This is a genomic window from Lysobacter sp. A378 (genome assembly GCF_054052125.1).
This window is the reverse complement of the sequence record NZ_JBSVRK010000004.1, coordinates 56,099-167,915: the sequence shown is the minus strand read 5'-3', so window position 1 is coordinate 167,915 and position 111,817 is coordinate 56,099. Positions and strand designations below refer to the sequence as shown.

Below are 111,817 nucleotides of genomic sequence, written 5' to 3'. Positions count from 1 at the left end.
TTGACCAGCCAGCCGGTGGCGCCGGCGGCGCGGCCTTCCTGCTTCTTGTCGCCACCCGACTCGGTGGTCAGCATCAACAGCGGGGTGAACTTGTAGCCGGGCAGCTGGCGCAGCTGGCGGATCAATTCGATCCCGTCCATGCGCGGCATGTTGACGTCGGTCACCACGGCGTCGAAGTGGGTGGTCCTGGCGATATCCAGTGCAGCCTGTCCGTCTTCCGCCTCGTGCACGGTGTAGCCGCCCGACGACAGGGCAAAGGCGACCATCTGCCGCATGGAAGTGGAATCATCGACGATCAGCAGCTTGGCGCTCATGCGGGATCTCCAGTGTTTTCAAGGTCGCCAGCCGTTCCAACCGGTGCACCGAGCCCCAGCATGTCGGTCAGCGCGAGCACGCGTGCCGCGTCCATCAGGGCAGGCGAGGCCAGGGTGATGGTGGTGCCGTGGCCGGCGTTCGCGCGGTCGCGGATGAAGGCATGCAACAACTGCAGGCCGGCGGTATGCACCCGCTCTACCCGGTCGCCAGTCAATGCCAGCATGCCGGCACGGTTGAGGAGCGGCGCGAGCGTCGCCCGCAACGCTTCGACGTGCTCGATACCCAGGTCGGGTTGTAACGATATTTCATTCATGGAATGGGCGGCCGTTGCAGTCAATGGCTGCAGTCAATGGCGTTAACGGCGCAGTGCGCGGGAACTTGAAGATTCATTCAAACAACGCGTTGGCATCCAGCAGAACCGTTGGGGCGCGGCCGACCCGGGCGACACCGAGTACCCCGCCAGGGTCGTTGCCCGGTAGCGGCGGCTCGATATGCTCGCGCGCCAGCGTCACCACGTCCTCCACCGCCGAGACCAGCACGCCGATCAGCTCGTCGTCGCGCTCGACCACGATGATGCGGACGTTCTCGTCGGTGGTGACTTCACCGGTACCCAGCCAGCGGGCTAGATCGAATACCGGCACGATGCGTCCACGCAGGTTCATGACGCCCAACATCGCGCGGGAGGTGCCGCGCATGGCAGTGATGGTGGCCATGCGTACCACTTCCTGCACCCGCAGCAGTTCAAACGCGTAGTGGTCGCTGCCCAGGGAGGCGCGCAGCCAGCGATGCCCGGCCTTGGTCGCCCGCAATGGCGGCGCTACCGTGTCCGATTGATGAGCCGGTGCTGGCGCCGGGCGGGCCGGAAGTCGTGCCGACTCCACCTCTGGCGCGGGCGCAAGTTGGAGGACGGGCACTGGTGCAGGCACGAGCCTGGTGGCCGCCTGGAGCGGTGCCAACAGCTCGTCCAGGTAACTGTCCACCATCTGTGAGCTCATGCGGCCTCCTGTTGCTGCGGTATTGCATCCAGCAACCAGTTCAGTGCCGAGCGGTACGCTTGCGCACCGCGGCCGCTGGGTGGCGTGGCCGCCGTCAGCCCCATGGCATCGCGCAGACGGGTATCCATTGGCACCGCCTTGGGCCAGACCAGCGCCTCGTAGCTGTCATGCAGTTGTTCCAGGATGCGTACCCCGGCGCGGGTACGCCGGTCATACAAGGTGGGCAGGATGTGCCGTGGCAACGGGCGTCGACGCGACCGCTCGACCATGTCCGCGGTGCGCAGCATGTCGGTCAGTCCGTGAAGCGCCAGCGGGTCGGTCTGCGTGGGCACCACCAACCGGTCGGCGGCGGCCAGTGCGTTGACCATCAGCAGCCCAAGCGTCGGTGGGCAGTCGAGCAGGACATGGTCATAGCCACCACGCGTGGCATGCAGCGCGCGCGCCAACGACAGGCCCAGGCCGGGCTGGGTGGCTCCACGGCGCTCCAAGGTCGCCAGTGCAGGCTGTGCCGCCACCAGCTGCAAGCCGTCGATCGGGGTACTACGGGCAAGGGTGGACAGCTCCACGCTCCGGCTGGAGAAAATGTCGTGGGTGCCCGGCGGCGTCGGGTCCGATGGCACCCCGAAAGCACGTGTCAGTGACGCATGCGGGTCCAGGTCGATCAGCAGTACCCGGTTGCCCTTCTCGGCCAGTCCACGTGCCAGGCACAGCGACGTGGTGGTCTTGCCCACCCCGCCTTTTTGATTGGCAATGGCCCAGATCTGCATGTCAGCCGGCTCCGGAGTTCGGGTTGGGGCGCGCGACCGTCGCCATCGTGGAATCAGGTGTTGCGCCGGCGGCTACTGCCGGCGCCAAGGGGGCTGTGATGGCATCCGGCCCCTGCGGCGAGGCCAGGATGACCAGCAGCACGCGGCGGTTGGCGTTACGGCCCTCACCCGTGGTGTTGTCGGCTACTGGCTGGTATTGACCGTAGCCGACCATGGCCAGTCGTGTCGCCTCCACGCCGGCATCGATCATCTCGTGCACCACACTACCGGCGCGCGCGGCCGACAATTCCCAGTTGGAAGGGAAGCGCGCGGTGGCGATCGGCACGTCGTCGGTGTATCCCTCCACCCGCACCGCGTTGGGTTCATCGCGCAGGACGTGGGCCAGCTTGCGGATGGTTTCCACCGCCAGCGGACTGGGTGTGGCGATGCCGCTGGCGAACAGGATGTCACTCTGGATCTCCACCTCCAGGAACATCGGCCCGCGACGCACGGTGACCAACTTCTCGCGCACCAGTTCCGACAGCGCGTCCTGGATACGCTGGCCGAGCAAGTGCAGGTCAGCCTGACGCCGGTTTTCGACCTCGGTCGTCGCCGCTGCGGCAGCCGCGGCCTGCCTGCTGCGCGCCTGCTGGCCGAAGTTTGGCATGTCCAGCACTTGCAACATCCGCGGTGAGTTGATCGGGGTGGCGGCGGCCGGACCGGCCTTGGAGGCAGCGGTCTGGATCGACGGACGGTCAAAAGAGGAGCCGCGCAACTGGGTCTCGCCAAGCTGGATCGGGCTGATGGTTCGCGGCGCGCCGCCGAAGGCGGAGGACAAGGAGTCCGCCAGGACCCGGTACTTGCCTTCATTAAGCGAGGAGATCGCGTACATCACCACGAAAAATGCCAACAGCAGCGTCAGCAAGTCGGCGTACGGGATTGCCCACGCCTCGTGGTTCTGATGTTCCTCATGCTGGTGTCGGCGTGCCATCTCAGTGTACGAAGCCGTTCAGCCGGATCTCGATGTTGCGCGGATTCTCGCCCTGGGCAATGGCGATCAGGCCTTCGATGATCATCTCGCGTTCTTCGGTCTGCTGGTTGATCAGGCCCTTGAGCTTGCTGGCGGCCGGCAGCAATGCCAGGTTGGCGGTGCCGATGCCATAGATGGTGGCAGTGAACGCGGCCGCGATGCCGGCCCCCAGCTTGCTGGGATCGGCCAGGTTCTTCATCACCGCGATCAGGCCCATTACCGCACCGATGATTCCCAGGGTGGGTGCGTAGACGCCCATGCCCTCGAACACCTTTGCCGCCGCCAGGTCGCGGCTGGATTGTCCGTACAGCTCGATCTCCAGCATCTGCCGAATCGTCTCGGGCTCCAGTCCGTCAACGACCATTTGCAGGCCCTTGCGGACGAACAGGTCCTCTTGCGCTGCGATCTCGGGTTCAAGCCCGAGCAGCCCCTGGCGGCGCGCGACCGTGCTCCATTCGACGATCCGGATGATCATGGCGCGGCGGTCATGCGCGGGTGGCAGGAACACCCAGCGCACGATCTTCATCGCGCGCATGAAGGTGTCCATCGGTGTCTGCACCAGGATAGCGGCCAGGGTGCCGATGATTACCACCACGAATGCTGCCGGCGACCACAGTCCCGACAGGCCCGCGCCCTTGAGCAGGCTGCCGCCGACGAGGGCGAACAACGCAAGTACGGTGCCGATGACGCTGAGTCTGTCCATACTGTCCGTTAACGGTGCTGGTGGGGATTACTTGAGTCGCGACGTGCCACGCACGCCGGTTCGATACAGCGCGTCCACGTCCAGGATCAATGCCATCCGGCCGTCGCCAATCAGACTGGCGCCGGCATAGCCCGATAACCCGCGCAAGGTGCGTGGCAAGGCCTTGATCACCACTTCCTCGCGACCGCGCACGCGGTCTACCGACAGGCAGAATCGCTGCTCGCCGGCTTGCAACACGACCACGGTGCTGCCCGCAGTCGCCTCGGGTTCGACACCCAGCCAGCCGCGCAGGCTCAACAGCGGCACCGGTTGTTCGCGCAGGTCGAGTACCTCCTGGCCATCGATCGACATGGGCGCTCCGGGCAGTTGCGCAAGCACCTCCATTACCCGGACCAGGGGCAAGGCATAGACGTCGTTGTCGACCTCCACCAGCAAGGTCGGAAGAATCGCCAGGGTCAGCGGTACCTGGATTACGAAGCGCGAGCCGTGCCCAGGTTCCGACTGGATCTGGACCCGGCCGGACAACTCGTGGATGCGTGATTGCACCACGTCCATGCCTACCCCGCGCCCGGACAGGTCACTGACCTCGGCGCGGGTGGAGAAGCCCGGCAGGAAAAGCAGTTGCAGGCACTCGTCCGGCGACAGTCTGGTTGCGGCGTCGGCATCGACCAGGCTTTTGCGCACGGCAATGTCGCGGATCCGGTCCGGGTCGATTCCGGCGCCGTCATCGCGGACCTCGATGACCACGTGGTCGCCTTCCTGCTGTGCGGACAAGCGCACGTGGCCTTGCTCGGGCTTGCCTGAGTTGCGCCGCGCCTCGGGTGACTCGATGCCATGGTCGATCGCATTGCGCACCAGGTGCACCAGCGGGTCGGCCAGCGCCTCGACCAGATTGCGGTCCAGCTCGGTCTCCGCGCCAACGACTTCCAACTCGACATTCTTCTGCAGTTGCCGCGCGACATCGCGGGCGAGCTTGGGAAAGCGGGCGAACACGCGGCCGACCGGCTGCATTCGCGCCATCATCACCGCTGACTGCAGGCGCGAGGTCGCGCCGTCCAGCGCGCCGACCGCGCGATCGAGTTCCTCGTCATGCAGTCGCGGACGCAAGGTCTTCAGGCGGTTGCGCGCCAGTACCAGCTCCCCGACCAGGTTGACCATGGTGTCGAGGCGGCGCACGTCGACACGCACCGTCGGCTCGTCCTGGTGCGCCGGGGCGGCAGGCTTGCGCGGCTTTGGTGGGCTGGGCGCCGCCGGTTGAGCCGGTGGTGGCGCGGGCACGGCTGCAGGGATGGCCGCAGGCGGCTCCGGCGTCGCTGCAGGCGACACCACGCCGGGTGTGCCGCCGCTGCCGTGCAGGCTGTCGAGCAATGCCTCGAAGTCGAGCTCATCCAGGTCGTCGCCGCCGGGGGCGGCTGGCGATTTGATGTCGTGGTTTGCCGGAATTCCGGTTATGGCCGCATCGACCCGCAGGCTGTCGATCAATGCTTGGGGTGCGGGCGTCATCGGCTCGCCGGCGGAGACGCAATCGAGCATGTCGACCAGCAGGTCCAGGGCCTGCTGGGAGCCGTCGAAGGCAGCGGCATCCAGCACCGCATCGCCGGTACGTGCCAGGTTCAGTCGATCCTCCACCGCGTGGCAGATCGTCACCATGGCCGGGAAATCCAGGAACCCGGCGCCACCCTTGATGGTGTGGAAACCGCGGAACACCGAGTTCAGGCATTCACGATCGGCGGGCGCGTGCTCCAGTGCGACCATCTGCTCGCCAAGTTGATCGAGGATCTCGCGCGCCTCGACCAGAAAGTCGGCGCAGATGTCGGACGCGGTGTCCATGCCGCTATAGCCCCAGCGACGACAGCAGTGTGTTGGCGTCGTCCTGGCTGACAGGCTCCGGATCCAGGCCGGCGATCGCGGGGCCGTGGCCACGGTTGGAAGCTTGCGGCGCAATGCCGGACTCCTCCTGGCCGACCACCTCACCCAGCCCGACGTGCACGGCGCGTACCAGCGAGACCACGCGCAGGATGATCTGCCCGGTAAGGTCCTGGTAGCCCTGGGCGGCGGTCAGCTCCGACAGTCGCGAGCGGATGCCGAGCATGGCATCGCGTTGCGTATCGTCCAGCGGCGTGGGCAGCTGGCGCAGCAGCGCGCTGCATTCATCGACCAGGTCCAGCGAGCGCATGCTGGCGCGTTCGGTGAGGGTGACCACGTGCTCCAGCCGCGCGCAGGCGTCGGGCAGCGAGGTTGCATTGGGTTGCGCGTTGCCATCCTCGCCGAACGCCTGCTCCAGTTCGCGTGCGAGTCGGGACAGCCCCTGCACGAATGGTTGGGTACGCCATTGGATCAACGCATCGACGTTCTCTCGCCAGCCGTCATGGTCGTCGTTTTCCAATGCCCACAGCGCGGCGTGCAGGCGTTGGGTGATGACCTGTCGGTCGTCGCTGTTCACGCGCCCGCCCCGAGGCGCTCGAATACCTTGCCCAGCTTGTCGCCCAACGTCGCGGCGGTAAACGGCTTGATGACGTAGCCGTTCACGCCGGCTTGCGCGGCTTCGATGATCTGCTCGCGCTTGGCCTCGGCGGTGACCATCAGCACCGGCACCTTGGCCAATGCGGGATCCTTGCGGATCGCCTTCAGCAGGTCGATGCCGGGCATGCCGGGCATGTTCCAGTCGGTGATCACCAGGTCGAAGCTCGCCTTGTTCAGCTCTACCAGGGCGGTGGTGCCGTCGTCGGCTTCGGCCGTGTTGGTGAAGCCAAGGTCGTTGAGCAGGTTCTTGACGATGCGGCGCATCGTGGAGAAGTCGTCGACGATGAGGATGCGGATATTCTTGTCCATGGGTCTGGAGGCACTCGGGAAGCGGTTGAAAATGATGATTCGATTGCGGCGATGGTTCAGTCACTCGGGTCCATGGCGGTGTCGCGCCACTCGCCCAGTCGCGCGCGCAGCCGCAGCATCGACTGGCCGTGGATCTGGCACACGCGTGACTCGCTGATCGACAGCACGCCGCCGATCTCGCGCATGTTCAGCTCTTGCTCGTAGTACAACGACAGCACCAGCTGTTCGCGCTCGGGCAGCTCGCCGATGGCTTCGCCGAGTGAGTCCCGGAACTCGCCATAATCGAACGCGCGTGCGGGGTTGGCATCGCCAGCGGCGGCCACGCGCGGTTCGCCGTCGTGCTCGTCGGTGTGCGCATCAAGACTGATCAACTGGCCGCGCGAGGATTCCTCCAGCATGCGGTAGTACTCATCCAGGCCGATCTCCAACTCACCAGCAACCTCCTGCGCGGTGGCGGCGCGGCCGGTGGCCTGCTCAATCCGGCGGGTCGCGGCGATCACGTCGCGATAGCGGCGATGTACCGAGCGCGGCACCCAGTCGCCACGCCGGATCTCGTCGATCATCGAGCCGCGGATGCGGATCGACGCATAGGTCTCGAATGCCGCGCCCTGGTCGTCCTGGAAGTTTCGTGCAGCGTCCAGCAAGCCGAGCATCCCGGCCTGGATCAGGTCATCGACCTCGACGCTCGATGGCAATCGTGCCGCGAGGTGGTGGGCAATGCGACGGACCAGCTCGCCGTGGCGCTCGACCACTTCGGATGCATCCTGGCGCGGCAAGCTGGCGCGATAGGCAGCGGCGGCATGACTCATGCGATGGCTCCCCGGGCGGGCGTGATCAACCGTTCCATGTAGAACTCGACATGCCCGCGGGGGCCTGGCGGGGACTGCCATTGGCCGGCGCGGCGGGTGATGTCACGGAACGCCATCGCCGAGGGACTGGACGGGAACGCCTGGGTTACCGCCTCCTGGCGCTGAATGGCGCGGCGCAACCATTCGTCGCGGGGAATCGCGCCCAGGTAGTTCAGGGTCACGTCGAGAAATTTCGATGCGACCCGCTCCAGCTTGCCAAACAGCTGGCGGCCCTCGCCGGGGTTGTTGACCTGGTTGGCTAGCACCTGGATGCGACTGACCCCGCGGTCGCGATTGAGCACCTTGATAAGCGCATAGGCATCGGTGACCGAAGCCGGCTCGTCGCACACCACGACGATCACGTCCTGCGCGGCCTGGCAGAAGGTCAGCACGCTGTCGGCAATGCCGGCGGCGTTGTCGATCACCATGGCGTCGATTGGCAGGTCCAGCTGGCTGAAGGCATGCACCAGGCCAACATGCTGTTGTGGCAGCAGCTCAACCATGTGGCGCTTGCCCGAGGCAGCGGGCACGACCCAAAGTCCACCCGGGCCTTCCAGCAGGGTGTCGCGCAGTTCGCAGCGCTCGGCGAATACATCGGCCAGGGTGAACCGCGGTGACAAGCCGAGCATGACGTCGACATTGGCCAGGCCCAGGTCGGTATCCAGCAACAAGGTGCGCTGGCCGGAGTTCTGCAGCGACATTGCCAGGTTGACCGATACGCTGGTCTTGCCCACGCCGCCCTTGCCGCTGGCCACGGCAATGACCCGGACCGGGGCCGCGCGCGCAGACGTTGTCGGCGTGGCGCCAGCAGGCTGCGCCATCATCGCGGGAACGGGTTGGAGGTCAGGCGATGGCATGGTGATCCTCGGTGACAAAGGGGTTATCGGCCGCACGGCGCAGTTTCTCCAGTTGCAGGACCAGGTTGGACGCATCGGCGGCCTCCAGATCCTCTGGAACGCTTTGGCCATGGGCGGTGTAGGTCAGGCTCAGGCCGTTGCGGATGGCGACCGACAAGGCCGCGCCAAGGCGTCCGGTCTCATCGGTCTTGGTCAGCACCACGCCTTCGGGACTGGCCATCCGGTAGCGGCGGACCAGCTCACTCATGTCATGGGGGTGTGCGCTGGCGGGCAGTACCAGCAAGCTGCGCAACTGGCGGGTGGCACGCAGCCAGGTGATCTGGCTGAGCAGCGCGCGGTCACGGGCCCCATAACCGGCGGTATCGACCAGCACCAATGGATAGTCCTGCAGCTGGGCCAGCGTCTGGGCCAGGGATTCCGGCCCGTTCGACTCGCATACGGTGATGCCGAGGCGGCGTCCATGTGCATGCAGTTGTTCGATTGCGCCCACGCGCTCGCTGTCAGTGGTCACCATGGCGACATCGCGGGCACGGTGGCGGGCGGCAAAGCGGGCCGCCAGCTTTGCCACGGTCGTGGTCTTGCCGGCGCCGGTCGGTCCGATCAGTGCGATCACGCCGCCGTCGTCGATGGGCTCGCTGCGGCTGATGGTCAGCATCCGTGCCAGCTCGGCGAGCATCGGTGCGCGCACCTTGTCCGGGTCCAGCGCCGGGTTGATCTTGGCGGCAATGGTCTGTGCCAGGGACTCGTCGCAGCCATACCCCAGCAGCATGTCGTAGGCGGCGGCACGCGCCGGGGAGCCGCGCAGGCGTTCGCTGGTGAACTGGCCCATCTCGCGCTCGATCATCCGTCGCATCGAACCCAGTTCCTCGCGCATGGCGATGATGCCGGGGTCCGGCTCGGCAACCACGTGTACCGCCGGTGGCGCGACCTTGATGCTGGCCTCGGCCGCAGCGGCCGGTGCCGGCAGGAGCGACGATATCGTCGTGGCCGGTGAGGTGGGTTCCTGGACTGGGGCCGGGTCTGGAAGATCGGCTGGCAGCAGGTCCCGGTCGGCGAGTGCATTCATCATCGCCTCGAAGTGGGTCGGTGATCCGGTTGCTGCGTTCAAGGCTGCAGCGGTCGGGGCAGCGTTGGCCTGTGGCCGCGCACCGGCAGGGCGTGACGCATTCGGGTGGAGGGCGGCCGCTGGCGGTGTGTAGCCGGTGAGCTCGGCCAGGGTCGCTTCGGCGTGTTCCTTGTCATGGCTTTCCGGGGAACCACCAATGCGGAACACGGCGCGTGCGCGGCTGGCGAAACTGTCGCGCGGTGGCGACGTCTTCGAGTCGGGGCCCGATGCCGGCGTCACGGCTGCCTTGTCGCTCGCGTCGTCGTGGTTCCGGCCCGCGTGTCCGGGGGTTGCCGGCGGCAGCTCGTCGGGCCTGGTGGCAGCCGGCGTCGGCGACAGTGCCGGCGTCGCGGCACGCAGCGCCTGATGCACCAGTGCCTCGTCGTAATCGGTCGCCGCAACGACCTCGATCCCGTCGGCGGTCGGACGCGTCGACAGGATGACCGACTCCGCCCCCTGTTCCTCGCGCACCATGCGCAATGCGCTGCGCATGTCGGTGGCAATGAAGCGCTTGATTCTCATGACGTTGTTCCCTTGTTCCCGTTATTCCAGGCCCTGGTTTGTCAACCAATCGAGCCGACCAACCGCAAACGCTTCTCTTCCGGTACTTCGGTGTAAGCCAGTACCGACAGGGCCGGTACGCTGTGCCGCACCAGCCGCGCGATGGTTGCGCGGATCCCGCCGGGCACCAGCAGGACGGCCGGTTCGCCGCGTCCCTCCTGCTGCGTCACCAGATCGTTGAGGTTCTGGTGCAGCCGCTCGGCAAGTCCTGGTTCCAACGCGGCGCCGGTGCCGTTGACCGACTCTTGCAATACCTGTTCCAGAGCCGGCGCCAAGGTATAGACGGGCAGTTCGGTCTTGAGCCCATTAAGCTCCTGGACGATGAAGCGCCCCAGTGCGTTGCGGACCGCAGCGGTCAAAGCGGCCGGGTCCTGGGTGTGCGCGCCGTGCTCCAGCAGTGCCTCCACGATCTGGCGCATCTGCCGCAGCGGCACCTTCTCCAGCAACAGCGATTGCAGTACCCGTACCACGACCGACAGCGGCAGCAACTTGGGCGTCAAGTCCTCGACGAGTTTGGGGGTCGCCTTGCCCACGCTGGCCAGCAGCTGCTGTACTTCGTCGTGACCCAGCAGCTCGGAGGCGCGTTCGCGCACCACGTGCGACAGGTGGGTGGCGACCACGGTGGCGGCGTCCACCACCGTGTAGCCCAGCGATTCGGCATGGGCGCGCTGGTCCGGCGGGATCCATACCGCATCCAGCCCGAATGCCGGGTCCTTGCCGGGGATGCCTTCCAACGGGCCAAATACCTGGCCCGGGTCGAGTGCCAGGTTGCGGTCCGGGTACAACTCGCCGGTCGCCATTGGCACTCCATGCACCAGGATCCGGTACTGGCCGGGCGACAGCTCCAGGTTGTCGCGCACGTGCACCGCCGGGATCAGGAAGCCCAGATCCTGGGTCAGCTTGCGCCGGATGCCTTTCAGCCTCGCCAGCAATTCACCGCCACGGGTCTTGTCGACCAGCGCGATCAGCTTGTATCCCACCTCCAGCCCCAGCGGCTCCACCGGGCGCACTTCGTCCCAGCTCAGCTCGGCCATGGCCTGGTTCTGGCTGCTGCCGGTGGCCGCCTCATCGGTATCCGCGGTCGCGGCGGCGGCCGTCTCGCGCCTGTGCAGTTTCCAGGCCGCATAGCCGACGATGGCCGACAGGGTCAGAAACGGCAGGTTGGGCATTCCCGGGACCACGCCGATCAGGCCCAGCAGCAAGGCGGCGACGAACAGTGCGCGCTTGTGCCCGAATACCTGCGCCGATACCGCCGGTCCCATGTCCTGCTCGCGGGTTGCCCGGGTGACCAGCATCGCGACCGCCGTGGACACCAGCAGCGCCGGCAACTGGGCGACCAAACCGTCACCGATGGTCAGCAGTGCGTACACCTGGGCCGCGCTGGAGAATGCCATGTCATGCTGGATCACGCCGATCAGGATGCCGCCGACCAGGTTGATCACCAGGATCAGAAGGCCGGCGATCGCATCACCGCGGACGAACTTGCTGGCGCCGTCCATCGAGCCGTAGAAGTCGGCTTCCTCCGAGACTTCCTGGCGCCGTGCCTTGGCATCTTCGCGCGTCAACAAACCGGCGTTGAGATCGGCATCGATCGCCATCTGCTTGCCGGGCATCGCGTCCAGGATAAAGCGTGCCGACACTTCGGCGATGCGCCCGGAGCCTTTGGTTACCACGATGAAGTTGACGATGGTCAGGATCGAAAAAACGATCAGGCCGACGGCGTAGCTGCCACCAATGACGAAATTGCCGAACGACTCGATCACGTGCCCGGCCGCGCCGGGACCTTCGTGACCATGCAGCAGCACCACCCGGGTGGAGGCGACGTTCAGTGCCAGCCGCAGCAGGGTGACCATCAACAACACCGACGGGAACACCGAGAATTCCAGCGGCCGCTTGACGTAAACCACCGCCAACAACACCACCAGGGACAGCGCGATGTTGATGGTGAACAACGCATCCAGCACCAACGGTGCCAGCGGTACCACCACCATCGCCAACATCGCCAACACCACCACCGGGGCGGCGGCTCCGTCGCGCACCGAACGGGCGAGGTCGGCTATGGAAAACCGGCTCATGGTTGCACTCACGCTGCCGGCCCCCCGTCAGCCGGGTCGACGGCGCCGTCCGCGCCTACGTCCAACGGCTGCAACGACGGAGCCGGACCGTGCGCCGGCTGCCAGCGCTTGAGCTGGTACACGTAGGACAGTATCTGTGCGACTGCAGCGTAGAGTTTCACGGGGATTTCCTGGTCGACCTTGGCCTGCCTATACAAGGCGCGTGCCAGCGGCGGTGCCTCGACCACGGTGATGCGGTGCTTCCCGGCCACGTCGCGGATCATCAATGCGGTCTCGTCCACACCCTTGGCGACCACCCGGGGCGCACGCATGTTGTCGGGGTCGTACTTCAGCGCGACTGCGTAGTGGGTCGGATTCATCACCACCACGTCGGCGCTGGGCACCGCCTCCATCGTCTGGCGTTGCGACAGTTGGCGTGCGACCTGGCGCACCCGGGCCTTGATCTCAGGGTTGCCCTCGGTCTGCTTCATCTCGTCGCGGACTTCCTGCTTGGTCATCTTCAGCTTGCTGCGGTGCTGGTAGCGTTGCCACGGCACATCGATGGCGGCAATCAACGCCAGCGAACCCGACATCGCCAGCAGCGCGGTCATCGCGGTGTGCAGGCCGGTGTCGATGGCGACATGCAGTCCCATCCGGGGCATCAGCAACAGGTTGTCGACCGCGCCGATGATGACCAGGGCGCCGGTGCCAACCACCAGCAGCACCCGCAGCATCGAACGCAGCAGCTCGGCGAAGCCGTCCTTGCCATAGATGCGCTTGAGGCCCGAGGCCGGGTTGAGACGCTTGAAATCCGGTTGCAATGCCTTGTTGGAGAAGCGGATGCCGCTCATCAGGGCCGGCGCGATCAGGCAGGCCACCAATGCGGCGGCCAGCACCGGCAACACCGGCAGCATCAGTGAAATGGCCAGGGTCACCGCGTGTGTGATCAAGCGGTCGGGGTGGCCGAGGATGGCCGGATTGAAGGCCAGCGCGCCGCCCAGCCAGCTCTGCGCCGCGGTGCCGATTCCCGGCGCCAGCAACATCAATGCCGTCGCGGTGATCCCCAGCACGGCCACGTTGGCGAGTTCCCGGGAGCGCGGGACATCGCCTTTTTCACGAGACTCGCGCAGGCGCTTCTCGGTCGGTTGCTCGGTGCGGTCCTCTTGATCGCCGGACATGACAGGGTTCCTGCTGTGGCCACTGAGTGGCCAGTCGGGTACAGCGCGACCGGCAGGCTGAGAGCGGTCAGCCGGTCAATGCGCGCGCCGCCAGGAAGGCTTCCCCGAACAGTCGCTGTATCGGCTCCTGCAGTTCCCGTGCCAGCAACCCCAGCAAGACCAGTCCAACGACCAGGGCCACCGGCAGGCCGATCGCGATCGGGTTGAACGCCGCGGCGGCGCGCGAGAGCACGCCGAAGGCCAGGTTGGAGGTCAACAGCGCCATCATTACCGGCAGCGCCAGCAACAATCCCGCCCGCAGGCAGGTGGCGAAGAATGCGGGCAATGCCGCCAGGAAACCGTGCAGGTCAACCAGCGGCGCGCCGATTGGCAGCGTCCGGTAACTGTCGGCCAGCAGCTCGACCAGCGCGAGGTGGGCATCGAGGGCGAAGAACAGCAACCCGAAGGTCAGGTAGAACCACTGCGATAGCACCGTCGACGATGCGCCGCTCAACGGATCCGCCAGGGTCGCGAACGACAGCCCCATGCCCTGGCTGACCAGCTCGCCGGCCAGTTGCCCGGCCTCGAAGGCGAGCCGCAGCATCAGTCCAATGGCGATGCCGACTGCCAGTTCCCGCACAACGGTAAGGACCGTTGTCGCGTCGATCGCGGCGATGGGCGGGACGGGCAGCACGGTGGACATCGTCGCCGACAGCGCCAGGGCGACGATCAACCGCGCCTGCACCGGCATTCCGCGGCCGCCGATCATCGGCAATGCCAGCAACGTCCCGCCTATGCGCAGCAGGTACCACAGCACCTGGCCAAGCATGCCGAACAGGTTCAGTCCATCGATGGCGGTGGCGGTCGCCGGGTCCATCGCGCGGGTTCCCGGTCAGCCAATCAAGTGCGGGATGCGCTGGTACAGGCCGATGGTGAACGCCACCATCTTGCCGAGCAGGAAGTGCCCGGTCAGTGCCAGTATCGTCGCCAATGCAATCGCCTTCATCACGAACGCGATGGTCTGCTCGTTCACCTGGGTGGCGGCCTGGATGATGCCGACCACCACGCCCACGACCAATACCGCCAGCAGGGGAGGGGCGCCCATCAACAGCGCCATTTGCAGGCCGCGGCCAATCTCCGTGATGGCGGTTTCCGGTGTCATCGTCCTACACCGCGTTGAAGCTGGCAGCGAGTGAACCGACCACCAGGATCCAACCATCCACCAGCACGAACAGCAGGATCTTGAACGGGGCGGAGATCAGCATTGGCGAGAGCATCATCATGCCCATCGACATCAGCACGCTGGCGACCACCAGATCGATGATCACGAACGGGATGTAGACCAGGAACGCGATCTCGAACGCGGTTTTCAGCTCACTGGTCAGGAACGACGCCGCCAGCACCCCGAACGGCACGTCCGACGGTCCTGCGTACGGGCCGCTGCCGGACAGCCCGGCAAAGGTCATCAAGTCGTTCTCGCGGACCTGGGCCAACATGAAACCGCGAAACGGTTCGATCGAGGCGGTCCAGGCGCTGCGGAAATCCATCTGGTCATTGAGGTAGGGGGATATGCCTGCGGCCCAGGACTGGTCGAACACCGGCATCATGATCATGGTGGTCAAAAACAGCGCCAACGCCAGCAGCACCTGGTTGCTGGGGGTCTGCCCGGTGCCGAGCGCCTGCCGCAACAGGCCCAGCACGATGATGATGCGGGTGAAGGCCGTCAGCCCGAGCAATGCCGCCGGCAGCAGGGTGATGCCGGTCATCAGCAACAACACCTGCAGCGGCAGGCTGACCGGTTCGCCGCCGATATTGCCCACTGTCACGTTTGGCAACGTGGGGGTGGTCGTCGCGGCAGGCGATGGCGCCGTTGCCGGTGCGGCCATGGGCGTGGTTGACGCGGGCGCCGTCTGCGCCGCGACGGTCGGGGCCAGTAACAGCGCGGCGACAAACAGCACTACGCCGAGCAGTCGCGACATCCGGGCAGTGACCCGGCTCACGGCTTTTTGCCGAAGTGTTGTGAAAGCAACTGGGCGAACGGTGAGGGACCGCTGTTGGGGGATAACGGTAGCGGCGCGTCGAGGGTATGCAGGGTGCGGGTGCCACCGGGGCCGACCCCGAGCAGGAGCTGGGTCTGGCCGATCTCGACCACCACCACCCGGTCACGCGGGCCCAGTGCCAGCGACCCGACCACGCGCAGTGCCGGGTTGCCGGCCCCCGCGACACCAACGCCTGGCATCCGCCGGGCCAGCCACGCCAATCCGAGGATCAGCGCGACCACCAGCAGCAGCGCGAGCACGCCGCCACCCACCGCGCCGGCGCCGCCGGAACCACTGGTTTGCGGCGGCGCGAACACCGGCGTCGGCGCTACCGACGCGGTGCTCGTGCGTGCCACTGGCAGGGGCAGCGGCACGAGGTTGGCGGTGGTATCAACGGAAGCGGTGACCCGCGCGAAAGCGCCGGTGGAATCCACCGCTGCAGCCGCCACAGCCCCGTCATTCACCACAGCCCCGTCATTCCCGCGCAGGCGGGAAGCGCTCCACAACAGCCCAAAGGGCTGGTCATCCATGGACGTGGCTGTAGACGTGGCCGCCGCAACCGCCGCCGCCGCAGTGTCGGCCGCGGGGCTCATCGCAGTCGCTTGATGCGCTCGGCGGGGCTGACCACATCGGTCAGTCGCACGCCGAAGCGGTCGTTGACGACCACGACCTCGCCCTGGGCAATCAGGGTGCCGTTGACGAACACATCCAGCGGCTCGCCCGCGCCACGCTCCAGCTCAACCACCGAGCCCTGGTTGAGCTGCAGCAGGTTGCGGATCGGGATGCGGGTGCGCCCGACCTCCAGCGACAGCGATACCGATACATCCAGGATCACGTCCAGGTTCAGGTCGGTGGCCCGGCCGTCGCCGTCGGCGGTCAGGGTGTCGAACGCGGCGCGCGAGGTTTGGCCGTCGTCGGTCTGTGGGGTGTCTGTCGGGTTCATGGCGTTGTCAGGCTTTCGAAAGTGGGGAGGGCGCGGGCGGGGTGGACGGTGCCGATCTTGATGGCGTTATGGCCGTTGTGACTGCCGAACTGGCCGGTGAACAGCGCGGTCTGTTCAACGTTCAAGGTCACCGTGTCGGGCAGATGGATCGGAATCACGTCACCGATCTTGAGTTGGCACAACTGGCGCAGGCTGATCTGGCATTGGGTCAACGAGCTGCTGAGCTCGACCTGCGCGTCCTGCAACTGCGCGCGCATGGCCCGGGTCCAGCTTTCATCGCGCTCCACCCGGTCGCTTTGCACGCCGGCGTCCAGCTGTTCGCGGATCGGTTCGAGCATCGAGTAGGGGATGGACACGTGGAACTCGCCGCCGCCGCCTTCCAGTTCGACATGGAAGCGGCTGACCACGATGTACTCGCGCGGGCTGATGATGTTGGCGAAGTGCGGGTTGACCTCCGAGTTGAGGTATTCGAATTCGACCGGCAGCACCGGTGCCCAGGCGTCCGTCAGGTCGGCGAAGGTCTGCTTCAACAACAGCTGGATGACCCGCATCTCGGTGGGGGTAAACTCGCGGCCTTCGATCTTGGCCGGGTACTTGCCGGCGCCGCCAAAGAAGTTGTCGACCACGGTGAATACCAGCCGCGGCTCGAACATCACGATGGCGGTGCCACGCAGTGGCTTCATCTTCACCAGGTTCAGGTTGGTCGGCACCTGCAACGAGTGCATGTACTCGCCAAAGCGCATCAGGTCGACCCCGCGTACCGACAGATCGGCCGAGCGTCGCAGCAGGTTGAAAAGGCCGACCCGCCAGGTGCGGGCGAAGCGCTCGTTGATCATCTCCAGGGTGGGCAAGCGACCACGGACGATGCGGTCCTGACTGGCGAAATCGTAGTTGCGCGCCTCGTTGGGAGCTGCGGGCGCGTCCTCATCGACATCAACTGCACCGCTGTCGACGCCGTGCAGCAGGGCGTCGATTTCGTCTTGGGAGAGCAGGTCGGAGCTCATCGCAGGTGTCCTACTGGGTCACGAAGCTGGTGAAATAAACCGCTTCGAGCTTGCTGGCGGTGGTCTCGGTCTTCAGTAGCGTGCGCACTTCGTCGGCGGCGGTCTTCTGCAACCGTTCCTTGGCGCTGCGCTGGGCCAGCTGGTCGGCGGAGTACTGCCCAAACAGCAGCAGCAGGCGGTTGCGGATGGCCGGTGCATGCAACTCCATCGCCTTGGCGGTGGCGTCGTCGCGGGTCATCAGCTGCACATCGGCCTGCAGGTAGCGCACCGCGTTGGTGTCAGCCAGGTTGACCACGAAGGCCGGCTCCAGCGCGAAGTAGATCGCCGGCTTGCGTGGCGAAGGTTGATCGGCCGCTGCTGCGGCTGCAGCGGCGGCAACCGGTGCTGCCACGGCACTGGAGTACCAGAACCATCCGCCGCCGGTGGCCAGTATCAGCACCAGGGTAGCGACAAGGATCCACGGCAGCTTGCTGGAGGACGATGGTTTCTTGGATGGCACGCGACAACTCCGGGATGCGGGGGTTGCCAAGGCAATGCAAGGGGTGTGCCGCAACTCCGGCGACGGGCAGTGACGGGGATTTGACGCGTGCAGGAGTTGTCGCTGGTGGCGGCGGTTTTGCCGCCCCGTCAGGTGGAGGCGGTTTGACCGCCCCGTCATTCCCGCGAAAGCGGGAAGTGCTCCACAACAGCCCAAAGGGCTGGTCATCCATGGACTTTGGGCGGTTGAGTAGCAACGTCCTTGGATCCCCGCCTTCGCGGGGATGACGGGATGACGGAGATGACGGAGATGACGGAGATGACGGGGGAAGTGGCGTTGTCCGGACCTTAGCTAGGCGTACTCGTCCAGTAACCCGCGACGCAGGATGGTTGGAATCGGGGTGTCCATGATGTCGGCGTCGCGTCGGTCGGAGCCGGCATCGGTCACGTAACCGGCGCTGCTGTTCGATTGCCCACTGCCAACGTCGGACTGGGCCAGTTGCAAACCCTGTTGCCCGAGCATGTCGCGCAGGCGGCCGACGCTGGCTTCCAGTGCCTGCCGCACGTCGGCATTGGCGGAGTTGAATTCGGCACTGACCCGGTTGCCGTCGATATGCAGCCGCACATCGATCGGGCCGAGGTGGTCCGGGCTGACCCGGATCTCGGCGCGGCCGATGCGCTGATCGGCCAGCCAGCCGATGCGTGCGCCGAGTGCGTCATCAAAGCCCGAATCCGGATCGGCCGGCATCGGGATGGGTGTCGCCGCCGTCGCCGCCGCTGCACGGACCGGACTGTTGCCGGTGAGCGGTTGGGGGGGGAGGGAAAACTCGATGGCATCCGCATCGGCCCCCACCGTTGGCGCCGCCGGGAGTGATTTGCCGGCGTCATCGGCGGCTGCCAGGCCCATCGCGCGGGCGAAATCGGCTACCGGAAACGCACCGTCGGCGGAGGCGGCATTGGCGTTGGCGGCCAACGTTGCATTGGTGGCTAGTGTCGTTGGTCCAAGCGCGAAGGCCGGCAGCTTGAGGTCGGAATCGGTGGCCGCCAGCTGGCCCAGCGCTTTCCCTGCCGAGGCCACCGATGCGGTCAATGTTGTCGAGTCTGCCGCCAGCGCCAGGCTGGCATCCGCGCCGGTTGCGAGTGCGGTCGGGGTAAGTGGTGCCGGGGCGGGCCAGTGGCCTCCCAGCATGGCCAGGATCCGGTCGGGGGATTGGTCTTCGTCCGTGGTTTTGTCCGCATCCGCCGGCTGTCGGTCGTGTGTATCGTTGGCGACGGTGGGGGTCTTTGCTTCCTTCGTCGCCGCGTCGCTGGCCGCACCGTTGCCGGCCGAAGACTTGGCCAATACACCGGCGAAGCCACCGCTATCGCTGTCGCGCGCTGAGTCTTTGGTGGAGCTTCGGGAAGCGCCCGCTGTCGGCGCGCTGCCGGCGGACGTGCTGGCAGCACCTGCGCCAACTCCGCCGGCGGCCATCATGCAGCCGGCTCCGGCTCCGGCTCGCCGCGGCGGCTGCTGGATACCCGTCGTGCGCCCAGATCATCCATCTCGCGCTGGCTGCGCTGCTCGACCGTGCGGGATTCTTCGGCACGGTAGCTGGCCGACAACTTCTCCAGCACGTGGGTCTCGCGACTGGCCAGTAGCAGACGCGTGCGTTCCACGTCGCTTTGTTGACGGGTGTCGCTGACCACGCGGCTTTGCTGGGCAATGGCGGTATCCAGGCGCTCGCGGAATGCCAGTCGGTTGGCCAGCAATGCCGGGCTGGTGAGGCTGGAGCCGCCGGGCACTGCGTACTCCAGTGCGTAGCGGCGCAGCGCGTCCAGGCGTGCCTGCTGCTCAACCACCGCGCGGTCGCGTTCGGCGACCTCGCGGGCGACGTCGTCCTGGCGTCGCTGCTTCACTTTCAACAGTGGATCCAGTCGTTGCGATCGCATGTCGGTCAGGTCTCCTGCGGGTTGGGGGTCGGGGATTGCGGAATGTCGGGCGCATCGTCAAGCAGGCGGGCGAGTGCGGCGCGGCTGGCGTCGACATCGGACGCCTCGCTGACGTCCTGTCCCAGGAATGCCTGGATTGCGGGCCAGCGGGCGACAGCCTCGTCGACCGCCGGATCGCTGCCGCGCTGGTAGGCACCGATGGCGATCAGGTCGCGCTGGGCCGAGTAGGCCGCCAGCAGCCGGCGCAGCTTGCGGATACGTTCGCGCCACGGCGCGTCGGTGATGTCCTGCATGACCCGGCTGACCGAAACCTCCACGTCGATGGCCGGGTATTGGCCGGCGTCCGCGATGCGGCGGGTCAGCACGATGTGGCCGTCGAGGATTGCGCGGGCGGCGTCGGCGATCGGCTCCTGTTGGTCGTCGCCCTCGGTCAACACGGTGTAGAAGGCGGTGATCGAGCCGCGGCCGTCGGCGCCATTACCGGCCCGCTCCACCAGTTGCGGCAGCTTGGCGAAAACCGATGGCGGATAGCCGCGGGTGGTCGGCGGCTCGCCTACCGACAGCCCGATCTCGCGCTGTGCCTGGGCAAAGCGGGTCAGCGAATCCATCAGCAGCAGCACATGCAGCCCCTGGTCGCGGTACCACTCGGCGATGGCCGTCGCCCGTAACGCGCCGTGCAGCCGGGCCAGTGGTGGCCGGTCGGCCGGGGCGGCGACGACCACCGCGCGGCGCATGCCCTCCTCACCGAGAGTGGCCTCGACGAAGTCGCGTACCTCGCGGCCGCGCTCGCCGACCAGGCCGACCACGATCACGTCGGCGGCGGTGTAACGGGTCATCATGCCCAGCAGCGTCGACTTACCGACACCGGAGCCGGCGAACAGGCCGATGCGCTGGCCGCGGCCAATCGGCAGCAGCGCATTGATTGCGCGCACGCCGACGTCCAGCGAGCGGGTGATCGGCTCGCGCGTCAGCGGGTTGATGATCTGTCCGCCCAGCCCGACCCAGTTCTCCGGGCGCAGCGGGCCGCGACCGTCCAGCGGTACGCCGTCGCTGTCGATCACGCGCCCCAGCAGCCCTTCGCCCACGGCCACCTCGCCGCGCTGGCGGGTGGTCACCACCCGCGCGTTGGGCAACAGACCGGCCAGGTCGGCGGTGGGCATCAGGAAGGTGCGGTCGCCGGAAAAACCAACCACTTCGGCGTCGACCCAGCGACCGCCGGAGGTCTCCACCCGGCAACGCGAACCCAGCGGCGCGCTGCAACCGGAGGCTTCCAGGGTCAGTCCGACCGCACGCCGCAACACGCCTTCGCGGGCGAGACCCAGCGAGGGGGGGTGCGGGTTGATGGTGCCCAGCCGCGCTGAAAGGCGCAGGTTGCGCATTTCTTCCCACTGGTCGGCGGCGATGCGGCTCATGGGGTGTCCTCGGCGTTCGTGTTGGCGTCGGTCTCCATGGCCGCGTCGAGGCAGGCCTGCAGGCGCGCGGCGAGGGTGCCGTCGATGCGGACGCTCTCGCTGTGCAACCGCAGTTCGCCGCGGGACAGGGTGCTGTCCTCGCTCAGGCGCACGCCGCTGAGCCCCATCAGGTGCGGCGCCAGCACGCCCAGGTCATCGGGGTGCAGGCGCAGTTCGATCTCGCGCGAGCTGGTGCCGACCGCATCCAGCGCCTCACGCACCAGGTCGGCCAGCAGGGTCGGGTCGGCGCGGTAGGTACGGCCGAGCAGGTTGCCGGCGATGCGCACGGCCAGCTCGCCCAGCGCGTCGGCCACCTCATCGTCCAGGCGTGCCAAGGGGCGGGTAAAGCCGTCCAGGATGCCTTCCATCTGGGCGGCCATCTTGCGTACTTCGCACTGGCCGCTGGCCAATCCTTCAGCATGGCCGGCGGCGTAGCCTTCGTCTCGCGCCGCCTGCTCCAGTGCCTGCAGCTCTTCCACGCTCGGTCGGACCGGTGCCGCTTCGGCTGCCGCCTCAGGTACGGCCGGACTTGCGCCGCACGTGGCCATCGATTCCAGGTCCGGTGCGGTCCAGCGCACCAACTGCGCGGGATTGGCCATGACCGTCATACGAAGGCCTCCGTCTTGGCGGCCAGCTGGATCGCGCCGCTATCGGCCAGTCGCCGGACTTCGGCCAGGATCTCCTTCTGCGCAGCCTCCACCTCGGCCAGGCGCACCGGTCCGCGCGCCTCCATGTCCTCGATCAGGATATCGGCCGCGCGCTGGGACATGTTCTCGGTGATCTTGGTACGCACCTTCTGGTCGGCACCGCGCAATGCCAGCCCGAGTTTCTCGCTGGGGATCTCGCGCAATACGGTCTGTATGGCGCGGTCATCGAGTTCGACCAGATTCTCGAACACGAACATCAAGTCGCGGATCTGGGCGCTCAGTGGCTCGTCGATCTGGCTGATATTGCCCAGGATGGTCTCGTCCTGGCCGGAGTCCATGAAGTTGAGGATGTTGGCCGCAACCCGCACGCCGCCGATGTTGGAGGACTTGATGTTCTGGTTGCCGGCAAACTGGCGCGCCATGACCTCGTTGAGTTCGTTGAGCGCATTGGGCGGTATGCCGTCAAGGGTGGCAATGCGCAGCAGCACGTCGGCGCGCACGCGTTCGGCCAGGCACTTGAGCACCTCGGCGGCCTGGTCCTCGTCCAGGTGGGACATCACGATGGCGATGATCTGCGGGTGCTCGTTGCGCACCAGCTCGGAGATCGCGCGCGGCTCCATCCACTTCAGCGTGTCCAGCCCGGTGGTGTTGCGCCCGGCCAGGATACGGTCGATCAGGCTGCCGGCGCGCTCCTCACCCAAGGCCTGGTTGAGCACGGCGCGGATGTAATCGTCGGCGCCCGAGCCCAGGGCGCTGGGCTGGGCAAGGGTCTCCACGAAGTCGTCAAACACCGTGCCGACGGTCTCCCGCGACACGCCGCCCACCGACGTCATCGCCATGCCGAGCTTTTGCACTTCCCGCGCGCCCATGTGTTTGAGCACCTCGGCGGCCTGCGCCTCGCCCAGTGACAGCAAGACCACGGCGGCACGCTGCACGCCGGTCAGCGGTTCTTGTTTCATCGTCCTGGGCTCAGCCATCGGTTTCCACCCAGTTGCGAATCACGTTGGCGACACGCTTGGGGTCGTTGCTGACTGCCGTGCGCGCCACCTGCAGTTTTTCGTCGAAGTTCATGGAGACCTCCTGCGCGTCCCCGTCCAGGCGGGGGGCGGACGGCGCAGACAACGTGACCGGTACGTCCTCGTCATCCTCGATCAATGTGGCGATCGCGGTGCGTGGCTTGACCGGACCCATCAGCTGGCGCATGGCGGGGCGCAACACGGTGAAGATCAGCATCAACACCGCCAGTCCGCCCAGGGCGATACGAAGCAGCTCCTTGAGCCGGGGGTTCTGCCAGAACGGCGACTCCATCGGCTCGTCCAGGTGGCCCTGGTTGAACGGCGCGTTGACCACGGTGACCATGTCATCGCGTTGGGTATCGAAGCCGATGGCTTGTTGTACCAGCGACTTGATGCGCTCCAACTCGGCATCGGTGAGGGGGCGCGAAGTCTGCTTGCCGTCCTTGTCGACAGCGGTGGGGAGGTTGTCTACCAATACCGCGGCGGTTACCCGTGTGATCCGGCCGGGCGCCTGCCGGGTGTGGGTCAGGGTGCGGTCGATCTCGTAGTTACGTACCGCGGTACGGCTGCCGGTGAGCGTGTCGTCGGCGGCTTGGGCAGTGGCTGGTGCCGCGGCCGCTTGCGCGGCATCAGGGGTGTTGCTGGCGCTGCCCGGCACGCCGCCCGGTGGCGTCTTTGCGCTGAGGTCGCCGGATTCGGAGACCTGCTCGCTGCGTACGATTGCCGCCTCGGGGCCATAGATCTCGCGCGCCTGCTCGCTCTGGGAGAAGTCCATTGCCACGCTTACCTGGGCGCTGACCCGCCCCGGGCCGGTCATCGGCGCCAGCAACTCCTGGATGCGCTGCACGTAAACCGCTTCCTGGCGGTGTTGCTGCTCGAAACGCTTGGCGCCGATGGCCGAGCCGCTGTCGGGATCCGGGTTGGACAACATGCGGCCAAACTGGTCGACCACGGTCACGCTCTCCGGTGGCAGGGTCGGGATGCTGCCCGATACCAGGTGCACGATCGCGTTGACCTGACCGGCCTCAAGCACGCTGCCGCTGCGCAACTGCAGCACCACCGATGCGCTGGCCGCCTCCTTCTGGCGGGTAAACGCGCTGGGTTTGGGTATTGCCAGGTGGACGCGCGCCTCGAGCACCGGACGCAGGTTGCCGATGGTGCGTGCCAGTTCGGTTTCCAGCGCATGCTGGTAGCGCGCGTTCTCCACGAACTGGCTGGTGCCAAAGCCCTGGTCGCCCTGCAATGACTCGAAGCCACCGCCGGTCTTGGCCGGCAATCCCGCCGAGGCCAACGCCAGCTTGGCCTGGCCACTCTGGTCGGTGGGCACCGCCAGCGAGCCGCTGGAAGCGTCGACCCGGAACGGAATGTTCGCGCTGCGTAACAAGTCGGACGCTTCGCTGGTGGACTTCGCGTCCAGCCCGGCGAATACCGGCACGTAGTCCGGGCGCTGGGTCCAGAAGAACAACCACAGGCCGATCGCGATGGCGGCGGCCACCAGCGCAAACGTGCCCATCTGGCGGACCACCGGGATGTCCTGCAGCGGGCCGAGCTCGCGCAGGTTGGTGATCGCAGTCTTGGGAAGGGAAGTGGCGCTCATTGTTGCGGTCTCGAATGTGCGGTACTACGTCGGCAATCGGGTTGGCATCACACAGGCATGTATCAAACAGGCATGCATTACACCGGCACGCATTACACCGGCATGTTCATGACGTCCTGGTAGGCCTGGACCAGGCGGTTGCGCACTTCGGCGGTGGCCTTGAAGGCGACCGATGATTGCTGCATGGCGACCATCACCCGCGCCAGGTCCGCGCGCGGGTCACCCATCTCGAACGCCTGTTGCAATTGCGCGGAATTGTTCTGCGCGTGGCTGACGCTATCCAGCGCGTGGTTGAGGGTTTCCGAGAACCCCGGAGCTTTCGTTTCACCGACCCGGCCGGGCCCGTCGGCATGGAATCCGCCGGGCTGGATCGCGTTGCTGGCCGGCGCATCGCCCAAACGGCCGCTTGCCTGCGCCTGATGGGCACGGATCTGGGAAAGAATCGAGGAAATCGCATCGCTCATGGCCGGGCTTCAAGCGTCTTGGGTAGCTGCCCATGACGATGCAAGCCGTGTGCCAGAGCCGTGCCGGGATCCCGTCGCCGGATTACTGTCTTTGCCGACCCTTGCTTTTGATCGTCACTTCCGCGAAAGCGGGAGCCCATGGACGTTGTTGATCAGCGGGCTGAAGTCCATGGATTCCCGCTTTCGCGGGAATGACGGTGGGTTGATCGGGGACGACGGTGGATGTCGGGAATGAGGGTGGATGGTCGGGGACGACGGTGGATGGCCGGGAATGAGGGTGGATGGCCGGGAATGAGGGTGGATGGTCGGGGACGACGGTGGATGGTCGGGATGACGAGCAGAAGCCGAGGTGTTCAGGCTTTCCTTAAGGCTCAGCGCTCGATGCCGTACTTGCGCAGCTTTTCCACCAGGGTGGTCCGGCGCAGGCCCAGCAGGGGGGCGGCGTGGGCTACCACGCCGTCGGCCTGGTCCAGTGCGGCGCGGATCAGTTCCAGTTCGACGTCGGCGATGTGTGAGCGCAGGTCCATGCCTTCCGGCGGCAGGGTGGCGCGTGGCGACAGGGTGGCGGCAGGGTGGGGGTCGAGCACCGACTCGCGCACGGGCTCTTCGTCCGGCAGCTCCGGCATTGCCGCGCGGTAGCGTGCGGGCAGGTCGGTCGCGCGGACAGTCTCTGCAGGGTGCAGCACCGCCAGTCGTTCCAGCAGGTTGCTCAACTCGCGCACGTTGCCCGGCCAGGCATAGTGACGCAGGGCATCCACGGCACCGTCACTCAGGGCGACCTGGCCACGGCCGGCCTCGCTCAGCTGGCGGGTAATCGCCGCGATCAGCTCGGGCAGGTCGTCGCTGCGCTCACGCAGCGGCGGCATCTCAATGGGGAATACATTGAGCCGGTAGAACAGGTCCTCGCGGAACTTGCCATCGGCGATGTGCGACTCCAGGTTGCGGTGCGTGGCGGCGATGACGCGCACGTCGCACTTGATGGTCTGGTTGCCGCCGACGCGCTCGAAGGTGCGCTCTTGCAGCACCCGCAGCAGCTTGACCTGCATCGGCATGCTCATGTCGCCGATTTCATCCAGCAGCAAGGTGCCGCCGTCGGCCATTTCAAAGCGGCCCTTGCGCTGGGTCAGGGCACCGGTGAAGGCACCTTTCTCATGGCCGAACAACTCACTTTCCAGCAAGTCGGCGGGGATGGCGCCGCAGTTGATCGCCACGAAAGGCCGGTCATGGCGCCGCGAGCGCGCGTGCACGGCGCGTGCGGCGACTTCCTTGCCGGTGCCCGACTCACCCAGGATCAGCACGGTGGTATCAAACGGGGCCACCTGGTCGATCATCCGCGACAGTCGCAATGCCGCGGCGCTTTTCCCGGTGGGGCCGCCGGTAGTGGATCTGGGTTGCTCGTCCTCGTTGATGCGCTTCAGGCTGGCGCGGCGGAGCGCTTCCTGCAGTTCGGTCCGGCGGATCGGGTAATGCAGCGGCCACACCGCCTCCGGATGCACGGCAGTGCGCCAACCGGCGTCGTCGGCATTGCCGGGCAGCACCATCAGCGGCGGATGCAAGGGCTGGCGGGCCAGCCAGTCCACCAGGCCCGGCCACGCCGGATCGCCCTCCACGTCGCCCACGACCACCGCGACCCAATCACTGGGTCGGGCCTTCTTGAGGTCGATGTCGCCGGGCTCGGCCAGCCTTGGGGTGAAGTCCATGAACTCCAACAACGTCGCGACCCGCTCGGCGCGCTCCATGTCGTTGTCCAGCACCAGGATGCGGGATTCACTCACGGTGCTACCTCAGTGGTGCCGGCGTCCGCGCCGCCCACCACCGCCTCCAGCAATGGCATGACGTCATGCAGGTAGGAAAGCTTGCTGACGAATGCATCCGCGCCGGCCCGCAGCGCGTGCTCGCGGTGCTCGGCATCGTCGAAATGGCTGGCGATCACCACGTAGGGTGGCTTGTCCTGGGCCTTGATCAGGCGGGTTGCCTGCAGCCCGCCCATCTCCGGCATCGCCAGGTCCATCAACACCACGTCCGGCAGCAGTGCCTCGCATTGGGCAATGGCTTCGATGCCATTGGCCGCCGAGCCGACCACGTTGACCCAGTCGACCCGGCGCAGGTGGCGGATGGCGGCGTTGATGAAACCTTCGTGGTCGTCGACCAGCAACACGGTGAGGGTGCGCATGAGGGGTTACTCCAGTTCAGCTGGCGGTGGTGGTAGGCGCCGGGCGTTGACGCGAGCGTGCGGGGCCGATGCAAAGTTGGCCGCGGTACTTCGCCACGGTGCGGCGCGCAATGCAAACCCCCTGGCGTTCCAGCAGGCCGGCAATGGTGTCATCGGCCAGCGGTGCGTGTGGGGGCTCGGCATCAATCAGGCGCCGGACCATCGCCTTGACCGCGGTTCCCGATACGCTCGCGCCTTCCAGCCGGACGGCGAACAGGCGCTTGAGCTCCAGGGTGCCGCGCGGGGTCTGGATGTACTTGCCGGTGGTGATGCGCGAGACGGTGGACTCGTGCATCCCGATTTCGTCGGCAACCTCGCGCAGGGTCAGCGGCACGATTGCCTCCTCGCCGCGTTCCAGGAAACCACGTTGGCGCTCGATCAGCACCTGTGTGGTGCGCAGTAGGGTGTCGTTGCGCATCGCCACGCCGCGCACCAGCCAACGCGCCTCGTCGAGCAGGCCACGCAGCACGCTCTGGTCACCCGGTGCGCCGTCCAGGGCGCGCGCGCAATGGGCGGCAACGCGGATGCGCGGGGTGGCTCGGCCGTTCAGGGCGACCCGCCACCGTCCGCCCAGAAAACGCGCCACCACGTCGGGCGTGATGTAGGGCGTTGCGGCGTCGGTGGGTTCCTCGACCGGGCAGGGACTCAGGCTGAGGATCAATCCGGTGGCGCGCTTGATAGCGTCCGGGGTGGCATCCAATGCGGCGGCCAGCGCGGGCTGATCGTGCGCGGCCAGCAGGTCGATGTGGTGGGCAAGGATGCGGTCGGCCAGGGCGTAAGTGGCCAGCTCGCGCGCGACGGGATCGCCCGGATGTGTCCCAGTTCGTTCGGCCTGTTGGCGTTGCCGGGCCAGCTGCGCACGCAGGCACTCGGCTGCATCGACCGCCGCCATCCCTGGCCACGGGCCGTTGAGCAGCCGCAAACGCAGGGTTTTCATTGCCGGCCGGGTAATCGACAGCTCACGGGCCCCGGCGGCTACCAGCCCGGCCAGCGGGTGTTCCAGGTAACCGCGGTCATCGCACTGGTCCAGCCACCACTGGGCACCACGCAGGTCGTCGATATCCCAATCCAGGGCCAGCTCCTGCAGCAGGCGGACCCGTGGGTCGGTGGAGCTGCCGGCCGCGATCCGCGCGGTGGCGTCGTCGTCGCCCGACGCACTGCCAGACGCTGCCGAGGTGTAGATCGGCTCGGGCAGCTCGTCCCAGGCACCGGCGTCCAGCGTCGCATCGTCGCCGTCAGCCTCCTGGACGCTGGCGTCGGTTTCCCCGATCTCGTCGGCGTCATCGTGCTCCAGCATTGGATTGAGCTCCAAGGCCTGCAGCAGCTCCATTTCCAACTGTGGGGCAGATAGTTGCAGCAGCCGGATCGACTGCAACAGTTGCGGCGTGAGGTTGACGGTTTGCGTCAACTGCCCGTGGACGGTTTGTTTCACAGATCCCCCTGTGGTGATGCCGTACGCGCGGTACGGATCCTGCAGGGCTGATCTTGCCTCGTCGGTGACAGATAACGAATCGGGGCAAACCCGAGTCAGGTAGGGGTTATCCCGAATGCATGTAGGGGTTTTCCGGACCTGGTGCCGGTTTTGCGGCTACAAACCGCCCGCGTGCAATCCCAGGGCGATGCGCAGCAACTCGGTGGCGTTGGGACAGCCCAGGGTTTCCATCATCCGCGCACGGTGGGTTTCAACGGTCTTGACGCTGATGTTCAGGTCGCCGGCGATCTGCTTGCTGCTGCGGCCGGCACCCAGCGCGGCCAGGATCTCGCGCTGGCGCGGGGGCAACGCATCCACCCCCGTCACCGCTCTGGAGCGCCCGCCGCGCAGCTGGGGCGCAGAGACCTGCGGGCTCAGGTAAGTGCGCCCGGCGGCCGCGGCGCGCAGGGCGATGTCCAGCTCGGCGGGTGCGGCCTCCTTGACCACGAAGCCGGACGCCCCTCGCGCCAGCGCCTCGCGGACATGGGAGGCATCGTCGTGCATCGACATGATGACCACCGCGGTGTCGGGACAGACCTGGCGCAGCTCATCCAGGGCCTGGAACCCATTGCGGCCGGGCATTGACAGGTCAAGCAGGACCACGTCGGGGAGGGTTCTGCGTGCTTGTATCACCGCCTCGTCAGCGCTGGCGGCTTCGGCGACCACCTCCATCGCATCGAAGGATTCCAGCAACCGGCGCAAGCCGGCCCGGACCAGGGTGTGGTCATCGCAAATCAGTACGCGCAGCAAGTGAACCTCTCGCGGGACGCGCTCCAACGGGACGTGGAGACGAGTTCACTTTAGCCCAACCGTCCCGTTCCCATTGCCGCTTGCGGGGAAGGTCCGTGCGGCAAGGGGTTCAGCGCGGCCGGCGCGATTCGGCGATCGCTCGACGGTGGACCCGGAACAAGTGCCGTTCCAGGGCCGAGGCGAGCGTTGCCGGCAATGCCTGGAAGCGCAGCCATAGCTGACGGCCCGTGCCATCAGCGACGCTGGCCAATACGGTCGCGGGCAACTCCAGGGCCTGTGGCAGCCAGTCGCAGGGCAGCACCCGGAATACGCCCACGGTACCGGGCGCAACGTCGGAGGCGGAGTTCCCCACGGCCAGGCACACACCCAGTGCCGACCAGCGGACAGACTGCGGGTGGTCCTGGGTATCGCGATTGCCCACCAATGTGGCAACCAGCGCCGTCAGCAGGTCGAGCTTGGCTTCAATGCGCTGCATCCCCAGTTCCTGGGCGCCGCGCTCGTCCGGGTCGTCGGTGCGACTGTCCTCCACCAAGGCGATCGCGCGTAGCAGCGCCTCGGCGCGGGCGCATGCGACGCGCTGGGCGCTCTCGTCCAGCGCCCCGGGCACAAACGCGACCGGACGAACCTCCTGGCAGGTAAGCGAGTCACCGAAAACCGCGGCGCGGGCCTCGTCGGCATTCATGGCAGGCGCTGGGCCCGGTAGGCCTGTGCGCTGCGACGGTTGCCTTGCAGACGCTGCAACGCCTCCATCGTGTCGCTGCGTGCGCCTTGCAGCTGTTCCAGCAACGAGCGCTGTGTCGATAGCAGTGCCTGCCATCCGTCCTGGTCGTCTGCGCTGGCCGGGGATCTGCCCAATGCAGTGCGCACGTCCAGCTCGTGTTGGGCGATCATGGCGATTGCGTCGTCGAGCCGTCCGCTGTCCAGCGCGAGACGGATGGCGTCACTGGGCAGCACCGGCGTCATGGCCCCAGCCTTGCTTGATCAGGCGACGGGCCCGCGGCGCCCGGTTGCCCCGGTGCGATGGCCGACCACGCGGTCTCGATCTCGCCCAGCAGGTCTTCAATCTCGATCAGCGGCGCGCTGTCGTTGCCGACGTTCGCATCCAGCAGCCGGCGTTGGGCGTAGTCATACAGTTGTTGCAGGCCGTCGGCGATCTCGCCGCCGGCTTTCATGTCCAGTGCACCATTCAGCCCGCCGATGATCGCGCTTGCATCGCTGATTGCCTTGGCCTTGCGCGGCAGGTCGCCGCGCTCCAGGCAGGCAATGGCGAGGCGGGCGCGGGCGCGGGCGCCGGCCAGCATCAACGCGACCAACTGGTGCGGACTGGCCTCCAGCACGGCGCTGTTGACGTTGGTCTGACGGTACTGGTTGGCGTAACTGCGGGCGCTATGCATGGCGGGCTCGGGGTCCAGGAAAGTTAGTTGCCGGCAGGGCTTGGCAGGTTCTGCAGCTGCTGGGTGAGGAAGGAGCTGGTGCTTTGCAACTTCGAGATCATCACGTCCAGCGCGGTGAACTGGCGCAGGTACCGGGCTTCCACGCCTTCGATCCGGCGGTCGAAGTTTTCCCGGTCGGTCGCCAGCGATTCCAGGCGTGAGTTGAGGGCATCGGTGCGGCCCTGGATCAAGCCCTCGTCGCCGACCCAGGACTTCAACGAACCGGCCATGGTTTTCTGCAACCCGCCGTCGCCACCAAACAGGCGTGACACCGCTTCGGGGTCGGCGGCCATGGCGGCGTCGAACTTGGCGCCGTCCATGCTCAACGAGCCGTCCACTTCGGTCTTGAAGCCGAGCGCGGCCAACTGGGAGTAGTTTGCGCTGATGGTATTGCGCAGGCTGGAGGTGATGGAACGCGGCGCGGAATCTCCGCTTAGCGGTGCGCCGCTGCTGGCTTCCCCGCCGGCCGCGCTTTGTGTGCCCAATGCGGACAGGGCCGTGTTGTAGGCACTGATAAAGCCCAGCAACTTGGCTTTCAACAGGCTGGCATCGGCGCTCAGGTCCAGCGAGAACGTCTCCCCCGGCTGGGCTTTGGTCAGATCCAGGGTGATGCCGTCGATCGCGCCGTCGAGGCGGTTGCTGCTGCTGGTGTGGGTGAGCCCATCGATGACCACGCGTGCATCGTTGCCCGGGTCGGTGACCGTCATGCTGCCACTGGTGGTGTCCAGCGCCGCCAGACCGCCGTCACCACCGGTGGCAGTGACCTGCAACCGGCCTTCGCTGCCGGTCTCGGTGGAGGCCAGCACCAACACGTCGCCGGCATCGCTGTGAACCAGCGTTGCGGTGACACCCTTGCCGCCCGCCTGGGCGTTGATGGCGTCGCGGATATCGGCCAGCGAGCCCTTGCCCTCCTCGATGGTGACCTCGATGGGTTCACCGTCGCCCATGGTGATCGACAGGTTGCCGTGGCCCAGCTGGGTGTCCTTGGCCAGGGCGGCGGACTGCAATTTATGGGTGGTGGCCAGGCTTTCTACGGCGATCTGGTAACTGCCAAGGGCGGCCTTTTCGGTGGCGGTCGCGGTAAAGCCGGCGTCGCTGCCAACGGTGACCTTGCGGCCCAGTGAGGCGCCAATGCCGTCCAGTTTCGCCAGCGTGTCCTGGAGCCCGGACAAGCCGCTGCTGACCTTGCCGAAGGCGGAGATCTGCGCCTTGGTGGTGCTCTCGATCCGGTCGAAGCGGCGGTCGCCCGGCGCGCGCTCGGCCGCTACCAGCTGGGGTACCAGATCGGTGAGGCCGGATGCAAACCCTGGGCTGGAAATGGAAGCCACGCGTGTCTCCTTTGAGTGATGGCTGATGGGCCCGGGTAACCGACCCCGACAACAGACCCGACAGCAGACCCGTCAACCAAGCAAGAACCGTTCCGATGGATTGGCGGCGGCTTAGGCCCGCCGGTCCTGCTCTCAAGGTATCGGCCAGCGCTGGCAAACCTTTAGCCATACCTTGAACCGCATCACTTTCCCCGTCCCGAAAACCAGCGCACAAAAAAACCGGTCAGGGCAAAAAGCCACTGACCGGTCGGGGTTCCCAGGGGAGGGAGATTAACGCAGCAGGCTGAGCACGTTCTGCGGCACCTGGTTGGCCTGGGCCAGCATCGCGGTACCGGCCTGGGCCAGGATCTGGGTGCGGCTCAGGTTGGCGGTTTCCTTGGCGTAGTCGGCGTCCACGATCCGGCTGCGGGCCGCGGACAGGTTCTCCGAGCTGGTCTGCAGGTTGGTCACCACCGAGGTGAAGCGGTTCTGGATCGCACCCAGGTCGGCGCGTGAGGAGTTGACGTCATTCAACGCCGCGTCCATGGCCAGGATCATGTTGTCAGCTGCGTCGGCGCTCAGGACGTTCTGTGCCTGGAAGCCGTCGGTGGTGGCGCCGACTGTCTCGGTGGCGGCAGTGTCGGCGACGGTCAAGCCGGTTGCGGCGGCTGTTGCCGTTGCATTGGCGGTGTTGCCGGCGATCTTGATGCCATCCTCGCTGGTGGAGGTAAGCGTCAACACGCCGGCGGCATTGGTGGCCGACACGCCAGTCTCGGCAGTCTTGGCATTGATGGCTGCTATCAGGTTGTCACCCTGGGTGGTCGCATCCGTACCGGCATTGACCGCACCGATGTCCACGCCATTGATGGTCAGGTCGCCAGCCGCCAAAGCGGTCTGTGCGGTGTTGGCAGTACTGGCGACGGTTGAGGCGTAGGTGCTGGGGGCCGTCCAGGTACCGAGTGAGTCGATGTTGGCATTGGCCATGCCGCTGACGGTAATGGTCTGGCCCTGGTTGGCGCCGATCTGGAATACAGCATCGCCAAAGCTGCCATCGAGCAACTTCTTGCCGTTGAAGTCGGTATGTTCGGCGACGCGCTGGATCTCGGACTTCAGCTGGCTGACTTCGGCGTTCAGTGCAGCGCGATCGGAGTCGGAGTTGGTGGCGTTACGCGACTGCACCGCCAGTTCACGGATGCGCTGCAGGTTGTTGCCGATCTCGCCCAGCGCGCCTTCGGCGGTCTGCGCCAGGGAGATGCCGTCGTTGGCGTTGCGGGCGGCCTGGTCCATGCCGCGGATCTGGGTGGTGAAGCGCTCGGAGATCGCCAGGCCGGCGGCGTCGTCCTTGGCGCTGTTGATGCGCAGGCCCGAGGACAGGCGCTGGATGGTGGTGCCCAGGTCGGCGCTGTTGCTGGCCAGATTGCGCTGGGCATTGAGCGACATTACGTTGGTGTTGATGACAGACATGGTGTGGTTCTCCTGGAAGGGATGCCGGTGTGGGACCGGTAGCTCGCAGGGGCGTCGCTGTAATCAGGACTTGTCCGCTGCTGAGAAAGGTAACGGCATCAGCCTTGGAAGCTTTAGCGAAAACTTGCCAATCAACCCAGTTTGTTGAACAGCGACAGGCCCTGGATCCGCAGGGTCACCGTCTGGGCGGCCTCCAGGGCGGTGAGTTGCATTGCGAACTCGGTTGCGGCCTCGGCGTAGTTGACATCGCGCAAGCCAGACAGGGTGGCCTCCAGCGACAGCTTGGTGGCACTGCGGCTTTCTTCGGCCGCGTCCAGTGCCGACAAGCGGTTGCCGGTACTGGCGCGCGCGGCAATCATGTGCTCCTGGGCGCGGCTCAGGTCGCCCAGCCCGGCAGTGAGTGCGTTGGTCAGGCGGGCGGTGTCGGCGGCGGAGTCGCCCGGCGCGTCGAGTGCATCGGCCAGCGACTGCAACGTACCGAAAATGTCGTTCTGCGGCGCGCGCCCGACACCGAAGCTGTCGCCGGCGGCAGGTGCACCATTGATCTTCAACTGCACGCCACCGGCATTGATGGTCTCGCCTTTCTCCCACGTGCCAGTGGCAATCTCGGCGCCGCCAGCATCGAGCACCCGATACTGATCGGCGGCAGTGAACTCCACGGTGATGGCGCCGCCGCTCCAGGCACCGTGGTCGGTGACACTGGCCGATTGCAGCACGCCGCTACCGGTGTTGGCCGCGTCCGCACGGCCACGCACGATGCCGTCGCCGGTCGGCACCCGCATGAACAGCTCGCTGCCGGGGTCGGCATCGCGCAAGCCAAGGCCGGGGGCAACGTCAAGGTCGTTCTGGCCGTCGTTGCCGGTATAGGTGACGGTGCCGCCGTTGTCGGTAAACGGCACCACGCCGTCGCGGGTGCCGGCAAACAGGGCGCGGCCGGAGCCGTCGGTGGTGTTGCCGATGGAGATCATCTCCGCGCGAAGGTGGCGCAGCTCGATGGCAATGGTCTTGCGGTCGTCGGCCGACAGCGTCGGGGTGTTGGCCTGTATGACCAGGTCGCGGGCGCGGGTCAGGCGGTCGTTGGCGCTGGTGAGTGCGTGCTCTTGCAGGTTCAGGCGGCGGTCGAGGTGGCCGGCGCTGGTTTTGTAGCTGTCCAGCGCGGCCAGCGCGTGGTCCAGGCCTTGCGAGGTGGCGGCCGCGGCGGGCGCCTCGCCGGCACGGGAATAAAGCACTCCGGTGGTCATCTGCTCGTGGGTGCGAACCATTTCGGACTGGCGCTGCAGCATGCTCTGCAGCCCCTGTGCGTACATCCCGGCGGTGGAAATTCTCATGGGAGCGGTCTCATCGGTGCGGTTCGGTCAACGCGGCGGCGATCAGCGGCGGACGGCGCTGAGCAGGGACTGGAACAGGGTGTCGGCGGTGGCGATGATCTGCGCGGCGGCCTGGTAGGCCTGCTGGTAGCGCAGCAGGTTGGTGGCCTCCTCGTCCAGGTTGACGCCCGAAAGCGATTCGCGCTCGGCCGTGACCTGGCCGTGGATCGCCGTTTGCGCCTCCAGGTTGAGCTCGGCGTGGCGCGCATCGCCGCCGACCTTGCCGGTCAACTGCGCCAGCCCGGCGGTCAGGTCCAGGGTTCCGCCATTGAGGATGTCCTGCTCATCCATCCCGGCCAGTTGGCGTGCGTTGCTGTTGTCGGACGAACGTGGCGGGGTGGGCGACAGGCTGAACTGGTCGCCCGCGGCGGGCGTGCCATCCAGCTCCAGCGACCAGCCGTCGCCGCTGATCGGAGTGCCGGGGCTGTACGGGAACGGACCCGCGCCATCGATGGTGTACTGGCCGGCATCGATGAATTCGATGCTGGCACCGGCAAAGCCCGCGAAGGCGGCGGCATCGGTGATCTTGCTGGAACCGGCCTTGGAGGTTCCCAGGTTGCCGCTGTCGGCGCTGACTTCCAGTGGTGCAGCGGCGGCGATGGAATTGGGGTCGGTCAGCGCCATTTTCAGCCCGCCGGCAACCCCTGCGGTCGGGCGCAGGGAGAACCGGTCGCCATTGGCCGGGGTGCCGGCGAGGACCAGCTCGACGCCGTCAACCCGCAACGGGTCGGCGGCGGTGCCGGTGCCGGTGATGGCGACCGGCTCGCCGGTATCGCTGCGGGTCGCGGCCCAGCTGCCGGCATCGAAACGCAGCACCAGGTCGTTGCCCTTCAGCGTGCCCAGGTCGCCAATGCTGGCGCTGAGCACGGCATCGCCGGCATTGCCGGCATGGCGGTCGATGCGCGGTGCCGGCAGGGTAAAAAAGTCGCTGCCCGGTTTGCCGTGGTAGTCCACGCCGGCGCGTTGGGTGGCGTTGAAACTTTCGGCGAACGCGGTCGCCAGCCGGCCCAGTTCGGCGCGCGCGGGGTCGAGCACGCGACTGCGGAACTCCAGCAGGCCGCCGACTTCACCCGACACGGTGGTCGCCGAGAGCGGGATCGAGCCGCCGCCGGCGGTTTCCAGTGACAGTTGCACCCGGTCGGCGCGGTAAGGGTCGGCAACGGTTCCCAAGCTCATGGCGCGGCTGCCCAGCACCATTGGCTGGCCGCCGGTGGTGAACACGTTGATCGAGCCGTCGTCCTGGGCGACGGTCTCCGCGCCCACCAGGTTGGCCAGTTGGTCGATCCGGACCGCGCGCTGGTCGAGCATGTCGGGCGCGGCATTGCTGCCGGCGGCGGCAATGTCGCGATTGAGGATCGCGATTTCGCCGGCCAGCTGGTTGGCGGTGGCGACCTGGGCCTTGATGCGCTGGTCAACCTGGTCTTCCTGCGTCGCCATCTGCGCGTCCAGGTTGCCCCAGCGCGTAGCGAGCTGGTTGCCTGCGGCAATCAGTGCGTTGCGCGCCGTCCCCGAGGTGGGCTCGGCCGTGACCCCTTCGGCGGCGGCAAAGAAGGCCGACCAGGGGGCTGCCAGACTGCTGGCCGAGTCCGAGACCAACTTGTCCAGCCGGATCGACATCGACGACAGTTGGCCGAGTCGGCCAATCTCGGCGCTGCTGTCGATCTGGCGGCCAAATACCAGCCCATCGGCCAGTCGCTGCAGCCCGGCGACGTCCACCCCGGCGCCGATGTAGCCGGCCGTGGTGCTTTGCCCGAAGCGCGCTTCCAGATCTACACGCTGGCGGCTATAGCCCGGCGTGGACGCGTTGGCGACGTTGTGGCCAACGGTGTTGAGTGCGCGCTGGAACGCGAGCAGGGCCGAACTTCCGGTGGATAGCAGTCCGCTCATGGTCAGCCTCGGGTGGTGGTGTCGGGTAGCGCGGCGAAGGTGCGGCCGTGGGCGTCATCAAGGGTTTCCAGCGCGCGGCGGAGGGTCGGTCCGTTGGCAATCGCGGAGATCTTGGCGGCGTAAGCCGGATCGGTGGCGTAGCCAGCCTTTTGCAATGCGTTGGCAAAGCGGGAGGTGTCTTCGCCGGAGGCAAGTGCGCCGGCATAGCGGTCGTTATGCATCAGCCGTCGGTAATCGGCGAAGCTTTCGTGCACCGAGCCATAGGCGCGGAACTGGGCGCGGGTCTCGACGCGGCGGCCATTGACGAACTCATGGGTGCCTGAGTCGACGCGCTTGCCGTCCCAGTGGCCGCTGGCCTTGATGCCAAACAGATTGTGCGAGCCATCGCCGCCAACCAGGCGCCGGCCCCAGCCGGTCTCCAGCGCGGCCTGGGCGACCAGTGCCTTTGGCGATACCCCCAGCTCGCGCGCGGTTTCCACCGCGTGTGGCCAGATCGACTGTACGAAGGCTTCCGGGCTGCTGCAGTCAAGTTGGGCGTTGGGGTCGCAAGGGCCGTCGACATGACCGGCGCCGCCGATCCCGTTCGATATGGCCGCTGGCTCCGGCGCAGGCGGCAACGGCGCCAGCGCCGGCAACGAAACGCCGCCATGGCTGGGCGCCAGCGACAAGCCGGTCATTATCGTTGCTCCCGGCAGTGGCATTGGCAGCGGCAGGTTCTTCATCAACGCCATCGGCATCGCCTCGCTCGCGGTCGGGCTCATGGGCAGGCTGCGCGACAGTTGGCGCTCGATCATTGGTGCCAGGCCCAGGCCGCGGCCCTTGCTCATTTCCTTGGCCAGTTGCTGGTCGTACATGTCGCGGTACATGGTGTTGTCGCCCAGCATCGAGTCACCAAAACTGGTGCTGCGCATCGACTTGAGCATCATCTGGGCAAACTGCGACTCCAGCTCGCGTGCAGCGGTTTGCAACCGTTCGCGCGAGGCGTCGGCAGGTTGCAGTGGCAGGGCGGTGGCGGAAGGCAGGCGCATGGCGTGGTCGCTAGATCACCTCGAGCTCGGCGCGCAATGCACCCACCCGCTTGAGGGCTTCCAGGATGGCGACGATGTCACCGGGGGCGGCGCCTACCGCGTTCACTGCACGCACGATGGCCTGCAGTGAGCTGCCACCTTCAAACAGGAACATGCGGTTACCGCTCTCGCTGATCTCGATCGAGGATTCGGGCATCACGGCGGTGACGCCATCGCTGAACGGGCCAGGTTGGCTGATCTGCGCGCTTTCCACGATCGACACCGTCAGCGAGCCGTGCGAGACCGCTGCCGGCAGCACGGTGACATGGCCACCCATGACCACGGTGCCGGTGCGGGCATTGACGATCACCTTGGCCGCCGCCGCGCCGGGGCTGACGTCCAGTGCTTCGAGCTGGGCCAGGAAGCCGATGCGGTTGTCGGACGGCGGCGTGATCTCGATGGTGACGCCGTCCACCGCGTGGGCGCGGCCGGGACCGAATGCCTGGTTGATCGCAGCGACCAGGCGCGAGGCGGTGGTGAAGTCGAATTCGTGCAGATTGAGGGTGATGTTGCCAGTGGGCGCCGCACCGCCGGGGACGGCACGCTCGACAATGGCCCCGTTGGGAATGCTTCCGCCATTGGGTGCGTTGACCGAAATCCGCGACCCGTCACGGCCGGAGGCGCCAAAGCCGCTGACCACCACGTTGCCCTGGGCAATCGCATAGACCTGCCCGTCGGCGCCCTTCAGTGGCGCCATCAGCAGGCTGCCGCCGCGCAGTGAACCCGCGTTGCCGATCGAGGACACGCTGACGTCGATCGATTGGCCGGGCTTGGCATAGGGCGGCAGCTCGGCATGGATCGCGACAGCCGCGACGTTTTTCAGCTGCGGGTTGACGCCATCGGGCAGGGTGACGCCCAGCTGCTCCAGCATCGTCTTCAGGCTTTGCACGGTGAACTGGGTCTGGCTGGTGCGGTCACCGCTGCCATCCAGGCCCACGACCAGCCCGTAGCCGATCAGCGCGTTGCCGCGTACGCCGGCCACCTGGGCGAGATCCTTGACCCGCTCGGCGCAGGCCGGGCCGGCGGCAAACAAGGCCAGCAGGACAAAGGTGGCGATGGACTTGATGGTTGGACGCATGCTGGTGGTCCTCAATACGGGAAGGCGGCGGAGTTGAAGAACCGGCCAAGCCAGCCCATCGCATTGGAACGCGCCAGCGTGCCGCGACCGCCATAGACGATCTGGGCATTGCCGACGCGGTCGGAAGTGATGCGGTTGTCAGGCCCGATATCGGCCGTGCGTACGATTCCTTGAACCTGGACCAGTTCATCACCCTGGTTCAGGCGCATCTGCTTCTGGCCACTGACCAGCAGGTTGCCGTTACCCAGTTCGCGGACCACAGTCACGGTGACTTCACCGTCCAGGCGGTTGCTCTGGGTGGAGTCACCGGCGCCATTGAAGTCACGCCCGGCCTCGACTTCGGCCTGCAGGATCGACTGCCCGTTGTAGGTCACCGGCACCCCGGCAAGCACCGGTGCGCCCAGGCTGAAGCCCGAGTCCTTGGTCACGGCAGTCTTCGCGCGCGAGGTGGACGAGGTGCGTTCGATCAGCACGATGGTCAACAAGTCGCCCACGTTGCGGGCCTTGTTGTCCTGGAACAGTTGCAAGCCGTTGTTACTGTTGCTGGCATAGATGGAGCCGACGCTGGCCTGGCCCGACCGGACTGGCGGTGCCACCGCGGGCATCGCATGGCCCGGCATGGCCGCGATGTCGGGGTCGGCGAGCGGGACCATTGGCGCGAACGGACGCACATCGCCCACCAGGCTGGCACAGCCGGATAACGCGAGCATCGCGGTGCACGCCAGTGCCCAGCCGCGAACGCGAACGCCGGATGCCGGAGCGAAGTCGGTCATGGCAGTCACAGGTTCTGGTTGAGGAAGCCGAGCATCTGGTCGACGGTCGAGATGGCCTTGGCGTTGGTCTCGTACGCGCGCTGGGTCTCGATCATCGACACCAGCTCCTCGACCGTGTTGACGTTGCTGCCTTCCAGCGCCCCCTGCTGCAGCAAGCCCGCGCCGTTCTCGCCCGGGGCGCCGACCTGGGCCGGGCCGCTGGCACCGGTCTCCACGTACAGGTTGCCGCCCTTGGCCTGCAGCCCGGCGGGGTTGATGAAGTCGGCGACCGACAACGCGCCGATCTGGACCCCTTCGGCCTGGCCGGCGAGCTGGACCGTGACCGTGCCATCGCCGGCAATGGTCACGGCCTGCGCGCCTTCGGGGAGCTGCAAGCCGGGCTGCACCGGGTAGCCGGCGTTGGTCACCAGCTCGCCTTGCGAGTTGATCTGGAAGCTGCCGTCGCGGGTGTAGGCCGGGTTGCCATCGGGCATCAGCACCTCGAAGAATCCGCGACCGTTGATGGCCACGTCCAGGGCATTGCCAGTCTGGGCCAGGTTGCCCTGGGTGAACTGCTTGGCGGTGGCGGCAACCCGCACGCCGGTGCCGGTGGACAGGCCACTGGGCAGCTGGGTCTGCTCGGACGATGCACCGCCGGGCTGACGCACGGTCTGGTAAAGCAGGTCCTCGAAGCTGGCGCGGTCGCGCTTGAAGCCGGTGGTATTGGTATTGGCGAGGTTGTTGGAGATCACCGCCATGCGCGTCTGCTGCGCGTCGAGGCCGGTCTTGGCGATCCAAAGTGCCTGGGTCATGGGGAATACTCCGAAGAATTCTGGTGGGTCGGTGGATCAGCGCGAGGACAACAACGAGTTGCTCGCCTGTGCGTTCTCGTCAACGCTCTGCAAGACCCGTACCTGCATCTCGAACTGGCGTGACAGCTGGATCATCGAGACCAGCATCGCGGTGGGGTCGACGTTGCTCTGCTCCAGCGCACCGGCGGTCAGTACCTCACCGGCGGCCGGAGCCAGCGGCGCGGCGCCGGCGGGCAAGCGCATGAGCCCATCCTCACCACGCTCCAGCTGATCGGTACGTGCGGCGGCCACTTGCAACCGGCCGGCTTCGGCGACGGTGTTCGCTGGCTGGCCGAGCGGGACGATCGAGATGGTGCCGTCACTGCCGATGTGCAGCGACTCGTGGGGCGGAATCGCCACCGGCGCGCCCCGCTGGTCAAGCACCGTCAACCCGGTCGCGGTGGTGAGCAGCCCGTTGCGGCTCAGCTTGAGGTCGCCGGCACGGGTATAGGCGACATCGCCATTGGGTGCCTGCACGGCCAGCCAACGGTCCTGGTCCAGCGCGACATCCAGCACGTTGCCGGTGATGTTGATCGCCCCCGGTGAGGCGCTGACACCCAGGGTGCGGAATGCCGCCGCGACACGCGAGCCATGGCCGTCGCCACCCACCGGGCTGGCCACGGTGCCAGCCAGGGTGGCCTGGAAACCGATGGTGTCGGTGTTGGCGAGGTTGTGCGAGACCGACGCCTGTGCCCGCAAGGTGGCGCTTGCGCCGGTCATCGCCACATAGGCGGCCTTGTCGATCATCGGGTTTGCCTCGTTGGTGGCAGACGGCCGCGCATCAGCGGATGTTGATCACGGTCTGGGTGATCTGGTCCTGGGTGGAAATCATCTGCGCGTTGGCCTGGAAGTTGCGCTGGGCCGTGATCATGTTGACCAGCTGCGCGGTCAGGTCGACGTTGGAGGCCTCCAGTGCGCCGCCCTGGACCAGACCGAGCTCGGAGGAACCGGCGCTGCCAAGACGTGCGTCGCCGGACTCGGCGGTCTCGGCCCATCCGTTGTTGCCCAGCGATTGCAGGCCCTGTGGGTTGGCGAAGTTGGTCAGGGCGACCTGGCCCAGGGGGGTGGACACGCCATTGGTGTAACGGGCGTTGACCACGCCTTCGGCGGAGACCTCGATGCCGGTCAGGCGGCCGGTGGCGTACCCGTCCTGGGCCAGCGAAGAGACGCCAAACTTGTTGCCGTACTGCGTGGAGCCGCCCAGGTCCAGGGTGAGCGCCATCGGCGCGGCGCCATTACCGGGGTCGAAAGCGGGCATCGGGAAGGTGCCGGGGTTGGGCGTTTGCAATACGCCGGTGTCGGAGTATTGCAAGGTGGTCGGCGCGCCGGTGGTGGTGCCATCGATCGAGGTATGGACCTGCCACTGGTTGGCGTTGGCGGTTTTTACGAAGTGCAACGACTGGGTGTGGGCCGCGCCCAGCGAGTCGTAGACCGTCAGCGAGGTGGTGTGGTTGTAGGTGGTCGGGTCGTTGGCATCAAAGGGGTTGATCGCGGGCACTTTGGCGTCGGCCGGCAGGTTGGTGCCGATATCGACCTTGCCGGTGGCCTGGGGCGGTGCGTCGCCCACGGCCAGCTGCAGATCGCCCATGCGGCCGGTATCAAAGCCGGTGCCGCTGGCATTGGGCAGGAATACCTGCAGGCGGTTGCCACTGGGATTGACCACGTAGCCTTCACTGTCGGCTCCGAAGTTGCCGGCACGCGAATAGACGTTCGCGCCGTTGTCGGACAGGGTGAAGAAGCCTTCGCCGCTGATCGCCAGGTCCAGCGCCTTGCCGCTGAACTCGATATTGCCCTGGTCGAACTGTTGCGCGACCTGGGCCAGCTTCACCCCGGAGCCAATCGCATTGCGCGACAAGCCGTAGCCCGAGACCGGGAATACGTCGGCAAACTCGGCGCGCGATTGCTTGAAGCCGCTGGTGTTGGCGTTGGCGATGTTGTTGGAGGTGACGTTGAGGTCGGACGTGGCCGCGTTCATGCCACTGAGCGAGATGCGAAAACTCATGCTGTGTGCTCCTGGAAAATCGGGGTTGGGCGGCGGTCAGCCGATGCGACGGATCGACGACAGTGGGTGACTGCCGAGGCCGGAAAGATTGAGCACGAGCCCGGTCGGCTCGATGGATACGCTGTCCACGTGCGCGGCCAGGCGCAGGTCCAGGGCCTCCGCTTCCTTGCCCACGCCACTGCTGGCGCGGATGGAGTAGGTGCCGGCGGCAATCGGGTCGCCGCTGTCATTGCGGCCGTCCCATTCCCACGCCACGTTGCCGGCCGCGCCGGCCTCGACGGTGGTCTTGCGCACGATCGCGCCGGCGCTGTCGACGATCTCGATCTGGACCGTGCCGGGAGCCATGGCAACCACCTCGCCACGTGCGCCAGCGCCTGCAGCAAGCTCGACGGTGTCGGCTTCCACCAGCGCTTCGCGTCCGACCAGACTGGCTGCGCGCAGCGTCTGGTCGGACTCCATCACGCTGGCCATCGAGCCCATGGCGCTTTGCATGTCCTCGATGCCCTGCACGGTGGAAAACTGCGCCAGCTGGCCGAGGAACTGGTTGTTGTCCAGCGGTTTGAGCGGGTCCTGGTTCTTCAGTTGCTCGGTCATCAGGCGCAGGAAATCGGCCTGTCCCAATGTCGTGTCGCGGGCGGTCTGCTGGTTGCCCAGCCCGAGGGCGCCGTAGGGATTGTCGTTGTTGGTCGCGGGGATGCTGGTCATGGGGTCATCTCGTCGGTCGGGTGGGCTACTTGCCCATGTTCAAGGTCGCCATGGCCAGTTCCTTGGCGGTATTGAAAACCTCCACGTTGGCCTGGTAGCTGCGCGAGGCGGAAATCATGTCGACCATCTGTGCGACCGGGTCGATATCGGGTGCATAGACATAGCCGTCCGCGTCGGCCAGCGGATGGCCGGGTTCGTAGCGACGCAACGGGGCGGCGTCGGACTGGGTCACGTCGTCGACCTGCACCCCGGCAAGCCCCGGTTGTCCGGTCACCGGGGTGGCGGAGAACACCGGGTGCAAGGAGCGATAGACCGCATCCGGGTTGCCGGCTACCGAGTCCGCATTGGCCAGGTTGCTGGCCACGGTGCTCAGCCGCACCGATTGGGCGTTCATCGCCGAGCCGGCGACGTCGAAGATCGGAAGGTTGCTCATCCTGGTTCCCCTTACTGCCCGGTGATCGCGGTCAACATCCCGCGTACCTTCGACTCCACGAACGACATCGAGGCCCGGTACTCCAGCGAGGCCTGGGCGAAGCTCGCCTTGGCGCGCTCGGCGTCCACGGTGTTGCCGTCCATGCTGGGCTGGGAGGAGGTCGGGGCGTAACGCGCGGCCTGGGCGGCGTTGCCAATCGCGTCGCCAAGGCCGGCGCTCGGTTGCAGCGCGGCGCGCAAGGCGCTGCCGAAGTCCATGTCCTGGGCCTGGAAGCCCGGGGTGTCGGCGTTGGCGATGTTGGATGCGAGCAGTTGCAGGCGTTGCTCGCGCAAGGCCAGTGCGGTGCCATGGATACCAAGGAAATCGGACATTGCGCCCTCCGGGGTGCGGATTCCCCCTGGATCAAGCAAGCGGCGTGCCACAGCCGCTGCAGTTGGGCGTCAGCAGGCCTTCTGGAGTGCGTTCATCCGGGCGGCAATGCGTTGCGCCAGCTCATGCTCGGAGTACTTGGGGACGAAGTCGTCCGCCCCCACGCGCTCCACCATGGCGTGGTTGAACACGCCCGACAGTGAGGTGTGCAGCAGTACATACAGCCCCCGCAGCATCGGGTCGCGTCGGATTTCCGTCGTCAGCGTGTAACCGTCCATTGCCGGCATCTCTATATCGGAGATCACCATGGCGTAGCGCTGCTGGGGCGGCAGGCCGCTTTCTGCCAGTTGCTGCAGGTGTTCCAGGGCCTGGCGACCATCCGAAAGCAGGGTCGAAGGCAGCCCAAGCTGATCCAGCACCGCACGGATCTGGTTGCGGGCCACGCGCGAGTCATCCACAACCAGCACTTCCTGCGGTGACCCAGCAGTGGGCTGCAATGCGACGATGCCGCTGGCGTCGCTGGCCCTGGGCGACGACTCGGCCAACACGCTCTCCACGTCGATCAGCTGGATCAGCTCGCCATGATGGCGGGTTACGCCGGTCAGGTAATTGCCTTCTCCGCCCAGGTCGGGTGGCGGCTGGATATCCTCGACGGCGACGTTGACGATCCGGTCCACGCCGGCCACCAGGAAGCCCTGCACGCTTCGGTTGAACTCGGTGACCACCAGGTAGGCCGGCGGCGGCGCGCCGCCGGTGTCATAGCCGATCGCCCGTGCCAGATCGAGCACCGGAACGGTGCGGCCGCGGATATCGGCCGCGCCGTTGAACGCTGCCGGCAGTTGCGGCAGGGTGAACAACGGCGGACGGGGGATGACCTCCTGGACCTTGAATACGTTGACGCCAAAAAGCTGACGTTGGCCCAGCCGGAACAACAGCAATGCCAGTCGGTTGTGACCGGCCAGGCGGGTACGTTGGTCGATTCGGTCCAGCAGTTGGTGGCTCATGGGTAGGTTGTCGGCCTTGCCCGGCAGTTCTTGAGTCATCGCCCGCCACCCCGCGAGATCGCCCGCGGCATGCAAATTGCCTGTGCAATGGCTGACCTCCTGCGTGAGATGCATTTTGCTTCCGTCCCGTTCTCGACCCTGGTGTCGTTGCCTGTCGCTATCAACACTGCTGGTTGCTGCGTTTGCGCTGCCGTCCGGTGCCCAGGCAACCCGACCGGCCGACATCCGCGAGGCCGCGTTGGCGGCCCTGGGCGTTGCCGGGACCGGCTCGGAAGCCATGGTCGATCCGGCATTACAACTGGCAACTTGTACTACGCCACTGAAGGCCGTGCCAACCGGGCCGCATACGGTCCAGGTCCGCTGCGACGATGCGCCCGGCTGGCGCCTTTACGTGCCGGTGCGGGTTCGCCGGGAGGCCGATGTCGTGGTGCTGACCAAGGCCGTCCCTGCTGGGCAGCTGATTACCGCCGCCGACGTGGTGGTGCGTCGGCGGGACATGGCCGGCGCTGGCGGCAAGGGCTTTCGTGAACCCGGGGCGGTCATCGGCCTGACCGCGGTCCAGGGGCTGGTGCCGGGTGCGGCATTGACCGATGCCGACCTGGCCGATGGCCCGCTACTCAAGCGTGGTGATCCGGTCATGCTGGTCTCGCGCATCGGCGGGGTGGAAGTGCGGATGGCCGGTCGTGCGCTGGGCCGCGCAGAGCCGGGGGCCACGGTCGCGGTTGAGAACCTGGCGTCGCGGCGCATCATCCGTGGCCGCCTGGTCGGCGATGGCGTGGTTGAAGTGACGCGCTGAAATTGTTGGCGCCATTGGCTAAAGTTCCTTCCGGGCCGGTCGTTACCGGGGTCGACGAGCAATCAGGAGTTAAGTGATGTCCAACCAGATCAATGGCGCCCCGCCGCCCGCCGCCCGCGCTGCCGAGTTGGCAGCCCCCAGCCAGGCCCGCGTCCGTGCCGGTGGAGACCGTTCCGAACCAGTGGCGGCGACACCGGCGACGGACCGCATGCTTTTAACCGGTGAGGCGGCGGGCCTGCAGGTCCTGGAGCGCTCCCTGGCCGCGCCGGCAGGCATCGACGTGGCCCGTGTGAACGAGGTTCGCGCGGCGCTGGCGGATGGCAGCTATCAGGTCGACCCGCAACAGGTCGCGTCGCGCATGCTGGCGTTCGAGGACGCATTGCTGAAATGACCATCACGGCGATGCAGCCATCGGTAACGGCGTCGCTGGACGCGTTGGAGCAGGCGCTGCAAGCCGAGCGTCAGGCATTGTTGACCCATGACGTCGATGCGTTGCTCGGATCGACCCAGGCCAAGCTGGTTGCGTTGAGGGAAGTGGAGAAGCGTCCATTGAGTGACGACTTCTCCGGGCGCGTGATTGCGCTCAGTGAACTGAATCGGGCCAACAACGTGTTGCTAACGCGTCGTCGTCGCGAAGTGACCTGGGCGCTACGGCACCTTGGCCGCATGGAATCGGCGGGCGTGTACGATACCGATGGACAAGCCAGCGCACGTCCACAGGTGCGCGCTCTCGGAGTGGGATGAACGACGCGACCAGCCCAGACCAACGTCCCCCATGGAGTGAGGACCTGTTGACGCTGGTCTCGTTGACGGACACCGCGATCATCCTGTTCAACCCGGCTGGTCAAGCGGAGCGGTCCAATGCCGCCGCCGACGTGTTGGGGCAGCGATTGCTGGCCAGCACGACAAACGCCGGGAGCAATGCGTTGTCGGTCCTGCCCGGGCACATTCCCGAGGACGCCTGGGACATCGCCTGTCGCGACGGCCGGTGGAGTGGTGAGGTGGTGATCGAGGCGCCAGCGATGGTGCTGGAGATCCGGCTGTTCGCCGAACCCGGCGGTCGGGGCCAGCGGTTTGCGACCTTCTGGGACGTCACCGCCCGCTCGGCACGCGAAGCAGAGTTGCAACAACGCCACGATGAGCTGGAACGCACCTATCGACGGCTGGCCGGGACCCAGGAACAGCTGCTGCAGTCCGAGAAGATGGCCTCGATCGGCCAGCTCGCCGCAGGCGTCGCCCACGAGATCAACAATCCGGTGGGCTACATCCACTCCAACCTGGGCACCTTGCAAGAGTATGTAGGCGCGTTGCTCGCGTTGCTGGAGGCTTACGACACGGCGTTGGATGACAGCGCCCCCGGCACCAGTCGGGAGCAGTTGCAGGCGATGCGAGAGCGGCTGGATATCGACTTCATCACCGGTGATGTCCCGAAACTGCTGGAGGAGTCCCGCGAAGGGATCGAGCGGGTCACCAAGATCGTCCAGGACCTGAAGGATTTCTCCCGGATTGGCCCCGATGAACCGATGCAGGCCGCCAACATCGAGAAGGGCCTGGAATCCACCCTCAACATCGTCTGGAACGACCTCAAGTACAAGGTGCGGATCGAGAAGTACTACAGTCCGCTGCCACCGGTGGAGTGCCATGTCTCGGAGATCAATCAGGTATTGATGAACCTGCTGATCAATGCCGGCCAGGCCATCCATGAGCGGGGCGTCATCGTGATGGCGACCGGCGCGGACGATGGCGAGGTATGGGTCAGCATCAGCGATAGTGGCTGTGGCATACCCGATGAAGTACTGCAGCGGGTCTTTGACCCGTTCTACACCACCAAGCCGATTGGGCGCGGTACCGGCCTGGGCCTGGCGGTCTGCTACTCCATCGTGGCCAAGCACCACGGCCGCATCGAGGTATCCAGCCGGCTGGGTGTGGGCAGCACGTTCCGGGTGGTGTTGCCGATCACGCAGCCCACCGGGTCGGCGGCACTGCCGGGGGCTGCGACTTCCACGCCACAGTAATTGCGTCAGTCATGGCCGGTCGCATGCTGTTCGTAGGCGCGAAACGCGGCCTGGATGTGCTCGCGCAGTTCATCGTCGTTCCAGGGCTTGGTGAGATAGCGGTAAATCGATCCGTGGTTGATCGCCTCGGTGATGGTGGTCAGGTCGGTGTAGCCCGATAACACCATGCGTACCGTATCGGGGTACATGTCGCGCACGCGGGTCAGGAACTCGGTGCCGCTCATGTCAGGCATGCGTTGATCGGACAGGATCACCTGGACCGGGTTGCTGGCCAGCAGGTCGAATGCCTCGCGTACCCCGTTGGCGGTCAGGATCTGGTAGCCGTCGCGGCGGAACAGCCGCACCAACGATCGCAACACGTTCTCCTCATCGTCAAGAAGCAGCAAGGTGCGTGCGGGACGGTTGGCGGTGAATGCCTCCGGCAGCAGGAAGCGGCGCCGGATGAGGTCGTCCAGTTCGTCGGCCGGCAGCGGTGCGCTGAACAGGTAACCCTGGAGGAAATTGCAATGGTTGCGACGCAGGAAGCCAAGCTCGGCCTCGCTTTCGACACCCTTCGCGGTGACCTTCATGCCCAGACTGTGGCCCATGGCGATGATGCCGCGAACGATGGCGGCGCTGCGGGTGTTGCTGGCGACGTTGAGGATGAAGCTGCGGTCGATCTTCAACCGGTCCAGCGGGTATTGGGCCAGCGCGGACATGCTCAGGCCACCCAAGCCGAAGTCGTGCACGGTCAGGGTGGCCCCCAAAGCGCGCAAGCCGGCAAGATTGTCCAGGACCTGGCGGGTGTCGAGCGCGAGTACGGTTTCGGCGACCTCGAACTCCAATGCCTTCGCAGGCAAACCGTACTTGTGCAACAGCGCGCCGATCCGATCCACGCAATCGCGATGAGTGAGCAGCGGCTCGTCAAGGTGGACCGATATGCCGAGGTAATCCAGGCCTTGGTTTTGCCATTGCGCCAGCTGGCGCAGTGCCGATTCGACGACCCACCAGCCCAGCGGCTCTGACAACCCGACGCGATCAACGATCTCGATGAAGCGGTTCGGCAGCATCAGGCCCTGGTCCTCGGTCTGCCAGCGCAGCAAGGCACTGAAACCCGACAACCCGCCATCATCGGCATTGACCAGGGGTTGGTAGAACAGACGGAACTCGTCGTTGTCCAGCGCCTTGGCGAAGCGTTCGGCAAAGCCGTCGTTGGATGCGGTGTGTCCCGGCTTGGCGACATACAGGCCGACGGCATCCAGGCCTTCCTTCTTGACCCGGAGAAGGGCTTGCTCGGCCTTGGCCAGTAACGTGGCGGCGTTGCTGGCATGGTCGGGAAATATCGCCACCCCGATCGAAAACGTGATCGGCACCGTATAGGGCGGGATGGACAGCGGCGTCTCGAAGGCATCGCGCAACAGGTTGGCCAGGTTGCTGCCGTCGGACTCCCCGTCCCGGTAACCGATGGCGGCGATGAACTGGTCGCCCGCAAGTCGCCATAACCAGCCGTCCTGGGGGATTGTCTTGCGCAGCCGCTGAGCCGTGGCGGCCAGGACCTTGTCGCCGACCTCCTCGCCCATGTTCGCGTTGATCGAACGGAACATGTCGATGTTGATGTGCAGCAATGCGACCCGTCGCTTGGTAGCGCTGGCGGCGGCCAGCGCTGTGGTCAAGCTGGGCCCGTTGGCGCCAAGACGATAGATACCCGCAACCGGGTCCAGGGAGATGTAACCGAAATCGTCATAGCGCTGGGGCATGGGATGGAGCTAGTCCTGCGCGGGTGTCTCGCCGCCGCCGAAATCCCCTTCGGCCGATGCGGCCAGGTAGGCAAACACCGCATACGCCGCGACATTCTGCGCCAGGGCTTCGGGGTCGATCTTGTCGAAGGTGTCGTCCGGAGTGTGGTGCAGGTCGAAATAGTCGGTGCCGTCCTGGCTCAGGCTGGCCCAGGCCAGGCCGTTGCGTGCGAACGGGCCGAGGTCGGGGCCGGGGCCACCTTCACCGGCCGCGTGCTCGATTCCCAGCGGTGCGAGCGCCTTCAGGATCTGCGCTTCGGCGGCCTTGGCATAGTCCGGTGCTGAGGTCTCGAACGCATAAATACGGCCGGCGCCGAAATCGCTTTCCGCAGCAATCTGGTGCTGTTTGACCTCGCCGGCATGGGCTTCGGCATACGCTTTGCCACCCCACAGGCCTTGCTCCTCATTGGCGAACGCGATCACCCGGATGGTGCGCGCCGGAGCGGTCGGCAGGTCACCGATCAGCTTTCCGGCCGCCATGGTCAGGCCAACGCCCGAGGCGTCGTCGATCGCGCCGGTGCCGGCATCCCAGGAGTCCAGGTGCCCGCCGATCAACACGACTTCGTCGGGCTTGCTGCTGCCGGTGATCTCGCCAATCACGTTGTAGGAGGTGGCCTCGCCGTTCCAGCCGGTGTCCAGCGCCATCTTCACTTGTACCGGCTTGCCCAGGGCGAGCAGGCGGGTCAGCTGGTCGGCATCCGGCGCGGCCAGTGCGGCGGACGGGATCGGGGTCAGGCCGTCGTCGAAGCGGGTAATGCCGGTGTGCGGGTTGCGGTGCGAGTCGGTGCCGGCCGAGCGCATCAGGTAGGCGCTGGCGCCAGCCCGGATCGCGGCCGAGGGGCCGCCCGAACGGGTACGTGAGCCCAGACCATAGCCGCTGCCATCGCGGGCACGTTCCATCCTGTAATCGATGAACGCGATTTTACCGTCCAGTGAGTCGGCCGGTGCGGCTTCCAGTGCCGCCAGATCCGCAAAGCGCACCACCTCACCGGTGACCGTGCCACCCGGGCTGCCGCCCAATGCCGTCAGCACCAGGTTCTGTGAATGGGCGCCCAGTACCTGCGCGCTCTCGCTGCGACGCTCCCACTTCGGGAAGGTGACCGGCTCGGTCCAGACCTTGTCGTAGCCGAGCTCTTCGAACTTGGCCTTGGCCCAGGCGACCGCACGGGCATCGGCTGGACTGCCGGCCAGCCGCGGGCCGACTTCAGTGGTCAGCGATTCGGTGATCCTGTAGCCCAGGTCGCTGGCCAGCGCAGTGGCGCGCAATTGCGCAGCGGTGTCCATCGCGGCCTCGGGGATATGGGTATCCGCCGGCGCGGCGTGGACAGTGCCGGCGAACAACAGAGAGGTGGCCAGGGTGGTGCCCAGCAGCAATGGAATGCGCATCGGATCTCCTGCCGGGCCATGGCCCGAAAAACAATGAAGCCGCGAGCGTAACAACTCGCGGCTTCATAATGGCGTGCCTCAAGTCACATGGCGGCGTGCCACGCTTGAGATTGCCCCGGTGTGGTTGCTCAGAGGCCCGGTTGCTTCAGCGAATCGCGGATCTCACGCAGCAACAGCACTTCTTCCGCCGGTGCAGCCGGGGCGGCGGCTTCCTTGGTAATCATCCTGTTGTAGGCCTTGATGATCATGAAGATCACGAACGCGATTAGCAGGAAGTCGATGATGGTCTGGATGAATGCGCCGTAGGTAATGACCGGTGCCGCAGCCTCCTGCGCGGCCGCGAGGTTGGCGTAGTCGCCACCGTCGAGGGCGAAGAACAACTGCGAGAAATCGACCCCGCCCATCGCCATGCCGACGATCGGCATGATGATTCCGTCGACCAGCGCGGTGACGATCTTGCCGAACGCGGCGGCGATGATCACCGCGACCGCCAGGTCGAGGACGTTACCGCGCGCGATGAATGCCTTGAACTCGCTGACCATGCTCATCAGGTGATCTCCTTGGGGTATTGGGGAATGCCGTGGAAACTATAGCCTCATGTTGATGGTGTGACGTGACCGCGCAATTGGACGACGTCATCGAGGCAAGCAAGGAAGGTATCGCCGGGCAGCAACGGCCCGACACCTGCCGGTGTGCCCATGAACACCAGGTCGCCGGCGCGCAGCGCATACAACTTCGACAGCTCATGCAGGATGTCCGGCACGTCCCAGACCAGGTCGGCGAACGCGCCCTGCTGGCGGAGCTGGCCATTGACCTTCAGGGTCAGCGTGCGGGTTGCCAGATCGCCGACCTCGGCGGCCGGCACCAGCGCGCTGACCGGGGCGGAATGATCGAATGCCTTGCCGGTGTCCCAGGGCAATCCCTTGGCTTTGGCGGCCGCCTGCAGGTCGCGGCGGGTCAGGTCCAGGCCGATCCCGTAGCCGAACACCAGTGCGTCGGCGGCACCCGGGTCGAGCACGCCGGCCGGAGCGTCGGCGCCGAGCGCGACCACCAGCTCGACCTCGTGGTGCAGCTCGGTGGTGCCACGCGGGTAGGGGACGACGCCATCGAGCACCAGCGCGTCGGCCGGCTTGCAGAAGAACACCGGGCTGCCGCGCTCGGCTTTCGACGCGGGGGCGACGGCGCCCATCTCACGGGCATGGTCGGCGAAGTTGCGCCCCACGCAATAAATCCGGCGAACCGGGAAAAAACCTGCGTCGCCGGTGCCGCGGACGGGGATGCGGGCCTGCTGGGGCGCAGGGATTACATCGTTGCCGGGCATCGCGGGTACGTCAGCGCGGCTGGGTCGACTTGTCGACGACGCGGTACTCGCCCTCGACCACCCGGGGGTCATGCTGACTGGCGGCGCGACGGTGCGGCAACGGCTGGCTGCGGCCGCGGAACAGCCGGTAAACCAGGCCCGCGGCCAGCATTGCCGACCCGATGACGGCGCCCACAAGCACCAACAGGGCCAGCAACCCGAGGCCGAGGGCACCCATCAGGAAGCGCAGCAACGGGTTGCGCGGCTTGCGCGGCTCAAAGGCGGCGCGGACGCGCGACTGGAGGAAATCGTTGTTGAAACGGAAAGTCTGGCTGCTCATTGAATGCATCATGGCACAATGCGGCGGAAGGCCGGAGCCGGCAGTATCCGCCGGTACGAGGAGAAATTCGTGATAAATCCGTTAATAAAACCGCGAGTGGACCCGACAGCGCTTATCGCGATGGATCGTCTTGCCGATGGCGGGTTTGCCGCGGTGGGTGCGGACCTGGATGACGACATGGAGCCGCTGGTTCTGTATCGCGATGGCGAGCAGGTGCGCGCCTGGCTCAATGTCTGTCCGCATGCCGGTCGTCAGCTGGACTGGGCGCCGGGCCAGTTCCTGAAGAGCAAGGACGGGTTGCTGGTCTGCGCCGCGCATGGCGCCAGTTTCGAGTTGCAGCACGGCGAGTGCGTTGCCGGCCCCTGCCGGGGGGATTCGCTGCGCGCGGTGGCGGTGGAAGTGCGTGACGGTGCGGTGTGGCTGAAAAGTGGCGCTGCCGGGCACTCAGAACAGTAGGTTCACCATCAACACCGCGATCGCGGTGTAGGCCAGCGACAACGGCCCGCCGACCTTCCAAAGCTCCTTGCCGGTATACCCCGCCGGTCCGGTGATCATCGAGATCACCGGATTGGATGCGGTCATGAAGTTGTTCGACGCCGACAACGCGACGATCAACGCGAACGCGGTCGGGTCACCGCCCGCCGCGAGCGCCAGGTTGATTGCCAACGGCACCATCACGATGGCCGCGCCGACATGGCTGATCACCAGTGAAAACGCGGTGGTCAGCAAGCCCAGCAGCAATTGCAGCAACCAGGTCGGGGTGCCGTCCGGCAATCGCTCGATACTGTGCCCGGCGACCCAGGCCGCCGCGCCGCTGGAATCCATCGCCCAGCCCAGCGGGATCAGGCAGGCCATCAGGAACACCGTCTTCCAGCTGATGGCCGAGTACGCCTCGTCGATGTGGATCACCCCGGTCAGCAACATCCCGGCAACGCCGGCCATCAGTGCGATCGATACCGGCAGCCGCGACGACAAGGCAACCAACATGGCCAAGGCGAAAATCCCCAGTGCGATCTTCAGCTTGTGCGGGCGTTGCTCGCCCTTGGGGTAATCGGTCACCACCACCAGGTCCTTGCCCTTGGCAGCGTCGGCGAGGTTGGCCCAGATGCTGTGCAGCACCAGCATGTCGCCGGCGCGCAACGCCAGGTTGCGCACATCCTCGCGCATCACCTTCTTGTCGCGATTGACGGCGAGCAGGCTCAGGCTGTGGGTCTTGCGCAAGTGCAGGTCGCGCGCGGTCTTGCCGATGAACTTGGAGTTCGCCGGGATCACCGCTTCGGAAATGCCCGCACGGCTCGGGTTGAACAAGTCGGCGAACACGCGCAACCGGGAACTCATCCGCAGCATCTGGTTCTGGGCGAAATCCGCGACCTGCTGCCTGGGGCCCATCGCGCCCAGCACGCTGCCGACCCAGATCCGCGCATCGGCAGACGGTGACAGCCGTGCATCGTCCTTGGTCTTGATGGCCAGGATCAGCGGTGCATCGTGCAAGGTTTCCGCCTCACCCAGGGACATGCCCACCAGTGGGCTGTCGGCGGTGACGGTCAACTCGTAGACATCGCCCTCGATGCCGTAGGCGTCCTCAAAATAGCTTTGGGTGCGCGCCGGGGTGGCGCCCTTGCCGACGCCCTCGTGCAGACGCTTGCTGCCGAAGAACCTGAAATACAGCAACGAGGTGGCCAGCAACGCCAAGCCGATCGGCAGGGTCGCGAACATCTGCAACGGCTCCAGCGTCGCCGCACCCGATGGCAGGTTGCTGTTGGCCGCCAGCAGCAGGTCATTGAGCAGGATCAGCGGTGAGTTGCCGACCATCGTCAACGAGCTGCCCATCACGATCGCGGTGGCCAGCGGCAATAACAGCCGCGGCAGGGTCAGCCCGGTTCGCGATGACAGGCGCGATGCCACCGGCAGGTACAACGCCATGACCGACGGGTTCTGCATCACCGAGGAGTTCAGGCCGGCCACTGCGCCGGTCAGCAGCAGCAGGCGTTCCTCGATTCCGTGCGAGCGCCTCAACAACCACGCCGCCAGCCGGTTGAGCGCGCCGGTGCGGTCCAGGCCGGCGCCCAGGATCATGGTGGCGATGATGCTCATCACCGCGTTGGACGAGAAGCCGTTGAAGATGATGTCCGGTGAGACCAGTCCCGACAAACCCAGCAGCACCAGCACGACCAGTGCGACCACGTCGGCGCGGACGCGCTCGAACAGGAACATCACCATCGTGAACACCACCAGCCCCAGTACCAGCTTCATGTCGGTGGTAAGCGTCAGTGCGGTGTCCATGCCCGGGTTGAACACTTTGGTGGTCGGCCTGTCTTGTGGTCAGCAACCGTCAGCAGCGGTCGTAAAGAAGATCCCAGACGCCATGGCCGAGTTTCTGGCCGCGGGTCTCGAAATGCGTCTGCGGGCGCCAGTCCGGCCGCGGTACCGAGCCGCGCTGTCCGGCGCGGTTGACGATGCCATCGGTCGCATCCAGCACGTCCCACATCTGCTCAGCATAGTCGTGCCAATCGGTGGCGAGGTGCAAGCGACCGCCCGGGGCGAGTTTGCGAACCAGCAGGGCGGCGAACCCGGGTTGCAGCAGCCGCCGCTTGTTGTGGCGCTTCTTGTGCCATGGATCCGGGAAGTAGATCCGGACCTCGTCAAGGCTGGCGTCGGCCACCTCGTGGGTCAGCACCTCGACCGCATCGTGGTGGTAGACACGCACGTTGGTGGCATCGTCCAGTGCCACCGCGTTGAGCAGGCGGCCGACGCCGGGCGCATGGACCTCGATACCGATCAGGTCGCGTGCCGGGTCGTGCCGGGAGGCGAACAGCAACGCCTCGCCATTGCCGAACCCGATCTCCACCACCCGCGGTGCGACGCGCCCGAACACGGTGTCGAAGTCACGGGGTTGGTCCCGGCTTTCGGCCGGCCTGAAGTCGATCCCGAAGCGCTCCCACTGCTGGTCGAACGCGCGCTGCTGGGCCGGGGTGAACCGGCCCTGGCGCAACACGAAGCTGCGGATCTGGCGATGGCCTTCGGTGACGATGAACGGTTTGCCGGAAACGGGTTTCGGCGTTTTGGGAACGGTCGGCTGCGGCGGGTCGCTGTCGGGCATCAGTCGATGATGCCTTCCACCGGGCTGGAGGCACTGGCATAACGCTTGCGCGCCACCCGGCCGGCCTTGAACGCGGCGCGCCCCGCCTGGATGGCCAACTGCATCGCGTGGGCCATCAGCACGGGGTCCCTGGCACCGGCGATCGCGGTGTTCATCAACACGCCATCGCAGCCAAGTTCCATCGCGATGGCAGCATCGGAGGCGGTGCCCACGCCCGCGTCGACGATGATCGGCACCTTCGCGTTCTCCACGATTTCCACCAGGTTCCACTTGTTCTGGATACCGAGCCCGGAACCGATCGGTGCTGCCAGCGGCATCACCGCCACGCAACCAATTTCTTCCAGTCGCTTGGCCAGCAGCGGGTCGTCGGAGGTGTAGACCATCACGTCGAAGCCATCCTTGACCAGCGTCTCGGCGGCGGCCAGGGTCTGCACCACGTCGGGGTACAACGTCTTGTGGTCGCCCAGCACTTCCAGCTTGACCAGGTTGCGCCCGTCGAGCAGTTCGCGCGCCAGCCGGCAGGTGCGCACTGCCTCGTCGGCGGTGTAGCAGCCGGCGGTATTGGGCAGGATCGTGAAACGATCCAGTGGCAGCACGTCCAGCAGGTTGGGCTCGCCCGGGTTCTGGCCGATGTTGGTGCGGCGGATCGCGACGGTGACGATCTGTGCCCCGGCGGCCTCGGTCGCGCGCCGGGTCTGGTCCAGGTCGACGAACTTGCCGGTGCCGGTAAGCAGGCGCGAGGTGTAGGCCTTGCCGGCAATCAGCAAGGGGTCGGCGGCGCGGAAGTCGGTGGCGTTGAATGCGTTCATGCCGCGATTATCGCACCGCCGGACAGCCGGGCGTCAGCCGCCGCCCAGGGCATGCACGATCTCGATCCGGTCGCCATCGGCCAGCGCGCGTTCGTCGTGCTGGCTGCGCGGCACGATCTGGCCGTTGATCTCCACCGCAACCCGGCGTTCGGCCAGGCCCTCGTCCTGTAACAGACGGGCCAGCGTGGTGGGGGCCGCGAGCTCGCGCGGTTCGCCATTGAGAATGATGTCCATGCCGACATTGTCTCGGGACGGGCCGAAAAGGGCCAGCCCGGCGACCGGCTCGCTGGCGCGCCGCTGGCAACAATCAAGCGGGTTGCCGGTTGGCGCCGGTGGCTGATGTGGCTTGTCTGCGGCCAACACCCGTGTTTCGATACAGGCCGTCCGCTGGCGTATTGTGGCGCTGGTCCGTGTTTTGCCCATCGCAGGAGTTACCCCGTTGAAACCTATTCGCGCCGCCCTTGCCATTGCCGTTGCACTCGCCTTCGCGCCGTCGCTGGCCGTGGCAGGTGACCCGGAGGCCAACGATCAGCCGTATTCGCAGACCATCTTCTTTGGCGACAGCCTGACCGACTCCGGACACTTCCGGCCAGCGTTGATCCAGGCGGTGGGGCCGCAGGCCGCCATCCTGGGCAAGTTCACCACCAACCCGGGGCTGGTCTGGTCGGAGTACCTGGCCGATTTTTACGGCACCCAGGCGGCCGCAGCCAACCAGGGTGGCAGCAATTACGCGGTTGGCGGGGCGCGTGCGGGGGAAGACGAGGTCGGCCCGCTCGGGCCGACGCCGTCGATGATGACCCAGGTCACCAGCTACCTCACCGCGACCGGCGGTGTCGCTGATCCCAATGCCCTGTACACGGTGTGGGGTGGCAATAATGATCTGTTCGCGGTCGCCCAGGGCGCGCCGCCCCAGGCCACCATCGGTGCCGCAGTGACCGCGCAGATCGGCGTCGTTGGCGCGTTGCAGGCGGCTGGCGCGCAGTACGTGCTGGTGCCCAGCATCCCCGACCTGGGGCTGACGCCATCCGCGCGCGCGCAGGGCGCCCTCGCACAAGGCCAGCTGACCCAGTTGGCGACGGTTTACAACGACGCGCTGTACGGCGGACTGGCCGCGTCGGGGTTGCAGGTGATTCCGCTGGACATGTTCCATCTGTTCCAGGAAGTTGCCGCCAGTCCAGCCGGGTTCGGTTTCAGCAACATCACCGGCACCGCCTGCCAACCCCAGATCACCGCCCAGTCCGTTACCTGCCAGCCCGGCAGCTACGTGACCCCGGATGCCGCCACCAGTTACCTGTTTGCCGATGGCGTGCATCCCACCGGCGCAGCACATGAGGTGATCGCCGACTATGCCGCCTCGATCCTGGAGGCGCCGCGCCAGGTCGCCGTGCTGGCCAATTCCGCGTCGATGGTCGGACGTGCCCGCGCCGACCGTGTTGCCGCGCAACTGACCGGCGTGACGATGACCAATGGCAAGCGCTGGTGGGGTGACGTGCGTGGGGATTTCCAGCGTTACGATCATGGCGACCTGTATGACGGCGCCGGCCCGGCCGTGACGGTCGGTGTCGACTGGCACCGCGATGGCCTGACCCTTGGCGGGTTTGGCGGCTATGGCCAGCTGAAGCAGGACTGGGGCCGCAGCGGTGGCAGTTTCGACCAGAGCGCCGCCAGCATCGGTGGTTACCTGGGCTGGACTGCCGGTAGCGGGGCCTGGGTCAACGCCCAGGTGAGCTATAGCCAGTTGGGCTTCGACCTCGAGCGCAATGCCAACCTGGGTCGCGTCACCCGGGTGCACCGCGCGGACGTGGATGGCAGCAACGTCAGTGCCGGCGTGAATGCGGGCTGGGAGTTCGGTGATGGCGCGTTGCGCCATGGGCCGGTGCTGGGCGTACTCGCGCAGAAGATCCGGATTGACGGGTTCGGCGAGAGCGATCCGCAGTTGTCGACCTCGCTGGCGTACCCGGAGCAGGAGTTCGACTCGCTGATCGGCACCGCGGGCTGGCAAATGCGTTACATCGCCAGCGAGCATCTGCAGCCGTATGCGCGGGCGACCATCGACCGCGAGTTCGAGGATGCCCCGTCGCAGGCCTTCGGGCAGTTGCAGTCGATGCCGGGCACGGCGCAATTCGCGGTGCCCGGGGTGGCGTTCGATGACAGCTACGGCAGCCTGACGTTCGGCGCCCGCACGCGGGTGATGGGACTGGACGCGAACATCGGCAGCAGCCTGACGCTGGGTCAGCAGGGTGGTCACCACGCCACCGTGTTCGCCACCATGGGCGGCACCTTCTGAGGCGGGCTTCCCCGGCGCCCGGCAAAGGCTTTAAACTGGCGTGATGCGGGTGTAGCTCAATGGTAGAGCTGTTGCTTCCCAAGCAACTGACGAGGGTTCGATTCCCTTCACCCGCTCCACATGCGCGGCGGCCTGGTCCTGATGGACGGGGCCGCCGTTTTCGTTGGCTCGCGCCGATGACGGCACCCATGTTCCCGGGTCTGTCATGGGCGGGTCACCGTGATGGTTGCACCATCGATACAATTTCGCCTGGAGCGGAAGCAGATGATGCCAAGGGTTGTTTTGGGCTGGCGGGAATGGGTCGACTTGCCGGCCCTCGGGGTGGCCGCGATCCGGGCCAAGGTCGACAGTGGCGCGCGCAGCTCGGCGCTGCATGTCGACGCGCAGTGGCGTTTCGTCGAGGGCGGCGCGCCATGGGTCGGTTTTCAGTTGACGCCGGGTGGCGTCGGCGGCATCTCGATGGAATGTGTCGCGCCATTGGCGGACGAGCGCGAGGTCACCGACTCGGGTGGCCATCGGACCCGTCGCGCGTTCGTGAGGACGTCGCTACGCCTGGGAGGTGTCGAGCGCCAGATCGACATCAACCTGGCCGACCGACGAGGCATGCTGTTTCCGATGTTGCTCGGCCGTACCGCGATGGCCCATGCGTTCATGGTCGATCCGGCACGCTCGTTCCTGCACGGCAAGCCCGTGTCCGATCGTTCGTTCGACCACCCATGGACCCTGTCCGCATGAAACTCGCGATCCTGTCGCGCAACACCAAGTTGTACTCGACCCGGCGCCTGGTCGAGGCCGCCCGGGAGCAGGGCCACAGCGTCCGCACGCTCGATCCGTTGCGTTGTTACATGCGCATCTCCGGCGATGGCTTTGCGATGAATTACAAGGGCCGGCCCATCTCCGGTTACCACGCGGTGATTCCCCGTATCGGCGCTTCGGTCACCCGCTACGGCAGCGCGGTACTGCGCCAGTTCGAGCTGATGGGCACCCTCAGCCCGAACCCGTCGGACGCGATCCTGCGCGCACGCGACAAGTTGCGCAGCCACCAGCTGCTCGCCGCGGAGGGGATCGGGATGCCGGCAACGGTGTTTGGCGACAACCCCGATGACACTGTCGACCTGCTGTCGATGCTGGGGCCACCCCCGCACGTGATCAAGCTCAACGAAGGCACCCAGGGCGCCGGCGTGATGCTGACCGAGAAGATGTCGGCCTCACGCGGAGTGATCGAGGCGTTGCGTGGCCTGTACGCGCAATTTCTGGTGCAGGAGTTCATTCCCGAGGCCCAGGGCGCGGACCTGCGTTGCTTCGTGGTTGGCAGCAAGGTGGTGGCGGCCATGCGACGCCAGGCGCCAGCGGGGGATTTCCGCTCCAATCTGCACCGCGGCGGCAAGGCCAAGGGCGCACGTGCCACGTTGGCTGAACAGGAGGTCGCGATCCGCGCGGCACGGGTGCTGGGACTGGGCGTCGCCGGTGTCGACCTGATCCGTTCGCGCCAGGGCCCGCTGGTGCTCGAGGTGAATGCCTCGCCGGGTCTGGAGGGCATCGAGTCGGCCAGTGGCGTCGATGTGGCCGGCGAGATTGTTGATTACGTGGCCCAGCGATACAAACGGCGCGCGGCCAAGCGTGTCACTGCAAAAAACCGAGGGTCCGATTAACAAACGTTTAATCGGCGACCACGTAGATTGATCTGGACCGGAATACTGTCCGTTGCATATCAGTGTTCGCGCCAATTGACCAAGTCAGTCGATTACACCGCAGCAGTGGCAATGCAGGTTTCGGTATCGGGCAACAACTTTTGGCCCAGGCGCGGTGGTCCCGTGTCTGGGCTTTCTTTTATGCTGGTGCCCAGCGCCAGCACACTGCCATGATGTGAACCCTGTCACGCTGATTGCCGGCCAACCCTCAACCAGGAACCACCACATGCGCATCCTCGTCATCGAAGACAATCAGGACATCGCCGCCAACCTGGGCGACTTCCTGGAAGATCGGGGCCACACCGTCGACTTCGCCGCTGATGGCATTACCGGACTGCACCTGGCGGTCGTCCACGACTTCGATGCGATCGTGCTCGATCTCAACTTGCCGGGCATGGACGGGCTGGAAGTCTGCCGGAAGCTGCGCAACGAGGCGCGCAAGCAGACCCCGGTATTGATGCTGACCGCGCGCGACAGCCTGGACAACAAGTTGGCCGGCTTCGACTCGGGCGCGGATGACTACCTGATCAAGCCGTTTGCGCTGCAGGAAGTCGAGGTCCGGCTGAACGCGCTGTCGCGCCGGGGGCGCGGGGTGCAGACCCGGGTGCTGACTGCCGCCGATCTGGAGTACAACCTGGACACGCTGGAAGTGCGTCGCCAGGGAAAGCTGCTGCAGCTCAATCCCACCGGTCTGAAAATATTGCAGTCACTCATGGAGTCGTCGCCTGCGGTGGTGACCCGGCAAGAGTTGGAGACCCGGGTATGGGGCGAAGAGCTGCCGGACTCCGATAGCCTGCGTGTGCATATCCACGGGCTGCGCGCGGTGGTCGACAAGCCTTTCGAAACGTCGCTGATCCACACCCGTCACGGCATTGGCTACCGGATCGCCGAACTCGATGCCACCAACTGAGTCAACGTCCGGCTCGCCGGCGCCGACGCGCCGTCGGATGCGTTACCGGCGGCGCCTACGCAGCCGCATCATCCTGTCGTTCGTGCTGCTGGGTTTCAGCCTGACCCTGCTGTTTGCCTGGGCGACCAACTGGACCCGCACCCGGGTGGAAAACCAGCTGGTCGAGGAGATGATGAATCGCAACATCTCCGAGGCGGCGCGGCAGTTTGAACTGGACCCGGAGAACCCGTTGTTCCCGGTCGACCAGATCAAGGCTTATGTCTACACGCCCGACAAGTTCGGGTCGGTCCGGCGCAACCGGCCCGAGTGGTACGAGCTGTCCGACGGCATCACCGGCATGCTCGGGGTCGATGAGACCGGTGACGAGTTCGCGTACAAGCTGGCGGTGCGGAAAACGCCGCAGGCCTGGTTCTTCCTGGCCTACGACATGACCCAGTCCAAGCGCAGCGAAGAGCAGTTCAATCGCGCCTTGTATGGCTCGGTGTTGCTGTTCACCCTGCTGTCGCTGGTGCTGGGCTGGTGGTCGGCGTCGCGGGTGATGAGCCCGGTACTGGAGCTGGCGAAGCGTCTCAAGATATCCGGCCGCAGTGCCGAATCGGAGGAGCTGGCCGCGCACTTTCCCGATGACGAAGTTGGCCAGTTGGCGGAGGCGCTGGATGACTATGCCGGCCGATTGACCGAGGTCGTCCAGCGCGACCGCGAGTTCAACGCCGATGTCAGCCACGAACTGCGCACGCCGCTGGCTGTCATTCGCGGCGCGGCGGAATTGTTGCTGTCACGGCCCGATATCGACGACAAGACCCGCGCCCGCCTGCACCGGATCGAGCGTGCCGAGCAGCAATGCACCGACCTGATCAGCGCGTTGTTGCTGCTGTCCAGGAACGAGCGTGGGCGTGGCTCGACCGATGTGGCCAAGCTGGCGGCGCAGTCGCTGGATGTGCATCGCACCCAGCTTGCGGGAAAGCCCTTGCAGTTGCGGCTTGAGGATGAGCTCGGCCCGCTGGTGGTCGATGCACCGGAAGCCGCCGTCGCGGTGGCGCTGGGCAACCTGATCGGCAATGCGGTCAAGTACACCACCCGGGGGGAGGTGATCGTACGAATGCTGCCCAACGCAGTCGAGGTGATTGATTCGGGCCCCGGGCTGAGTGCGGAAGATGCCGCCCATGTGTTCCAGCGCGGCTATCGGGGCACCCACGCCGGTTACTCACAAGGCGGCGGGATCGGCCTGTCGATCGTGCGCCGGCTGTGCGACCTGTATGGCTGGAACGTGTCGGTACGGCCAGGTGCCGAAATAGGCGTGGTCGCGACATTGAGGTTCGACGTGGGCGACGCGCTGGCGGCGACCAGCGATGCCGGTGTCGGTGCCGACACCGGCCCGCCGGCCTGAGCCGAGGCTACGATCCGGCCGGTTCTTCCAGTGGCTCCAACCAGCCGTACGTGTCTGGCGTACTGCCGTCAAACAGACCGAAGAACAATTCCTGGATTCGCAGCGTCACCGGTCCCGGCTTGCCGGTGCCGACCTGGCGGCCGTCAACCGAGCGGATCGGGGTGATCTCTGCCGCGGTGCCGCACATGAACAGCTCGTCGCACAGGTACAGGTACTCGCGCGGCATGTCCCGCTCGACCACCTCGATGCCGGCATCGCGGGCGAGGCGGATGATCGAGTTGCGCGTGATGCCGTTGAGTAGCGCGGCACTGACCGGGGTGGTGTGCAGGGCGCCGTCGAACACCAGGAATATGTTCTCCCCGGCGCCTTCGGACAACAGGCCGGTCGACGCCAGCGCGATCCCTTCGCCGAAGCCGAGCCGCCGTGCCTCACGTGCGATCAGTTGGCCGGACAGGTAGTTTCCGCCGGCCTTGGCCCCGGTCGGGATGGTGTTGGGGGCGAGTCGCTGCCAACTCGACACGCAAGCGTCGATGCCGGCCTCCAGCACGCCGGCGCCGAGGTATGGGCCCATTTCCCAGGCCGCTACCGACATCTCGACCGGGGTGTCGGCAGACAGGCCGAAGCCGCCGAGACCGCGGAAAGCGAGGGGACGCAGGTAAGCCTTGCCCAGATTGTTGCGGCGAATGACTTCGCGACAGGCGGCATTGATCTCATCCACCCCGTACGGCATCGGCATGTCGTAGATCCTGGCCGACGCACACAGGCGCACGTTGTGGTCGGTCAACCGGAAGATCGCCGGGCCGGCGGGCGTCTCGTAGCAACGAATGCCCTCGAACACCGACGAGCCGTAGTGCAGCGCGTGCGACATCACGTGGGTGGTTGCATCTTCCCAGCGCTTGATCGCGCCGTTGTGCCAGATCCATTCGGGGTATTGCATCGGTCAGGTATCCGCGTGTGGGTGAGCGTCTTATTGTGCCTGCTCAATTCCTGATCCACAGGCAGCCGAAGTAGCGGTGCAGCCCGAACACCGTTTCCGATGGCGTGACGCCGTTTTCGAGGGTTTGCACGACCCGCAACGCAACCGGCTTGGCGTCGATCACCGTGGAGGGGTAATAGCGTTCGCCGGGGTCGCCTATGGTCGGCGTGGATACCGGCGATGGTGCAGGCTCCGGCTCCGGCACCACGGGCACGATGTCGACCAGTGGCTGGCTGACCACCACGGCAAGCCGGGTCATCACTGCCGTGGCGCCGCGGCTGGACGCGCCCGCCCAGTGGTAGACGCTGGCAAGACGGTTCGCGTCGCCACCGTCGATCGCGGTGGTCATCTCGAACATCAGGTCCTGCACGTTGCGCGCGCAGCCATCACGATAGATCCGCCGACTGCCGACGCGGGCGGGCGGGGGCGCCCGTTCGACCGCGCCAATGTCCGAGCAACGACGGTCGGTATACGTCACCGTACCGTCGCTGTGCTGGCAGCGGTTGACCTCGGCGGCCGCGTTGGGTGACCAGGCCAACGCGCACAACAGTCCGAGCGCCACCAGACCGCCGCGGCGCGACAAACCGGGCGGGAGCAATGTCTGGTCAGGGTGGATATGGTCAGGGTGGAGTGGCATCCCGCCAGCGTACGCGGCGGCGACGCATCGTTGAAGCGGGTCGCTCAGAACTGGACGAAATAGCAGCCGTGGTAACGCCGGACCTTGAAATCCTGCACCCGGCGCGACGCGTCGTCGCCGAACACGAGTTGCATGACCCCGACATTGCTGTGGTTGGCGCCGCCGGAGGCATCGGCCAACTGCATCATCCCGCCACCGATCCGGGCGTCGAAATAGTGGGCCTGCCACAGTGGTTGCTCCGCCAGGCGACCCAGCCGCTGCATGATCGAACGCGTCTGGCCGGAGTCGAGCCCGACCCAGTGGTAACTCTCGGCGATCCGGTTGACGTCGCCCAGCGCCCATGCACCTTGCAGATCCATCGACAGCTGGGTCGAGGAGCGGGCGCAGCCGCTGGCGGCGGAACGGCGCGCAACTGCCGGGGCATGGCGGGCGCCGAACACGGCATGGGCGGCGCTGTCATGGCCAGCATTGTCGGAGGCCAGGCGCGTCAGCAGTTCGCCCGACATCGGCATCGCGGTGGCGCCGAACGTCGAGCAGGCCTTGTCGGTGTAGATCTCGGTCCCGTCGGGCGCCTCGCATCGCTGGATGCCGTCCTGGAAGTTGCCGCCTTGGGCAGGCGCAACGCCGGGCATGGCGAGTGCGGCCAGCAAGGCGGCGAGGGGGATCAGCGAGTGCGTGTTCATGGTGACGGGGGACCTGCGGGGATACCACAGGCTCCGCCCGGCCCCGTCAAAGCCTTGTAACCAAAGGGCGTCAGGACTGAACGCCCTCGCAACCGCCGCTGAACTCAGGCCAACTTGGCGAGTACGTTCATGCTCGGTTTTGCCAGGTTCAGCGTGTAGAAGTGCAGGCCCGGGGCGCCGCCTTCAACCAATCGCCTGCACAAACCAGCCACCACGTCGGTGGCAAAACCGCGGATGCTTTCGGCGTCGTCGCCATAGGCCAGCATGCGTTGGGCGATCCAGCGCGGGATCTCGGCGCCGCACATTTCGGAGAAACGCCGGAGCTGGCTGAAGTTCGAGATCGGCATGATCCCGGGCACGATCGGGATGTCGACGCCGGCGGCGCGGACGTCATCGACAAAGCGGAAGTAGGCGTCGGCGTTGTAGAAGTACTGGGTGATCGCGCCGTCGGCGCCGGCCTCTACCTTGCGCACGAAGTGGCCGATGTCGGAATGGGCATCGCGTGCCTGCGGGTGCACCTCGGGGTAGGCGGCGACCTCGATGTGGAACTGGCCGTCGTGCTCGCGACGGATGAACTCGACCAGGTCGGTGGCGTAACGGAAGTCGCCGGGATGGCCCATGCCCGACGGCAGGTCGCCGCGCAGGGCGACGATGCGGCGGCAGCCCATGGCCTTGTAGCGCTGCAGCAGCTCGCCCAGTTCGGCGCGGGTGCCGCCGACGCAGGAGATGTGCGGCGCCGAGCTGAGCGCATGGCGGTGCTGCAGCCGCTCGACGGTTTCCGGCGTGTAGCTCAGGGTCGAGCCACCGGCGCCGAAGGTGCACGACACGTATTCCGGCGAGTGCGCCTTGAGCTTGGTGGTGGTGCGGTCGAGTTGCGCGCGCTGCTCGTCGGTCTTGGGCGGGTAGAACTCGAAGCTGATCGGGATCATGGGCGCGTAGACAGGTTGGGAATCGCGTGAGTATATCGCTTCATCGCGATGAACATTCAAGTTCCCATCTCGCGCAACAAAAACGGGCGCCGAAGCGCCCGTTTTCAATAGAGTCCGACTGGACGATCGATCAGTAGCGGTAATGATCCGGCTTGTACGGGCCTTCGACCGGCACGCCAAGGTATTCGGCTTGTTCGTTGCTCAGCGTGGTCAGCTTCACGCCGATCTTCTCCAGGTGCAGTCGCGCGACTTCTTCGTCGAGCTTCTTGGGCAGCAGGTAGACCTGCTTGCCGTAGCTGTCCTTGTTCGCCCACAGGTCGATCTGGGCGAGGGTCTGGTTGGCAAACGAGTTGGACATCACGAAGCTCGGATGGCCGGTGGCGCAGCCCAGGTTGACAAGCCGGCCTTCGGCCAGCAGGAAGATCGCGTTGCCGTTCGGGAAGATGAACTTGTCCACCTGCGGCTTGATGTTGACGTGCTCGACGCCCTTGAGCTCCTTCAGCGCGTCGACCTGGATCTCGTTGTCGAAGTGGCCGATGTTGCACACGATCGCCTGGTCCTTCATCGCCTGCATGTGCACGGCGGTGATGATGTCCTTGTTGCCGGTGGTGGTGACGTAGATGTCGCCGCGGCCCAGGGTGGACTCGATGGTGTTGACCTCGAATCCTTCCATCGCCGCCTGCAGGGCGCAGATCGGGTCGATTTCGGTGACCACCACGCGCGCGCCGTAGGCTTGCAGCGATGCCGCGCAGCCCTTGCCGACGTCGCCATAGCCGCAGACCACCGCAACCTTGCCGGCCAGCATCACGTCCATCGCGCGCTTCAGGCCATCGGCCAGCGACTCGCGGCAGCCGTACAGGTTGTCGAACTTGGACTTGGTGACCGAGTCGTTGACGTTGATCGCCGGGATCAGCAGCGAGCCGGCTTCGGCCAGCTGGTACAGGCGGTGCACGCCGGTGGTGGTCTCTTCGGAGACGCCCTTCCAGTCATTGACCACGGTGTGCCAGTAACCCGGGCGCTCGGTCGCGACACGCTTGAGCAGGTTCTTGATCACCTGCTCCTCGTGCGAGGTGGCCGGCTCATCGACCCACTTGCTGCCGTTCTCGAGCTCATAGCCCTTGTGGATCAGCAGGGTCACGTCGCCGCCGTCGTCGACCACCAGCTGCGGCCCGAGAAATTTTTCTTTACCGTCCGCGCCCTTGCCGTCGCGGAAGCTCAACGCCTCCAGCGTGCAGTCCCAGTACTCCTCCAGCGACTCGCCCTTCCAGGCGAACACCGGGGTGCCGGTGGCGGCGATCGCGGCGGCGGCGTGGTCTTGGGTGCTGAAGATGTTGCACGACGCCCAGCGCACGTCGGCGCCGATGTCCTTCAGCGTCTCGATCAGCACCGCGGTCTGGATCGTCATGTGCAACGAGCCGGTCACGCGCACGCCCTTGAGCGGGGCCTCGGCGGCGTGCTTGCGGCGGATTGACATCAGGCCCGGCATCTCGTGCTCGGCGATGTCGAGTTCCTTGCGTCCCCAGTCGGCCAGGGAAATGTCGGCGATCTTGTAATCGCCTTCGGTCGAGAAGGTCTTGGTAGTGTCGTTCATGGTGTGCTCCGGTTCGGTCCCTGCCGCATCGAACATGCGGACGTCAGGGCGGGTAATTGCAACCGGGCGCCGTTGTTGCGGACGGCACGTCCATGGGACGTGTCATCGGTTCTGCCAAGCCTGGCCGTACTCTGGGTCACGGTCGCAGCGCCCCTTGGCGGACCGGTCGATTATACCGGTTCGGTCCGGGCAATCGTTACCAGTCGGTCGGCTTGTAGTCCTTCAGGAACTGGCCCCAGACGTGCTCGCCGGTATTGATGCCATTGATGATCGGATCGACGATCCGCGCCGCACCATCAATGATGTCCAGCGGCGGATGGAAGCGTTCTTCCAGCACCTTGCGCGCGGCCAGCTCGGCCGGATCCTCGTCGGTCACCCAGCCGGTATCGACGCTGTTCATGTGGATGCCATCGCCGTGGTAATCGGCGGCCGAGGTGCGCGTCATCATGTTCAACGCCGCCTTGGCCATGTTGGTATGCGGATGGCGGGTGGTCTTGAAGTTGCGATAAAACTGGCCCTCCACCGCGGACACGTTGACGATGTGCTTGTCGCGGGTCGGTGCGCTGCCATCCGCGCTGCGCAGCATCAGCGGCTTCAGGCGTGCGTTGATGAGGAACGGTGCGATCGCGTTCACCAGTTGCACCTCCAGCAATTCCACCGACGGCACCTCGTGCATCTGCAGCCGCCAGGAATTGCGCCCGCGCAGGTCAACCTGCTGCAGGTCCTGGTCGAGCCGACCTTCGGGGAACAGGTGTTTCTGGCCCAGCAGTTCCTCCGCCAGCAGCGGCACCTGCGACAGCTCGGCCGCACGCAGCAGCCCGGCGGCCTCGCCAGCCATCGTTGGCAAGTCACTGCGCGCCGCCGCGGCCTGCACCGATGCGGTCGCCTCGCCGAGCAGGTCCTGGCTGCGCAAGCCCTCGTAATTGCCGATCAGCTGGCGCACCGCTTCCGGCGTATCGCGCAGCGCCGCGGTCTCGCCGGCCATCATGTGGGCGTAGAACTCCGGCGGGCGACGCACCGTCTGGCAGGCGTTGTTGATGATGAAATCCAGCCGCGGGCGGGTGGCCAGCAGCTCGCTGCAAAACGCCTCTACGCTTGGCGTATGGCGCAGGTCCAGGCCAAACACCTCCAGCCGGTGGCCCCAGTCGCCAAAATCCGGCTCCTGCGCGTAGCGGGCGGCGGAATCGCGGGGGAAGCGGGTGGTGACAATCAGTTCCGCGCCCGCGCGCAGCAGTTTCAGTCCGGCCTGATAGCCGATCTTGACCCGCCCGCCGGTCAGCAGTGCGACCCGGCCGCTGAGGTCGGCCAGCTCGGTGCGTTTGTGAAAGTTGAACGCCGCGCAGGCCGGGCACAGCTGGTCGTAGAAGTGGTGCACATGGGTGTATTTCTGCTTGCAGACGTAGCAGTGCAGCAGCTCGGGAGATTCGTGGCCGGCGTCGGCTGCCTCGAGTTCGCCCTGTGCCAGCAACGCCTGTGCGCCGGGGCCGTGTGGTGGAAAGTAGTTGAGCGCGGTGAACACCGGCTTGCGCCGCAGCGTGCGGATGCCGGTCTGGTTCAGCGCCGCGTCGGCACGGCGGATCTTCTCGGCATTGAGCTCGCGCTCGCGCGCCTTGAGTTTTTGTCGACGGGTGCCCGGTTCGGGGTGATAGACCCGGGCGACGGCCTGGTGCAGCCGCTTGCGCTCGGCATCGGGCACGGCATCGAGCAAGGTGCGGTCAGCGGCGACGGCCTCCAGCAGCTCCAACGCCGCGCGCAGGCGCTCGGGCGAGAGATGGTCGCTATCGTCCATCGGCGGTGGGGTGGTGTCGGTGTTCAAGGAGCGCAATCCGTGTTCTGGGGCGGGGTGCCGCTGGTCGTGCGACCAACGAAGAGGGGCGGTTGTGATCGGTGCGGATGCCGCCGTGAATGTCACGGCGAGAAACGTAAACGGGCCGCGAGAGGCGGCCCGTTTACGACGACATCATTCCGATTGCAGCCGCGCAAGCCGCGCCATTCTACTTCTTCAGCTTCGCCGCCTTGCGCAGCTCTTCGGCCTTGTCGGTTTTCTCCCACGAGAACGCCGTCGCCTTGTGGGTCACGCCAACCGAGTCGGTGTAGCTGACGTCCCTGGGCTTGCGGCCGAAGTGACCGTAAGCCGCGGTCGCCTGATAGACCGGGTGGATCAGGTCGAGCATCTTGACGATGCCGTACGGGCGCAGGTCGAAATGCTTGCGGATCAGCAGTTCGAGCTTGTCATCGCTGATCTTGCCGGTGCCGAAGGTGGTGACCGAGATCGAGGTCGGCTCGGCGACGCCGATCGCGTAGGACAACTGCACCTCGCACTTGTCGGCCAGACCGGCGGCGACCAGGTTCTTGGCCACGTAACGCGCGGCGTAGGCGGCCGAACGGTCGACCTTGGATGGGTCCTTGCCGGAGAACGCACCGCCACCGTGGCGCGCCATGCCGCCGTAGGTGTCAACAATGATTTTGCGCCCGGTCAGGCCGCAATCGCCCACCGGCCCGCCCACCACGAAGATGCCTGTCGGGTTGATGTGGATCTTGTTCTTGGGCAGTGACTCCAGCCACGCCTTCGGCAGCACCGGCTTGAGGATGTGCTCGCGGACCGCCTCGACCAGGTCCTTCTGCTTGATGCCCGGATCGTGCTGGGTCGACAGCACCACCGCATCCAGGCCGGCGATCTGGCCGGCGTCGTCATAGCGCAGGGTGACCTGGCTCTTGGCGTCCGGACGCAGCCACGGCAGCGGGGAGTTCTTCTTCTTGCGGATCTTCGCCTGCTGCTCGACCAGCCGATGGCTGTAATAGATCGGCGCCGGCATGAACTCGGGGGCCTCGTTGCAGGCATAGCCGAACATCAGCCCCTGGTCGCCCGCGCCTTGTTCTTCCGGCTTTTTCAGCTTCTTCTTGCTGCCATCCACGCCGGCGGCGATATCAAGCGACTGCTTGCCGATCAGGTTCAACACGCCGCAGGTGGCGCCGTCAAAACCGACCTCGGAGCTGTTGTAGCCGATATCCAGGATGACCTTGCGGGTCACCTCTTCCAGATCGATCCACGCCGAGGTGGTGATCTCGCCAGCGACGATGGCGACGCCGGTCTTGACCATGGTTTCGCAGGCCACGCGGGCGCGCTTGTCCTGGGTCAGGATCGCATCCAGGACGGCGTCGGAGATCTGGTCGGCGATCTTGTCCGGGTGGCCTTCGGAAACGGATTCGGAGGTAAACAGGTAGCTGGACATCAGGGCTATATCCTTGCATTCGGATAAAGGGATGGGTGCGAATGATACAGGCAACATCTGGTTGGCGCATTGTGCCGTGACCGGAGTTTGCCTGTGGTTAAGGTGGTACTGAGGGCGGGTGGCCGGCTCCAGCCGAGGAGTATATTCAGGCGGCGACGGGCAGCTGCGGCGCGACGCCGGCGATCAACGCGTCGAAATAATCCCGGGTCAGCCGGACCTGCAGTTGGGCGGTCTCGGCCTGGTTGACCACGGCGCGGAAGGCGGTGTTTTCCGGGTGGTCTTTCGCATACCAACCCAGGTGCTTGCGCGCGATACGCACGCCGGAACGCTCGCCATAGAACCGGTGAAGGTGATCAAGGTGACCCAGCAACACGTCACGCACCTCGACCAGGGAAGGCTCGGCCAGCAACTCGCCGGTGGCCAGGTAATGGGCAATCCCGCGGAATATCCAGGGCCGGCCTTGCGCGGCACGCCCCACCATCACCGCATCACAACCGGTGTATTTCAACACCGCCTCGGCCTTGAGCGGGGAGTCGATATCGCCATTGGCCATGACCGGGATCGACAGCGCGGCCTTGACCTCGGCGATGGTGTCGTACTCGGCCACGCCTTTGTACTGTTGGTCTCGGGTGCGTCCATGCACCGCCAATGCGGCGATGCCGGCGGACTCGGCGATGCGGGCGATCTCCAGCGCATTGCGTTGGCCGGCCGCCCAGCCAGTGCGGATCTTCAGCGTCACCGGAACATCGACCGCGTTGACCACTGCTTCCACGATCCGCGAAACCAATGCCGGCTCGCGCATCAGCGCCGACCCGGCCCACGCGTTGCAGACCTTCTTGGCCGGGCAACCCATGTTGATGTCGATGATCTGCGCTCCCTGATCGACGTTGTGGCGCGCCGCGTCGGCCATGATCGCCGGCACGGTACCGGCGATCTGGATGCTGATCGGCGCCGGCTCGCCGGCATGGTCCATGCGGTGGCGGGACTTGGTTGTCGCCCAGAAACGCGGGTCGGACGTGGTCATCTCCGACACGCACAAGCCCGCACCCAGGCGCTTGCACAGCACCCGGAACGGCTTGTCGGTGACCCCGGCCATGGGGGCGAGGATCACTTTCGGGTCAATGGTGTAAGGGCCGATCTGCATGGTGGGTATTCTAGCTGGCGGGGATGACGGCAATGACCCCGTCCGCTTCCGGACGCAGGCGTGGCATTGCCTGTGCGGCGCCGGTGTGTTCGGTGGCGCGTGCGGCGTAGCGGTTGGCAAAGGCTATGTGCCGGGCGAAGGGATGCGACGGCAGCTGGGCGATCGATGCCACCAGCGCGCCGTTGAAGGCGTCGCCGGCGCCGGTGGTGTCGACCACCTGCGCCAAGGCGGCGGCAACCCGATAGAACACGCGGTCATCGCCGCGGCGTTGGTGCTCGACGTGGGACACAAAGCAGCCGGCCGCGCCGAGGGTGATGATCACGCTCCCATGCGGCAACAATTTGCGGCAGTGGCCGTGCAGGGTTGCATCGTCCAAGGCGCCGAGATCGTCGGCGGCCAGCCGGTCGCCGTGGTGGCGAAGCAACTGCGAACAGAACTCCGACTCGTTGGGCGTGATCAGGTCGCTGAGCGCCAGCAGGGCGGTGGTCAGGTCGGCATCCGCCGGCGCCGGGTTGAGCACCGTCATCACGTCGTTGGCGCGGGCAATCGCGAACCCGGCCGCCACCGCCGCGACCGGCGACTCCAGTTGCGCCAGCACCACCGTTGAGGCGGCCAGCACGCGGCCCTGCGCATGCACGAAGTCCGCGCCCAGATCCGCGTTCGCACCGGGACCGAAGACGATGCTGTTGCGACCCTGCCGGTCGACGTAGATGCCGGCGGTCCCGGTGGGCGCATCGCTGTCGGCGGCGTGCAGCTCGATGCCGTCCGCGCCCGCCAACGAGCGGGCGAGCTGGCCGCCCGCGTCGGAACCCAGTGAGCAGACGAACGCGGTCTGTGCTCCTGCGCGCGCAGCCGCTGTGGCCTGGTTGAAGCCCTTGCCGCCCGGGCCGGTATGGTACGTGCCGGCCAGCGTTTCACCGACTTGCGGCAGGGTCGGCAGCGCCCACACGTGGTCGATGTTGAACGAACCGATGATGGTGACCGTGCCGACCGGCGTCATCCTTCGCTCCCGCTCAGGCACCGAGATCGCCGGCGCGGCGCTGGTCCGCAACCGCCGCGGACTCGCGCTTGTGCTTGAACAACGGCACGAACAGCACCGTGATGGCGAGCGCGTACAGCGCAAAGGTCATCCAGATGCCATGCCAGTTTTTGCTCTGGTCCGGATAGGTGAACCAGTGCTCGATGATGAAGCCGCTCAACACGCTGCCCAGCACCGCGCCGACACCGTTGGTCATCATCATGAACAAGCCTTGCGCGCTGGCCCGTATCTTCGGGTCGCTCTGGCTTTCGACGAACAGCGAACCGGAGATGTTGAAAAAGTCGAAGGCCATGCCGTAGACGATGCAAGACAGCACGATCATCCACAAGCCGTCGCCCGGATCGCCATAGGCGAACAGCCCGAAGCGCAGGAACCACGCCAGCATGCTCATGATCATCACCGCCTTGATCCCGAAGCGCTTCAGGAAGAACGGGATGGTCAGGATGAACAGTGCCTCGGAGATCTGCGAGATCGACATGATGATGGCCGGGTAGCGCACCGTCAGCGTGTCCCTGTAGCGCGCGTCATTGGCGAAGTCGTGCAGGAACGTATCGCCATAGGCATTGGTCAGCTGCAGCGCTGCGCCCAGCAGCATCGCGAAGATGAAGAAGATCGCCATGTTGCGATCACGGAACAGCCGGAACGAAGTCAGCCCGAGCGCGTCCACCAGCGAGTGCTTTTCACTCTTGCCCAGCTTGGGCGGACACGGTGGCAGAGTGAATGCGTACAACCCAAGCAGCAACGAGGCGCCGGCGGCGACGTAGAACTGACCGGCCGAGGTCTCCAGCTGCAGCAGGCTGACCGTCCATAAAGCGGCGATGAACCCGACCGTTCCCCAGACCCGGATCGGCGGATAGTCGCTCACCACGTCGCGGCCCTCGTTCTTCAGCGCGTTGTACGCCACCGTGATCGCCAGTGCGATCGTCGGCATGTAGAACAGCATGTTGAGCAGCATCACCCAGAACATCGTGGTCGGGTTGTCGACCCGGGGCAGGAAGAACAGCACCACCGCCCCGCCAATGTGCAGCAGGCCGTACAGCTTCTCTGCATTGATCCACTTGTCCGCGACGATGCCCATCAACGAGGGCATGAACAGCGAAGCGATGCCCATGGTCGAGAAGATCGCGCCAAACCCGGTGCCCGACCACTCCTTGTTCTGGAACCAGTAGGCGCCAATGGTCAACAGCCACGCGCCCCAGACAAAGAACTGCAGGAAGTTCAGCACGATCAGTCGAAGTTTCAGGCTCACCAGATTTGCTTCCCTTGGTCACGGCCCGCATTGAGCCATCGTTGCAGGGCAGCGTAGAGGGAAATGACGTGGTGGTGAAGCGTTGCGCTTGGGCGCAGGGGAAATGCGCCGCTGCCGCGCGCTCAGCCCTCGCGGGCGATGACCCGGTTGCGACCTTCACGCTTGGCCACTTTCAGGCGTTGATCGGCACGACGCAGCAGCTTGGACAAGTCGTGTCCGTCCTGCGGACTGGCGGCGATCCCGGCGCTGAATGTCAACCACATTGGCTCGAGCTGGCCGCGTTCAGGGTTGAACGGATGTTCCGCCAGTACGTGCCGTATTGCCTCTACCCGTTCCCAGGCGGTGCCTACCGGTTGCCGCATCACCAGCACCAACTCCTCCCCGCCCAGTCGCACCAGCCAGTCACCCGGTTCCACCGCCTCCTGGATGACGCTGACCACGTGGCGTAGCGCCCGGTCACCGGCGTGGTGTCCGGCTTCATCGTTGACCCGCTTGAAGTGGTCGATATCGATCAACGCCAAGCTCAGGCTGTGACCGTCCTGGTTGGCGGCCTGGAGCAACCGCGGCATCCGGTGCAGCAACCAGGTGCGGTTGGGCAGCCGCGTCAGCCCGTCGGTACCGGACATCTCCACCAGCCGTTGGGTCCGGTAAACCACCGTGGCGGTGAGCAGGGTCACGATCACCAGCAGCAGCAATCGCTGGATCTGGGTGCTGGCGGTAATCGCCCCATAATCGCTGGAGAGCAACTGTTCCGGTGAAGTTGCCGCGGAAAAGACCAGCGCGCTCAACAGACCGTATTGCACCAGCGCCAGTACGCCGGCAAACACGGTAGTGCGACCGTCATTTCGCAACGCCGTCAGCAGGATCGCAAGGAAGTAACAGCACCACACGACCATGCTGTTGAGTGCGGCAGGCAAATGCTGGGTGGCCAGTACGACCAGCACCAGCGTGGTGGCGGTGACGTCGAAGGCGGCGGTCGCGAATGGAAGCCAGCGATAGTGGCGCGGCCGGCGTGCCAGTTGTAACCAGAGCAGGGAAATCAGGTTGGCGAATATTGCCCCGCCCAGTCCGGTCAGGGTCTCGGCGACCGAGCCGCCCGTCAATGCATGCGCCAACGGCAGCAACAGCAACAATGCGGCGATGACCACCCGCAGCCGGGCCACCAGCAACTCACCGCTGGCGCCGCTTTCAAGCATGATCTCGTCAGGTCGCGACAGCAGCGTCCTTACCGCCTCGCTGAAACCTTGCTGGCTATCCATCGCGTCCCCTCAATGCCTGCGGCGAGGATAGCGCGAGCGCGTGGCGGATGTTGGTGGGAGGCTACCCCAGGCCGCGCGCTGCCACCCAGATACCCAGGCCTGCGAATACCGCCGCGGCCACGTAACGTGCTGCCTTGAGCGGCAACCGATCGGCGAACCGGCTGCCCAGCAGGACTACCGGCACGTTCGCCAGCAGCATGCCGACGGTGGTGCCGACCACCACCTCCCACAAGGGCGAATACTTTGCCGCCAACAACACCGTGGCGACCTGGGTCTTGTCGCCGATCTCGGCAACGAAGAAGGCGATGGTGGTGGCGATGAATGCGCCACGTGCCGGCGTCGGCGAATCGTCCTCGTCGAGTGTGTCGGGCTTGAGCGTCCACAATGCGACGGCGATGAAGCTGGCCGCCACGATCCAGCGCAGCGACTCGGGCTGTAGCCATTGTGCAACCATCGTTCCGAACCAGGCCGCAAGTGCGTGGTTGAGGATGGTCGCGACAAAAATGCCGCCGATGATCGGCCATGGCTTGCGGAATCGCGCGGCCAGCAGCAGTGCCAGCAGTTGGGTCTTGTCGCCGATCTCTGCCAGGGCCACGGTGCCGGCCGAGAGCAGGGCGGTCGCAAGCGGGAATGCATCCATTTCAAGTTCCAGGGGCCGGGCGGCGTGGTGACGAAAGCAGGCCGCGCCGCCCGACCCGGGCCGTCCTGTGAAGGGGGCCGCCCATGGGTTGTCTGCGCATGCCTGCCTTCGGTCTCGTCCACGCCACATCATCGGATGCGACCCGCATGCACCATGGCCAGCCGGCCAAGTATGTTGATGCATGCTCCCGTGTCGATGTGTTCGACGCTACGTCGACGCGGGCGGACTACTCCCCGGAGGAAGAAGCCCGCGCAGTCTACCCCGTCGCTGTCCAAATTGTCGTGGCGGGGCAGGGCGTCGTGGTGGTCGCGGCTGCCGGATTACACTGAGGCCATCGCGTAGAAGGAGTCGTCGTCATGCAATATCGCCGCCTGGGAACTTCCGGCCTGCAACTGTCAGCGCTGTCGTTTGGTGCCTGGGTCACCTTCGGCGGGCAGATCCCCCGTGGCACCGCGCGTGAGCTGATCGCCGCCGCGTGGGATCACGGCGTCAACTTCTTCGACAATGCCGAGACCTACGGCAATGGCGTGGCCGAGCAGTTGATGGGCGATGTCATTGCCGACCTGCGGCTGCCGCGCGATGGCTACTGCGTGTCCAGCAAGGTGTACTTCGGTGCCACCGACGCCCCGCGACCGACCCAGCGCGGGTTGTCGCGCAAGCACGTCACCGACGCCTGCCACGATGCGCTCAAGCGCCTGCGCGTCGATTATCTCGATCTTTACTACTGCCACCGTCCCGATCCCGATACCCCGATCGAGGAGACCGTGTGGGCGATGGACGCGTTGATCCGCCAGGGCAAGGTGCTGTATTGGGGCACCTCGGAATGGTCTGCAGCGCAGATCCGCGAGGCGCACAAGGCCGCCCGTAATCATCACCTGCACGCACCCACCATGGAACAGCCGCAGTACAACCTGTTCCATCGCGAACGGGTCGAGCTGGAATACGCGCCGCTGTATTCCGAATACGGCATGGGCATCACCACCTGGTCGCCGCTGGCGTCCGGCCTGCTCACCGGCAAGTACAACGCCGGCATCCCCGAGCAGACCCGGCTGGGCCGGCAGGACAACGGTTGGCTGCGCAAGTTGGCGATCGGCGAGCCCGAACAGCACCGGATCGAGCGTGCCCGGAAATTCACCGCGCTGGCGGCCGAGTTCGATGTGGCTCCCGCACCGTTGGCGATCGCCTGGTGTCTGCGTAACCCGCACGTGTCCAGCGTGATCCTCGGTGCCAGCCGGGTGGAGCAGTTGTTGCAGAACCTGCAGGCCATCGAACTGCTGGAGCGGCTGGACGAGACGTGCTGGCACAAGGTACGCGTCGTGGCGGCCTGAGCGGGGGGATACGGTACCGCTTGATTCTCAAATGAGAATGATTATCATCATCAGTCAATCCTGATCGAGTAATGCCCATGCGCCCGCAGTTCTCGTTGGCCCATTCGCCGGATGTCCAGCTCAAGTCACGCATCGCCAACCCGGTTTCCTTCCCCCAGACGTTCCGGCCGCAAGCGCCGGCGTCGTTGGCGCCTGGCCAGTTCGACAGCGACTCGTTGCTCGGCGGCGCGCGCGAAGTGCTGATCCGTCACGGTGGCGAGGTCTATCGCCTGCGCCATACGCGTAACGACAAGTTGATCCTGACCAAGTAGCTCCCTTTCCACGGTTGCCTGTCCCGCGGTGGCCACACCGCGCGGCTGCACGACGATATTTCCCAGGTCGCCCGCCACCGGTATCCGCCGCAAGCCAGCTCGCCATCATTCTTTCCGAGCGAGCCCGATATGCTGCCCCATCCGTTGTTTTTCGCCCTGTGCCTGGCGTTGCCCGGCATTGCCGTTGCCAGTGACCAGTCTTCCCAGGCCACAGCTGCGGTCGTTGCCGCTGAACTGGATCGTGTGGTGGTGACCGCCACCCGCACAACGCGCCAGATTGTCGATGTGCCCAATACGGTCGACGTGATCGAGCGTGAGCGGATGGACGACATCCTGGCGAACAACCTGAGGGACCTGTTCCGTTATGAGCCCGGCATCAGCGTGCCCGCGGAGTTTGGCCGCTTCGGTATCGGCGGCATCCGCATCCGCGGCCTGGATGGCAATCGGGTGCGCATCCAGACCGATGGCATCCCGGTGGCGGATGCATTTGCGATCGGCGGCTTCTCCAACGCCAACCGCAACTTCGTCGATCTCGATACCCTGAAACGGGTCGAGGTGGTACGCGGGCCGTCCAGTTCGCTCTACGGCTCCGACGCGCTTGGTGGGGTGGTGTCGTTCATCACCCGCGATCCGCTGGATTACCTGCGCGACGGCAAGACCGCCTACTTCGGTTTCAAGATCGGCCATGAGGGCAGCTGGAATGCCTTGTCCGGTAGCGCTACCGCGGCGTTCGCTGGCGAGCGCTGGTCGGGCATGGTCGCTGCCGGCCATCGGCAGGGCCGGGAAGCCGAAAACCAGGGAAGTGACCACAGCGAGGGCAGCTCGCGTACCGCGCCCAACCCGCAACATCGTGATGGCCGCAGCCTGCTGTCCAAACTGGTGTTCGCGCCCAATGCGTCGCAGCGCTTCCGGTTGACGGTCGAGGGCAACGAGGACGATGCGCAGACCGATGTGCTGACCTCTCGGGGGCTGCAATCGTTGACTGGCGCAAACAACCTGCAGGTCCTCGGTGATGACCATCAATCACGCGCACGCATATCGCTGAGTCACGAGCTGGATGCACTGGATGCCGGTTTCGCCGACGCCCTGGACTGGCAGCTCTATCGCCAGGACAGCCAGACCACCCAGGACAGCATCGAACGGCGCCGAACCGCCGCAGGCGTGAACGAACTGCGCGCGCGGGAATTTGATTTCGATCAGCGTCTGTATGGGCTCCAGGCAAACGCGCGCAAGTCGTTCAGCACCGGCCGGGTGGAGCATGCGCTGAGCTACGGGCTGGACCTGGCGCGCACTGAAACGCGGCAAAAACGCGACGGCCGCGTGCACAACCTGGATACCGGCGCGGTCAGCAACGCGATGCTGCCGGACGTGTTTCCGGTACGCGATTTCCCGATCAGCCGTACCACCACTGCCGCGCTCTACCTGCAGGACGAGATCGACTTCGCCGATGGCAGCTTCCGCCTGGTGCCGGCGTTGCGGATCGATCATTACGAACTGCGTCCGCGCCTGGACAACATCTTCGCCGAAGACAATCCAGGCGTGCGGGTCAGTGGCCTGACCGAGACCAATCTGTCGCCCAAGCTTGGAGCGGTCTGGCACTTCTCCACGGACTGGTCGCTGTTTGGCGGCTATTCGCGCGGCTTCCGCTCGCCGCCCTACAACGATGTCAACATCGGGTTCACCAACCTGATGTTCGGCTACACCGCCATCGCCAACCCGGACCTCAAGCCGGAAACCAGCGACGGCATCGAGCTCGGCCTTCGTTTCGCCGGCGAAGCCGTCCACGCCAGCCTGGCGGGCTACGACAGCCGCTACGACGACTTCATCGAGTCGTACCGCCTCATCGGTTTCGACGATGCCGGCCTGATGGTCTTCCAGTCGCAGAACGTCGCCGATGCGCGCATTCGTGGCCTCGAGCTCAAGGCCGGGGTCGAGCTTGGCGCGCTGGCCGATGGCCTGCAGGGATGGTCGCTGCGTGGGGCGGCGGCCTATGCGCGCGGTGACAACCGCAGCGAGGACGTGCCGCTGGACTCGGTCGACCCGCTGAGCGCCACCCTCGGGCTGGCCTGGGACCGCCATGACCGTGGCGTGGAGCTGGCCGGCCGTTTCGTCGGGCGCAAGGATCACCTGTCCGATCCGGCGCTGTACGGGCAAGGCGGTTATGGCGTGTTCGACCTGCTGGCCCATTGGCGCTTTGCTCCCGGGGCGAAGGTCAACGTTGGTGTGTTCAACCTGACCGACCGCAAGTACTGGCAATCGGGTGACGTGCCGGCGGTCGCTGCTACCAGCCGCACGCTGGATCGCTACACCAGTCCCGGCCGCAACCTTTCCGTGAGCGTGGCCTTCCAGTGGTGACGCCGCTTCGATCCTGTCTGGAGAAACCCATGTCCTTGAACCCTGTTTCCACAGAACCCATGTCCACGAAACCCATGTCCGCAAAACCCATGACCATCCTGCTATCGGCGGCATTGGCCGCCCTCACCGGGCTGGTGGCAACGCCGGCCATCGCGGCGGTGTCCAGCCCTGCTGCCGACCGTGCCGCCATCCTCGCCATGCAGGGCGAATACCTGGTCGACTTCGCCTTCGACGAGACCGTGTTGCTCCAACCTGGATACGAACGTGCGCCGGCGATGCGCAGCGGCGGCAGCGAGACAGTGATCGTGGTGGAGGACGCACCCGACAGGATCGTGTTGCAGCATATTCTGGTCGACGCCCGCAGCGGCCACGTCACCAAGCACTGGCGTCAGGATTGGGTGTACGAGGCGCCGCAGCGGTTCGAGTTCAGCGCCGACCAGACCTGGACCGTGCATGCGATTCCCGCTGACGTGACCCGCGGCGCCTGGACCCAATGCGTGTACGAGGTCAGCGACGCCCCGCGCTATTGCGGCACCGGTGAATGGCAGCATGCCAAAGGCATTTCCACCTGGACCAGCGATACCAGCTGGCGCCCGTTGCCGCGACGCGAGTACACCCGGCGCAGCGACTACAACGCGCTGGCGGTGATCAACCGGCACACCATCACTCCCGGCGGATGGTCCCACGAGCAGTTCAACACCAAGGTCCGGCGCGAGGCGGATGGCAGCCAGGTCGAACTGGCCCGCGAGTTCGGCTTCAACGATTACGTCAGGACCACCGATGTCGACTTCCAGCCCGCCTACACCTACTGGGCCGCTACCGCCGACTTCTGGGCCGGGGTACGTGCGCGCTGGTCGGACCTGCTGTCCACCAATGGCGCGCATATGAAGACCGGAATCGATGGCATGGCGATGATCATGCCGTTGTTTGCCCAGGCGGCCGAGCTCGAACAAGGGCACCAGGTGGCGGCGTCGGATATCGATGCGGTGTTTGCCGAATGGGTCGAGCCGGCGCAGACGGAAGGCCCAGCGGCGACCTCCGCGCCCTGATCCGCGCGGGGCAAGCAGCTGTGCCTATACTCGTCCCTTCAGACAAGGGGAACAGGGAATGACACTGGGATCGATACTCGCCATCGTGCTGCTGGTCGTCGGCGTCGTGATGGTATTCAAGGCGGTACGCATGGTGCCGCAAGGCTATGAGTGGACGGTCGAGGCGTTCGGCAAGTACACCCACACGCTGTCGCCGGGCCTGCACTTCCTGATCCCCGTCTACCAGGACATCGGCCGCAAGATCAACATGATGGAGCAGGTGCTGGACGTGCCCAGCCAGGACGTCATCACCAAGGACAACGCCGTGGTCAAGGTCGACGGCGTGGTCTATTTCCAGGTACTCGACGCGGCCAAGGCGGCCTACGAGGTCGCGCAGCTGGAGATCGCCACGCTCAACCTGGTGATGACCAACATCCGCACCTCGATCGGCTCCATGGACCTGGACGAATCGCTGTCGCGTCGTGACGAGATCAACGCCAAGGTGCTGGTCGCCGTCGACCAGGCCACCCATCCGTGGGGGCTGAAGGTCAACCGCATCGAGCTGAAGGACATCGCCCCGCCGCGCGACCTGGTCGAGGCGATGGCCCGGCAGATGAAGGCCGAGCGCGAGAAACGCGCCAACATCCTGGAAGCCGAGGGCTTCCGTCAGGCCGAGATCCTGAAAGCCGAGGGCCAGAAACAGGGCGCGATCCTGCATGCCGAGGGCGAGCGCGAAGCGGCTTTCCGTGAAGCGGAAGCGCGCGAGCGGCTGGCCGAGGCGGAAGCCAAGGCGACCGAGATGGTGTCCAACGCGATTTCGCAGGGCAACGTGCAGGCGATCAATTACTTCATCGCGCAGAAATACATCGAGGCGTTCAAGGCACTGGCCGAAGCGCCGAACCAGAAGTTCGTGCTGATGCCGATGGAGTCGGCCGGCGTGATCGGCTCGCTGGCCGGCATCGCCGAGTTGGCCAAGGACGCGTTGGGTCAGCAGCCCGGCAATCGCCCGGTGCCGCCGATGCGGGTTGGAGGCTGAGCCATGCATTGGGACTGGCAGGCGGTGAGCTGGGGAGCGGTCGCACTGGCGTTGTTCGCCATTGAGGCCCTCGCGCCAGGTGCGTTCATGCTCTGGCTGGGGTTTGCGGCGGCGGCGGTGTTCGTGTTGGTGTTGCTGTTCGATATGCCGTTGCTGGCACAGATAACCGCGTTCGTGGTGCTGAGCTTCGTGTCGATCCAGATCTATCGTGTCCGGTTTCGTGGTCGCGGGCGCCAAAGCGACCGGCCGAACCTCAATCGCCGCGCCGATGCGCTGGTCGGCCAGGTGGTGCCATTGCAGCAGGCGATCGTGCAGGGCCACGGACGGGTGCAGATCGCCGACGCCTATTGGGATGTCAGCGGTCCGGATCTGCCGGTCGGCGTGCCGGTGCGAATCGTCGGCAGCTCGGACATGACCCTGCTGGTCGAATCGGCCGGTTGATCGGTGGCGTCATCGGCGGGGACAACCTGCCCCGAAAATGTTCGCGTCTCTGGGATAATGACTGGCTTCCCCTTTCATCAGGATTGGTCATGACCCAGACGACGGCTTTGAAACAAACGGTCCTCAATGGCAGCCATCGTGCGCTTGGCGCCAAGATGGTCGACTTCGGCGGCTGGGACATGCCGATCCACTACGGCTCCCAGATCGACGAGCATCACGCGGTGCGCAAGACGGCGGGCATGTTCGACGTCAGCCATATGACCGTGGTCGACCTGCATGGCGAGCGCACCCGAGAGTTCCTGCGCAAGTTGGTCGCCAACTCGATCGACAAGCTGAAGAAGCCGGGCAAGGCGTTGTACACCTGCATGCTCAACGAGCGCGGCGGTGTCATCGACGACCTGATCATCTATTTCATGGCCGAGGATTTCTTCCGCCTGGTGGTCAACGCTTCCACCCGGGACAAGGACATGGCCTGGATCAACGCGCAGGCGCAGGCGTTTGACGTGCGTGTCTCCGAGCGCGAGGACCTGGCCCTGGTGGCCGTGCAGGGCCCACGGGCGCGGGATACGGTGCTCGGGTTGCTGGAAGAGGGCGAGCGCGAGCGGGTCGGCAAGCTCGCGAAATTCTCCGCGACCGATACCCGCACCGCCAACGGCACCCAGGTGTTCCTGGCGCGCACCGGCTATACCGGTGAGGACGGCTTCGAGCTGGTGCTGGAGCAGGGTCGCGCCGTTGCCTTGTGGGACGCCTTGCTCGCCGCCGACGTGAAACCCGCCGGCCTCGGTGCCCGCGATACCTTGCGCCTGGAGGCGGGCATGAACCTGTACGGCCAGGACATGGATGAGGAGGTCTCGCCCTACGAAGCCGCACTGGGCTGGACCGTATCGCTCGACGAGGGCCGTGACTTCATCGGTCGCGACGTGCTCGAGCGGCAACATGCCGATGGCGCGCCCCGGCAGCTGATCGCCCTGGTGATGGACGACCGCGGGGTGTTGCGTCACGGCCAGAAAGTGCTGACCGACCATGGCGACGGCGAAATCACCTCCGGCACCTTTTCACCCACCCTGGGCAAGGCGATCGCGTTTGCCCGGATTCCTGCTGGCGAGGTGTCGCTTGGCAGTGCCGGCAACGTGCGCGTGGACATCCGTGGCAAGGAAGTGCCGGTCCGGGTGGTGAAGTTCCCGTTCGTGCGCGACGGCCAGGCCCAGGATGGGGTATTGGCGTGAGCCGACCGGCAATCCGTGTCTCGGGACACCCCGCGGCACCCACCCTTGGTTACACTATTTGCCCCTTCATCCCATCAGCCGTAGCAGCGGAGCATTGTCATGAGTGAGATCCCCGGCGACTTGAAGTTCCAGAAAACCCACGAATGGGCCCGAGCCGAAGACGACGGCCGGGTCACGGTGGGAATATCCGACCACGCCCAGGGACTGCTGGGTGACCTGGTGTACGTCGAGTTGCCGAACATCGGTGACCGCATCGAGGCCGGCAACCCCTGCGCCGTGGTCGAGTCGGTCAAGGCTGCATCGGACATCTACGCGCCGGTCACCGGCACCGTGGTCGCGGTCAACGATGCGCTGACCGACAAGCCCGAGACCATCAACGAAGACGCATTCGGCGAAGGCTGGATCTTCGCCCTGGAGGTCGAGAATCGCGACGAGCTGGAAGAGCTGCTCGACCCCGACGCATACGGCGAGTTGATTGAAGACGACGATCACTGATCGACGCCTTGGCTTACCCGAACCCGCGTCGTTACCGACGCGGGTTTTTTTGTCGATGGACATCGCGGACAAGCCGACATCGGTGCTCACGCGATGTTGAAACCTTCGCGCATTTCGGCGCACTTGTGCTTGTGCAATGCGGTGGCGCGATGGATTGGCTTCAGATTTGGATGCGACGATTGTGTGGTGAAAATATCACCACTTGAATTTTCCGGCGCGATGCGTCGATTGCCAACTGCACCGACGCGCGGCATGGGAGCGTCATTGAAAGCCGTACTGCATATGGCTTCCTGCATGCCAGCAAAAATGCGTCATGCAAAACGGCGTTGCGTGTGTCGGCTTGAACGTGCGTGCCAGATGCCTTGGTTGAAGGGGTCGGCGACGTCACTTGGATAAATCGATCGTGCGCAATTGTTGACAGCTTGAAAGTCCGTGATTAGGTTTTGCCCAGCAGACACTTACTGCGGAAGAGAGTGAGCAAAGCCAACGCAACAACGTGTGCAACAAGTCGGGCCTCCATCACGTCAATCGAAATGGTGGCCGCGGCATTGTTGTCCCTGGCGGGAAACGCATCACGTCGTTGCAACAGGTCCATCGCAATCAGCCCGGTTCGTCAACGGCGAATCGGGTTTTTGTTTTCCCGGCGTTGCAGTCGTCAAGTCCGGTGTTGCGTGGGGCTGGTTCGAATCCGTTCCGGAGCGTCTTCTTGCACCGGCGGCTGGTCGTGGGATGTACCCACGGCATTACTTGGTACTGGGCTGTATTTACCGATAGACCACTGACGAGGAGTCATCAACATGGCCACCACGAAGAAAGCTGCGAAGAAGAAACCCGCTGCCAAGAAGGCGGCAACCAAGGTTGCCGGCAAGCCGGCGGCGAAGAAGGTTGCCAAGAAGGCAGCGACCAAGAAGCCTGTTGCCAAAAAGGCAGTGAAGAAGGCGGTCGTCAAGAAGTCAGCTGCCAAAAAGGCGGTGAAGAAGTCCGTTGCCAAGAAGCCGGCAGCCAAGAAGGCGGTAAAGAAGGCCACAGCCAAAAAATCTGCGGCGAAGAAGACCGTGAAGAAGGCCGCCGCCAAGAAGGCCACTGCCAAGAAGGCCGTGAAGAAGGCCACCGCGAAGAAGGCGACGGCCAAGAAAGCAGTAAAGAAAACTGCCGCGAAGAAAGCCACGGCCAAGAAAGCTACAGCCAAGAAGGCCGTGAAGAAGCCCGCCGCGAAGAAAGCTACGGCCAAGAAAGCTACGGCCAAGAAAGCAGTGAAGAAGGCCACGGCAAAGAAACCCGCCGTCAAGAAAGCAGCCAAGAAGAGTGCAGTAGCCCGCAAGCCGGCAGCGAAGAAGGCCAGCAAGCCGGCGGTCAAGAAAGTAGCCGACAGTGGCACGGCCAAGAAGCCGGCACGGCGTGCGTCCCGCAAGCCAGCCGCGCCCAAGCCGATGCCGGCCACCCCGGCGCCAATAATCTGATTAGTACCCGATACCGGAACAGCTGATCCGACTCTCTCCCGCAGCCCAGGCGGGGGAGAGTTTTTTTATTTGCGATGGTGCCGGGAGAAACCCGGCTATTGCGGCGCGGCGGTAGCGCTGGTGGCCGTGCTGCCCGGAGCCTCACCCGGCTCCTGCCGGTTGGCGTACATGGTGGTCGTGGTCCGGTCCATATCCACATCGACCCAGGCAGTGAGCTCCGAGGGGATGCCCACCGCGCGGTCGATCAGGGTCGGCAGCAGCCCTGATGGAAGCGAGCTTTCGCCGTTCCACAGCACCGCAATGCCCAGGTCGCTCTCGGGCAGCAGTGCGATCATGCCCCGATAACCCTGCACCGCTCCGGCGTGGTAGATCAGCCGGTGGCCGGAGTAGTCATAGACGCGCCAGCCCAACGCATACCCTGCCGAGTCCAGGCGCGCGCGCCGCCAGGCCGAACTGCGCGTCTGATAGGGCGTATCCACCAGCGACTCGTGCAAGGTGGCCAGCAGCGGGGCAGGCAGTACGTCGGGGCGGTGACCGGTCTGGGCGATCAACCATTGCGCCATGTCGCTGGCGCTGGCATTGACCCCCGCCGCCGGTGCCACTTCGTAATAGGTGGGCTTGGGCATCAGCGAGACCCAGCCGCCGCTGCGGCGCACATGCGGTTTGGCCCAACGCGCGCTGGACTCGATGCCTTCCAGGCCGACGCTGGCGTCGTTCATCCCCAAGGGCTTGAGCAGGCGGCTTTGGACTTCCTGGCTGTAGAAGTCGCCGGTCGCGGCAAACACGATGTCGCCAATCAGGCTGAAGGCCACGTTCTGATAGGCATAGCAGGTGCCCGGCGCGCACTTCATTGGCGCGTTGGCCAGCTTGCGGGTCAAGTCGCGGTAGGAAACGTAGTTTTCAAGGTCACGGTCATAGGCGTTATGCGGCAGGCCGACGCGGTGACTGAGCAGGTCCGCGACGGTGATCTTCTGCGCGGCGCCGGCCGTGCTGAGTTCGAACTGGGGAAGGTAATCGGTCAGCTTGCTGTCCCAGCGCAAGGTGCCATTGCTGACCAGCAGCCCCGCCGTGGCGCCGGCGAACGCTTTCGACAGGGAGGCCAGGCGGAACACCGTGTGTCCGTCGACCGGCTCGGCATCGCTGACATCGGTAATGCCATAACCGCGAGCGCTGAGGATCTGTCCGTTATGCACGATCGCCATCGCCAGGCCCGGCACCCGTTGGTCGGCGACGATCTGCTGCGCCATGGCCTCGAAGGTCTGGACATCAAACCCCGTGGGTAGCGGCGGACCGGCGGGAACGATCGCGGGCGGTGGCAGCTCGGCGTTGGTCAAGCTTTCAGGCGAGCCAGACGGCACCACCACCGGTACCACGGTGGCTGCCGGCGCCTGGCCAGTGCCTGCCACGGTGATGGTCGGACTCGGCGGCGGCGCATCGTCCCCGCGCAATGAAGTCTGCGCAGTGGAGGCCAAGGCCAGGGTCAGGAGGAATGCGAGCGCCGCCAAGCGTCCGCTGATGCCGGGTCGCCTGTTTGGATCGTCTTTCATCGGTCGCAGCGCCTGCGTATGCTGGGTTCACCCGATCATAACGCTGTTATCCAGAGGTTTGCGAGCAATCATGTTCAGCTTCCTGATTCTATTGGCTTTAGTTGCCCTGTTCATTTTCTGGGGTGTCGGTCTTTACAACGGTCTGGTGACGGCGCGGAATCGGTTCAAGAACGCATTTGCGCAGATTGACGTGCAACTGCAACGGCGGTTCGAGCTGATCCCCAACCTGGTGGAAACCGCCAAGGGTTACCTGAAACACGAGCGCGAGACCCTGGAGTCGGTCATGAACGCTCGCGCGGCGGCAATATCGGGCCTGTCGGCGGCCAATAGCCATCCCGGTGATCCCGAAGCCATGGCGCAACTGGGCAACAGCGAGGGCGTGCTGCAGGGCGCCCTGGGCCGGCTGCTGGCCGTGGTCGAGGCGTATCCGGACCTGAAAGGCAACCAGACCATGATGCAGCTGACCGAGGCACTGACCAGCACCGAAAACAAGGTGGCTTTCGCCCGGCAGGCCTACAACGATGCGGTGACCGCCTACAACACGCGGCGCGAGGTGTTTCCGGCCAGCCTGATCGCCGGCAACTTCGGCTTCAAGCCGGCGGGGCTGCTCGACATTCCGGCCGATCAGGCGCAAATGCGCCAAGCGCCGCAGGTGCAGTTCTAGCGTCGCCGCCGGTAGCGCCGCCAGGTCACGCCGATGAACTTCTTTGAACACCAGGCCGCGGCCCGGCGCAGCTCCACGCGCCTGGTGGTGCTGTTCGTGTTGGCGGTACTGGCCATCGTGGTAGCGGTCGACTTGGTGGTGTGGTTGTTTGCGGGCGCCCATCCCGGCGCGCTGCTGTTTTTCACCCTGGGGACGCTGGCGGTGATCGGCCTGGGGTCGCTGTACCGCTTGTCCAGTTTGAGCGGCGGTGGCGAGTCGATCGCGCTGCAACTGGGCGGGGTGCCGGTGCCCGAGGACCCCGGCGATCTGGATCTGCGACGGTTCCGCAACGTGGTCGAAGAGATCGCCATCGCCTCCGGCGTGCCGATGCCGCAGTTGTATGTGCTCGAGAACGATGCAGGCATCAACGCGTTTGCCGCGGGCTACTCCTCGTCGGACGCCGTGGTCGCGGTCACCCGCGGCACCCTGGACCGGCTCAACCGCGACGAGTTGCAGGGCGTGGTGGCCCACGAGTTCAGTCATATCCTCAACGGCGACATGCGACTGAACCTGCACCTGGTCGGGGTGCTGTTCGGGATATCGATGATCGCCCTGATCGGCCACAAGGTGCTGAGCTTCGGCACGATTGGCTTGCGTGGCGGTGGGCGAGGGCGCGGTGCGGGCGTGGCGGTCGGCATCATGGTCAGCGCGTTCGTGGCGCTGGCGATCGGATGGATAGGCCTGTTCTTTGCGCGCATGATCCGTGCCGGTGTCAGCCGCAGTCGCGAGCGTCTCGCCGATGCCAGCGCGGTCCAGTTCACCCGGCAAACGGCCGGACTGGCGGGCGCACTGAAGAAAATCGGCGGGCTGCCCGATGGCTCGCAACTGGTATCGGCCGGCGATGCCGAGGAAGTCAGCCACATGCTGTTTGGCGAAGGGTTGGCGTTTGGCGGCTGGTTCGGCTCCCTGCTGGCAACCCACCCGCCGCTGCTGGAGCGCATTCAGGTGCTGGAGCCGGGCTTCCGCGTGGATCAGCTGGATGCGCTTTCTCAACTTTGGCTGCAGCAACCGCCCAGCGGGCTCGAAGAGGATCTGCAGATGGGCCTGCACGGCGGGTCGGCGTTGCCCGCAGCCGGCGAGCAGCAACTGGATGCTGTCGCCGTCTCCACCCAGGTCGGACAACCGGACCGCGATGACCACCGGCGCGCCGACGCGATCGTGACCCAGATGCCTGAACACCTGCGCGCGGTAGCCCGCGACCGTGAACGGGTCATGGCATTGGTACTGGCCTTGTTGCTGGACCCGCGCCCGGCGATTGCCGACAAGCAGAAGATCGAAGTTGCCGCCCGCCTGGGCAAAGCGGCTGCCGTCGACATGGCCCAGTGGCAGGGCGAACTGGAAGCGCTGCACCCGATGTTGCGGCTGCCGCTGGCGGCGCTGGCCTTCCCGGTGTTGCGCCGCCGGCCCAGACCGCAGCTGGAGCTGTTCCTGGATGCCGCCAATGCGATGGTGTTCGCGGACGGCGACGTGTCGCTGTTCGAATACTGCCTGGGCCGGCTGCTGAGCGTGCAGTTGCGCGAGTCACTCGACCCCTCCCGCTATGCACGGATCGGGCGTCGCAAGCCGCGCCAGTTGAAGTCCGAAATCGCGACCTTGCTGGCGGTGGTCGCCGATGCCGGCCATGCCGACCCGGCCAGCGCCCGGCGTGCCTACCTGGCCGGTTTGCAACGAATCCTGCCGCGCGACCACGTCGCTTATGCACCGCCGGGCTCCGGAGTGATCGCGCTGGAAGACGGCTGGGTGCCGCTGGATGCACTGGACCCGTTGGCAAAGCAGCTGCTGGTCGAGGCAATCACGATTGCCATCAGTCATGACGGCCGCGTCAGTGTTGCCGAGTCCGAGTTGCTGCGGACCATCTGTGGCGTGCTGCATTGTCCGCTGCCGCCGCTACTGGGCCGCGCGTGAACCGTCCCGACGGATTCCGTCGCCTCCATCGCTTCCGCGCTGCGCTGACCGACTCACCGCCGTTGTGGTGGTCGCTGCTGTATTTCTTCAGCCTTCTATGCGGCTACTACGTGTTGCGCCCGGTGCGCGACGCCATGGGCGCGTCTGGCGATGCCGCGACTGTGTTCCCGCGCTGGTTGCTCCGGTGGGCGGAAGGGGCGGGGTTTGCGCTGGGCGAGTACACCCTGCAAATCCTGTTTACCGGCACCTTCGTGGCGATGCTGGTGCTGCAACCGCTGTACGGCGGGCTGGTGGCACGGTTCCCGCGCCGGGTGTTCCTGCCAGTGGTGTACCTGGTCTTCATCGCCTGCCTGGTGTGCTTCTACTGGTTGTTCCACACCGGTGTGTCGGGTCGGGGCGGCGCGTTTTTCATCTGGACGGCCGTGTTCAACCTGTTCGCGGTGACGGTGTTCTGGAGTTTCATGGCCGATGTGTTCGATAACCAGCACGCCAAGCTGGTCTATGGGTACATCGGCGCCGGCGGCACCATTGGCGCGCTGGTGGGACCGGTGATTACCCAGGTACTGGTGGGGCGGCTGGGGATTGCCAACCTGCTGCTGGTGTCGGCGGGTTTTCTGGCGGTGTGCCTGCTGTGCATCCTCAGGCTGCGGCCCTGGGCGATGCAGCGCGAGCGCCTGCATGGCGAGGTGAATGGCGAGCAGGCCATGGGCGGCTCGGTGTGGGCCGGGCTCAAATTGGTGTGGCAGCGCCCGCTGCTGCGCGCGCTGGCGATCACCCTGTTCTTCGGCGTTGGCGTCGGCACCCTGCTGTACAACGAGCAGGCGGCGATCGTGAAGCAGTTCTATCCGAGCCCGGAAGCAGGCACGCGCTACTACGCCACGATCGATTGGGCAGTGAACGGATTGACGCTGCTGATCCAGCTACTGCTCACGCGCTGGCTGTTGCGACGCTACGGGGTTGCACCCGCGCTGTTGGGGCCGGCGATCGCGATCTTGCTGGGGTACTGCATGCTGGCCGCCTCGCCGTTGCCGGTGCTGATCGCGATCGTGCAGGTGATGACCCGCGCAGGCGAGTTCTCACTCGCCAAGCCCGCCCGCGAAACCCTGTACACCCGGGTCGACCGGGAGTCGCGTTACAAGGCCAAGGCGGTGATCGATACCGCGATCTATCGCGGCGCGGACGTGACCTTCGTGTGGCTGCACAAGGTGGTTGCCGTGTTCGGCTCGGGCGTGGTGTTCGCCACCGGCATCGTGGTTGCGCTGGGCATGACCGCTGGCGCGTGGCAGGTCGTACGCGCGCAACGTGATCTGCCCGAAGACGACGCAGCAGAGCCGCGCGAGCCGTGACTTCACCTGATCGAGCTGTCTGATCAACGAGCCTGATCAACCAGCCTGTTCAACCAGCCTGTTCAACCAGCCTGTTCAACCAGCCTGGTCAACCAGCGGCAGCGCGAACAACACGGCGCCGAGAACGAACAAGGCGGTCAACACGTGCACCATCGGCCGGTTGATCCGCAGGAACAGGAACTGCTCGATCGTGCGGCCGACCCAGAACAACGACATGCCGGCCAGCAATGCCTGACCCAGGGCGCTGTCATCGAGTTCATCGGTGAAGCAGAAGCAAAGCACAGCCATGCCCAGGAAGACGTAAATCAGCCGCAGGTTGAGGATCTGCAAGATCGCCCCGTCCACGGCGGTGGCGGAAGCCAGGCTTTTCCGCCACCGGAACAAGCGCCAGAACGCCATGTGGAATATGGCAAAACCCAGACTGTGGATGCCGCAAAGCTGGATCAGGGTGGACGACGTCATCAGGGTGCCCTCGCTTTCTGGAGTGCTTGCGGTCGCTGGATTGCGAGTCCGGAAAAGACGACGGCGGGACCATGCCCGCCGCCGTGTCGCGATGTTTCCGCCGGTCTATGCCAGGGCCGGTTCCTGCCGGTCCTGGCGCCGGTAACCGGCCGAGCGCAGTTCCTCGGTATCGAAGTCATCCACGCTGATGGTGTCGATGGTCATCTCGCGCAGCGCTTCCAGCTGGCCGCGCTCGTCGGCGCTGATCCAGCCCTCGCGCACGCCTTCATCGAGTTGCTCGGCAAAGGTCAGCGATTCGATGTCGCTGTTTTTCATCGCCTTCAGGAACTTGCGCTCCACCGGCTCGGCCAGGATCGCCGCCTGCAGGTAGCTGTTGATCCGGCCGGCCGGGTTGCTTGCCATCGGGGTCAGGAAAATGCCTTCGGCGAGGCGGTCGCGCGCCGCGTTGGGCGACATCAGCAAGCTCGCGGCACGATGGCCAAGACGATCGCTGGGGGCCTGTGCGCGGCGGCCCACCGGAAAGACCAGCACCCACAACAACCAGCCGACCGGACGGATCGGGAAGTTGCGCAGCGCGCCGGACAAGGCGATCTCGATCTTGTGTACGGCGTTGTGGAATGCCCACGCCAGTAATGGCTGGTCAGTCTCCGGGCAGCCCTGGTCCTGGTAACGCTTGAGCAGGGCACTGGCGATGTAGAGCTGGCTGAGCACATCGCCCAGTCGGCCCGACAGCGACTCCTTGAATTTCAGCTTGCCGCCCAGCATCAGCATCGAGGTATCGGCGCACAACGCCAGGGCCGCCGAATAGCGGTTGAGCTTGCGGTAGTAGCGGCGGGTGTAGGCATCACCGGGAGCGGTGCCGATGCTCGCGCCGGTCACGCCGAACCACAGCGATCGCACGGCGTTGGAGATCGCGAAACCGATGTGGCCAAACAGGTTGTGGTCGAACTCGCGCACGCGCTCGGGCCCGTCCGGCAGCATCGCGGCCTTCATCTCCTTGAGCACCCAAGGATGGCACAGGATCGCGCCCTGGCCGAAGATCATCAGCGAGCGGGTCATGATGTTGGCACCCTCGACCGTGATCGCGATCGGGGCGGCCTGCCACGAGCGACCCAGGTAGTTTTTCGGGCCCAGGATGATGCCCTTGCCGCCGTGGATGTCCATCGCATCCTGGGCCACCTGACGGCCCAGCTCGGTGCAGTGGTACTTGGCGATGGTCGACGGTACGGCCGGGTTTTCCCCACGGGTCACGGCTGCCGCGGTGGATTCCGACAGCGCGCTGATCGTGTAGGCGTTACCGGCAATCCGCGCCAGCGCCTCCTGCACGCCTTCGAAGCGTCCGATTGACAGGCCGAACTGCTTGCGGATGCGCGCGTATGCGCCGGTGACCACCGCACCCAGCTTGCTGCCGCCGCTGGCGGTGGAGGGCAGGGTGATGGAACGGCCGATCGACAACACCTCCACCAGCATCTGCCAGCCCTTGCCGGCCTGGGCCTCGCCGCCGATCAGCTGGCTCAGCGGGATGAATACCTCGCGCCCCTGCAACGGGCCATTCTGGAACGGACTGTTGAGCGGGAAATGGCGGCGGCCGATATCGATGCCGGCGGTATCACGCGGCAACAACGCCAGGCTGATGCCGATGTCGCGCACGTCGCCCAGGATGGCGTCGGGGTCATACATCCGGAAGGCCATGCCGATCAGGGTCGCGACCGGCGCCAGGGTGATATAGCGCTTGTCGAAGGTCAGCTTGACGCCGACCACGTTCGCGCCGTTCCACTCGCCCATGCAGACAATGCCGAAGTCCGGGATCGAGGTCGCATCCGAGCCCGCCCACGGTCCGGTCAGGGCGAAACAGGGCACTTCACGCCCGTCGGCCAGACGCGGCAGGTAGTGGTCTTTTTGTTCCTCGGTGCCGTAGTGCATCAGCAGCTCGGCCGGCCCCAGCGAGTTGGGCACGCCGACGGTCGAGCTGACCACGGCGGAGATCGACGCGAGTTTCTGGATCACCTTGTGGTTGGCCAGGGCAGAGAAACCCAGCCCGCCGTATTCCTTCGGCACGATCATGCCGAAGAACTTGTTGGTCTTGATGAACTCCCACATCTCCGGCGGCAGGTCGGCGCGCACGTGGGTGATATCCCAGTCGTTGGTCATTGCGCACAGTTGCTCGCAGGGGCCGTCGAGGAATGCCTGTTCCTCGGCGGAGAGGCGGGGAGCGGGTTGGTCGAGCAACACGCGCCAATCGGGCTTGCCGGAGAACAGCTCGCCTTCAAAACCGACCGTGCCTGCCTCCAGTGCGACCCGCTCGGTCTCCGACAGCGGCGGCAGGATCTTGGTGTAAAAACCAAGTAGCGGGGTGGTGATGAAGGGCAGGCGGATCGGCGGCAGCAGCAACGGCACCGCGATGATGGCCAACACCAGCCCGGCAATGATGGTGGCAATGGCGTTGGCACCCAGCAGCCAGCACGCGACCAGCGCGACGGCGACCAACGCGACCCAGACCGGCAAGCGCCACCGGTGGTAAGCGGCGATTCCGCTTATCAGCAACAGAAGGAGAAACGGGATGGCGATGCTCATTGGGACGCTCCAGCGGCGGTGCGACGGGATGACCAGAGACTGGTCATGAAGACAACATACGCTCAAGTATGGTAAACCCCGGCAACCGCTGTCAACCTTGCGTTTACCGTGTTGATCCAGCGGCTACATACGCTTTACCAGCAGCGCCGTATGGTTGCTACACTCGACCGTCATGACCCAGACCATCACACAGTCCCCGGCCAGCGCGCCGCCCGTCAAGTCCGAGCGCAGTGGCCGGCTCAGTGCCGATGACTGGGCACAGGCCGCATTGGATGTCATCGCCGAGCAGGGCGTGGCCGCGGTCGCCGTCGAGCCGCTGGCACGCAGGCTTGGGGTCACCAAAGGCAGTTTCTACTGGCACTTCCCATCGCGGGACGCATTGCTGGTGGCCGCGCTGGAACGCTGGGAGACGATGGAGCAGGAAACCGTCTTCGGTCAGCTCGAGGCGGTTGCCGATCCGCGTGAACGCCTGCGTGCGCTGTTCTCGATGGTGGCCCACGAGTACAAGGCGCACATTATCTATTCCGAACTGCTCAAGGCGCTGGACCACCCGGCGGTACAGCCGGTGATTGGTCGCGTGTCCGAGCGCCGGCTCGAGTACCTGACCGCCTCGTTCCGCCAGGCCGGTATGGGGCGCAACGATGCCCAGAACCGCGCGCGGTTGGCCTATGCGGCCTACGTGGGTTTCCTGCAACTGAACCTGCAGTTGCGGCAGACGCGCCTGCAGCACGAGGACTTCGACGCCTACGTCGAGCACATGATGACGACGTTGATTCCCGACACGCTGTAACCATCCGCAGCATCCGGACGCCTTCCGAGGGTCGTGCGCCCATACCCGATAACCAACCGGCTGGAGGCCAATGCCGTGAATGCAATTGCCAATGATGCAAGCTCCAATAGTGCAAGCCCCAATGATGTGCCAGCAGTGAAGGGCAGCAGGCTGCAAGCGTTGAATACCTGGGTCGCCGAGGTGGCTGCGCTGACCCGGCCCGACCACATCCAATGGTGCGATGGCAGCGATGCACAAAGCGATGCACTCAACGCATTGATGCAGGCCGACGGCACCCTGATCAAGCTCAATGAGCAGACCCATCCGGGCAGCTGGCTGCATCGCTCCGACCCTGATGACGTCGCCCGGGTCGAGCACCTGACCTTCGTGTGTCCGTCCAGTCGTGACGATGCCGGTCCCAATAACCACTGGATGCCGCCGGCCGAAGCCCACGCCAAGATCGATGCGCTGTTTGACGGCTGCATGCAGGGGCGCACGATGTACGTGATCCCGTATTGCATGGGGCCGATCGACTCCCCACTGTCGCGCTGTGGCGTGGAGATCACCGACAGCCCGTACGTGGTCGCCAACATGCGGATCATGACCCGCATGGGCGCCCCGGCACTGGCGCGGATCGAACGCGAGGGCGAGCGAGCCGCTCGCGACGGGCGGACAGACACGTTCGTCAAGGGCCTGCACTCGACCGGAGAGCTCGACCCCAATCGCCGCCTGATCATGCATTTTCCCGAGGAGCTGTCGATCAAGTCGTATGGTTCCGGCTACGGCGGCAACGCGCTGCTGGGCAAGAAATGCCACGCGCTGCGCATCGCCAGCCATCAGGCGAAATCGGAAGGCTGGCTGGCGGAGCACATGCTGATCCTGGGGTTGGAAAACCCGCAGGGCGAGACCCATTACATCGCTGCTGCGTTCCCGTCGGCGTGCGGCAAGACCAACCTGGCAATGCTGATTCCGCCGGAGGGCTACCGCGCCGATGGCTGGAAGATCACCACCGTCGGCGACGACATCTGCTGGATGCGCCCGGGCGCCGACGGCCGGCTGTACGCGATCAATCCGGAGGCGGGCTTCTTCGGCGTCGCCCCGGGCACGTCGAAGAAGTCGAACCCCAATGCGCTGGAGTCGATCCAGTCCAACACCATCTTCACCAATGTCGGCGTGACTGCTGACAACCAGCCGTGGTGGGAAGGCCTGGGCGAGGGCGAGCCGGTCACCGACTGGCGCGGCGAGCCGTATGACGCCAGCAAGCGCCCGGCCGCGCACCCCAACTCGCGTTTCACCGTGTCGGCGCGGCAATGTCCGAGCTACTCACCGGAGAGCGAGAACCCGGCCGGCGTGCCGATCTCGGCGATTGTCTTTGGCGGCCGTCGTGCCTCGCTGGTGCCGCTGGTGTTCGAGGCCCGCGACTGGGCCCACGGCGTGCTGGTTGGCGCCGCGATGGGCTCGGAGACCACCGCCGCCGCCACCGGCGCGGTGGGGGTGATGCGTCGCGACCCGATGGCGATGAAGCCGTTCTGCGGCTACAACTTCGCCGATTACTTCAAACACTGGCTGTCGTTCGACGCGCCGGGCGCGAAGCTGCCGAAGATCTTCCACGTCAACTGGTTCCGCAAGAGCGACGATGGCAAATTCATGTGGCCCGGCTTCGGCGACAACCTGCGGGTGCTGGAGTGGATGATCGGCCGGGTGAAGGGCGAGGCCGGTGCGGTCGATACCCCGATCGGCTTCCTGCCGACCGATGCCGATATCAACCTTGAAGGTCTCGAGCTTGATGGCGAGGCCCGCGCCAAACTGTTCGGCTTCGAGCCGGCCGGCTGGCAGGCCGAGTTCGCCAGTATCGGCGAGTACCTCGACGATTACGGCTCCCGCATGCCGCAGGCGTTGAAGGACGAGCAGCAGCATATTGCAGCCAGCTTGGCCGGCTTGGTCCAACGCCTACAAGGGCGACGCGGTTTATAGCTGGTCGCCCCGCAGGTCGGCAATCACCGACACCAGTTGGGTGGCCGCGGTCTGCCCGACCGGGATTATGTGCGGGCTCCATAAGAGCCCGTGTTTACGCAAAAAAACGACCTCGGTTCCGAGGTCGCTTCTCATTCGCTCAAAGCGCCTGATCTTTTGATTCCACCGCTTGCTATCGCTGGTGCCCAATACCACCGCTGCACACGGCTTTGGAGCCGCTGCCAACAAGAGAACCGTTGGCATCATAGACAGATAGAGTCATTGAGCCGTTGTCATATCCGGTGCAGGACCAACGACACATGATACTTGATGTTCCGCAGGGATTCGGTTTGATAACCGTGCCGGTGCTTCCCCAGATATAAGTAAGAGGACCTGCAACCGGCCCTTCCACGTTGGCACTACAGTAGCCGCCGTTACCAAGACCCTCACAATAAAAACCAAAAGTTGTAGCCGCAGAAGCAGCTTGTCTGTTGTCATCATTACGTGCCTCGGCGGGCATCGAGAAAGCTGCGGCCAGCGATACCAATAGCCAATGATTTGGGATTCATCCGTCTCTCTCCAATTCACGTCGCGTCACTGCGACGTGCCCTTATAACACGTTAATAAACGTGAATGAGTGACGGACATCGCATTGTCACAGGACGGTCAAGTGATACGTCGCTTTGAGAAAAGGCTTGCCGGATTGCCGATGGTGACCTTTTTTTGATATTCAAGAATGTAGTCGCTGCCGAGGGTCATCCAAGTCAACTGGCTCCGCAAGAGCGACGATGGCAGGTTTATTTGGCCGGGATTCGGCGACAACCTGCGGGTGCTGGGAAGACCGGCCGGGTGAAGGGAACAGCCGGTAGGCTGGCAGGCCGAGTTTGCCAGCATCGGCGTGTACCTCGACCAATACCGCCCACGCATGCGACAGGCGTTGAAGGACGAGCAGCAGCGGATTGCAGCGCGCCTGGCCGGTTGATTGGGACGGCCAGGCCGACCCAATCGACTAACCGCAATGCCCGGGCGTCCCGATTGACGGCAGCTTGCGGCTAAAGCTGGTCGCCCCTCAGGTCGGCAATCGCCGCTACCAGCTCGGTGACCGCGATCTGCTCCACCGGGGTCATGTGCGGGTTCCAGACATCAAACAACAGGATCACCCGGGTCCTGTTGCTGTTGTTCCATGCCTCGTGCTCGAAGGTGTCGTCAAACGTGATGCAGCGGCCTTGTTGCCAGTCGTGGCGCTGGTCGGCGACGCGCAGGGTGCAGTCGCCCGGGACCAGCAGCGGCAGATGAGTGACCACGCGGGTGTTGGTCACGCCGGTGTGCGGCAGGATGTGCGAGCCGGCACCCAGCACCGAGAACAGCGACTCGGGCGCATGCCCGCGTATGCGAACCGTCGGCGCCGCCTCCAGGGCGGCGGCGGTCTGCGGGCAGCGCCGGCAGTTCTCGTCATTGCGGTTCCCGTGGCGGTGGAAAAACAATCCATCCCACTGTGGCTTTACGTCCGCGCGACCGCCGAGATACTGCGAGGTCATGCCCGGTGGCGGCTCGCCCAGGAACGGAACCAGGTCCGCACCGTCGGCCGCCAACACCGCAAGCAGCTCGTCGCGGATCGCATCGGTGCACGCCTCCATCTGTTCGTACCAGGGGAACAGGTCACGCGACAGGAACGGCGTCTCGGGCAGGCCGGGGAAGTACAGGAAGGTTGGTTTCTGTGCCGGGTCGGCCGGCCGAACCGAGCGATCCCCCAGGTAGCCGGCCAAGCACTTGTCCACCCGCGCCATGGCCGCGCGTCCATGGCGTTCATGCAGCGGTGCCAGGACCGCATGTAACAGGCGGGGATAGCCGGCGCGGACCACCTCGGCGGCGTGCGCAACCACCGGCCGCAGACCCGCGGGCGTGCTTTTCGGGTCACGCCAGTGTCCCTGCGCATTGGCCAGGGTGAGTGCGCGCAGGTACTCGGTTACCGCATCGGCATCGCGCCCAAGCCGCTCCAGAGCCACGCCCAGGTATAACCGGGCAACGAAATAGTCGGGCGCCTCATCCAGTGCCGGCTGCAGCACTTGTTGGGCGCGTCCGGGGTCGCCCGAATGCAGCAGCGCGATGCCCAGGTTCTTGCGGGTCGGGGCGTCATCGGGCGCGACAGCGAGCGCGTGTTCCAGCAGTTCGCGTGCGCGCGCCAAAAGGTCTCCGGACAGCGCATGGATCCCCAGGAAGTTGAGCGCCTCCACGTCGTCGGGTTGAACCTCAAGGAGCTTGGCGTAGCTGCCGTGCGCCATGGCCGCCTGGCCGGTCTGGGCCGCTTGCCGCGCCGCGGCGCGCAAGTGCTCGTGTTGTGCGTTGCTGGTGTCGTGCATGGCAGTACTCGGTTGTGCATGCGGGCCCGCATTGATTGTACCCAGCATGAAAAAAGCGGCCCCGTTTCCGGGGCCGCTTTGGTTCACAGCATGATCAATGGACCGATCAGAAGCGCTGCACGTACTCCATGTAGATGTACTGGGAGTCCGGGATGTCGTACTGCGGGTCGAACGAGTTGGCGAACGCGCTGAACGCGGTCGGCGAACGCTTCTTAAAGACGTTGTTCACGCCCAGCTTGACGGTACCGTTCCACGGCAGCTCGTAGCGGGCCTGCACGTCGTGGTACGTGGTCGAACCGATGTGGTTGCGCGGCGCCGGACCGTTCTCGTTGCGACGGTCCTCGTCCGAGCAGAGACCGAAGCCCGGGACCGGGCAAGTCTCTTCCAGACCGGAGTAGTACCGACTGATCCAGGTCACGCCGAAATCACCCATAGTCCAGTCGAGTGAACCGTTACCACGCAGTCGCCAGTTCGGGTCGTCCTGGTAGTACATGCCGACCCTATTGTCGGGCTCCTCTTCGGGCGTGAACTGCGTATCCCACTTGGCAGTGTAGGACGCGTTCAGGCCGAAGGTGAACTGGCCGTAGGCCCCTTCCGCCATCCGATAGTTCACGTCCAGGTCGTAACCTTCAGCTTCGATCACGCTGAGGTTCTGCGGGACCAACAGCAGCTGGCCGATCTGCGAGTCTTCCGGGCGGCGCGAGAACAACGCACAGTACGCTTGGTTACCCTCGGCGTAGCACTGGTTGAGGATGTACTCAGTCGTAGGCGAATCCAGGGCATTCTTGATCTCGATGTTCCACCAGTCCAGCGAGATATCCAGGCCGGTCACATAGGACGGGCTGTATACCAGGCCCAGCGTGGTGCTGGTCGAGGTTTCCGGGCCTGCGTCCGGATTGCCACCCAGCGAGAACGGGAAGATCGTCTGGCCGAAGTACTCGTCACCCGAGTTGGTGCGCTGGATGAAGTCCGCGGGGACGCCGTCGGCCAGACAGTTGGCGGCGATGGTGGCGGTACGGCCGGTGAAGTCGGACGAACAAATGTCACCGAACTGGATATAGCTATCGGACAAGCCGCGGAACAGCGTCGTGATCGGCGGAGCGCGGAAGCCCTCGGCCCAGTTGCCGCGGACCAGCAGGTCGTCGATCGGCTTCCACTTGAAGCCGAATTTGCTGTTGGTGGTATCGCCGAAGTTGCTGTAGTCCGAGTAGCGCGAGGCCAGGCTGACTTCCAGCAACTGGGCACCGGGCATGTCGGCCAGGATCGGGATCAGCAATTCGCCGTAGATCTCGTCGAGGTCGTACGCACCCGCGGTCGGCTGACGGCTGTTGCCCGAGGTGTAGCCGGCGGCCACGAAGGCATCCGGTCGATCGAAGCCACTTTCCTTGCGTGACTCGATACCGGCCGCGAAGCCCATCATGCCGGCCGGCAGTTCGACGATCTCGCCACTGAGGTTGGCGGTGAAGCTTTCGCTGCGGCTCTGGTAAGCGTCCTGTGCGGTGAACAGAATGTAGTCCATCTGCTCGGCCGGGATGCTGCCCGCCGGCGCCAGCGGATTGAACGGCACGCAACCTTCGATGATGTTACCCGGGGTGCCGCAAACAACCCTGCCCGAGTCCGGGTCAAGGAACGACGGACCGACACCGGCGGCGACGTTGACCATGTTGGCGTCGCCGATCTGCGCATCTTCCTGATCGGACTTGTTGAAGTTGTAGCCGACATCCCAGTCGAAGTAGCGGTCGGCGAACTGGAAGCTGCCCTCGAACCCGACGTAGGTGTGGAAGGTCTTGACGTTCTGCTCGTAGACGCGCAGTTGCTCGGTGAGACGGTGGCTCCAGGTCAGATCGCGGCCGTCACCACCGTAGTTGGTGTTGTATGGGTTGAAGTAGCTGTCGCCACTGAGAACGGTATCGGCTGCGTTGCCCAGGTCCGGTCCGCCACTGAGCGGGAAGCCGGCCAACTGCTGGCTGGAACGACGCTCGTTGTACAGCGCGTCGGCCCGCAGGCTGATGTTGTCGGTGATGTCGTAACGGCCCTTCAGGTACATTGAGGTACGGGTCTGCGGGGTCAACAGGTAGTTGTCGGCCGCGAAGTTGTAGGCGTGCTGTGCGGGATCCCACGGCACGATCTGGTCGATGCCGTAGCGCTGCTGGCCGGCGGGGCCGGTTCCGGTCGCGCCCGGCGGTACGATGCCGAATTCGCTCCAGCCATCGTCGCCATCATCCAGCGGGCCGGCGTTCCAGATCTTGCCATTGGCGGAGTATCCGCTGTACCGAGCGGAACCCAGGCCAAACACCGGGTCGTGCGATTGAGCGCGGTCGCCACCCATGACTTCGCCTTCCTCGACGCGCGACAGGCTCATGATCACGTTGCCGCGCTCGCCGTTCGCGCCGATGGTGGCCTCGATCGAGTTGCGCTCACCATCGCCCTGGTTGAACTGGCCGAGGTGGGTGCGGATCTCGGCACCTTCGTAGTTGTCACGGGTGATGACGTTGATTACGCCGGCGATGGCGTCGGAGCCGTAGATGGCCGAGGCGCCGTCCTTCAGGACCTCGACGCGCTCGATAATCGATGCCGGGATGGTGTTCAGGTCAACCGAGCCACCCAGGCCGGAGACCCAGCGGCGGCCATCGACCAGCACCAGGGTGCGTGAGGAGCCGAGGTTGCGCAGCGAAATGGTCGCGGAACCGTCGCCGCCGTTGTTGAACGTGCGGTTGATGGACGGGCCGGCGGCAGAAATGCGGTTGAGCACTTCGGCGACCGAGGTCACGCCCTGCTTGGCGATGTCTTCGCGGCTGAGCACGAGGACCGGCTGCGAGGTTTCGGCATCGACCGAGCGGATGCGCGAGCCGGTGACTTCAATGCGGTCCAGGGTGGTGGCTTGCTGACCCTCCTGGTCTGCGTCCTGCGCGAGTGCCACGCCGGAGCCGGCGAGGGTGGTTGCGCCTACGACGAGCGCGAAGGAAATCGCGTCGCGGAGTTTGGTGGTCTTGAGCGTCATGATGTGTCTCTCTCTCCAAGTCAGTCTTGGTAATCCCATGGGAACCCGGCCGGTGATGTCAAGCGAGACGCCAAATCCGGCAAGGCCGACTGATAGTAGCTGCCCGCGACCAAAAATTAAAGTGTCGTTAAATTCCAGTCCCGTTCAGTAGTTAGTGGCGTAAAAATATATAAAAAACAATGGCTTGCGTGCGGAGTACAGTTTGTTACGCCAGCGTTACGCCTGTTCATATAAATATCGAGGCAAAAAAAAACCCGATTTAATCGGGCTTTTTACACTTGAGGTGGGGTTTTATGCGATCCGCAGCGATCTCGCTCACGTCAGCCGGGCTTGCATTACCTACAGGTCTTGCTCGTAGCGCACGTAGGGCACGGTGCCCTCGTCTTCGTTTGCGTTGAGTGCAAACGGGTTGGAGCCGCGGGTGATCTTCTCCGCGCCTACCGTCAACCGGCCGCTCCACGGGGTACGCCAGGTCAAACCGACACCGAGGCCTTCCCATCCACCGGCTTGATCAGGGGTATCGACTACCCGACCAATGATGTTGGCGCCAAAGTTGCCGTAGCCGGCGCCCACGGTCACGCTGCGGCTGTCCCAATGATCGGCCAACGCCGGTACGTCGCCAGCGGGAATCAGCCGCGCCCGCGCCCAGGTGCCGCCGATGGATACGGTGGCCTCGCTGCCGATGTTCTGCTGGCCATAAACCGTCAATGTGTTCTGGTCGAGCTGCCTGCGCGGACCGGTGGGGTTGAGCCATGCCGGCAGGGTGTCGCGACCTTTGCCCAACGACAGCCCGAACCGGGTATCGCCCTTGCGCAGGCTGGCGCCGGCGACCGCATGGCTGGATTGCTTACCGTCATCCATCGCGGCCAGCAGACAATGATTGGCGAGGTTGCCGATGGTGCCGGCCAGGCCGGAACTGCGGTCGCAGACCAACCCCAGGGTGTTGCCGGCCTTCAAGCCGAACGCCGAGTCCAGCGTGGTAGTGCCCACGCGCCAGCGCGCATCCGCAGACGAGTTGCCGGTGGGCTCCAGCAACAACAGTGCTTCGAGCTTTCCGCTGGTGTGGTTCCAGACCGGCAGGACCGTCGCGTCACGCGGCGAGTCGACCTTTGCCGATTGCGCGTGCACGCCCGTCGCCACGCCTAGGGCGAGCAGCAGGGCGAGCGGCAATCGGAGAAGTCGTTTGTCCATGGGCTCACTTTACGACCGGTTGAAGCCGGGGTAGTTCCCCGTCCCCGGAGTCTCGATACTAGGATGTTTATGTTTCTTTAACAATCATCAGGATGTGAAGGCGGTCTCACTGCAGCCGCTCCGGTGGGCTCATTTCGGCCCTTGCGATGGCCAGCAACTCGCGGATCCGCGTTTCGCTGAAGCTATAGCGTTGGCCACAGAACTCACAACGGATCTGCGCGTTGCCATCCGATGCCGCTGCGGCCGCGAGCGCTTCCTGCTCTCCCAGTGACACCAGCATCGCCTCGACCCTCTCGGTTGAGCAAGAGCAGGCGAAAGACAATGGCTTGTCCCCCAGCAGTTGTACGCCGTCTTCATGAAACAACCGTGTCAGCAGGTCCTGGGCGGGGAGGTCGAGCAGCTCATCGACGGAGAGCGTGTCAAACAACGCGGTGGTGCGGGTCCAGCCGTCCTGGTCGCCGTCGTCACCGGGCAGCTTTTGCAGCATCAAGCCGGCAGCGCGTTCGCCATCGCTTGCGAGCAACAGCCGGGTTGGCAACTGCTCGGACTGGCGGAAGTAATCTTCGAAAGCATCGGCCAGCGAATCGGCCTGCAGCGCCACCAGGCCTTGATAACGCATCGGCTCGCGCCCGGTGCTGGACGGATTCTCGATGGTGATTGCCAGCACGGCGCCATCGCCCAACTCACGCAGGTTGCGCGATACCGTGTTGCCCGCCGGATCATGGCCGGGATCAGCCAGTTGGACGACGCCGCGCAGGGTTCCGGCGGAGGTGCATTCGACAAACAAGGTCCACAACGCGCTGCTGCTGCTCAGCTGCACCGACAGGCGCCCCTCCACCTTGGCGTGGCCGGTGAACAGTGCCGCCGCGGCGGTGGCCTCGCCCAGCATTTCGATTGCAGCCGGGGCTTGGGCGTTGGCGTCGCTCATCCGGTCGCGGATGTGTTGCCAGGTGTCCTGGAGGTGCACGCGCACACCGCGGACGCCGGCCTGGTTGATCAGGAACCGGGTCAGCCGGTCGCTGTCGGCAATGTGCTTGGGGCTGGTGTGGGTCTGGGTCATGGCGGTTTGTGTGACGGGGCGGGGATGCAAGGATAATGCGCGGCAACCCGGTTCATTTGAGCGCGGGAGGTTGAACCTCGGAGGTGGGGCTTGTCAGGCAAGACGCAAGGTGTAAGCGGGAACCGCCGCAACCGCGTCCCACGCGGCCGACGCTGGGTCCGGTGGCTGTTGGCGTTGCCACTGCTGTGGTTGCTGGTCACGACAGTACAAGTGGCGGTGTTGCGCTTCGTCGATCCGCCGTTCACCGCATTCATGGCCGCGCGCCAGTTGGACGCCTGGAGCGAGGGCGACCGCGACTTCCGGATCGCCTACGACTGGCGTGATCGCAGCCAGGTGTCTTCGCATCTGGCGGTGGCGGTGATCGCATCCGAAGACCAGCGATTCGCAGACCATCACGGCTTCGACCTGAAGGCGATCCGGAAAGCCCGCGCGCGCCATGAGCGTGGCGGCAAATTGCGCGGTGCCAGCACCATCAGCCAGCAGACGGCCAAGAACCTGTTCCTGTGGAGCGGTCGCAGCTGGGTGCGCAAGGGCATGGAAGCCTGGTACACCGCGTTGGTGGAATTGATGTGGCCCAAGTCGCGCATCATCGAGGTCTACGTCAACGTCGCCGAGTTCGGGGACGGCGTATACGGCGCGCAGGCGGCGGCGCGGCGCTACTTTGGAAAGGACGCCGCGCAGCTGACCCAGGCCGAGGCGGCGCGTCTGGCGGCGGTGTTGCCAAGTCCGAAGCGCTACAGCGCCACCAGCCCGGGACCGTATGTGCAACGGCGCACCCGGCAGATCCAGCAACAGATGCGGCAGATTGGCGGCGTCGCCTACCTGGAGCGCCTGGATCGACGCGAGCCCGACCAGAAGTAGCGGGCCCGGCGGCGTGGACCGCGCCCGGTCGGATACCATGCCGCAATGAGTAGCCAACCCTCACCCGATGATTGCCTGACCGTTGTCGTTGCGGCCTTCAATGAGGCGGAAAGCCTGTCGCTGCTGCAGCCGCGCATCGCCGCGGCACTGCAGGTGGTGGCCGACGAGTACGGCATCGAAGGCACGGTGCTGTACGTCGACGATGGCAGCGTGGACGCGAGCTGGAGCGTGATGCAGCAGTTGGCGGCGGCGGATCCCCGCATCTCGCTATTGCGCCTGTCGCGCAACTTCGGCAAGGAGCTGGCTTTGACGGCAGGCCTGGACCGGGTCGAGCGCGGGGCGGCGATGATCCTGGATGCCGATGGCCAGGACCCTCCGGAGTTGATTCCGCGCTTCGTCGGCCTGTGGCGCGAAGGCCATGATGATGTCTTTGGCACCCGGCTGGTTCGCGAGGGCGAGGGCTGGCTCAAGCGCGCGACGGCGCACGTGTTTTACCGGTTGATCGGGCGGCTGTCGAAGACTCCGATCCCGGCCGACACCGGTGACTTCCGCCTGTTGTCGCCACGGGCATTGGACGCGCTGCGACAGCTTCGTGAGCGCCATCGCTTCATGAAGGGCTTGTTCGGCTGGGTCGGCTTCAATCGTGTTTCGCTGCCCTACCATCGCGAGGCGCGGCTGGCCGGTGCGAGCAAGTTCAACCTGTGGCGGTTGTGGAACCTCGCCCTGGAAGGCATCACCAGTTTTTCCACCGCGCCGCTGCGGCTGGCGACTTACCTGGGGCTGCTGACGGCGCTGGTGGCGTTTGCCTATGGCGCGTGGGTGATCGGCAAGGCGCTGTTCTGGGGAGATCCGGTGCAGGGTTGGCCGACGATGATGGCGGTGATCCTGTTCCTGGGTGGGGTGCAGTTGATCGCGCTGGGACTGATCGGTGAGTACCTGGGCCGGCTGTACGAGGAATCGAAGCAGCGCCCGCTGTACCTGGTGGACGCCTGGCAGCCGGCGTCCGGGGTATGCTCGGAGCAGGTTCATCCCGTAGGAGGACAAGGCCATGCGCAACGTACGGCACCTGCTCGAAGCGAAAGCCTCTGAGGTTTATGTGATCGGCCCGGATGCGCCGATGATCGACGCGATCCGGCTGATGGCCGAGAAGCACATCGGTGCGTTGCTGGTGATCCACGATGGCCGGCTGGCCGGGATCGTGTCGGAGCGGGACTACGCGCGCAAGATCGTGTTGCAGGGGCGCTCGTCGGCCACCACGCCGGTGCGCGAGGTGATGACCGTCGATGTACTCACCGTGGGCCTTGATGACACCGCTGAACATTGCATGGCGCTGGTCACCAACCAGCGCATACGCCACTTGCCGGTGGTGGTCGAGGGCGAGGTGCTGGGGCTGGTATCGATCGGCGACCTGGTGAAGGCGGTGATCGAGGACCAGCAGGTCGAGCTGGACCAGTTGCAGCGATACATCGCCAGCTGAAGCACGGCCGCGGTGCGACCCGGCACGGGGCACGGCACCGCTACTTGGCGTACTTGCCGCCGCAGCCCGAATCCTCGCCCGGACCCAGTTCCAGCGTCGCCAGCAACGCGGCCGGTGGAGCGATGCTGCCCAGGGTCAGCGCGATCGCGGCGCGTAGGCCGATCGCGCCCATGTCCGGGCGGAAGTCCGGGTCCCTGAATGTCCCATCGAGCAGCAACGGCGCGCGGAAGGCGAACAGGCTGCGATCCTTCGGGCGCGGCTTGATGACAAGGTCCAGCTGCTCGGTGGCGAGGTTGATCGTGCCTTCGCCGACCAGGATCGTGTCGGTGGTATCGACCGCGAGCGCGCGCGCCGTCATCACGCCGTCGTCGACCTTGAAGTCGCCAAACGCGCAGCGGATCGGGATCAGCTGGTCTCCGGTCAACTTGAACTTGATGATCTCCGCGATATCGATGCCGGCCATCTCCATCAGCAGGTTGCTGATCTTGCCTTGGCCGATGCCGAGCGCGACATCGCCGTCGCTGCTGCCCAGCATCGCGGCGATCGAATTGCCGCTGCCGTCCAGGGTGGCATGGCCGCTGAGCTTGCCGATGGCGTTCTGGACCAGTTCCACCGTGGGCAGCAGTTCGCTGAGGGTCAGGCCGCTGGCGGCCACGTCGGCCTTGGTGTGGATGGTCGCCTCGCGCGCGTTCATGCGCACCGTCGAACGGATCTGGCCATCGGCGACGCCGAAGTTCAATGGGTCCAGCAGCAGCAGGCCGGCGTCGAGTTTCAGGTGCGCGTCCATGTCGTCCAGCGGCAGCGACGGCGAGTTGATGCGCGTGGCTTTCAGGCGCACGTCGGCGTCCATCGCGCGCAGTTTTTCGAGTTGGTAGGGCGCGTCGGGCAGCACGCGCGCGCTGGTTTTTTGCTGCGCCGCCTGGGCGGCGAGTTCGGGGTTGGTGGTCTCGCCATTGCCGGTCTGCGGCGCGCCGCCGATGAAGCCGGCGAGGTCGTCGAAATCCAGTCGCTTCGAGTGCAGGTTCGCGCGCAGGAAAGGCCGCTCGCCACCGGTGGTGAAGGCGGCATCGCCGCCCAGGTCGCTGTCGCCGACGGTGCCGGCGAACTTGTCGTAATGCCAGATGGTAGTTGCACCCTTGATGTCGCGGGTCAGGCGCCCGTCGAGTGTGTAGGGCGGGGTTGGTGGCAGCGCGACGCCGATCAGCGGATACAGGTCTTCCAGGTTTTTCCCGGCAAGCGTCAGTTGCAGGTCGAAATCGCGCAGGCGCAACGGGTCGCGCAGGGTGCCGCGGGCATGGGCCTTGGTGGCGCCGGCCTGTGCGTGGACGTCGATGCGGTACGGGGCTTCGGTGTCGCGCAACTCCAGCGGCGATTCGGCGCTGCCTTGCAGGGTGAACTTGCTGTCGTTCCAGTGCCCGCCGCCGTCGACCTTGATCGGCGGGGCGTTGCGCGGGTCGCGCGCCGGCGTGCTGGTCACATCGACCGTGATGTCGGTCTTGGCCGCGGCATCCAGGAACGTAAGCTTGCCGTCGTCGATCCACACGCGCCGGAACTGCAGGTCGGTATCGCCGCCGGTGCTGCCGAACTGCCAGTTACCGCCGCCTTTCGGGTTCGCTTCCAGGTTCAACCTGGGGGCGGCCAGGCGCAGTTCGGGAATGCGGACCTCGCCGCGCAACAGCCGGCGCAGGTCGATGCTGATATCGACCCGGTCGGCGGTCGCCATGGTCGGCTGCCGTGACCAGTCGACGTTGCCGAAGCTCAGCTGGTCAGCGTGGACCGTCGGCACCCAGCCCAGGTCGACATCCAGGTCGCCGCCGATCTTGAACTCGCGCCCGGTACGCGCTTCGACCTGACGTTCGACCGGCCCCTTGAACCAGTTCCAGTCCCACAGCAGGACCAGCACGACCAGTGCCACTACCAGCACGCCCAATGCCGTCAGCCAAGGGTGGCGGCGCGGCGGTTGCCACCAGCGCCCAGCGTTGCCGGCGCCGGAGGTCTGGCCGCCGGGTTGCTGTGGCGCGTCCGCGGCTGCGGGGGCTGGCATCGGTCGGAACCCTCAGGAGGACATTGCTGTCCACCTTCGATACTGGCCGGTAAAGCGGGAGTGAATACGTTGTGGCGCGTTCAGTGGCTAGCTCACGCTCACCGCATGCGCCTGCTCGCGGGTGGCAAGGAATTCGACATCCGGCGCGCGCTCCTGTGCCAACTGCAGGTTGACCCGGGTCGGGGCGAGGTAGACCAGCTGGTCGGCCGCATCCAGGGCCAGGTGGCTGGCATTCTTGTCGCGGAACTGCTCCAGCTTCTTCTCGTTGTCGCAACGGATCCAGCGGGTGGTGGAGACGGCAACCGACTCGAAGATCGCATCCACGCCGTACTCGGCCTTCAGCCGGTAGGCGACCACCTCGAACTGCAATACGCCGACCGCGCCGAGGATCAGGTCGTTGCTCATCAGCGGCCGGAAAAACTGGGTCGCGCCCTCTTCGCTGAGTTGGGCCAGGCCCTTCTGCAATTGCTTTAGCTTGAGCGGATCGCGCAGGCGCGCACGCCGGAACAGTTCCGGTGCAAAGTTGGGGATGCCGGTGAAGGTGATCGGCTCGCCTTCGCTGAAACTGTCGCCGATCGACACGGTGCCGTGGTTGTGGATGCCCAGCACATCGCCGGAGTAAGCGGTCTCGGCGATCTCGCGGTCGCTGGCCATGAAGGTCAGCGCGTTGGCGAGCTTGAGTTCCTTGCCGGTGCGCACGTGGAAGGCCTTCATGCCGGCGGTGAACTTGCCCGAGCAGATCCGCATGAAGGCGACCCGGTCGCGATGCTGCGGGTCCATGTTGGCCTGGATCTTGAACACGAAGCCGGTCAGCTTGTCTTCGGTCGGATCCACGTCACGGGTAGTGGTCGCGCGCGGCTGCGGGCTGGGAGCATGCTTGACGAAGAAGTCCAGCAGCAGCTGCACGCCGAAATTGTTGACCGCCGAGCCAAAGAACACCGGGGTCTGTTCGCCGGCGAGGTATTTGTCCAACTCGAACGGATGGCTGGCGCCCTGGACCAGCTCCAGCTCCCCGCGTGCCTCGGCCAGGGCCGCCGCGCCGATCCGCGCTTCCAGCCCGGGGTCCTCGATGGAGGAAAAGATGGTCGAATCCTGGCGGGTGAAGTTGCGCCCCTGCTCGTACAGGTGGACCTCACCGGTCACCAGGTGGACCACGCCCTTGAGCCGTTTGCCCATGCCGATCGGCCAGGTGACCGGCGCGCACTGGATGCCCAGCACGCTCTCGACCTCGTCGAGCAGGTCGATCGGGTCGCGGCCCTCGCGGTCGAGCTTGTTGATGAAGGTCATGATCGGCGTGTCGCGCAGCCGGCAGACCTCCATCAGCTTGATCGTGCGCTCCTCCACGCCCTTGGCCACGTCGATCACCATCAGCGCCGAGTCGACCGCGGTCAGCACCCGGTAGGTGTCCTCGCCGAAGTCCGCATGGCCCGGGGTGTCGAGCAGGTTGACGATGTGCCCGTTGTAGGGGAACTGCATCACCGAGGAAGTCACCGAGATGCCGCGCTCCTGCTCCAGCTTCATCCAGTCGGAGGTGGCATGGCGGGCGGCTTTGCGGCCCTTGACCGAGCCGGCCATCTGGATCGCGCCGCCGAACAGCAACAGCTTCTCGGTCAGCGTGGTCTTGCCGGCATCGGGGTGGGAAATGATGGCGAAGGTGCGGCGGCGCAGCGCCTGCTGGGAAACATCGGACATGGGGACGGCGCGCACGGGCACGCCAGCAGAGCGGGGAAGGACGCAATTATAGGGGGTGGCGAATGTGACCGGGGTCCGGACGGCCCTAAAGTCCGGCTGACGCCGGCCGCTACCGCGGTTGGGCGGACGATTCGTTCGCCACGTCCATGGAGAATTATCAGTGTTCATAGTTATTGCCGGTGAGGATGCAGGACAGGCCGATGAGCTGAAGTTGGTGCTTGCCGATTTCGGACTGGATTGGCAGGTTGAGTGCGTCGCTGACGCTGCCGCCGTCATTACCCTGGGCCGGCAGGTCGACGTACTGGTCACGGACCTGGGCTTGCATGGCTCCCACGTGCTGACCGAGCTGCGGGCCAAGCACCCCGATGCGGTGCGGATCCTGCTGCTGGAGCGCGGGCAGGGTGGCGAGGCCATGCACGCCCTGGCTGGCGCGCACCGCGTACTGCACAAACCACTGGACGGCGGGGAGTTGATCGATGCGGTCGAGGGGTTCATCGATCTGCGGGAGTTGCTGGACAACGAAGAGCTCAAACGAAGTGTCGGGCAGGTCGAGTCGTTGCCGCCGGCGCCGCGGATGTATATCGAACTGGTGCAGCTGATGGGCGATCCGGATGTGAGCATGGCCGAGATCGCCTATGTGCTTTCACAGGATCCGGCGCTGGCGGCCAAGGTGCTGCGACTGTGCAACTCCGCATTTTTCTCCGCCGGACGGGAGATTACCGATATCCGTTCGGCGGTGACCCGCCTGGGAATGGGCATGCTGGGACAACTGGTCCTGGTCAGTGAGGCCTTTGGCGGATCCGGCGAGGAGACCACAAATGTTGACCGGGAGGCGATGCAATGGCGCGCACTGGCGACGTCGCGCCTGGCCCGGAAACTGCTGGCCGGCCCCAGTGCCGAGTTGGCGGCCACCGCCGGGCTGCTTGCCGAGGTGGGCCTGCTGTTACCCGGCATTGGTGGCGAGACCGACCCGGAACTTGCATCCGAGCCTGACGGCGATGCGGACATCAGTGCGGCCAGTCCGGGTTACGCCGAGGCTGGCGCGTACCTGCTTGGCCTGTGGGGGCTGCCGATGCCCATCGTGGAGGCCGTGG

At 65.6% G+C, this 111,817-nt stretch carries 109 protein-coding genes, 1 tRNA gene and 2 riboswitches (2 of these 112 cut by a window edge); of the genes, 30 read left to right on the top strand and 80 right to left on the bottom strand.

Annotation, left to right across the window (positions count from 1 at the left end):
• The 49 genes from ACW7G1_RS13625 to ACW7G1_RS13385 form a co-directional block, all read right to left on the bottom strand.
• Positions 1-314, bottom strand: partial view of a response regulator gene (locus ACW7G1_RS13625; RefSeq protein ID WP_456960786.1) — the 5' portion only. Its footprint begins 52 nt before the window's first position; 314 of the gene's 366 nt are visible here — the first part of the coding sequence; its start codon is at positions 312-314; the stop codon falls past the left edge of the window.
• Positions 311-628, bottom strand: a complete 318-nt coding sequence (locus ACW7G1_RS13620; RefSeq protein WP_456980291.1) for an STAS domain-containing protein — start codon at positions 626-628, stop codon at positions 311-313. Before ACW7G1_RS13620 ends, ACW7G1_RS13625 begins: the two co-directional genes overlap by 4 nt.
• A 73-nt stretch (positions 629-701) precedes the next feature.
• Positions 702-1,310, bottom strand: a complete 609-nt coding sequence (locus ACW7G1_RS13615) for a chemotaxis protein CheW (protein ID WP_456980290.1) — start codon at positions 1,308-1,310, stop codon at positions 702-704.
• Complete coding sequence (locus tag ACW7G1_RS13610) at positions 1,307-2,077, bottom strand: ParA family protein (RefSeq protein ID WP_456980289.1); 771 nt, start codon at positions 2,075-2,077, stop codon at positions 1,307-1,309. The genes ACW7G1_RS13615 and ACW7G1_RS13610 overlap by 4 nt, the downstream gene beginning before the upstream one ends.
• A gap of 1 nt (position 2,078) precedes the next feature.
• Positions 2,079-3,047, bottom strand: a complete 969-nt coding sequence (motD, locus tag ACW7G1_RS13605) for a flagellar motor protein MotD (protein WP_456980288.1) — start codon at positions 3,045-3,047, stop codon at positions 2,079-2,081.
• 1 nt (position 3,048) lies between these two features.
• Entirely contained in the window at positions 3,049-3,789 is a 741-nt protein-coding gene (locus ACW7G1_RS13600) for a flagellar motor protein (RefSeq protein WP_456980287.1), read from the bottom strand.
• A gap of 27 nt (positions 3,790-3,816) precedes the next feature.
• Positions 3,817-5,619 carry a chemotaxis protein CheA gene (locus ACW7G1_RS13595; RefSeq protein ID WP_456980286.1) on the bottom strand — a complete coding sequence of 601 codons (1,803 nt, stop codon included), beginning with the start codon at positions 5,617-5,619 and terminating at the stop codon, positions 3,817-3,819.
• Positions 5,620-5,623: 4 nt separating this feature from the next.
• Positions 5,624-6,232 carry a protein phosphatase CheZ gene (locus ACW7G1_RS13590; protein WP_456980285.1) on the bottom strand — a complete coding sequence of 203 codons (609 nt, stop codon included), beginning with the start codon at positions 6,230-6,232 and terminating at the stop codon, positions 5,624-5,626.
• Positions 6,229-6,621, bottom strand: a complete 393-nt coding sequence (gene cheY / locus ACW7G1_RS13585) for a chemotaxis response regulator CheY (RefSeq protein ID WP_456960794.1) — start codon at positions 6,619-6,621, stop codon at positions 6,229-6,231. Before cheY ends, ACW7G1_RS13590 begins: the two co-directional genes overlap by 4 nt.
• A 56-nt stretch (positions 6,622-6,677) precedes the next feature.
• Positions 6,678-7,430 (bottom strand): RNA polymerase sigma factor FliA, encoded by a 753-nt coding sequence (locus tag ACW7G1_RS13580; RefSeq protein ID WP_456980284.1) that lies wholly within the window; start codon positions 7,428-7,430, stop codon positions 6,678-6,680.
• Positions 7,427-8,326, bottom strand: a complete 900-nt coding sequence (locus ACW7G1_RS13575; RefSeq protein WP_456980283.1) for a MinD/ParA family protein — start codon at positions 8,324-8,326, stop codon at positions 7,427-7,429. Before ACW7G1_RS13575 ends, ACW7G1_RS13580 begins: the two co-directional genes overlap by 4 nt.
• The gene (flhF, locus tag ACW7G1_RS13570; protein WP_456980282.1) at positions 8,313-9,953 is read right to left on the bottom strand and encodes a flagellar biosynthesis protein FlhF; all 1,641 of its coding nucleotides are present in this window, start codon (positions 9,951-9,953) and stop codon (positions 8,313-8,315) included. The genes ACW7G1_RS13575 and flhF overlap by 14 nt, the downstream gene beginning before the upstream one ends.
• Before the next feature lie 41 nt (positions 9,954-9,994).
• Positions 9,995-12,067, bottom strand: a complete 2,073-nt coding sequence (gene flhA / locus ACW7G1_RS13565; RefSeq protein ID WP_456980281.1) for a flagellar biosynthesis protein FlhA — start codon at positions 12,065-12,067, stop codon at positions 9,995-9,997.
• Between the two features lie 8 nt (positions 12,068-12,075).
• Complete coding sequence (gene flhB, locus ACW7G1_RS13560; RefSeq protein ID WP_456980280.1) at positions 12,076-13,224, bottom strand: flagellar biosynthesis protein FlhB; 1,149 nt, start codon at positions 13,222-13,224, stop codon at positions 12,076-12,078.
• A gap of 67 nt (positions 13,225-13,291) precedes the next feature.
• Positions 13,292-14,080: a flagellar biosynthetic protein FliR gene (gene fliR, locus ACW7G1_RS13555; protein WP_456980279.1), complete on the bottom strand. Its 789-nt coding sequence runs from the start codon at positions 14,078-14,080 to the stop codon at positions 13,292-13,294.
• Positions 14,081-14,095: 15 nt separating this feature from the next.
• Positions 14,096-14,365, bottom strand: coding sequence for a flagellar biosynthetic protein FliQ (locus ACW7G1_RS13550; protein WP_456960800.1), 270 nt, complete (start codon positions 14,363-14,365; stop codon positions 14,096-14,098).
• A gap of 4 nt (positions 14,366-14,369) precedes the next feature.
• Positions 14,370-15,182: a flagellar type III secretion system pore protein FliP gene (fliP, locus tag ACW7G1_RS13545; RefSeq protein ID WP_456962908.1), complete on the bottom strand. Its 813-nt coding sequence runs from the start codon at positions 15,180-15,182 to the stop codon at positions 14,370-14,372.
• A 17-nt stretch (positions 15,183-15,199) separates the two neighbouring features.
• Positions 15,200-15,772: a flagellar biosynthetic protein FliO gene (gene fliO, locus ACW7G1_RS13540; RefSeq protein WP_456980278.1), complete on the bottom strand. Its 573-nt coding sequence runs from the start codon at positions 15,770-15,772 to the stop codon at positions 15,200-15,202.
• Between the two features lie 59 nt (positions 15,773-15,831).
• Positions 15,832-16,185: a flagellar motor switch protein FliN gene (fliN, locus tag ACW7G1_RS13535; RefSeq protein WP_456960802.1), complete on the bottom strand. Its 354-nt coding sequence runs from the start codon at positions 16,183-16,185 to the stop codon at positions 15,832-15,834.
• Complete coding sequence (gene fliM, locus ACW7G1_RS13530; protein WP_456980277.1) at positions 16,182-17,189, bottom strand: flagellar motor switch protein FliM; 1,008 nt, start codon at positions 17,187-17,189, stop codon at positions 16,182-16,184. Before fliM ends, fliN begins: the two co-directional genes overlap by 4 nt.
• Positions 17,190-17,199: 10 nt before the next feature.
• Complete coding sequence (locus ACW7G1_RS13525) at positions 17,200-17,688, bottom strand: flagellar basal body-associated FliL family protein (RefSeq protein WP_456980276.1); 489 nt, start codon at positions 17,686-17,688, stop codon at positions 17,200-17,202.
• Between the two features lie 330 nt (positions 17,689-18,018).
• The gene (locus ACW7G1_RS13520; RefSeq protein ID WP_456980275.1) at positions 18,019-19,140 is read right to left on the bottom strand and encodes a flagellar hook-length control protein FliK; all 1,122 of its coding nucleotides are present in this window, start codon (positions 19,138-19,140) and stop codon (positions 18,019-18,021) included.
• Positions 19,137-19,595 (bottom strand): flagellar export protein FliJ, encoded by a 459-nt coding sequence (gene fliJ, locus ACW7G1_RS13515; RefSeq protein WP_456980274.1) that lies wholly within the window; start codon positions 19,593-19,595, stop codon positions 19,137-19,139. Before fliJ ends, ACW7G1_RS13520 begins: the two co-directional genes overlap by 4 nt.
• Positions 19,596-19,600: 5 nt before the next feature.
• The gene (gene fliI / locus ACW7G1_RS13510) at positions 19,601-21,007 is read right to left on the bottom strand and encodes a flagellar protein export ATPase FliI (RefSeq protein WP_456980273.1); all 1,407 of its coding nucleotides are present in this window, start codon (positions 21,005-21,007) and stop codon (positions 19,601-19,603) included.
• Entirely contained in the window at positions 21,004-21,645 is a 642-nt protein-coding gene (locus tag ACW7G1_RS13505; protein WP_456980389.1) for a FliH/SctL family protein, read from the bottom strand. Before ACW7G1_RS13505 ends, fliI begins: the two co-directional genes overlap by 4 nt.
• Before the next feature lie 5 nt (positions 21,646-21,650).
• Positions 21,651-22,637 (bottom strand): flagellar motor switch protein FliG, encoded by a 987-nt coding sequence (gene fliG, locus ACW7G1_RS13500; RefSeq protein ID WP_456980388.1) that lies wholly within the window; start codon positions 22,635-22,637, stop codon positions 21,651-21,653.
• A 25-nt stretch (positions 22,638-22,662) separates the two neighbouring features.
• Positions 22,663-24,306: a flagellar basal-body MS-ring/collar protein FliF gene (gene fliF / locus ACW7G1_RS13495; RefSeq protein ID WP_456980272.1), complete on the bottom strand. Its 1,644-nt coding sequence runs from the start codon at positions 24,304-24,306 to the stop codon at positions 22,663-22,665.
• 92 nt (positions 24,307-24,398) lie between these two features.
• On the bottom strand, positions 24,399-24,770 hold the full coding sequence (fliE, locus tag ACW7G1_RS13490) for a flagellar hook-basal body complex protein FliE (RefSeq protein ID WP_456980271.1): 372 nt from the start codon (positions 24,768-24,770) through the stop codon (positions 24,399-24,401).
• Between the two features lie 371 nt (positions 24,771-25,141).
• Positions 25,142-26,545, bottom strand: a complete 1,404-nt coding sequence (locus ACW7G1_RS13485) for a sigma-54 dependent transcriptional regulator (RefSeq protein ID WP_456980270.1) — start codon at positions 26,543-26,545, stop codon at positions 25,142-25,144.
• Entirely contained in the window at positions 26,542-26,943 is a 402-nt protein-coding gene (locus ACW7G1_RS13480) for a response regulator (RefSeq protein ID WP_456980269.1), read from the bottom strand. Before ACW7G1_RS13480 ends, ACW7G1_RS13485 begins: the two co-directional genes overlap by 4 nt.
• Before the next feature lie 16 nt (positions 26,944-26,959).
• On the bottom strand, positions 26,960-28,414 hold the full coding sequence (gene rpoN / locus ACW7G1_RS13475; RefSeq protein WP_456980268.1) for an RNA polymerase factor sigma-54: 1,455 nt from the start codon (positions 28,412-28,414) through the stop codon (positions 26,960-26,962).
• 156 nt (positions 28,415-28,570) lie between these two features.
• On the bottom strand, positions 28,571-29,200 hold the full coding sequence (locus tag ACW7G1_RS13470; protein WP_456980387.1) for a response regulator: 630 nt from the start codon (positions 29,198-29,200) through the stop codon (positions 28,571-28,573).
• A gap of 112 nt (positions 29,201-29,312) precedes the next feature.
• Complete coding sequence (locus ACW7G1_RS13465; RefSeq protein ID WP_456980267.1) at positions 29,313-29,885, bottom strand: PilZ domain-containing protein; 573 nt, start codon at positions 29,883-29,885, stop codon at positions 29,313-29,315.
• Positions 29,882-30,166: a hypothetical protein gene (locus ACW7G1_RS13460; protein WP_456980266.1), complete on the bottom strand. Its 285-nt coding sequence runs from the start codon at positions 30,164-30,166 to the stop codon at positions 29,882-29,884. Before ACW7G1_RS13460 ends, ACW7G1_RS13465 begins: the two co-directional genes overlap by 4 nt.
• The gene (fliS, locus tag ACW7G1_RS13455; protein WP_456980265.1) at positions 30,163-30,597 is read right to left on the bottom strand and encodes a flagellar export chaperone FliS; all 435 of its coding nucleotides are present in this window, start codon (positions 30,595-30,597) and stop codon (positions 30,163-30,165) included. The genes ACW7G1_RS13460 and fliS overlap by 4 nt, the downstream gene beginning before the upstream one ends.
• A 23-nt stretch (positions 30,598-30,620) precedes the next feature.
• Positions 30,621-31,964: a flagellar filament capping protein FliD gene (gene fliD / locus ACW7G1_RS13450; protein WP_456980264.1), complete on the bottom strand. Its 1,344-nt coding sequence runs from the start codon at positions 31,962-31,964 to the stop codon at positions 30,621-30,623.
• 270 nt (positions 31,965-32,234) lie between these two features.
• On the bottom strand, positions 32,235-33,407 hold the full coding sequence (locus ACW7G1_RS13445) for a flagellin (protein WP_456980263.1): 1,173 nt from the start codon (positions 33,405-33,407) through the stop codon (positions 32,235-32,237).
• Positions 33,408-33,538: 131 nt separating this feature from the next.
• Positions 33,539-34,735: a flagellar hook-associated protein FlgL gene (gene flgL, locus ACW7G1_RS13440; protein WP_456980262.1), complete on the bottom strand. Its 1,197-nt coding sequence runs from the start codon at positions 34,733-34,735 to the stop codon at positions 33,539-33,541.
• Positions 34,736-34,777: 42 nt separating this feature from the next.
• Entirely contained in the window at positions 34,778-36,661 is a 1,884-nt protein-coding gene (gene flgK, locus ACW7G1_RS13435; protein WP_456980261.1) for a flagellar hook-associated protein FlgK, read from the bottom strand.
• A gap of 2 nt (positions 36,662-36,663) precedes the next feature.
• Entirely contained in the window at positions 36,664-37,689 is a 1,026-nt protein-coding gene (flgJ, locus tag ACW7G1_RS13430; protein ID WP_456980260.1) for a flagellar assembly peptidoglycan hydrolase FlgJ, read from the bottom strand.
• Between the two features lie 10 nt (positions 37,690-37,699).
• On the bottom strand, positions 37,700-38,806 hold the full coding sequence (locus tag ACW7G1_RS13425) for a flagellar basal body P-ring protein FlgI (RefSeq protein WP_456960821.1): 1,107 nt from the start codon (positions 38,804-38,806) through the stop codon (positions 37,700-37,702).
• A gap of 11 nt (positions 38,807-38,817) precedes the next feature.
• Entirely contained in the window at positions 38,818-39,579 is a 762-nt protein-coding gene (locus tag ACW7G1_RS13420) for a flagellar basal body L-ring protein FlgH (RefSeq protein WP_456980259.1), read from the bottom strand.
• Positions 39,580-39,584: 5 nt separating this feature from the next.
• A complete protein-coding gene (flgG, locus tag ACW7G1_RS13415) occupies positions 39,585-40,370 on the bottom strand; it encodes a flagellar basal-body rod protein FlgG (RefSeq protein WP_456960823.1) in 786 nt (261 codons plus the stop codon).
• Positions 40,371-40,406: 36 nt separating this feature from the next.
• Entirely contained in the window at positions 40,407-41,153 is a 747-nt protein-coding gene (locus tag ACW7G1_RS13410; protein WP_456980386.1) for a flagellar basal body rod protein FlgF, read from the bottom strand.
• A 37-nt stretch (positions 41,154-41,190) separates the two neighbouring features.
• Positions 41,191-42,411: a flagellar hook protein FlgE gene (gene flgE / locus ACW7G1_RS13405; protein WP_456980258.1), complete on the bottom strand. Its 1,221-nt coding sequence runs from the start codon at positions 42,409-42,411 to the stop codon at positions 41,191-41,193.
• Between the two features lie 36 nt (positions 42,412-42,447).
• A complete protein-coding gene (locus tag ACW7G1_RS13400) occupies positions 42,448-43,116 on the bottom strand; it encodes a flagellar hook assembly protein FlgD (protein ID WP_456980257.1) in 669 nt (222 codons plus the stop codon).
• A gap of 25 nt (positions 43,117-43,141) precedes the next feature.
• Positions 43,142-43,549 (bottom strand): flagellar basal body rod protein FlgC, encoded by a 408-nt coding sequence (flgC, locus tag ACW7G1_RS13395; protein WP_456980256.1) that lies wholly within the window; start codon positions 43,547-43,549, stop codon positions 43,142-43,144.
• A gap of 11 nt (positions 43,550-43,560) precedes the next feature.
• Complete coding sequence (gene flgB, locus ACW7G1_RS13390; protein ID WP_456980255.1) at positions 43,561-43,920, bottom strand: flagellar basal body rod protein FlgB; 360 nt, start codon at positions 43,918-43,920, stop codon at positions 43,561-43,563.
• Between the two features lie 69 nt (positions 43,921-43,989).
• Positions 43,990-44,961 (bottom strand): chemotaxis protein, encoded by a 972-nt coding sequence (locus ACW7G1_RS13385; protein WP_456980254.1) that lies wholly within the window; start codon positions 44,959-44,961, stop codon positions 43,990-43,992.
• Between the two features lie 76 nt (positions 44,962-45,037).
• Here ACW7G1_RS13385 and flgA point away from each other — a divergent pair, with 76 nt between their 5' ends.
• The 4 genes from flgA (at position 45,038) to ACW7G1_RS13365 (ending at position 47,733) form a co-directional block, all read left to right on the top strand.
• Positions 45,038-45,718, top strand: coding sequence for a flagellar basal body P-ring formation chaperone FlgA (gene flgA / locus ACW7G1_RS13380; RefSeq protein ID WP_456980253.1), 681 nt, complete (start codon positions 45,038-45,040; stop codon positions 45,716-45,718).
• Between the two features lie 76 nt (positions 45,719-45,794).
• Positions 45,795-46,109 carry a flagellar biosynthesis anti-sigma factor FlgM gene (gene flgM / locus ACW7G1_RS13375; RefSeq protein WP_456960830.1) on the top strand — a complete coding sequence of 105 codons (315 nt, stop codon included), beginning with the start codon at positions 45,795-45,797 and terminating at the stop codon, positions 46,107-46,109.
• 11 nt (positions 46,110-46,120) lie between these two features.
• Positions 46,121-46,462 (top strand): flagellar protein FlgN, encoded by a 342-nt coding sequence (locus ACW7G1_RS13370; protein ID WP_456962913.1) that lies wholly within the window; start codon positions 46,121-46,123, stop codon positions 46,460-46,462.
• Positions 46,459-47,733, top strand: a complete 1,275-nt coding sequence (locus tag ACW7G1_RS13365; protein WP_456980252.1) for an ATP-binding protein — start codon at positions 46,459-46,461, stop codon at positions 47,731-47,733. Before ACW7G1_RS13370 ends, ACW7G1_RS13365 begins: the two co-directional genes overlap by 4 nt.
• A gap of 5 nt (positions 47,734-47,738) precedes the next feature.
• Here ACW7G1_RS13365 and ACW7G1_RS13360 read toward each other — a convergent pair whose 3' ends face one another.
• The 5 genes from ACW7G1_RS13360 to ACW7G1_RS13340 all read right to left on the bottom strand — a co-directional run bounded on the left by ACW7G1_RS13360 (position 47,739) and on the right by ACW7G1_RS13340 (position 52,534).
• A complete protein-coding gene (locus ACW7G1_RS13360; RefSeq protein ID WP_456980251.1) occupies positions 47,739-49,469 on the bottom strand; it encodes an EAL domain-containing protein in 1,731 nt (576 codons plus the stop codon).
• Between the two features lie 9 nt (positions 49,470-49,478).
• On the bottom strand, positions 49,479-50,894 hold the full coding sequence (locus ACW7G1_RS13355; protein WP_456980250.1) for a M28 family peptidase: 1,416 nt from the start codon (positions 50,892-50,894) through the stop codon (positions 49,479-49,481).
• 128 nt (positions 50,895-51,022) lie between these two features.
• Positions 51,023-51,442: a large conductance mechanosensitive channel protein MscL gene (mscL, locus tag ACW7G1_RS13350; protein WP_456980249.1), complete on the bottom strand. Its 420-nt coding sequence runs from the start codon at positions 51,440-51,442 to the stop codon at positions 51,023-51,025.
• A 47-nt stretch (positions 51,443-51,489) separates the two neighbouring features.
• The gene (locus ACW7G1_RS13345) at positions 51,490-52,215 is read right to left on the bottom strand and encodes a fumarylacetoacetate hydrolase family protein (protein ID WP_456980248.1); all 726 of its coding nucleotides are present in this window, start codon (positions 52,213-52,215) and stop codon (positions 51,490-51,492) included.
• A 10-nt stretch (positions 52,216-52,225) separates the two neighbouring features.
• On the bottom strand, positions 52,226-52,534 hold the full coding sequence (locus ACW7G1_RS13340; protein ID WP_456980247.1) for a hypothetical protein: 309 nt from the start codon (positions 52,532-52,534) through the stop codon (positions 52,226-52,228).
• A 120-nt stretch (positions 52,535-52,654) separates the two neighbouring features.
• On the opposite strand from ACW7G1_RS13340, the gene ACW7G1_RS13335 reads away from it, so the two are divergent.
• Positions 52,655-52,990, top strand: a complete 336-nt coding sequence (locus ACW7G1_RS13335; protein WP_456980385.1) for a Rieske (2Fe-2S) protein — start codon at positions 52,655-52,657, stop codon at positions 52,988-52,990.
• Here the strand turns inward: ACW7G1_RS13335 and ACW7G1_RS13330 are convergent.
• From ACW7G1_RS13330 to thiS, 4 genes are read right to left on the bottom strand one after another with little or no spacing between them, the layout of a single operon-like run.
• The gene (locus ACW7G1_RS13330) at positions 52,979-54,817 is read right to left on the bottom strand and encodes an SLC13 family permease (RefSeq protein WP_456980246.1); all 1,839 of its coding nucleotides are present in this window, start codon (positions 54,815-54,817) and stop codon (positions 52,979-52,981) included. The genes ACW7G1_RS13335 and ACW7G1_RS13330 overlap by 12 nt on opposite strands.
• 49 nt (positions 54,818-54,866) lie before the next feature.
• Complete coding sequence (gene trmB, locus ACW7G1_RS13325) at positions 54,867-55,634, bottom strand: tRNA (guanosine(46)-N7)-methyltransferase TrmB (protein WP_456980245.1); 768 nt, start codon at positions 55,632-55,634, stop codon at positions 54,867-54,869.
• On the bottom strand, positions 55,634-56,443 hold the full coding sequence (locus ACW7G1_RS13320) for a thiazole synthase (RefSeq protein WP_456980244.1): 810 nt from the start codon (positions 56,441-56,443) through the stop codon (positions 55,634-55,636). Before ACW7G1_RS13320 ends, trmB begins: the two co-directional genes overlap by 1 nt.
• Positions 56,444-56,476: 33 nt before the next feature.
• Positions 56,477-56,677: a sulfur carrier protein ThiS gene (gene thiS / locus ACW7G1_RS13315; RefSeq protein WP_456980243.1), complete on the bottom strand. Its 201-nt coding sequence runs from the start codon at positions 56,675-56,677 to the stop codon at positions 56,477-56,479.
• Positions 56,678-56,882: 205 nt separating this feature from the next.
• Here thiS and ACW7G1_RS13310 point away from each other — a divergent pair, with 205 nt between their 5' ends.
• From ACW7G1_RS13310 to ACW7G1_RS13285, 6 genes are all read left to right on the top strand, one after another.
• Positions 56,883-58,730 (top strand): autotransporter domain-containing protein, encoded by a 1,848-nt coding sequence (locus ACW7G1_RS13310; RefSeq protein ID WP_456980242.1) that lies wholly within the window; start codon positions 56,883-56,885, stop codon positions 58,728-58,730.
• A 45-nt stretch (positions 58,731-58,775) separates the two neighbouring features.
• A tRNA-Gly gene (locus ACW7G1_RS13305) sits at positions 58,776-58,849 on the top strand.
• Between the two features lie 148 nt (positions 58,850-58,997).
• Entirely contained in the window at positions 58,998-59,465 is a 468-nt protein-coding gene (locus ACW7G1_RS13300) for an ATP-dependent zinc protease family protein (RefSeq protein ID WP_456980241.1), read from the top strand.
• The gene (rimK, locus tag ACW7G1_RS13295) at positions 59,462-60,382 is read left to right on the top strand and encodes a 30S ribosomal protein S6--L-glutamate ligase (protein ID WP_456980240.1); all 921 of its coding nucleotides are present in this window, start codon (positions 59,462-59,464) and stop codon (positions 60,380-60,382) included. The genes ACW7G1_RS13300 and rimK overlap by 4 nt, the downstream gene beginning before the upstream one ends.
• Before the next feature lie 265 nt (positions 60,383-60,647).
• Complete coding sequence (locus tag ACW7G1_RS13290) at positions 60,648-61,331, top strand: response regulator transcription factor (RefSeq protein ID WP_456980239.1); 684 nt, start codon at positions 60,648-60,650, stop codon at positions 61,329-61,331.
• Positions 61,318-62,718 carry a sensor histidine kinase gene (locus ACW7G1_RS13285; protein WP_456980238.1) on the top strand — a complete coding sequence of 467 codons (1,401 nt, stop codon included), beginning with the start codon at positions 61,318-61,320 and terminating at the stop codon, positions 62,716-62,718. Before ACW7G1_RS13290 ends, ACW7G1_RS13285 begins: the two co-directional genes overlap by 14 nt.
• Before the next feature lie 7 nt (positions 62,719-62,725).
• Here the strand turns inward: ACW7G1_RS13285 and ACW7G1_RS13280 are convergent, their stop codons facing one another.
• The 12 genes from ACW7G1_RS13280 to ACW7G1_RS13225 all read right to left on the bottom strand — a co-directional run bounded on the left by ACW7G1_RS13280 (position 62,726) and on the right by ACW7G1_RS13225 (position 76,098).
• Positions 62,726-63,655: a branched-chain amino acid transaminase gene (locus ACW7G1_RS13280; protein WP_456980237.1), complete on the bottom strand. Its 930-nt coding sequence runs from the start codon at positions 63,653-63,655 to the stop codon at positions 62,726-62,728.
• Positions 63,656-63,698: 43 nt separating this feature from the next.
• On the bottom strand, positions 63,699-64,331 hold the full coding sequence (locus ACW7G1_RS13275; protein WP_456980236.1) for a DUF4124 domain-containing protein: 633 nt from the start codon (positions 64,329-64,331) through the stop codon (positions 63,699-63,701).
• Between the two features lie 44 nt (positions 64,332-64,375).
• Complete coding sequence (locus tag ACW7G1_RS13270; protein ID WP_456980235.1) at positions 64,376-65,014, bottom strand: hypothetical protein; 639 nt, start codon at positions 65,012-65,014, stop codon at positions 64,376-64,378.
• Positions 65,015-65,118: 104 nt separating this feature from the next.
• A complete protein-coding gene (gene metF / locus ACW7G1_RS13265; RefSeq protein ID WP_456980234.1) occupies positions 65,119-65,943 on the bottom strand; it encodes a methylenetetrahydrofolate reductase [NAD(P)H] in 825 nt (274 codons plus the stop codon).
• A 130-nt stretch (positions 65,944-66,073) separates the two neighbouring features.
• The gene (gene ahcY / locus ACW7G1_RS13260) at positions 66,074-67,534 is read right to left on the bottom strand and encodes an adenosylhomocysteinase (protein ID WP_456980233.1); all 1,461 of its coding nucleotides are present in this window, start codon (positions 67,532-67,534) and stop codon (positions 66,074-66,076) included.
• A 57-nt stretch (positions 67,535-67,591) separates the two neighbouring features.
• Positions 67,592-67,696, bottom strand: a riboswitch (S-adenosyl-L-homocysteine riboswitch).
• A gap of 34 nt (positions 67,697-67,730) precedes the next feature.
• Positions 67,731-69,323: an SDR family NAD(P)-dependent oxidoreductase gene (locus tag ACW7G1_RS13255; protein ID WP_456980384.1), complete on the bottom strand. Its 1,593-nt coding sequence runs from the start codon at positions 69,321-69,323 to the stop codon at positions 67,731-67,733.
• Positions 69,324-69,528: 205 nt separating this feature from the next.
• Entirely contained in the window at positions 69,529-70,767 is a 1,239-nt protein-coding gene (metK, locus tag ACW7G1_RS13250; RefSeq protein WP_456980232.1) for a methionine adenosyltransferase, read from the bottom strand.
• Positions 70,768-70,912: 145 nt separating this feature from the next.
• Entirely contained in the window at positions 70,913-71,911 is a 999-nt protein-coding gene (gene dusB, locus ACW7G1_RS13245; RefSeq protein WP_456980231.1) for a tRNA dihydrouridine synthase DusB, read from the bottom strand.
• A 10-nt stretch (positions 71,912-71,921) separates the two neighbouring features.
• Positions 71,922-72,911: a ribokinase gene (locus tag ACW7G1_RS13240; protein ID WP_456980230.1), complete on the bottom strand. Its 990-nt coding sequence runs from the start codon at positions 72,909-72,911 to the stop codon at positions 71,922-71,924.
• Between the two features lie 13 nt (positions 72,912-72,924).
• The gene (locus ACW7G1_RS13235) at positions 72,925-74,199 is read right to left on the bottom strand and encodes a nucleoside permease (protein ID WP_456980229.1); all 1,275 of its coding nucleotides are present in this window, start codon (positions 74,197-74,199) and stop codon (positions 72,925-72,927) included.
• A gap of 122 nt (positions 74,200-74,321) precedes the next feature.
• Positions 74,322-75,458, bottom strand: coding sequence for a diguanylate cyclase (locus ACW7G1_RS13230; protein ID WP_456980228.1), 1,137 nt, complete (start codon positions 75,456-75,458; stop codon positions 74,322-74,324).
• Between the two features lie 61 nt (positions 75,459-75,519).
• Positions 75,520-76,098 carry a TMEM165/GDT1 family protein gene (locus ACW7G1_RS13225; protein WP_456980227.1) on the bottom strand — a complete coding sequence of 193 codons (579 nt, stop codon included), beginning with the start codon at positions 76,096-76,098 and terminating at the stop codon, positions 75,520-75,522.
• A gap of 73 nt (positions 76,099-76,171) precedes the next feature.
• Positions 76,172-76,338: riboswitch (yybP-ykoY riboswitch) on the bottom strand.
• A 116-nt stretch (positions 76,339-76,454) separates the two neighbouring features.
• Between ACW7G1_RS13225 and ACW7G1_RS13220 the strand changes: the two genes are divergently transcribed.
• From ACW7G1_RS13220 to gcvH, 8 genes are all read left to right on the top strand, one after another.
• Complete coding sequence (locus ACW7G1_RS13220; RefSeq protein WP_456980226.1) at positions 76,455-77,426, top strand: potassium channel beta subunit family protein; 972 nt, start codon at positions 76,455-76,457, stop codon at positions 77,424-77,426.
• A gap of 77 nt (positions 77,427-77,503) precedes the next feature.
• The gene (locus ACW7G1_RS13215) at positions 77,504-77,737 is read left to right on the top strand and encodes a hemin uptake protein HemP (RefSeq protein ID WP_456980383.1); all 234 of its coding nucleotides are present in this window, start codon (positions 77,504-77,506) and stop codon (positions 77,735-77,737) included.
• A gap of 129 nt (positions 77,738-77,866) precedes the next feature.
• Positions 77,867-80,092 carry a TonB-dependent hemoglobin/transferrin/lactoferrin family receptor gene (locus ACW7G1_RS13210; RefSeq protein ID WP_456980225.1) on the top strand — a complete coding sequence of 742 codons (2,226 nt, stop codon included), beginning with the start codon at positions 77,867-77,869 and terminating at the stop codon, positions 80,090-80,092.
• A gap of 89 nt (positions 80,093-80,181) precedes the next feature.
• Positions 80,182-81,141, top strand: a complete 960-nt coding sequence (locus tag ACW7G1_RS13205; RefSeq protein ID WP_456980224.1) for a DUF6607 family protein — start codon at positions 80,182-80,184, stop codon at positions 81,139-81,141.
• 58 nt (positions 81,142-81,199) lie between these two features.
• Positions 81,200-82,156: an SPFH domain-containing protein gene (locus ACW7G1_RS13200; RefSeq protein WP_456980223.1), complete on the top strand. Its 957-nt coding sequence runs from the start codon at positions 81,200-81,202 to the stop codon at positions 82,154-82,156.
• A gap of 3 nt (positions 82,157-82,159) precedes the next feature.
• Positions 82,160-82,597, top strand: a complete 438-nt coding sequence (locus ACW7G1_RS13195) for an NfeD family protein (protein ID WP_456980222.1) — start codon at positions 82,160-82,162, stop codon at positions 82,595-82,597.
• Between the two features lie 89 nt (positions 82,598-82,686).
• Complete coding sequence (gcvT, locus tag ACW7G1_RS13190; protein WP_456980221.1) at positions 82,687-83,823, top strand: glycine cleavage system aminomethyltransferase GcvT; 1,137 nt, start codon at positions 82,687-82,689, stop codon at positions 83,821-83,823.
• A gap of 99 nt (positions 83,824-83,922) precedes the next feature.
• The gene (gene gcvH, locus ACW7G1_RS13185; protein WP_456980220.1) at positions 83,923-84,318 is read left to right on the top strand and encodes a glycine cleavage system protein GcvH; all 396 of its coding nucleotides are present in this window, start codon (positions 83,923-83,925) and stop codon (positions 84,316-84,318) included.
• A gap of 86 nt (positions 84,319-84,404) precedes the next feature.
• Here the strand turns inward: gcvH and ACW7G1_RS13180 are convergent, their stop codons facing one another.
• Positions 84,405-84,572, bottom strand: a complete 168-nt coding sequence (locus ACW7G1_RS13180) for a hypothetical protein (RefSeq protein WP_456980219.1) — start codon at positions 84,570-84,572, stop codon at positions 84,405-84,407.
• Between the two features lie 543 nt (positions 84,573-85,115).
• Here ACW7G1_RS13180 and ACW7G1_RS13175 point away from each other — a divergent pair.
• Positions 85,116-85,778 carry a hypothetical protein gene (locus ACW7G1_RS13175; protein ID WP_456980218.1) on the top strand — a complete coding sequence of 221 codons (663 nt, stop codon included), beginning with the start codon at positions 85,116-85,118 and terminating at the stop codon, positions 85,776-85,778.
• Positions 85,779-85,873: 95 nt separating this feature from the next.
• Here ACW7G1_RS13175 and ACW7G1_RS13170 read toward each other — a convergent pair whose 3' ends face one another.
• A complete protein-coding gene (locus ACW7G1_RS13170; RefSeq protein ID WP_456980217.1) occupies positions 85,874-87,325 on the bottom strand; it encodes a serine hydrolase domain-containing protein in 1,452 nt (483 codons plus the stop codon).
• A gap of 70 nt (positions 87,326-87,395) precedes the next feature.
• On the opposite strand from ACW7G1_RS13170, the gene ACW7G1_RS13165 reads away from it, so the two are divergent.
• The 3 genes from ACW7G1_RS13165 to ACW7G1_RS13155 are packed head-to-tail and all read left to right on the top strand — an operon-like array spanning position 87,396 to position 91,279.
• A complete protein-coding gene (locus ACW7G1_RS13165) occupies positions 87,396-87,989 on the top strand; it encodes a LemA family protein (protein WP_456980216.1) in 594 nt (197 codons plus the stop codon).
• Positions 87,990-88,022: 33 nt separating this feature from the next.
• Positions 88,023-89,933 (top strand): M48 family metallopeptidase, encoded by a 1,911-nt coding sequence (locus tag ACW7G1_RS13160; protein ID WP_456980215.1) that lies wholly within the window; start codon positions 88,023-88,025, stop codon positions 89,931-89,933.
• On the top strand, positions 89,930-91,279 hold the full coding sequence (locus ACW7G1_RS13155) for an NTP/NDP exchange transporter (protein ID WP_456980214.1): 1,350 nt from the start codon (positions 89,930-89,932) through the stop codon (positions 91,277-91,279). The genes ACW7G1_RS13160 and ACW7G1_RS13155 overlap by 4 nt, the downstream gene beginning before the upstream one ends.
• Before the next feature lie 75 nt (positions 91,280-91,354).
• Here ACW7G1_RS13155 and ACW7G1_RS13150 read toward each other — a convergent pair whose 3' ends face one another.
• Together ACW7G1_RS13150 and ACW7G1_RS13145 are read right to left on the bottom strand one after the other, a co-directional pair.
• On the bottom strand, positions 91,355-91,741 hold the full coding sequence (locus ACW7G1_RS13150) for a hypothetical protein (protein WP_456980213.1): 387 nt from the start codon (positions 91,739-91,741) through the stop codon (positions 91,355-91,357).
• Between the two features lie 105 nt (positions 91,742-91,846).
• Positions 91,847-94,315: an acyl-CoA dehydrogenase gene (locus ACW7G1_RS13145; protein WP_456980212.1), complete on the bottom strand. Its 2,469-nt coding sequence runs from the start codon at positions 94,313-94,315 to the stop codon at positions 91,847-91,849.
• Positions 94,316-94,487: 172 nt separating this feature from the next.
• On the opposite strand from ACW7G1_RS13145, the gene ACW7G1_RS13140 reads away from it, so the two are divergent.
• From ACW7G1_RS13140 to ACW7G1_RS13130, 3 genes are all read left to right on the top strand, one after another.
• On the top strand, positions 94,488-95,105 hold the full coding sequence (locus ACW7G1_RS13140; protein ID WP_456980211.1) for a TetR/AcrR family transcriptional regulator: 618 nt from the start codon (positions 94,488-94,490) through the stop codon (positions 95,103-95,105).
• Positions 95,106-95,264: 159 nt separating this feature from the next.
• Positions 95,265-97,058, top strand: a complete 1,794-nt coding sequence (locus tag ACW7G1_RS13135; protein WP_456980210.1) for a phosphoenolpyruvate carboxykinase (GTP) — start codon at positions 95,265-95,267, stop codon at positions 97,056-97,058.
• A gap of 724 nt (positions 97,059-97,782) precedes the next feature.
• Entirely contained in the window at positions 97,783-97,890 is a 108-nt protein-coding gene (locus ACW7G1_RS13130) for a phosphoenolpyruvate carboxykinase domain-containing protein (RefSeq protein WP_456980382.1), read from the top strand.
• A 199-nt stretch (positions 97,891-98,089) separates the two neighbouring features.
• On the opposite strand, the gene ACW7G1_RS13125 is transcribed toward ACW7G1_RS13130, so the two are convergent.
• The 4 genes from ACW7G1_RS13125 to hslO all read right to left on the bottom strand — a co-directional run bounded on the left by ACW7G1_RS13125 (position 98,090) and on the right by hslO (position 104,619).
• Positions 98,090-99,397: an aspartyl/asparaginyl beta-hydroxylase domain-containing protein gene (locus ACW7G1_RS13125; RefSeq protein ID WP_456980209.1), complete on the bottom strand. Its 1,308-nt coding sequence runs from the start codon at positions 99,395-99,397 to the stop codon at positions 98,090-98,092.
• 106 nt (positions 99,398-99,503) lie between these two features.
• A complete protein-coding gene (locus ACW7G1_RS13120; protein ID WP_456980208.1) occupies positions 99,504-102,398 on the bottom strand; it encodes a TonB-dependent receptor plug domain-containing protein in 2,895 nt (964 codons plus the stop codon).
• A 339-nt stretch (positions 102,399-102,737) separates the two neighbouring features.
• A complete protein-coding gene (locus tag ACW7G1_RS13115) occupies positions 102,738-103,553 on the bottom strand; it encodes an XOO1806 family protein (RefSeq protein WP_456980381.1) in 816 nt (271 codons plus the stop codon).
• 142 nt (positions 103,554-103,695) lie between these two features.
• Positions 103,696-104,619 (bottom strand): Hsp33 family molecular chaperone HslO, encoded by a 924-nt coding sequence (hslO, locus tag ACW7G1_RS13110; RefSeq protein WP_456980380.1) that lies wholly within the window; start codon positions 104,617-104,619, stop codon positions 103,696-103,698.
• Between the two features lie 120 nt (positions 104,620-104,739).
• Between hslO and mtgA the strand changes: the two genes are divergently transcribed.
• From mtgA to ACW7G1_RS13095, 3 genes are read left to right on the top strand one after another with little or no spacing between them, the layout of a single operon-like run.
• Entirely contained in the window at positions 104,740-105,510 is a 771-nt protein-coding gene (gene mtgA, locus ACW7G1_RS13105; RefSeq protein WP_456980207.1) for a monofunctional biosynthetic peptidoglycan transglycosylase, read from the top strand.
• A gap of 45 nt (positions 105,511-105,555) precedes the next feature.
• Positions 105,556-106,599 carry a glycosyltransferase family 2 protein gene (locus tag ACW7G1_RS13100; RefSeq protein WP_456980206.1) on the top strand — a complete coding sequence of 348 codons (1,044 nt, stop codon included), beginning with the start codon at positions 105,556-105,558 and terminating at the stop codon, positions 106,597-106,599.
• The gene (locus tag ACW7G1_RS13095; protein ID WP_456980205.1) at positions 106,559-106,987 is read left to right on the top strand and encodes a CBS domain-containing protein; all 429 of its coding nucleotides are present in this window, start codon (positions 106,559-106,561) and stop codon (positions 106,985-106,987) included. The genes ACW7G1_RS13100 and ACW7G1_RS13095 overlap by 41 nt, the downstream gene beginning before the upstream one ends.
• 40 nt (positions 106,988-107,027) lie before the next feature.
• Here ACW7G1_RS13095 and ACW7G1_RS13090 read toward each other — a convergent pair whose 3' ends face one another.
• Both ACW7G1_RS13090 and ACW7G1_RS13085 read right to left on the bottom strand, forming a co-directional pair.
• Positions 107,028-109,031, bottom strand: coding sequence for an AsmA family protein (locus tag ACW7G1_RS13090; RefSeq protein WP_456980204.1), 2,004 nt, complete (start codon positions 109,029-109,031; stop codon positions 107,028-107,030).
• An 87-nt stretch (positions 109,032-109,118) separates the two neighbouring features.
• Entirely contained in the window at positions 109,119-110,723 is a 1,605-nt protein-coding gene (locus ACW7G1_RS13085) for a peptide chain release factor 3 (RefSeq protein WP_456980203.1), read from the bottom strand.
• A 160-nt stretch (positions 110,724-110,883) separates the two neighbouring features.
• Here ACW7G1_RS13085 and ACW7G1_RS13080 point away from each other — a divergent pair, with 160 nt between their 5' ends.
• On the top strand, positions 110,884-111,817 hold the 5' portion of the coding sequence (locus ACW7G1_RS13080; RefSeq protein WP_456980202.1) for an HDOD domain-containing protein. The gene runs 188 nt beyond the window's last position; the window shows 934 of its 1,122 coding nt (coding positions 1-934); its start codon is at positions 110,884-110,886; the stop codon falls past the right edge of the window.

What these genes read in the sequence shown, in the direction of transcription:
- ACW7G1_RS13460 (WP_456980266.1), bottom strand. Translation starts at nt 30,166, where the DNA reads ATGACGCCGGTGCTGCCCAGTGACGCCATCCGTCTCGCGCTGGACAGC.
- ACW7G1_RS13220 (WP_456980226.1), top strand. Translation starts at nt 76,455, where the DNA reads ATGCAATATCGCCGCCTGGGAACTTCCGGCCTGCAACTGTCAGCGCTG.
- ACW7G1_RS13330 (WP_456980246.1), bottom strand. Translation starts at nt 54,817, where the DNA reads ATGGACACCGCACTGACGCTTACCACCGACATGAAGCTGGTACTGGGG.
- ACW7G1_RS13345 (WP_456980248.1), bottom strand. Translation starts at nt 52,215, where the DNA reads ATGCCCGGCAACGATGTAATCCCTGCGCCCCAGCAGGCCCGCATCCCC.
- ACW7G1_RS13195 (WP_456980222.1), top strand. Translation starts at nt 82,160, where the DNA reads ATGCATTGGGACTGGCAGGCGGTGAGCTGGGGAGCGGTCGCACTGGCG.
- flhF (WP_456980282.1), bottom strand. Translation starts at nt 9,953, where the DNA reads ATGAGAATCAAGCGCTTCATTGCCACCGACATGCGCAGCGCATTGCGC.
- ACW7G1_RS13575 (WP_456980283.1), bottom strand. Translation starts at nt 8,326, where the DNA reads ATGCCATCGCCTGACCTCCAACCCGTTCCCGCGATGATGGCGCAGCCT.
- ACW7G1_RS13580 (WP_456980284.1), bottom strand. Translation starts at nt 7,430, where the DNA reads ATGAGTCATGCCGCCGCTGCCTATCGCGCCAGCTTGCCGCGCCAGGAT.
- ACW7G1_RS13420 (WP_456980259.1), bottom strand. Translation starts at nt 39,579, where the DNA reads ATGACCGACTTCGCTCCGGCATCCGGCGTTCGCGTTCGCGGCTGGGCA.
- ACW7G1_RS13465 (WP_456980267.1), bottom strand. Translation starts at nt 29,885, where the DNA reads ATGAATGCCGACGAGGCCCGCGCCGCGGTTTTCGGTGACTCGCTTACC.
- mscL (WP_456980249.1), bottom strand. Translation starts at nt 51,442, where the DNA reads ATGAGCATGGTCAGCGAGTTCAAGGCATTCATCGCGCGCGGTAACGTC.
- metF (WP_456980234.1), bottom strand. Translation starts at nt 65,943, where the DNA reads ATGATCCCGATCAGCTTCGAGTTCTACCCGCCCAAGACCGACGAGCAG.
- fliM (WP_456980277.1), bottom strand. Translation starts at nt 17,189, where the DNA reads ATGAGCTCCGACCTGCTCTCCCAAGACGAAATCGACGCCCTGCTGCAC.
- flhB (WP_456980280.1), bottom strand. Translation starts at nt 13,224, where the DNA reads ATGTCCGGCGATCAAGAGGACCGCACCGAGCAACCGACCGAGAAGCGC.
- ACW7G1_RS13160 (WP_456980215.1), top strand. Translation starts at nt 88,023, where the DNA reads ATGAACTTCTTTGAACACCAGGCCGCGGCCCGGCGCAGCTCCACGCGC.
- fliS (WP_456980265.1), bottom strand. Translation starts at nt 30,597, where the DNA reads ATGCATAGCGCCCGCAGTTACGCCAACCAGTACCGTCAGACCAACGTC.
- ACW7G1_RS13120 (WP_456980208.1), bottom strand. Translation starts at nt 102,398, where the DNA reads ATGACGCTCAAGACCACCAAACTCCGCGACGCGATTTCCTTCGCGCTC.
- ACW7G1_RS13210 (WP_456980225.1), top strand. Translation starts at nt 77,867, where the DNA reads ATGCTGCCCCATCCGTTGTTTTTCGCCCTGTGCCTGGCGTTGCCCGGC.
- ACW7G1_RS13200 (WP_456980223.1), top strand. Translation starts at nt 81,200, where the DNA reads ATGACACTGGGATCGATACTCGCCATCGTGCTGCTGGTCGTCGGCGTC.
- ACW7G1_RS13505 (WP_456980389.1), bottom strand. Translation starts at nt 21,645, where the DNA reads ATGGCCAATCCCGCGCAGTTGGTGCGCTGGACCGCACCGGACCTGGAA.
- fliO (WP_456980278.1), bottom strand. Translation starts at nt 15,772, where the DNA reads ATGGATGACCAGCCCTTTGGGCTGTTGTGGAGCGCTTCCCGCCTGCGC.
- fliJ (WP_456980274.1), bottom strand. Translation starts at nt 19,595, where the DNA reads ATGCGATCGCAACGACTGGATCCACTGTTGAAAGTGAAGCAGCGACGC.
- ACW7G1_RS13140 (WP_456980211.1), top strand. Translation starts at nt 94,488, where the DNA reads ATGACCCAGACCATCACACAGTCCCCGGCCAGCGCGCCGCCCGTCAAG.
- ACW7G1_RS13610 (WP_456980289.1), bottom strand. Translation starts at nt 2,077, where the DNA reads ATGCAGATCTGGGCCATTGCCAATCAAAAAGGCGGGGTGGGCAAGACC.
- fliN (WP_456960802.1), bottom strand. Translation starts at nt 16,185, where the DNA reads ATGAACCCGACAGACACCCCACAGACCGACGACGGCCAAACCTCGCGC.
- fliF (WP_456980272.1), bottom strand. Translation starts at nt 24,306, where the DNA reads ATGAGCGCCACTTCCCTTCCCAAGACTGCGATCACCAACCTGCGCGAG.
- thiS (WP_456980243.1), bottom strand. Translation starts at nt 56,677, where the DNA reads ATGGACATCATTCTCAATGGCGAACCGCGCGAGCTCGCGGCCCCCACC.
- ACW7G1_RS13335 (WP_456980385.1), top strand. Translation starts at nt 52,655, where the DNA reads ATGGATCGTCTTGCCGATGGCGGGTTTGCCGCGGTGGGTGCGGACCTG.
- ACW7G1_RS13270 (WP_456980235.1), bottom strand. Translation starts at nt 65,014, where the DNA reads ATGAACACGCACTCGCTGATCCCCCTCGCCGCCTTGCTGGCCGCACTC.
- ACW7G1_RS13215 (WP_456980383.1), top strand. Translation starts at nt 77,504, where the DNA reads ATGCGCCCGCAGTTCTCGTTGGCCCATTCGCCGGATGTCCAGCTCAAG.
- fliR (WP_456980279.1), bottom strand. Translation starts at nt 14,080, where the DNA reads ATGGACCCGGCGACCGCCACCGCCATCGATGGACTGAACCTGTTCGGC.
- fliP (WP_456962908.1), bottom strand. Translation starts at nt 15,182, where the DNA reads ATGTCGCGACTGCTCGGCGTAGTGCTGTTTGTCGCCGCGCTGTTACTG.
- ACW7G1_RS13600 (WP_456980287.1), bottom strand. Translation starts at nt 3,789, where the DNA reads ATGGACAGACTCAGCGTCATCGGCACCGTACTTGCGTTGTTCGCCCTC.
- ACW7G1_RS13150 (WP_456980213.1), bottom strand. Translation starts at nt 91,741, where the DNA reads ATGACGTCGTCCACCCTGATCCAGCTTTGCGGCATCCACAGTCTGGGT.
- ACW7G1_RS13240 (WP_456980230.1), bottom strand. Translation starts at nt 72,911, where the DNA reads ATGACGCCGGTCGGCACGGTCACCATCATCGGTTCGTTCAACATCGAC.
- ACW7G1_RS13300 (WP_456980241.1), top strand. Translation starts at nt 58,998, where the DNA reads ATGCCAAGGGTTGTTTTGGGCTGGCGGGAATGGGTCGACTTGCCGGCC.
- dusB (WP_456980231.1), bottom strand. Translation starts at nt 71,911, where the DNA reads ATGCAGATCGGCCCTTACACCATTGACCCGAAAGTGATCCTCGCCCCC.
- ACW7G1_RS13370 (WP_456962913.1), top strand. Translation starts at nt 46,121, where the DNA reads ATGCAGCCATCGGTAACGGCGTCGCTGGACGCGTTGGAGCAGGCGCTG.
- ACW7G1_RS13205 (WP_456980224.1), top strand. Translation starts at nt 80,182, where the DNA reads ATGACCATCCTGCTATCGGCGGCATTGGCCGCCCTCACCGGGCTGGTG.
- ACW7G1_RS13125 (WP_456980209.1), bottom strand. Translation starts at nt 99,397, where the DNA reads ATGCACGACACCAGCAACGCACAACACGAGCACTTGCGCGCCGCGGCG.
- ACW7G1_RS13180 (WP_456980219.1), bottom strand. Translation starts at nt 84,572, where the DNA reads ATGCCGCGCGTCGGTGCAGTTGGCAATCGACGCATCGCGCCGGAAAAT.
- flgG (WP_456960823.1), bottom strand. Translation starts at nt 40,370, where the DNA reads ATGACCCAGGCACTTTGGATCGCCAAGACCGGCCTCGACGCGCAGCAG.
- ACW7G1_RS13320 (WP_456980244.1), bottom strand. Translation starts at nt 56,443, where the DNA reads ATGAACGCATTCAACGCCACCGACTTCCGCGCCGCCGACCCCTTGCTG.
- gcvH (WP_456980220.1), top strand. Translation starts at nt 83,923, where the DNA reads ATGAGTGAGATCCCCGGCGACTTGAAGTTCCAGAAAACCCACGAATGG.
- ahcY (WP_456980233.1), bottom strand. Translation starts at nt 67,534, where the DNA reads ATGAACGACACTACCAAGACCTTCTCGACCGAAGGCGATTACAAGATC.
- flgC (WP_456980256.1), bottom strand. Translation starts at nt 43,549, where the DNA reads ATGAGCAACCTTCCGATCTTCGACGTCGCCGGCTCGGCGATGAACGCC.
- ACW7G1_RS13365 (WP_456980252.1), top strand. Translation starts at nt 46,459, where the DNA reads ATGAACGACGCGACCAGCCCAGACCAACGTCCCCCATGGAGTGAGGAC.
- ACW7G1_RS13595 (WP_456980286.1), bottom strand. Translation starts at nt 5,619, where the DNA reads ATGGACACCGCGTCCGACATCTGCGCCGACTTTCTGGTCGAGGCGCGC.
- ACW7G1_RS13285 (WP_456980238.1), top strand. Translation starts at nt 61,318, where the DNA reads ATGCCACCAACTGAGTCAACGTCCGGCTCGCCGGCGCCGACGCGCCGT.
- ACW7G1_RS13290 (WP_456980239.1), top strand. Translation starts at nt 60,648, where the DNA reads ATGCGCATCCTCGTCATCGAAGACAATCAGGACATCGCCGCCAACCTG.
- ACW7G1_RS13085 (WP_456980203.1), bottom strand. Translation starts at nt 110,723, where the DNA reads ATGTCCGATGTTTCCCAGCAGGCGCTGCGCCGCCGCACCTTCGCCATC.
- ACW7G1_RS13100 (WP_456980206.1), top strand. Translation starts at nt 105,556, where the DNA reads ATGAGTAGCCAACCCTCACCCGATGATTGCCTGACCGTTGTCGTTGCG.
- ACW7G1_RS13255 (WP_456980384.1), bottom strand. Translation starts at nt 69,323, where the DNA reads ATGGACGATAGCGACCATCTCTCGCCCGAGCGCCTGCGCGCGGCGTTG.
- fliE (WP_456980271.1), bottom strand. Translation starts at nt 24,770, where the DNA reads ATGAGCGATGCGATTTCCTCGATTCTTTCCCAGATCCGTGCCCATCAG.
- ACW7G1_RS13145 (WP_456980212.1), bottom strand. Translation starts at nt 94,315, where the DNA reads ATGAGCATCGCCATCCCGTTTCTCCTTCTGTTGCTGATAAGCGGAATC.
- ACW7G1_RS13445 (WP_456980263.1), bottom strand. Translation starts at nt 33,407, where the DNA reads ATGTCTGTCATCAACACCAACGTAATGTCGCTCAATGCCCAGCGCAAT.
- ACW7G1_RS13280 (WP_456980237.1), bottom strand. Translation starts at nt 63,655, where the DNA reads ATGCAATACCCCGAATGGATCTGGCACAACGGCGCGATCAAGCGCTGG.
- fliI (WP_456980273.1), bottom strand. Translation starts at nt 21,007, where the DNA reads ATGAGCCGCATCGCCGCCGACCAGTGGGAAGAAATGCGCAACCTGCGC.
- flgB (WP_456980255.1), bottom strand. Translation starts at nt 43,920, where the DNA reads ATGTCCGATTTCCTTGGTATCCATGGCACCGCACTGGCCTTGCGCGAG.
- ACW7G1_RS13175 (WP_456980218.1), top strand. Translation starts at nt 85,116, where the DNA reads ATGGCCACCACGAAGAAAGCTGCGAAGAAGAAACCCGCTGCCAAGAAG.
- flgM (WP_456960830.1), top strand. Translation starts at nt 45,795, where the DNA reads ATGTCCAACCAGATCAATGGCGCCCCGCCGCCCGCCGCCCGCGCTGCC.
- ACW7G1_RS13620 (WP_456980291.1), bottom strand. Translation starts at nt 628, where the DNA reads ATGAATGAAATATCGTTACAACCCGACCTGGGTATCGAGCACGTCGAA.
- ACW7G1_RS13170 (WP_456980217.1), bottom strand. Translation starts at nt 87,325, where the DNA reads ATGAAAGACGATCCAAACAGGCGACCCGGCATCAGCGGACGCTTGGCG.
- cheY (WP_456960794.1), bottom strand. Translation starts at nt 6,621, where the DNA reads ATGGACAAGAATATCCGCATCCTCATCGTCGACGACTTCTCCACGATG.
- flgE (WP_456980258.1), bottom strand. Translation starts at nt 42,411, where the DNA reads ATGAGTTTTCGCATCTCGCTCAGTGGCATGAACGCGGCCACGTCCGAC.
- flgL (WP_456980262.1), bottom strand. Translation starts at nt 34,735, where the DNA reads ATGAGAATTTCCACCGCCGGGATGTACGCACAGGGGCTGCAGAGCATG.
- flgJ (WP_456980260.1), bottom strand. Translation starts at nt 37,689, where the DNA reads ATGCGCCTGCCTTCCGCCACCGCCCTGCCACTGCAACCTGCCGACGCC.
- gcvT (WP_456980221.1), top strand. Translation starts at nt 82,687, where the DNA reads ATGACCCAGACGACGGCTTTGAAACAAACGGTCCTCAATGGCAGCCAT.
- ACW7G1_RS13090 (WP_456980204.1), bottom strand. Translation starts at nt 109,031, where the DNA reads ATGCCAGCCCCCGCAGCCGCGGACGCGCCACAGCAACCCGGCGGCCAG.
- ACW7G1_RS13230 (WP_456980228.1), bottom strand. Translation starts at nt 75,458, where the DNA reads ATGGATAGCCAGCAAGGTTTCAGCGAGGCGGTAAGGACGCTGCTGTCG.
- ACW7G1_RS13400 (WP_456980257.1), bottom strand. Translation starts at nt 43,116, where the DNA reads ATGACCAGCATCCCCGCGACCAACAACGACAATCCCTACGGCGCCCTC.
- ACW7G1_RS13095 (WP_456980205.1), top strand. Translation starts at nt 106,559, where the DNA reads ATGCGCAACGTACGGCACCTGCTCGAAGCGAAAGCCTCTGAGGTTTAT.
- ACW7G1_RS13225 (WP_456980227.1), bottom strand. Translation starts at nt 76,098, where the DNA reads ATGGATGCATTCCCGCTTGCGACCGCCCTGCTCTCGGCCGGCACCGTG.
- ACW7G1_RS13275 (WP_456980236.1), bottom strand. Translation starts at nt 64,331, where the DNA reads ATGCCACTCCACCCTGACCATATCCACCCTGACCAGACATTGCTCCCG.
- flgK (WP_456980261.1), bottom strand. Translation starts at nt 36,661, where the DNA reads ATGAGCGGACTGCTATCCACCGGAAGTTCGGCCCTGCTCGCGTTCCAG.
- ACW7G1_RS13615 (WP_456980290.1), bottom strand. Translation starts at nt 1,310, where the DNA reads ATGAGCTCACAGATGGTGGACAGTTACCTGGACGAGCTGTTGGCACCG.
- trmB (WP_456980245.1), bottom strand. Translation starts at nt 55,634, where the DNA reads ATGCCCGACAGCGACCCGCCGCAGCCGACCGTTCCCAAAACGCCGAAA.
- ACW7G1_RS13165 (WP_456980216.1), top strand. Translation starts at nt 87,396, where the DNA reads ATGTTCAGCTTCCTGATTCTATTGGCTTTAGTTGCCCTGTTCATTTTC.
- ACW7G1_RS13385 (WP_456980254.1), bottom strand. Translation starts at nt 44,961, where the DNA reads ATGACTCAAGAACTGCCGGGCAAGGCCGACAACCTACCCATGAGCCAC.
- flhA (WP_456980281.1), bottom strand. Translation starts at nt 12,067, where the DNA reads ATGAGCCGGTTTTCCATAGCCGACCTCGCCCGTTCGGTGCGCGACGGA.
- motD (WP_456980288.1), bottom strand. Translation starts at nt 3,047, where the DNA reads ATGGCACGCCGACACCAGCATGAGGAACATCAGAACCACGAGGCGTGG.
- ACW7G1_RS13550 (WP_456960800.1), bottom strand. Translation starts at nt 14,365, where the DNA reads ATGACACCGGAAACCGCCATCACGGAGATTGGCCGCGGCCTGCAAATG.
- ACW7G1_RS13340 (WP_456980247.1), bottom strand. Translation starts at nt 52,534, where the DNA reads ATGAGCAGCCAGACTTTCCGTTTCAACAACGATTTCCTCCAGTCGCGC.
- ACW7G1_RS13360 (WP_456980251.1), bottom strand. Translation starts at nt 49,469, where the DNA reads ATGCCCCAGCGCTATGACGATTTCGGTTACATCTCCCTGGACCCGGTT.
- ACW7G1_RS13355 (WP_456980250.1), bottom strand. Translation starts at nt 50,894, where the DNA reads ATGCGCATTCCATTGCTGCTGGGCACCACCCTGGCCACCTCTCTGTTG.
- ACW7G1_RS13480 (WP_456980269.1), bottom strand. Translation starts at nt 26,943, where the DNA reads ATGCGCACCCTCACCGTGTTGCTGGTCGACGACCACGAAGGTTTCATC.
- ACW7G1_RS13425 (WP_456960821.1), bottom strand. Translation starts at nt 38,806, where the DNA reads ATGCGTCCAACCATCAAGTCCATCGCCACCTTTGTCCTGCTGGCCTTG.
- metK (WP_456980232.1), bottom strand. Translation starts at nt 70,767, where the DNA reads ATGTCCAGCTACCTGTTTACCTCCGAATCCGTTTCCGAAGGCCACCCG.
- rimK (WP_456980240.1), top strand. Translation starts at nt 59,462, where the DNA reads ATGAAACTCGCGATCCTGTCGCGCAACACCAAGTTGTACTCGACCCGG.
- ACW7G1_RS13520 (WP_456980275.1), bottom strand. Translation starts at nt 19,140, where the DNA reads ATGATGGCCGCCGGCGGAGTTGGCGCAGGTGCTGCCAGCACGTCCGCC.